We start from the raw sequence: 111,639 nt of genomic DNA, 5'->3' as shown, positions 1-111,639 counted from the left end.
GCGCCGGTCACCACGGGTGGGAACAGCCGGTGCACGACCTCGCCGCCGAGGACGTGCACGGTCAGCCCGACGGCGGCGAGCGCGAGGCCGGCGACGAGGATCGCGCCGGTCACGGTCGCGCTGTCGCCGCCCGCCGCGCGGATCGCCGCGACCGCGCCGACGAACGAGGCGCTGGTGCCGAGGTAGCTCGGCACCCGCCCGCCGACGACCAGCAGGAACAGGATCGTCGCGACCCCGGACATCATGATCGACAGGTTGGGGTCCAGGCCCATCACGACGGGGAACACGAACGTCGCGCCGAACATCGCCACGACGTGCTGCGCGCCGATCCCGGCGGTGCGGGGCCAGGTCAGCCGCTCGCCGGGACCGACGACCTCGCCCGGCGGCGGCGTCCGCCCGTCGCCGTGCAGCTTCCAGCCGATCGACATGCGGCCCTCCCCGGCTCGTCGCCCCGCGTTCCTGCGGGCAAGGTAGATCTACCCAGGTGAGCGGGCACCGGCGACATCTGCCAAAGCCCGCGGACCGGTTTCGGAGGACCGGTGGCCGGGGCCGCCTTCCGTCGGCCCCGGGCCGGTGAGGGCATGCCGAGGACGGCGCGTGTCGGTGGGATCCCGCCGCGCCGCGCGCCGCTACGCTCAGATGCCACGCATGCGCAGCACGTGCAGGGCGAGGGTGAGGTTGAGCCGCAGATGCGCGTCCTCGGTGAAGGCCCCGAGCATCCGCTCCAGTTTCCCGATGCGATATCGCAGCGTGTTGTAGTGGAAGTGCAGGCGGCGCGCCGTCTCGGCGACGTTCAGGTTGGTCTCCAGCAGCACCTGGAGGGTGCGCCGCAGGTCCACCAGTTCGGGCTCGTCGTCGGCGGCGAGGTCGCCCAGCGTCTCGCGGACGAACGCGTGCAGCTCCTCCGGGTCCGACACCAGGCTCAGCAGCCGGTAGACGCCGAGCTGGTCGAAGTGCGCGCGGGCGCCCGCGCCGTGCAGCTGGCGCCCGACCCGCACCGCCTTGACGGCCTGCTCGTAGGCCTCGGGCAGCTCCGCCGGGGACGTCACCGTCCGGCTGATGCCGGTCGAGAACGTCCGCCGCACCGGCAGGTGCTCGGCGAACACCGACGACGCCTCCTTGACCATCGCCTGCACCGGACCGGTCGACAGCTCCGCCGGGTCGTCGCCGTCGGCGCCGATCACGGCCACGACCTCGTGCGCGAAGCTCGCGACCGCCGCGCCCTTGTCGTGCCGCCGGACGGCCATCGTCCACGCGGCGGCCAGCCGCTCCTGGGCGGAGCGTTCCTCGGCGCCGCGGACGCCGCGCGCCCCGCCGTCGGGCTCGGCCCCGGCGCCCATGGCGGCGCCCACGGCGGTGCCCATGGACGCGCCCGCCGCCCGGCGCCGCGCGTCGCGCGCCGCACGGCCCTCGGGTTCGGCGCCCGGGGCGCCGCCGCGCGGGCGGCCGTCCAGCTCGGCCACGACCACCATCATCGGGCGGTCCAGGTCCCAGCCGAACCCGTCGCAGTGCGCGACGACCCGGTCGTCCTCGCCGGCGCGGCCGGCGAGGATGTCGCGCAGGAAGTCGGCGCGGTACTTGCTCTCCACCGCCGCGACGGCCTGCTGCTTGGTCACCACGAGCGCGGCCACGGTCGCGGCGCGCTCCAGGATGCCGAGGTCGGTGCCGCGCAGCGTGCCGCCCGGGCTGAAGGCGATGATGCGGCCGTGGTCGAACCCGCCCGCGACGACGGGCACGACCAGGTGGTCGGACGTGCCGTGCGCGCCGGTGATGCCGCAGCCGCCGCGTCCGCACGCGGTGTGGCGGCCCGCGTCGAACGCACGCATCGCCTGGACGTGCTCGTCGGGGCCGGCTCCGGCCAGCACCCGCTGTTCGCCGTCCAGCACGACGACGGCGACGTCGAGCAGCGTCGCGACCTCGTCGACGACCTCCTGGAGGCCGCCGCCGCACAGCACGATCTGCACGAGCGCGCGGTGCACCTCCTCGGTGCGCGCGAGCACGGCGGCCTGCCGGTTCAGGATGTCGGTCAGTACCTGGTTGAGGATGTCGTCGAAGCCGACGTCGTTGGGGAGCAGGATCAGAGGGAAGCCGCGCCGGTCGGCCTGCGCGATCATTTCCGCGGGGAGCGATTCCAGGTAGCGGCCCAGTTTGATGGCCAGGGCCGCGAGGCCGCGCTCGTCCAGGTCGGCGACCAGGTTGTCGAGCGACTGGGGGGTGTTGCGCAGGGGGTAGCCGGTGGTGAGGAGGAGCTCGTTCGGCTTCACCCACGACAGGATGTCGGGGACCTCCATCACGTTGAGCCGCTGCACGATGCGTTCGAGGCCGGCACGGCCCGCGATGAGGCGCGCGCCGTTGAGGGTGCTGACGCCGAGGACCTCTCCGACGGAGAGGCCGTAGGTCAGCGTTCCGGTGCTCGCGAGCCTGAGGGCCGGTGGGCCCGGGTCCGCAGTGGTGTAACTCATGCCAGGGGTCACCTCGCCTTTTGGTGCGTACATCGCCCATTGCGGCGAGATCGCTACCAGTTCCTGATCAACCCTGACAACAAAGACGAACGATGACAACCATCCTTGGCAGCTTTCCCCATACGACCGTCGGGGGGCGCGGTCTAGCGTCTGCGCAGAGGCCGGGCCGCCCGCACGGTGGAGGCATCGGCGGAAGGCATCCGACCCCGGCCTCGGGAGGATCCGTGACTGCCCTGGTACGCGAGCCCATCCCGCTTCGGCACGGCTCCCGCCCCCAGACCGCGGGCGCCGCCAGCCTGGCGCTGCGCCCGCTGCTCGACGCGCCGCGCCGCGCGGCGCGCGTCCTCGCGGTGTTCCCGTCCGCCGTCTACCTGGAGACGCGCGGCGACCGCGAGCCCCGCGTGGTGGCCGTGGTCGGCTCCGACGCCAACCGGCTGCCGAACGCGATGGTGGTCGGCGCGGCCCGCCGCGACCAGCCGTTCCGCTCGATCCGCGAGGGCGGGGAGGCGTGGGTCGGCGACGGCCGCGTCGAGGTCGGACCGCTGAGCGTGCGGGTCCGCCGCTGGTGGGACCCCTCGCCCGCGCTCGGCGGGATGCGCCCCGCCGAGCTGGCCCGCGGCGTCCGCGCGCTGGAGACCGCGCTCGCCGCCGCCGGGATGACCGGAGGCGGCCTCGCCGGGCACCCCGACCCCGCGCGGCTCGCCGAGTGCTGCGCGGCGGACGACCTCGCCGGCGCGGTGGAGGCCGCCGAGCGCATCGTCGGGCTCGGCCCGGGGCTCACGCCGAGCGGCGACGACATCCTGTCCGGGCTGCTGGTGACGCTGCGGCTCGTCGGCGCGGCCGTCACCGGCGGCGGCCCCGCCGTGCGGCTGGCCGACTGGCTCGGCGCCGCCGTCACCGCCGACGCGGGCACGCGCACCACCGCGCTCGCCGCGACCCTGCTGCACTTCGCGGCGGCGGGCGGCGCGGGCGGCGAGGTCGCGGCGGTGCTGCGCGGCGTCGCCGGGCACGAGGCGGCGGCCCCGGCCGTGCGGCGGCTGCTGGCGGTGGGCCACACCTCCGGCGCCGACCTGGCCTGGGGCGTCCTCGCGGGCTGCCGCGCCGCGCTCGCGCTCTGCGCGCCCGCGGTGGCGCGCCAGACGCGCAGGGCGTCCGCATGAGCGTTCGCGCGGTCCGCCGGACGGCCGTTCGGGAGGGGCGCGGGTGAGCCGGTGGGTCGAGGTGCGGCCGGGCGGCTACCACGATTCGGTGACGCTGATGCGAGTGAGCCGCGCCGTGTCCGAGCGGGACGGCGTGGACGGCGCGATGGCGGCGATGGGCACCCCGCTCAACGTCGAGACGATGCGGCGGATGGGCTTCGACGTCCCGGCGGAGACGGGGCCCGGCGACCTGGTCGTCGCGATCCGCGCCCGCGACGCCGCCGCGCTGGAGGCCGCGCGGACCGCGCTGGACGGCCTGCTCGGCGAGGCGTCCCGCGTCCCCGACCGGGGCGGCCTGCTCGGCGAGGCCCCGGCGGCGCGCACGACCGCGTCGGCGGCGGCGCGCGCCGAGGCGACCGTGGCGCTGCTGTCGGTGCCCGGACCGGGCGTGTTCCCCGAGGCGATGGACGCGCTCGACGCGGGCCTCAACGTGATGATCTTCAGTGCCGGGGTGCCGCTCGCGCAGGAGATCGCGCTGAAGGAGGCGGCGGCGCGGCGCGGACTGATCGTGATGGGCCCCGACTGCGGCACCGCGGTCGTCGGCGGCGCGGGGCTCGGGTTCGCCAACGCGGTCCGGCCGGGCCCGGTGGGGATCGTCGCCGCGTCCGGGACGGGCGCGCAGCAGCTCATGTGCCTGCTGGACGCGGCGGGCACCGGCGTCAGTCACGTCCTCGGCGTCGGCGGGCGCGACCTGTCCTCGCAGGTGAGCGGCCGGTCGGCGCTCGCGGCGCTGGCGGCCCTGGACGCCGACCCCGGCACCGAGCTGATCCTGCTGGTCTCCAAACCGCCCGCGCCGCGCGTCGCGGACCTGATCCGGGAGGCGGCGCGGCGGCTCGACACGCCCGTGGTGTTCGCGCTGCCGATGCCCGGCGAGGACGACCTGACCCGCGCCGCCGAGACCGCGCTGCGCGCGCTCGGCCGCCCGGTGCCGCGCTGGCCGCGCTGGCCCGCCCGGCGGCGCCCCGCCGCGGTGGCGGGGCGGGAGCTGCGCGGCCTGTTCGCGGGCGGGACGCTGCGCGAGGAGGCCGCCGTGATCGCCCGCGCCGGGCTCGGCTGGGACCTGGAGGCGCGCGGCCACTCCCTCGTCGACTTCGGCGGCGACGCCTTCACCCGGGGCCGCGCCCACCCGATGATCGACCCGTCGCTGCGGCTGGAGGCGCTCGCCCACGCGGCGGCCGACCCGGAGGCGGGCGTGCTGCTGCTGGACGTGGTGCTCGGCTTCGGCGCCGAGCCCGACCCCGCCGCCGCGCTGGCGCCGGTGCTGGCCGCCGCGCTGAGGGACCGTTCCGATCTGGCGGCCGTGGTGTCGCTGTGCGGGACGCCCGCCGACCCGCAGGACCGCGACCGGCAGGCCGCGGCGCTGCGCGAGGCGGGCGCCGACGTGTACGCCTCCAACGCGCAGGCGGCGCGCCGCGCCGTCAAGCTGGTGGAGGCGCTGGAGCGCGCGGAAGGGGCCCCGGGATGAGCGGGACGAGCGGCGCGGAGCGGCACCCGCTGGGGGGCCTGCTCACGCGCGAGCCGGTGGTCGTCACCGCCGGGGTGGACGTGCTCGCGGACGCGCTGGCGGACCAGGCGGTGCGGGTCGAGCCCGTCGACTGGCGTCCGCCCCCGCCCGGGACGGACGCGGCGCTCGCCGCCGTCCTCGGCGCCCCCGGCCGCGCGGAGGCCAACGCCCGCGCGGTGGGCCGGATGGTGACCGCGCGCCCGCACCTGGTGGACGTGCGCCCCGCGCGGGAGGCGCTCGGCCTGGAGCCCGGCGCGTTCCTGCACGCGGGGCCGCCGCTGGAGTGGGAGCGCGCGTCCGGGCCGATGCGCGGCGCGCTGATCGGCGCGATGCTGCTGGAGGGGCTCGCGGAGACGCCGCTCGGCGCCGAGCGGGCGCTGGCGCGCGGCGCCGCGACGTTCGAGCCGTGCCACCACCACGGCGCGGTCGGGCCGATGGCGGGCGTGGTCAGCCCGTCCATGTGGATGCTGGTCGTGGAGGACGCCGAGCACGGCGGCAGGTCGTACTGCTCGCTGAACGAGGGCCTCGGGAAGGTCCTGCGGTACGGGGCGTACGGGCCCGAGGTGATCGAGCGGCTCACCTGGATGGGCGAGGTGCTCGGCCCGGCCCTGCGCGCGGCGGTGCGCCGGCACGGCCCGCTGGACCTGCTGTCGGTCATCGCGCAGGCGCTCCAGATGGGCGACGAGCTGCACAACCGCAACCGCGCGGCGACGTCGCTGCTGCTGCGCGAGCTGGCGCCCGACCTCGCCGCCGCGCCGGAGGTGCACCGCGACCGGGCGGCCGAGGCGCTGCGGTTCGCGGCGGGCAACGACCACTTCTTCCTGAACGCGGGGATGGCGGCGGCGAAGGCGGCGGCGGACGCGGCGCGCGGCGTCCCCGGCTCCAGCATGGTCGTCGCGATGGCCCGCAACGGCACCGACTTCGGCATCCAGGTGTCGGGCACGGGCGACCGCTGGTTCACCGGCCCGGCGAACGTCCCCCACGGCCTCTACCTCGGCGACCACGGCCCGGACGACGCCAACCCCGACATCGGCGACTCCGCCATCACCGAGACCGCCGGGATGGGCGGGTTCGCGCTGGCCGCCGCGCCCGCGATCGTCCGGTTCGTCGGCGGCGAGGTGCCCGACGCGGTCGCCGCGACCCGCCGGATGTACGAGATCACGCTCGCCGAGCACCCGGCGCTCCAGATCCCGCTGCTGTCGTTCCGGGGCACCCCCGTCGGCGTGGACGTGACCCGCGTCGTCCGCACCGGGATCCTCCCGGTCATCGACACCGGGATCGCCGGACGCGAGGCCGGAACGGGCCAGGTCGGCGCGGGGCTGGTCGAGCCGCCCGCGAACGTCTTCGAGGACGCGCTGCGCGCCCTCGCCGAAACGGCCTGACGCGGGGCCGCCCCCGGGTAGCGTCCCGCACATGACCGAGCCGACCACCACCGGGCCGACCACCACGGGGCCGATCACCACCGGGCCGACCACCACCGGGCCGATCACCGGTGAGCAGCACGCGCTCATCGCCGGGCCGTACCAGGCCGTCGTCACCGAGGCGGGCGCCGCCCTGCGCGAGCTGACCCACGAGGGGCGGCCGCTCGTGCTGGCCCACGGCGCCGGGGAGAACGCGCCCGCCGCGTCGGGGCAGCTGCTGGCCCCCTGGCCGAACCGGCTCGACCGCGGCCGCTACGCCTACGGCGGCGCGACCCACCGGCTCGACGTCTCCGATCCGGACCACGACTGCGCCATCCACGGGCTGGTGCGCTGGGCGCCGTGGCGGGCGGTGCTGCGGGAGCCGGACCGGGTGCGGCTCCGGCACCGGCTGCTCGGAACCGCCGGCTACCCGTTCCGCCTCGACCTGGACGTCGAGTACGCGCTGTCGGAGGAGCGGGGGCTCACCGTCCGGCTGACCGCGTCCAACCGCGGGGACGCCACCGCCCCCTACGGGCACGGCGCGCACCCGTACCTGACCGTCGGCGTGCCGATCGACGCGTGCACGGTCACCTTCCTCGCGGACCGGTACCTGCCGGTGGGGCCGCGCAAGCTCCCCTCCGGCCCGCCGCTGGACGTCACCGGCACCGACCGCGACCTGCGCACGGGCCCGCTCCTCGGCGACCGGCTGATCGACAACACCTTCACCGGCCTCGCCCGCGACGGCGACGGGCGCTCCACGGTGACGCTGGCGGGCGCCGGGCGCGCGGTGGCGCTCTGGTCGGACGAGGCGCACCCGTGGACGCAGATCTACACCGCCGAGGAGGCGGCCGAGCCCCGCGCGGGCCTCGCCGTCGAGCCGATGACGTGCCCGCCGAACGCGTTCGTGTCGGGCGAGGACGTCATCGAGCTGGCGCCGGGCGCGGTCTTCACCGGCACCTGGGGGATCCACGCCGTCGCGCCCTGAGCGCGCGGGACGCCTCAGGCCAGGCGGGCGGCGACGCGCGAGAGCAGGGCGCCGAGCAGCGCCATCTCCTCCGGGCCCACGGCGTCGGCGAGCCGCGCCCACTCCGCGTCGACCGCCCCGGCGAGCGTCTCGTGCGTCTCGCGGCCGCGCGGGGTGAGGAACACCAGCACGCGGCGGCGGTCGGCGTCGTCGACCCGGCGGTGGACGAGGTTGGCCGACACCATCCGATCGACCAGCTTGGTGAGCGTCGGCGGCGGCAGCATCGCGTGCTCGGCCACCTCCGTCATCGCGTGGCCCCGGCCGTCGGCGAGCAGCCCGAGGACGCGCCACTCGTCAAGCCCGCGCCCGCCCTCGGCGAGCACGGCGGCCAGCCGCGCCGCGACCCGGCGGTCGACGAGCGCGAGGAGCTGGGAAAAGTCCCTTTCGCTGCGTCCTGTGCTTATTGCCTCCATCGGAGGCACAGGGTACCGTTCACAGACGAATTATTCACCTCTCAACCATGCGGACCTGCCGATGGTCTCGACGCCCGGCGACACGGAAACGCTCACGATCGCGCTGGTGATACCGCTGCAGGGCCCCGCGGGGATCTTCGGCCCGTCCTGCGAGCTGTGCGCGCGGCTCGCGGCCGAGGAGATCAACGGGCACCACGGCGTGCTGGGCCGCGAGGTGCGGTTCACGGTGGTCGACGGCGGCGCCGCCCCCGAGCGGGTGGCGGCGGAGGTCGACTCGCTGGTCTCCTCCGGCGCCGTCCAGGCCGTCACCGGCTGGCACATCTCGGCCGTGCGCGAGCTGGTCGCGCCGCGCGTCGCCGGGCGGGTCCCCTACGTCTACACCCCGCTCTACGAAGGCGGGGAGCGCGCCCCGTGGGTGTTCCTGACCGGCGAGACGCCGGGCCGCCAGCTCCGGCCCGCGCTGCGCTGGTTCGCCGACGAGCTGGGCGTGCGCCGCTGGGCGATCGTCGGCGACGACTACGTGTGGCCCCGGCTCACGGCCGGGGCGATCCGCGGCTACCTGGACGGCCTCGGCGGCGAGATCAGCGCGGAGTTCTTCGTCGGGCTCGGCACGCAGGACTACGGCGAGGTGCTGGCGCGGCTGGCGCGCAGCGGCTCCGACGGGGTGCTGATGCTGCTGGTCGGCGACGACGCGGTCGCCTTCAACCGGGCGTTCGCGCGCTCGGGGCTCGACCGCGACCTGGTCCGCTTCAGCCCGCTGATGGACGAGAACATGCTGCTGGCCACCGGCGCCGACAGCACCCGCGGGCTGTTCGCGGCGGCGGGCTACTTCGAGTCGCTGCCGACCGCCGGGGGCCTGGACTTCGGCGCCCGCTACCACCGCCGCTTCGGGGCGGAGGCGCCCGTCCTCAACAGCCTGGGCGAGTCCTGCTACGAGGGCGTCCGGCTGTTCAGCGAGCTGGCGCGGCGGGCGCAGAGCGTGGACGCGCGCCGGATGCGCGCGGTCTCCGACGGGCTCGGCTACGACGGCCCGCGCGGCGCGGTCGAGATGCGCGACCGGCACCTGCGCCAGCGGGTCTTCCTCGCCGCCGCCGACGGCCTCGACTTCGACGTCATCCACTGCCTCTGATTCCGCCCGTCCTCCCCCGCCGGCGGGGGGAATCCACCGTCTGACCTCCGCCGATCCGATTCGTCCTCGCAATCGAGGGCATCGGTTCCGATGCCGGTTCCACGGCGCTTCCGTCCGCCGGATCCGTCATTGACAGATACTTCCCCAAGAAATAGTTTCTGTGGGAAGTAAATCGGCTGGGAGGCCCGCCATGGTGACGTACCGATACCGCTGCTCCGGCTGCGGCAGCTTCGACCTCGCACTCCCGATGGGGCAGGCCGCCCCCGAGCGTCCCTGCGCGGAATGCGGCGGCGCCGCGCGGCGGGTGTTCACCGCCCCCGCCCTCGGACGCGCCGGGAGCCCGCTGTCGCGCGCCAGGGCCGCGCAGGAGGCGTCCGCGCACGAGCCCCGCGTCGTGACCCGGTCCGCGGAGCCGCGCCGCCCCGCGCCGCCGAGCGACCCCCGCCACGCCAAGCTGCCGCGGCCCTAGCGGGGAGCCGGTCATGGGAAACGTGGGCCTGCTCTACGTCGGAGCCGTGCTGTTCATCAACGCCATGATGCTGCTCGGCCGCGTCGAGGCGCGGGCGGCGGCCCTGCTCAACCTGTTCGTCGGGGCCCTCCAGGTCGTGCTGCCGACGCTGCTGCTGGTGAAGGCCGGGGACGACCTCGCGGCGATCACGGCGGCGTCGGGGATCTACCTGTTCGGGTTCACCTACCTCTACGTCGGCATCGGCCTGCTGGCCGGGCTCGACACCACCGGCGTCGGCTGGTTCTCGCTGTTCGTCTCGGTGACCGCGCTGGTCTTCTCCGCGATCAACTTCTTCGACGTCAAGGACCACCCGTTCGGGGTCATCTGGCTCTGCTGGTCGTTCCTGTGGTTCCTGTTCTTCGTCGTCCTCGGCCTCAAGCGCGAGGAGTACACCCGCTACACCGGCTGGGTGACGTTCGTCGCCGCCTGGGGCACGGCCGTGCTCCCCGCGTTCCTCCTGCTGACCGACCACTACACGACGGGCCCGGCGCTCGCCGTCCCGTTCGCGATCTGCGCCGTGGTCGCCGTCGCGGGCCTGTGGGTCCTCGTCGGCCCGCGCCGCACGTCCTCCGCTCCCCCGACGCCTCCCGCCGCCTGACCCGTCCACGTCCGCGACACACAGACCCAGCACCGAGACAGCAAGGCCCAGCACGGCACAGCACAGCACGGCACAGCACCCAGACGGAGGCACAGATGCCCGAAGTAGTGTTCAGCGTCGACCAGGCCCGGTCCATGCGCGACCAGGCGCACCCCGGCCACAACCGGTGGCACCACGCGATCCCGGCGGCGGCGACCGTCCGCCCGGGATCGGAGTTCCGGGTGGAGTGCCGGGAGTGGACCGACGGGCAGATCGGCAACAACGACTCGGCGAACGACGTCCGCGACGTCGACCTGTCGCCCTGCCACATGCTCAGCGGCCCGATCGCCGTCGAGGGCGCCGAGCCCGGCGACCTGCTCGTGGTCGACATCCTCGACATCGGGCCGATCCCGCAGGAGACCGGCTCGGTCCCCGGCCAGGGCTGGGGCTACACGGGGATCTTCGCCAAGCAGAACGGCGGCGGCTTCCTCACCGACCAGTACCCGGACGCCTACAAGGCGATCTGGGACTTCCACGGCCAGCAGGCCACGTCACGGCACATCCCGGGCGTGCGCTTCACCGGCATCACCCACCCCGGCCTGTTCGGCACCGCACCCTCGCCCGAACTGCTCGACCAGTGGAACCGGCGGGAGCGGGCGCTCATCGCCACCGACCCGGACCGGGTGCCCCCGCTCGCGCTGCCGCCGCTGGAGCAGGGCGTGCTCGCCGGGACGCTCACCGGCGCCGAACTCGACGCGGTCGGACGCGAGGGCGCGCGGACCGTCCCGCCCCGGGAGAACGGCGGCAACCACGACATCAAGAACTTCAGCCGGGGCGCGCGGGTGTTCTACCCGGTGTTCGTGCCGGGCGGTCTGCTGTCGGGCGGCGACCTGCACTTCAGCCAGGGCGACGGTGAGATCACCTTCTGCGGCGCCATCGAGATGGGCGGCTTCATCGACTTCCACGTCGACATCATCAAGGGCGGCATGGAGAAGTACGGGGTCACCACGAACCCGATCTTCATGCCCGGCAACGTCGAGCCGCGCTACAGCGAGTTCCTGTCGTTCATCGGCATCTCGGTCGACCACGACACCGACACCAACCTGTACAACGACGCGACCGTCGCCTACCGCAACGCCTGCCTCAACGCGATCGAGTACCTGAAGACGTTCGGCTACAGCGGCGAGCAGGCGTACCTGCTGCTCGGCGCCGCGCCGATCGAGGGGCGCGTCAGCGGCGTCGTCGACATCCCGAACGCCTGCTGCTCGCTCTACCTGCCCACCGAGATCTTCGACTTCGACATCCGCCCGACCGCCGAGGGACCGCGCCGCGCCGACCGCGGGAGCTGCGCCGTCTCGTCCTGACCGCGCCGTCTCCTCGAAACGGGACAGGACCCGCTCAGGGCGGCCCCCACGCGATGTGGCGTGTGGGGGCCGCCCGCCCTTCCCAGGCGGGCTCGCGGGCGTCGGGCCGACCGGCGGGCGTCAGGCGGGCTTGCGGGCCAGGGCCCCGTACATGTGGACGTGCGCGTCGTCGACGGCCGCCGCCTCCGCGTCGGGGTGCCAGTGGTTGACGAGGACGACGCCCGGGTCCAGCAGCTCCAGGCCGCGGAAGAAGCGCCCGAAGCGCTCCTTGTCGCGGGCGACGGTCGAGATCCCGTTCGCGTTGTAGGCGGCGACCCCGGCGGTGACCTCCTCGGGCGCGCTGTCGGCGGTGCACGCGGAGACGGCGAGCAGGCTGCCGGGAGCCAGCGGCTCCATGAGCCGGTCGAGGATCGCCTGCACCTTCGCGTCGTCGGGCATGAAGTGCACGATGGCGATCAGGCTCACCGCGACCGGGCGGCTCAGGTCGAAGGTGTCGCGCAGCTGCGCGGAGCCGAGGATCGCCTCGGGGTCGAGGAAGTCGGCGTCGAGGTAGCTGGTCCGGCCCTCGGGGGTGCTGGTCAGCAGGGCCCGCGCGTGGACCAGGACGATCGGGTCGTTGTCGACGTAGACGATGCGCGACTCCGGCGCGACCGACTGCGCCACCTCGTGCAGGTTCGGCGAGGTGGGGAGGCCGGTGCCGATGTCCAGGAACTGGCGGACGCCGTGCTCGGCGGCCAGGTGGTGCGCGAGCCGCGCCATGAAGTTCCGGTTCGCGCGCATCGACTTCGGGAGGTTCGGCCAGTCGGCGACGATGGCGCCCGCGGCCTCCCGGTCGGCGGGGTAATTGTCTTTTCCGCCGAGAATGTAGTCGTAAATACGTGCGGAGTGCGGTATGTCCGTCTTTAGGTCAATACTACTGTCCGTCATGTACAACCCCGAAACTGAAGTGGGACCTGTTTTCGGGATCATATGCCTTCTTGATCGCTAAGCGCCCACCACCCGCCCACCGCCCGTCCGCAGATCGGCGGCCAACCGCGCCGGATCGCTTCCGCGCCGCTGCGACATGCGGGATCATGACGGGGTGAACCTCAGTGTCTCCTCGTTCGACGACCTGTCCGCGCGCGTCGCCGCCCTGCGCGCCCGCCACGCCGAGCGCCGTCCGGGGCCCGCCGAGGGGCGCCAGCCGGTGCACACGGTCTACGTCCCGGCCGACCGGTTCTCCCGCACGGCGCCCGCCGACTTCGGCGCCGAGGCGCTGCGGCTGCTGAACACCCACACGCCCGGCGCGGGCTCGTTCGGCGCCGCCTTCGGGATGGACCCGGAGATCGCCGGGCTGGTCCGGGAGCGGGTCGCGGCGAAGCTCGCGGGCGAGCCGGTCGAGGACGTGCGGATCGACTTCGAGGACGGCTACGGCGTGCGCGGCGACGCCGAGGAGGACGCGCACGTCGAGCAGGTCGCCGAGGCCGTCGCCGCCGCCTACCAGGTCAAGAGCCTCCCCCACTACTGGGGCGTGCGGGTCAAGTCGTTCGCCGACGGCGGCCACGACCGCGCGATGCGCACGCTCGACGGGTTCCTCACGACGCTGCGCGACCGGCTCGGGCGGCTGCCCGGCGGGTTCACCATCACCTTCCCCAAGGTGCAGAACTCCGGCCAGGTCGAGTTGTTCACCGAGTACCTGGAGCGGCTGGAGACCGCGCTCGGCCTCCCGGCGGGCATCCTGCGGTTCGAGATCCAGATCGAGACCCCCGACGCGCTCCTGGACGAGGAGGGGCGCGTCGCCCTGCTCCGCTACCCGGGCGCCGCCGCGGGCCGCCTCACCGCCGCGCACTTCGGCGTGTTCGACTACACCGCCGCGCTCGGGCTGCCCCCCGAGGAGCAGCGCCTCGACCACCCGGCCTGCGACTTCGCCCGCGACCTCATGCAGGTCGCGTTCGCGGGCACCGGCGTCCGGCTGTCGGACGGCTCGACCAACGTCATCCCCCGCAACGACGGGCCGGACGAGGTCAACGCCGCCTGGTCGGTGCACGCCGAGCACGTCAGGCACTCGCTGCGGCGCGGCTTCTACCAGGGCTGGGACCTGCACCCCGCGCACCTGCCGAGCCGGTACGCCGTCGTCTACGCCTTCCACCTGACCGGCGTCGACGACGTCATCGGGCGGGTCCGGGCCTGGCACGACCAGGCGGCGGGCCGCGCCGGGGTGCTGGACGAGCCCGCGACCATCACCGCGCTCGTCGGCCGGCTGCGCCGCGCCGTCGACTGCGGCGCGCTGGACGAGAGCGCGCTGCCCGCGTCCGAGGTCTCCTGACCCCTCCCGCTTCCCGCGGCGGTTGCCGCCGGACATTCCCTCGACTAGCTTTGAGTGAGTACTCACTCAGAAGGGGGATGCCATGTCGGCTGAAGAACGGGTGCGCGAGCTGAGCGGCCGGTGGGCGGACGCCGAGCGCGCCATGGACGCCGGGACGCTGGACGAGCTGCTCGACGAGGACTTCCGCGCCGTCGGGCCGGTGGGCTACGTCCTCACCAAGGAGCAGTGGCTCGGCCGCTACCAGGGCGGCCTGAACGTCACCGCGTTCACGCTGAGGGCCGTCGGGGTGCGGGTCTTCGGCGACACCGCGATCGCGATCGGCACGCAGGTCCAGGAGGCCACCCACCAGGGGCGCCCGACGGAGGGCAGGTTCCGCGTCACGCAGGTCTACCTCCGGCGGGACGACACGTGGCGCATCGTGAGCCTCCACCTGTCGCCGCAGCAGGCGCCCTGACGCCCCTCAGACCGAGATGCCGTTCAGGGCCTCGCGGAGTTGATCCTCCTCGTAGGCGAAGTGCGCGTCGAGTCGGGCCGTGATCCGGTCCAGCTCGGCGCGCACGCGTGCGGGGTCGGCCGCACCGAGGTCGTCCAGCAGCGCCTGGAGGCTCCGCCGGGCCCGCTCCACCTCGACGTGCTCGCGGCGCAGCCGGTCGAGGACCGGCGCCAGGCCCGGGGCCTCCCGCTCCAGCAGCGGGAAGCCGCGCGTCTCCTCGTTGTCGTGGTGCTCGCCGAGGGCGCCGCACACGGCCGCGCAGTGCTCGCGGAGTTCCGCCCCGAGATCCGGAGCCGGGGCCCGGCCGTCCAGGGCGGCGAGCACCTCGTCCCGGAGGGCGGCGAGCCGAACCCGCAGGTCGTCGTGGATCCGCACCAGCGCGTCGCCGAGCGCCACACCGCCCGGCCCGGGTCGCGTGCTCGTGTTCGCGGGGTTCTCGGTCATCGGTCTCCTATCCTGGGTACGCCCGGCAGACTTTGCTTTGAGAGCAAAGTCTTTTGCAAAACAAAGCTATTTTGGACGGCCAGCGCATGTCAACCGATGAGCACGCGGGACCCGGCGTCGACGACGGGATCCGCACGATGCTGCTGCTGATGCCCCGGCTGGTGTCGGCCGCCAAGCGGATCCGGGTCCCCGACGAGCTGGCCGGCTTCGACCTGGCCCCCCGGCACCTGTCCCTGCTGGCCTACCTGCTGTTCGACGGGCCGATGGGCGTCAACGAGCTGGCCGCGCGGCTGGAGGTCGCGCCCGCGACCGTGAGCCTGATGGTCGGCGACCTGAGCAGGCAGGGCATCCTCGTCCGCGCCGAGGACCCCGCCGACCGGCGCCGGACGATCGTGAGCGTCGCCGCCGAGCACCTGCCCGCCGTCAACGGCTGGCTCGGCCGGGGCGCGGGCGCGTGGCGCGCCGCGCTGGAGCCGCTGACCCCGGCCCAGCGCGGGATGTTCATCGACACCCTGCTCGCCTACGAGCGCGCGGTGACCGAGGCCCGCGCGCGCTGAGCGGCGTCAGCCGAGGCCCGCGTCGAGGAGCGCGGCGAGGTCCTCGGGGGTGTCGATGTCGTCCGGGGCGGCGACGTCGTCGCACGGGACGGGCGTGACGAGGTCCGGGTGGGCGCGCAGGTAGCCGCGCGCGCCCCGGTCGCCGGACGCCGCGTCCGACGCGCCCGCGAAGTGCTCGGCCCGCAGCAGGACGGGGTTGCGCCACGCGCCGCCGTAGGTCGCCACGGCGATCCCCGCGCCCGCCTCGTACGCCCCGACCAGCCGCGCGACGGCCGCCGCGGTGACCAGCGGCTGGTCGACGAGCGCGACGGCGGCGGCGGGGCAGCCGGGCGGCAGCGCGGCGAGCCCGGCGCGCAGCGAGGAGCCCATGCCCTCCCGCCAGCGCGGGTTCGGGACGACCACCGCGCCGATCACCTCGACCTGCGCGGCGCCGGTCACCACGAGGACCGGCGAGCAGCCCGCGTCCCGCAGCGTCCGCACGCCCCGGTCGACCAGGCGCTCGCCGCGCAGCTCCAGCAGCGCCTTTGGACGGCCGAACCGGCGGCCCTCCCCCGCCGCGAGCAGCAGCCCCGCCGGGGGCTCGTCCTTCGGGAAGACACCGCGTGAGTTGGCGCCGTGCAGGGTCATCACGCGAGGGTAGCCCGCTCACCCCTGCGCGGCGTGGATCCTGCCGCCGGTGTCGGTGAGCGGTCGCCCCGAGCCGCCCCAGCGGAGCTGGACGAGTTCGGCGGCGATCGACACCGCCGTCTCCTCGGGCGTGCGGGCGCCGAGGTCGAGGCCGATCGGCGAGCGCAGCCGGGCCAGCTCCCGGGGGGTCAGGCCCGCCTCGCGCAGCCGCGCCAGCCGGTCGTCGTGGGTGCGGCGCGACCCCATCGCGCCGACGTACCCGGCGCCGGTGCGCAGCGCCACCTCCAGCAGCGGCACGTCGAACTTCGGGTCGTGGGTGAGGACGCATACGGCGGTCCGCTCGTCGACCAGGTCCCGCGACTCCTCCAGGAACTTGTGCGGCCACTTCACCACGACCTCGTCGGCGTCGGGGAAGCGCTTGGGCGTCGCGAAGACGGGCCGCGCGTCGCACACCGTCACGTGGTAGCCGAGGAACTTGCCGATCCGCGCGACCGCCGCCGCGAAGTCGATCGCGCCGAACACCAGCAGGCGCGGCGGCGGCGCGAAGGAGTGCACGAACACGGTCAGGTCGTCCAGCCGCCGCTCGCCCTCGCGGCCGTAGTGCCGCGAGCCGGTGAGGCCCTGGGCGAGCATGCCGCGCGCGTCGTCGTCGACCGCCGCGTCCAGCCGGGCGGCGTGCGGCTCGCCGGGCGCGAGCGAACCGGACGCGCGGTCGCGCCAGACGACGCGCCGCGCCCCGAGCCGCCCGGGACCGCCGATGACGGTCGCGACCGCGACCGGCTCGCGGGCCCGCATCGCCTCGGCCACCTCGGCGAACTCCGGGAACGTCGCGGGGCCGACCGGCTCCACCAGCACGTCCAGGATGCCGCCGCAGGTCAGCCCGACCGCGAACGCGTCGTCGTCGCTGACCCCGTAGCGCCGCACGACGGGCTCGCCGCTCGCGATCACGCTCCGCGCCAGCTCGTACACCGCGCCCTCGACGCAGCCGCCGGACACGCTGCCCGCGACCTCCCCGCCCGCCGACACGGCCATCGCCGCCCCCGCCGGACGCGGCGCGCTGCGGAAGGTGTGCACGACCGTCGCCAGCCCGAACGTCTCCCCCGACGCGTACCACCCGGCGATGTCGTCCAGCACGTCACGCAAGGCCCGTCTCCTCTCTCCCACCGGCTTCCCTCCGGGCGGCCCCGTTCGCGCCGCCCGCGATCAGCCGGGCCAAGTGCTCCAGCGCCGCGAGGCTGTGGCCGGAGGTGAAGTCGTCGACGTGCGGCAGCGCCGCCGCCATCCCGGCCGTCAGCGGCTCGTACCCGGGGCGCGCCTTGTGCGGGTTCGCCCACACGACCCGGTGCGCGAGCCGCCGCAGCCGCGCCATCTGGTCGCCGAGGAGCGCGGCGTCGCCGCGCTCCCAGCCGTCGGAGGCGATCACGACGACGGCGCCCCGGGCGAGGCCGCGCTGCCCGAACCGGTCGAGGAACTCCTTCAGCTCCTCGCCGAGGCGGGTGCCGCCGCTCCAGTCCGGGATGGCGGCCGACGCCGCCGCCATCGCCGTGTCGGGGTCGCGGTGCCGCAGGTCGCGGGTGAGGCGGGTGAGGCGCGTCCCGGCGCTGAAGACCTCCACGGCGGCGCCGCCCGAGCGCGCGGCGGCGTGCGCGAACCGCAGCAGCGCGTCGGCGTAGGGGCTCATCGACCCGCTGACGTCCACGATCAGCACGACGCGGCGCGGGCGGGTCCGGTGCGCGCGGTGCCGGAGCAGGGCCGTCTCGCCGCCGCGCCTCAGCGTCTCCCGGATCGTCCGGCCGGGGTCGAGGCGTCCGGCGGGCGCGGGGGCGAACCGGCGCGACCTGCGCGGCTCGGCGCCCGCCTCCAGCAGCGCGATGAGCCGGGCGACCTCGGCGCGCTCGGCCGCGGTCAGCCGCGCCACGTCCCGGTCGCGCAGCACCTCGGCGCCGCTCGCGGCCGACGCCTCGGGCTCGCCCGCGCGCTCCCCGGCTCCGGCGCCGTCCAGGACGGGACGCGCCGCGCGCCGCACCGCGACCGGCGGCGGCCTGCGCCCCGGACGGGCCGTCGCGCCGGAGAAGTACGCGGCGAAGCAGCGGTCGTAGCGGGCGAGGTCGGCGGGGTCGGCGCACAGCGTCAGCCGCCCCGCCCAGTACACCTGCGACGGGTCCAGGACGTCGAGGTGGCCGAGCGCCGCGAGCATCGCCTGGACGCGCTCGGGCCCCGCGCCGCCGCCCGCCGCGCGCACCGTCCGGGCGAACCCGACCATCGTCTCGGTGACGTCACGCATCCGCGTCGCCTCCCGCGAGGCTGGAGGCGAGCAGGGCGTCGAGCCCGCCGCCGAGCACGCGCCGCTGGTCCTCGCGGTACTTCAGCACGGCGCCGAGCGTGACCGCCGCCGTCCCCGGGTCGAGGTCGCGGACGCCGAGCGCGAGCAGCGCCCGCGTCCAGTCCAGCGACTCGGCGACGCCGGGCGGCTTGAGCAGGTCGGCGCCGCGCAGCCGCTGCGCCGCGCGGGCGACCCGGGCGGCCAGCCGCCCGGTCGCCTCCGGCAGCCGCCGCCGGATGATCGCGACCTCGCGGTCGAAGGACGGGTGCTCCAGCCAGTGGTACAGGCAGCGCCGCTTGAGCGCGTCGTGCACCTCGCGGGTGCGGTTGGAGGTGACGACCACGACCGGCGGGCGCTCGGCCCGGATGGTGCCGAGCTCGGGCACCGTGATCGTGAAGTCGCTCAGCACCTCCAGCAGGAACGCCTCGAACTCGTCGTCGGCGCGGTCCAGCTCGTCCACCAGCAGGACGCTCGGCGCCGTCTCCAGCGCCTGGAGCAGCGGCCTGGCCAGCAGGAACCGGCGGTCGTACAGCTCGCCCTCCAGCCGGGCGACATCGCGCGCCCCGGCGGCCTCGGCGGCGCGCAGGTGCAGGAGCTGGCGGGGGAAGTCCCAGTCGTAGAGCGCCTGCGAGGCGTCCAGCCCCTCGTAGCACTGGAGCCGGATCAGCGGCGCGCCGAGCACCAGCGCGAGCGTCTTGGCCAGCTCGGTCTTGCCGACCCCGGCCTCGCCCTCCAGGAACAGCGGGCGGCCCATCCGCAGCGCGAGGAAGCACGCGGTCGCGAGCCCCTCGTCGCAGAGGTAGGCGTGCCGCTCCAGCAGGCCCGCCAGTTCGGCGGGCGAACCGACCTGGTCGGCGGTCGCCGGCGCGCTCTCCCCCACGATCTCAGGCTACCCAGCGGCACAAGGGGGGCATATGCGGACGATCTTCCCATCTTAATCAGTAGGGATTGTTGACTTTTGTTACGTCACTCAGCAGCATCATGCACATGCGAATCGGTGACCGGGAGCCCCTGACCGGCAGCGACGGCCGGGCCCAAGACCTGACCGACGAGGCGACCTACGAACGTGCCCGCTCGATCTCCCGGCGCGGGCTGCTGCGCCTGTCCGCCGGCGCCGGTCTCGGCGCCGCCATCGGCACCGCCCCCGCGGCCGCCGCCGAGGATCCGGCCACCGGGATCGTCAAGCCGCTGCCCCCCGAGCTGTTCATCCCGCACGGCACCAACGCCGAGATGCGCTGGGAGGCCATGTCCGGCCAGGGCTACCTCACGCCCGCGGACCGGTTCTTCGTCCGCAACCACGTCGCGACGCCCCGGATCGACGCGCGGACGTGGCGGCTCAAGCTGTGGGGCACCGGGCTGCGCGGCGCGCCCACCGAGGACCGCCCGTTCGAGCTGTCGTACGCGGACCTGCTCGGACTCCCCGCCGAGACCCTCACCGCCTCCATCGAGTGCACCGGCAACGGGCGCGGCTTCTACACCGCGCAGCAGGGCCAGCAGGTGTCCGGCACCCCCTGGCGGCTCGGCGCGGTGGGCGTCGCCCGCTGGCGCGGGGTCCGGCTGTCGGACGTCCTGGAGCGCGCGGGTCTCACCCCCGCGGCCGTGGACATCCTGCCCCGCGGGCTGGACGCTGACTATGTGGACAAGGGCGAGAACCTCGGCCGCGTGCGGCGCCCCCTCCCGGTCGCGAAGGCGCTCAAGGACGTCCTGCTGGCCTACGAGATGAACGGCGCGCCGCTGCCGCCCGACCACGGGTTCCCCGTCCGGCTGGTCGTGCCGTCGTGGGTGGGCATCGCGTCCGTCAAGTGGCTCGGCGACATCCAGGTGGCCGACGAGCCGCTGTTCTCGCCGTGGAACACGCGCTACTACCGCCTCTTCGGCCCCGGCCACCCGCCCGAGGGCAGCGCCCCGCTCACCCGGATGAACGTCAAGGCGGCGTTCGAGCTGCCCTGGGAGGCGACGCTGCGCGCGGGCCGCGTCCACGTCCTGCGCGGGCGCTCCTGGTCGGGCAACGGGCGCGTCCGGCGGACGGAGGTCAGCGTCGACGGCGGCCGGACCTGGCGGCGGGCCCGGCTCCACGACGCGCACGCGAGCCCGAGCGGGTGGGTCCGGTGGGAGTTCCCGTGGCGCCCGCACGCCCCGGGCCGGTACGAGCTGATGGCACGTGCCACCGACGTGACCGGCACGTCCCAGCCGCCCATCGCGCCCTTCAACACCTTCGGCTACCTGTTCGGCGCCGTCGTCCGGCACCCGGTCACCCTCGCCTGAAAGGAACCCCATGGCACTGTGGAAGCCAGACCCGACGTTCTACGCCTCGCCCCGGGACGCGGTCTCCGCGCCGCCCGAGAAGCTGGCCTACGTCGCCGCGTTCGACCGCGCCGCCGAGAAGCCGGACGCGATCGCGGTGCTGGACGTCGACCCCGGCTCCTCGTCCTACGGCGACGTCGTCGGCTGGACCGACCTGCCCTACCTCGGCGACGAGCTGCACCACTTCGGCTGGAACGCGTGCAGCAGCGCCCTGTGCCCCTACGCGCCGCACCCGCACGTCGAGCGCCGCTACCTGATCGTGCCGGGCCTGCGCTCGTCGCGGGTCTATGTCATCGACACCAAGGAGAACCCGACCGCACCCGAGATCGTCAAGATCCTGGAGCCGGACGAGCTGGCCAAGCGCGCCGGGTACTCGCGCCCGCACACCGTCCACTGCGGGCCCGAGGGGCTGTACCTCACCGCTCTCGGCGGCGCGAACGGCGAGGACGGCCCGGGCGGCATCGCGCTGCTCGACCACACCTCCTTCGACGTCCTCGGCCGCTGGGAGGTCGACCGGGGCCCGCAGTACTTCGCCTACGACGCGTGGTGGCACATCGCCCACGACGTCCTCGTGACCTCCGAGTGGGGCACCCCCTCCATGATCGAGGACGGGGTCGTCGGCGAGCTGCTGCTCGGCCGCAAGTACGGGCACGCGCTGCACTTCTGGGACCTGCGCAAGCGCCGCCACGTCCAGACCGTCGACCTCGGCGACGAGCACCAGATGGCGCTGGAGCTGCGTCCCGCGCACGACCCCACCAAGCAGTACGGGTTCGTCGGCGTCGTCGTCAGCGTGGAGGACCTGTCGGCCTCCGTCTGGGCCTGGCACCGCGACGGCGACGGCTGGGCGGCCAAGAAGGTCATCACGATCCCCGCCGAGCCGGCCGACGCCGCCGCTCTGCCGCCCGTGATCGCGCCGTTCGGAGCCGTCCCGCCGCTGGTCACCGACATCGACCTGTCGGTGGACGACCGGTGGCTGTACGTCTCGTGCTGGGGCACCGGCGAGCTGAAGCGCTACGACGTCAGCGACCCCTTCAACCCGGTCGAGGCGGGCTCGGTGCGCCTCGGCGGCATCACCGGCCGCGCCGCGCACCCCGCCGCCCCCGACCTGCCGCTGTCCGGCGGCCCCCAGATGGTCGAGGTCAGCCGCGACGGCCGCCGCGTCTACGTCACCAACTCCCTCTACGGCGCCTGGGACGACCAGTTCTACCCCGACGGCGTCGGCGCCTGGATGGCCAAGCTCGACTCCGACCCGGGCGACGCCTCCGCGAACGGCTTCAAGCTCGACGAGCGGTTCTTCCCGCACGGCGAGGCGTTCCGCGGCCGCCGTCCCCACCAGACCCGCCTCCAGGGCGGCGACGCCTCCTCCGACTCCTACTGCTATCCGTGACCGACGGCTCGCTCGCGGCCCTCGTCGCGCTGGGCGCCTTCCACGGCCTCAACCCCGCGATGGGCTGGCTGTTCGCGGTGGCCCGCGGCCTCCAGGAGCGCAGCAGGTCGCTCGTCCTGCAGGCGCTCCCGGCGATCGCCGCGGGCCACGCCGCCTCGGTCGGCGCGGTCGCCGTCCTGGTCGCGCTGACCCGCTCGGTCGTCGCGACGCAGACGCTGGCGATCGGCGGCGGCGTCCTGCTCGTCGGCTTCGGCCTGTGGCGGCTGCTGTCGCAGCGCCACTTCCGCTGGGTCGGCATGCGGATCTCGCTGTGGCAGCTCGCCGGCTGGTCGTTCCTGATGTCGTCCGTGCACGGCGCGGGGCTGATGCTCCTGCCCGTCCTGACCTCCTCGGGGACGGCTCCGGCGGGCCACGACCACGGCCTGCACGCCTCGGGCAGCGCGCTGTCGACGGGCGTGTTCGTCACCGCCGTCCACACCCTCGCCATGTTCACGGTCGCGGGCGTCGTCGCGGTGGCCGTCTACGAGATCCTCGGCCTGGCGGTCCTGCGCCGCGCCTGGTTCAACCTGGACCGCCTCTGGGCCGCCGCCCTCATAGGCGCCGGCACGATAACCGTCCTGACCGCCCTCTGACCCCGTCAATACCGGGCGCGCCGCCCCACGGCCGCAAGGTCGATCTCGATGTCGAAAGGCACCGTGACCTTGAGGACGCCGCGATAGATCCCGGTCAGCGCGTAGACACCGGTGGCCGGATCGAGTTCGTAGACGTACGCGGCCGTCTCGCCGCCCTCGTTCTCCAGCCGCCAGAAGTGCCGGATCCCGGCCGCCGCGTACTTGCGCGGCTTGGTGTCCCGGTCACGGTCGACGGACTCCGGCGACACGGCCTCCGCCACCAGCACGACGTCCTCGGGAACGTAGTAGGTGGACGGCTCGTCCCGCTCGAACGCCTCGGCGGTCACGACCAGCACGTCCGGCTCCGGCACCTGCCGCGCGCCCAGCACGACGGCCATCCTCTGGACGGCCCGCAACGCGTCGCGAGCCTGCTTGTCCAGCTCGTTCTCGACCATCCGGAGGACGAAGGAATGCCATTTCTCCTGGGGGCCGACGAAGACGAGGCTCCCGTCGATGAGCTCCGTATGCCGGGGGGTGTCCATCCTCAGGAAGTCATCAGCGGTGAATCCACCCGGTGGAGGGATCAACCAGTCGGGAAGCTCATCCAGATCCATTCGGCTACCCTAAGCGATTCTCGCTGTACACATCGTGCACAACGGAAGACTCGGGTCAGGTGGGGTTGGGGGCTTCGCCTTGGGTTTGGAGGAGGGCTCGGAGTTCGGCCAACTGGTGGGCGGCGAGGGTCTTCTCGGCGCCGTTGATGCCCATGGCGCCGAAGGACGTGCCGTCGGCGAGGTCGAGGGTGGGCCAGGGCTCGCCCTCGCCCATCGTCACGTCGATCACCTCGGCCCATTCGAGGCGGCGGGTGCGGAAGGGGTTGACGACCGTGAGGCCCGCCTCGTCGGCCTGGACGCGGCAGCGGGCCAGCATGTGCAGGATCCAGCCGACGAACAGGCCGAACACGACCAGCAGGATCCGGTCGAACAGCTTGAACTGGGGCGCCACGACCACGGCGAGCACGATCATGCCGAGCACGATGATGCCCGCCGTGGCGTAGGCGACGATCCGGGTGACGCGGGGACGCCACACGGTCGGCAGGGCCGGGACGTCAGTCAACGATCTTCGAGATCGGGATTTCGAGGATGTCGTGGGCGCCGGCGGCCTTCAGCGCCGGGATCAGGGTGTTGACGCCGCGCTTGGCGACCACGGACTCCACCGCGCTGGAGTCGCCGCCCGCGAGGGAGGTGACGGTCGGCGAGGACATCGAGGGCATGATGTCGAGGACGGCGCGCAGGTCGCTCTGCGCCACGTTCAGCTTGAGCAGCACGTTGCCCCGGGCGCGGATCGCGCCCTGGAGCAGGAGCGCGACGTCCTCCATGGCGGCGCGCTTGGCCTCGTCCTCGTAGGCGGCGCGGTTGGCGACCAGCTCGGTGTAGCTGGTCAGCAGCGTGTCGAGGATGCGCAGGCCGTTCTTGCGCAGCGAGGACCCGGTCTCGGTGAGGTCGACGATCGCGTCGACGATGTCGGGCACCTTCGCCTCGGTCGCCCCGTAGGACGGGACGACCGTCGCCTTCACCCCGTGCCGGTCGAGGAAGCGGCGGGTCATCGCCGGGAACTCGGTGGAGATCCGCACGCCCTCCGGCAGGTCGGACACCTGGCGCCAGGGCGCGTCCTCGGGCACCGCCATGATCACCCGGACCGGGTCGGAGGTCGCCTTGGAATACTGGAGCTCGCCGAGGCTGACCACGTCGGAGTCGGTCTCGGTGATCCAGTCGCGGCCGGTGATGCCGAGGTCGAACAGGCCCTGTTCGAGGTAGGTCGGGATCTCCTGCGGGCGCAGGACCCGCACCCGGTCGATGCGGGGGTCGTCGATGGAGGCGCGGTAGTCGCGGTCCGAGGCGCGCCGGACGGTGAGGTCGGCGGCGTCGAACAGCGCCAGGGTCGCCTTCTCCAGCGAGCCCTTGGGCAGGACGAGTGACAGCACGGAAATGCCTTTCGGAAGGGAAGCGGTCGGAGACCCGGTCGTCTCAGGAGCCCGGTGGCGCGGGTCGGTCGGGGGCGCTCAGGCCCCCGTGCCCCGCCGTCAATGCTCCAGGACGTGCCCGGCGTGACCGTGATGCCGCAGACCTCTCAGGGTCAGTGCCGTGTCGAGTGCGGCCACGGTCGCCTCCCATCCCTTGTCCTCGTGGCTGTCGGGCAGCCCGCTGCGGTCCAGTGCCTGCTCAATGGTGTCACATGTGAGCACCCCGTTGCCCACCGGAGTCGCCTCGTCGAGCGCGACACGGGTCACACCGGAGGTGACGGAGTCGCAGACGTAGTCGAAATGGGCGGTCTGGCCCCGGACGACGGCGCCCAGGACGACGACGGCGTCGAGGTCGCGGGCGAGCTGCTGGGCGACGACGGGCAGCTCCAGCGCCCCGGCGACGCGGACCACGACGGGCTCGTCCACCCCGCACGCCTTGGCCGCCGCGAGGGCACGTTCCAGCAGCTGGTCGGTGATCTGGGCGTGCCAGCGGGTGCAGGCGACGCCGAGCGTGAGCCCGGCGGCCTCGACGGTGGCGTCCTCGGGGCGTCCGGCGCCGCTCATGTCAGTCCCTCGATCCGGTGTCCGAGACGGTCCCGCTTGACCGTCAGATAGCGCCGGTTGTGGTCGGTGACGACGACCGGCATGGCCTCGCGGCCCCGCACGTCCAGGCCGAACCCCTCCAGGCCCTTCAGCTTGGCCGGGTTGTTGGTGAGCACGCGGACGGAGCGTACGCCGAGGTCGCGCAGCATGTGGGCCGCGTTGGAGTACTCGCGCGCGTCGGCGGGCAGGCCCAGCTCCAGGTTGGCGTCGACGGTGTCGTGGCCCTCGTCCTGGAGTGCGTAGGCGCGGAGCTTGGCGAGCAGGCCGATGCCGCGCCCCTCGTGGCCGCGCAGGTACAGCACGACGCCGCGGCCCGCCGCCGCGATCCGCTCCATGGCCGCGTCGAGCTGGGGGCCGCAGTCGCAGCGCTCGGAGTGCAGGACGTCGCCGGTGAGGCATTCGGAGTGGGCGCGGACCAGGACGTCCTCGCCGCCCGCGACGTCGCCGAGGACGAGCGCGACGTGCTCGCCGCCGTCCACGGCGCTGGAGAAGCCGACGGCGCGCCACGTCCCGAACCGGTTCGGGACGCGGGTCTCCACGACGCGGGTGACCATGGCCTCGGTGCGCCTGCGGTACTCGGCGAGCCCCTCGATGGAGATCAGCTTCAGGCCGTGCTCCTTGGCGAACACCTGCAGCTCCGGCAGCCGCGCCATCGTGCCGTCGTCGTTGACGACCTCGGCGAGGACGCCCGCGGGGGCGAGCCCGGCCAGCCGCGCGAGGTCGACGGCCGCCTCGGTGTGGCCGCGGCGGCGCAGCACGCCGCCCTCGTGGTAGCGCAGCGGGAAGATGTGCCCGGGGCGGACCAGCTCGCGGGGCTCGGTCGCCGGGTCGCACAGCGTGCGGATCGTCCGGGCGCGGTCGGCGGCGGAGATGCCGGTGGTGACGCCGTCGCGCGCGTCCACGCTGATGGTGTAGGCGGTGCGCATGTGCTCGTTGTTCTGCGCCGTCATCAGGGGGATCTGGAGCCGGTCCAGGTCCGTGCCCGTCATCGGGACGCAGATCACGCCGCTGGTGTGCCGGATGGTGAACGTCAGCAGCTCCGGCGTCGCCTTGGCGGCGGCGAAGATGATGTCGCCCTCGTTCTCGCGGTCCTCGTCGTCGACCACCACGACGGGGCGTCCCGCCGCGATGTCGGCGACCGCCGCCTCGATGGAGTCGAAGATCCCGTCGTCGTTACCGCTCATCACGTGTCCCGCCTGTCCCGTCTTCTACCTGGTGGGCTGTCTGGTGGGCTGTCTGGTCGGCTGTCTGGTCGGCAGGGCCGCTCATGCGGTCACCGCCTCGTTGCGGGGGGTCCGGACGTCCCGGGACTCCCTGAGCCAGTTCCTGAACCCGGCGACCACCATCACGAAGAAGATCCCGTAGACGGCGCCGGAGACGTACAGCCCGGAGTTGAGGGCCAGCGGGACGCCGACGAGGTCGACGAGCACCCAGATGACCCAGAAGTCGACGAGGGCGCGGCTCTGCGCGAACGTCGCGACCGCGCTGCCGACGAAGATGTAGGCGTTCGCCCACGGGGACCAGGCGACCTTCAGCCAGTCCAGGTGGATGAACAGCTCGGCGACGACGACCGTCCCGACGGCGAGGGCGGCGAGGAGCACGGCGCGTTCGCGCGGGGTCGCCCGCCGGACGGCGAGGCCGCGCTCCCGGCGGCGGCCGCGGGTCCACATGGCCCAGCCGAAGACGGCGAGCACGCAGAACAGGAGCTGCTTGAGGGCGTTGCCGGGGACGTGCGCATGCAGGGACGCGGCGAGCAGGAGCAGCGCGCCCGCGAGCTGGACGGGCCACGTCCAGAGGGTCTTGCGCATGGCGAGCCACACGACGGCGAGGGACAGGACGTTGCCGATGAGGTCGGTCCACAGGATGTGCTCGCCGAACAGGGAGAAGTCCGCGTTGAGCCAGCTCATGTCGGATCACCGGCCAGTCTTTCGCCGACCGCCCTGTCGCCGATGAGGCGTTCGACGTACTTGGCGACGACGTCGGCTTCGAGGTTCACCGGGTCGCCGGGCTCCTTGCGGCCGAGCGTGGTGAGGGAGAGCGTGGTGGGGATGAGCGCGACGCTGAACCGGTCGGCCCCGGCCTCGACGACGGTGAGGCTGATGCCGTCCACCGTGATGGAGCCCTTGTCGACCAGGTAGCGGCTCAGGTGGGCGGGGAGGGAGATCGTGACGACGTCCCAGCGCTCGCCGGGCTCGCGGGAGATGATCTCGCCGACGCCGTCCACGTGGCCCTGGACGAGGTGGCCGCCGAGCCGGTCCGAGAGCCGGACGGGCCGCTCCAGGTTGACCCGGGAGCCCGCGCCGAGCGCGCCGAGGCTGGACCTGTCCAGCGTCTCCCTGATCGCGTCGGCGGTGAAGGTGTCGCCCCGGACGTCCACGACGGTGAGACAGACGCCGTTGACGGCGATCGACGCGCCGTGCACGGCGTCCCGCGTGACCAGCGGGCCGCGGATGGTGAGGACGGCCGAGTCGCCGTCGTGCTCGATCGCCACGATCTCGCCGAGTTCCTCGACGATGCCGGTGAACATCTCCCGGGCCTCCTAGGTAAGGCTCCGGGGGACGTGCGTGTGGCGGAACAGCGCCCCCATGCAGGGGCGTACCGCGCGCTGCCTCCCATCCGGACTTTCACCGTCGGTCCCGGAGTTCCACCGGGTCAACCGGCCGATGGCTTCGGCCGGGTCGCGGACTGTCACCGCCGGTTCGGAATTGCACCGACCCCGGAGCACGCTTACTGCTTGGCAACCAGTGTGCCACGCCGCACATTCCCGATCCGGTGTGAGGAACGCCACGGCCGCATGTGGTCGAACAAGCGCTCGCTTGTTCTGGGGTCCCGGCGCCGCTTTTCGGACGAGCCGATCCCGAGGCCGGCCTGTCCGCTTCGAGCATCCGCGCTGCTCGCCGCTTTCGGCGCGGGATAACGGTTGATCGTGACAGGAGCGGGGGCGACACTCGTCCAGAAATGCACGCCAAGGATTGGGGAGCCATGGCGAAGGTGTCATTGCCGCAGAAGGTCTTCGATGTCCTGGACTTCGGCACGCCGTCCGCGGAACGCGATATCGGCCGGGGGCTGGAGAAGTACTTCGTCGAGTCGCCCGCGTTCCACCGGGTGCGGTCCGGCTCGAAGACGGTTCTGATGGGCACCCGGGGGTCGGGGAAGAGCGCGATATTCCAGGTGCTCGCGAGACGGGAGCGCGCCGCGGGCTCCCACGTCATCGAGCTGTCCCCCGAGGACTACTCCTACGAGCTGCTCAGCTCGACGATGGCGGCGGAGAGCGCGGGCGCGTGGGCCAAGCACGGCGCCTACGCGGCGGCGTGGAAATACCTGATCTACGTTCTCGTCATGAAGGCCGTGGCGCGCAAGGGCATGCGACTCACCAAGGGCGGCGGCCGGGAGATCCACCACTACATCCGGGACAGCCACGGCGCCCAGGCGCTCGGCACCCTCTCACTATTGGTGTCCTATTTGAAAAGGCTCGAATCCATCAAGCTCGGGCCTATCGAGGCGGGCATACGGACCCGCGAGCTGGACCGGCTCTACAAACTGGAGGAGATACACAATCTGCTTCCCGCACTTCGGAAGGTGCTGGACGGCCAGCGGGTGGTCGTGCTCGTCGACGAGCTCGACCGGGGGTGGGACTCCTCCGAGGACGCGAAGGCGTTCGTGGCCGGGCTGTTCCAGGCGTGCATGTCGATCAACGGGCTGCACCCGAACCTGCGCGTGTACGTGTCGCTGCGGCAGGAGCTCTACGACGACATCCCCGCCCTGTACGAGGACGCGCAGAAGCACCGCGACCAGTTGGAGAAGATCTCCTGGACGGAGGAGTCGCTGCTGGAGATGATCGCCAGGCGGATCCGCTTCTCGGCGCACGAGAAGGGCTTCGACGTCGAGGCGCTGGAGCGCGCCGGGGACCGGGCGTGCTGGTCGGCGGTGTTCGCCGGGCCGCCGGGCGCGGCCCGGGACGCCGCCTTCGGCTACATGGTCGGCCGGACGCTGTACCGGCCGAGGGAGCTGATCCAGTTCTGCTCGGAGGCGCTGGAGCAGGCGCGGGGGCGCGGGTCGCGGCTGCCCGTCCCCTATTCGGCGATCGAGAGGTCGGAGTACGGCTACTCCGCCGAGCGGACCAAGGACATCGCCGCCGAGTACCGCTCCCAGTACCCGGGGCTGCTGAGCGTCTTCGAGGTGTTCCGCAGCCTCCCGCCGGTCCTCGACCGCGAGCGGCTGGAGATGCTCTGCCTCGAACTCGCCTGCGGGGACGTCCCCACGCACGGCACCGGGGCGTGGCTGCCGTTCTGCGACCCCGACGACCTCATCGAGATCCTGTGGCGGGCGGGGCTGCTGACCGCGCAGCCCACCGCCGACGGCCGGTTCCTCGGCAGCCACCAGGTCCACCACCTGAACCTGGCGGCGGCGCGGCGGTTCCGGGTCCACGAGATGTTCCACGCGTCCCTCGGGATCGCCGGTTAGGCGATGCGCAGGCCCCCCGGGGCGGACTTGACCCAGGTCATGTCCTTGATGATGTGGTGGGCCGAGGTCAGCTCCCCGGCGGGGTGGCTGGTGGTCACGGCCACGACCGTCGCCCCGGCGGCGCGTCCGGCGGCGACACCCGCGGGCGCGTCCTCGAAGACGAGGCAGCCGGACGGCTCCACGCCCAGGCGCTCGGCGGCCAGCAGGTAGCCGGACGGGTCGGGCTTGCCCAGCACGACGTCCTCGGCGGTGACGACGACGTCCGGCAGCGGGACCCCGGCCACACGGGTGCGGACGGCCACCTGCTCCCGGTCCATGGAGGTGACCATGGCCCAGGGCAGGCCGTCCAGGGACGCGAGGAGGTCGTGGACGCCGGGGAGCGCGGTGATGCCGTCGCTGCGCGCCGCTTCGAGCTCGTCGAGGCGCGCGGTGGCCGCGCCGACCTCCTCGGCCGGGAGGAAGTCGGCGACGCGGTCGCTGGTGCGGCGGCCGTGCGAGCCCGCGAGGTACTCGTCGGGGTCGATGCCGTACTCGGCGGCCCACTCGCGGGCCGCGCTCTCGATCAGCGGGGTGGAGTCGACGAGCGTGCCGTCCACGTCGAACAGCACGGCGCGGCAGGGCAGGATCACTCCCCGCCCCCCGCGGCCGCGGCCTGGGCGCGGAGCGCCCGGACGGCCTCGGCGGGGTCGTCGGCGCCGTAGACCGCGCTGCCCGCCACGAACACGTCGGCGCCCGCCTCGGCGCAGCGCTCGATCGTCTCCGCGCTGACGCCGCCGTCCACCTGGAGCCAGACGGGCAGGTCGCGGTCCTTGATGAGGGCGCGGGCGCGGCGGATCTTCGGCAGCACGACGTCCAGGAACCTCTGGCCGCCGAACCCGGGCTCGACGGTCATGAGCAGCAGCATGTCGATCTCGCCCAGCAGGTCTTCGAGGCCCTCGACGGGGGTCGCGGGGTTCACGCCCAGCCCGGCGCGCGCGCCCGCCGCGCGGATGGTGCGCAGCGTGCGGATGGGGGCCTTGGCCGCCTCGGCGTGGATGGTCACGCTGCCCGCCCCCGCCTCGGCGTACCGGGGGGCCCAGCGGTCGGGGTCCTCGATCATGAGGTGGCAGTCCAGCGGCAGGGCGCTGTGCTTGAGCAGCGCCTCGACGACCGGCAGGCCGAGGGTCAGGTTGGGCACGAAGTGGTTGTCCATGACGTCGACGTGGACCCAGTCGGCGGCGTCGGCGATGAGCGCGACGTCCTCGGCGAGGCGGGCGAAGTCGGCGGACAGGATGCTGGGTGAGATCTGCGGAGCCATGATGGGATGAGTCTATTGCCGCAGTTCCGCGAGCCCGTCACCCGGCCGCCCCGCGGGAGGGGCCGGGCGGCGCGCCAGGCCGAGCCGCACGAACGCCTCCGGCGCGCCCGCGGTCGCCCACAGCCCGAGCAGGGTCTGGACGGCGAACGCCTGGACGGGATGGGCGCCGAGCAGGTACCCGAGCGCGGAGAGGGCCAGGGCGCCCGCCACCCCCACCGGGAGGCGCGCCAGGCGCCGCCCGGGGGCCCCTCCGGCGTCGAACCAGCCCCGGGCCGACATCAGCGAGAGGCCCGCGAGGATCCCGCAGAGGCCGCCGGCGGCGGCGGCCACCTCGTTCAGCGTGATGGGACGGGTGCGGCCCCCGGCGGCGGCGATGGCGCGCGCCCACGCGTCCGGCCACCGCCAGTCGTGCAGCGCGTGGACGGCCGCCCAGGCCGCGCCGACCCCGACCAGGGACACCGCCAGGGCGAGCGCCATCTGCACCGCCAGGGGGCGGCGCGTCCACCAGGGGACGACCATGGGCTCCAGGCCGAGCGCGGCGACGAGCACGACGAGCCCGACGGCCCAGCCCGCGAGGACCTGGCCCGCCGAGTGCACGCCCAGGTACACGCGCGAGGCGCCGATGAGGGCGACGACGACGGCGGCACCGGCCCACAGCGGCCACCGCCGCGTGCGCGTCGCGAAGAAGCCCCACAGGATCACGGCGTTCTGCGAGTGCCCGGACGGCATCCCGAAGGAGACCCTGGACTCCCGTCCGACGATGCCGGGGTCGGTCCAGTACGGGCGGGGCGCGTGGAAGACCAGCTTCAGGACGGTGTTGAGCACCGACCCGAACGACAGGATGACCGTGGCCCGCGCCGCGAGGCGCGGGTCGACGCACCAGTACACCGCCGCGAGCAGCGGGATGGTGAACCCGGCGCTGCCGAAGTACGACATCACGTGCATGAAGGCGGTGAGCATGGGGTGCGGTGGGTACCTCCCGGTCAGTCCGTCCCGTCGGGATCGGCGCGGCGCAGCAGGGCGAGGAACATCGCGTCGGTGCCGTGGCGGTGCGGCCAGAACTGCGCGTAGGGGCCCTCCCCCAGGCCGGCGAGCTCCGGCGCGATCGCCGCCAGGACGGACGGCGCGTCCAGCCGCTCGACGCCGGCCCGCTTGCGGAGCACGTCGTCCACGACCACGCGCGTCTCGGCCAGGTGCGGCGAGCAGGTGACGTAGGCGACCACCCCGCCCGGACGGACGGCGTCCAAAGCCGACCCCAGCAGCGTGCGCTGGAGCGGGCCCAGCTCGGCGATCGCCTCGGGGCCGCGCCGCCAGCGCGCCTCGGGGCGGCGGCGCAGCGCGCCCAGGCCGGTGCAGGGGGCGTCGACCATGACGCGGTCGAACGCGCCGGGGCGCCACGCGGGCGCGGTGCCGTCGGCGACGACGACGCCGGTGCGCGCGTCCACGGCGCGGGCGACCAGCCCGGCGCGGTGCGGCTGGACGTCGGCGGCCAGGAGCCGCGCGCCGCGTCCGGCGGCGACGGCCGACAGCAGGCCCGCCTTGCCGCCGGGGCCCGCGCACAGGTCCGCCCAGCGGGCGTCGGGGCCGGAGAGCGGAGCCGCCGCCAGGGCCAGCGCGACCATCTGGCTCGCCTCGTCCTGCACGGCGGCGCGGCCCTCGCGGACGGCGGCGATGCCCGCCGGGTCGCCCTCGGGCAGGAGCGCCGCGTACGGGGAGTAGGAGGACGGCTCGGCCCCCTCGGCGCGCAGCTCGTCCACGGTGGCGCGCCCCGGGCGGGCGACGAGCGTGACCCGGGGGCGGGCGTTGTCGGCGGCCAGCAGCGCGTCGATCTCGGCGCGGTCGGGGCCCAGCGCGTCCCGCAGCGCGGACACGATCCACTTGGGGTGGCTGTGCGCGACCGACAGGCGGGTGGTGACGTCGGCGTCCGCGGGCGCGACGATCGCGAGCCAGGCGTCCAGGTCGCGGGTGGTGACCTTGCGCAGCACGGCGTTGGCGAACTTGGCCTGGCCGGGGCCCGACACCGACCGGGCGAGCTCCACGGCCGTCCCGACGGCGGCGTGCGGCGGGATGCGGGTGGCGAGGATCTGGTGCGCGCCGAGGCGGAGGACGTCCAGCAGCGGCGCGTCGATGCGGCGCAGCTCCCGGTCGCTGCACAGCGCGAGGACCGCGTCGTAGGTGCCGCGGCCGCGCAGCGTCCCGTAGGTGAGTTCGGTGGCGAGGGCGGCGTCGCGGCCGGTGAGGCCGCGGTCGCGCAGCCGCGCGGGCAGCAGCAGGTTCGCGTAGGCGTCGCGGGACTCGACCGCGCGGATGACGTCGAACGCGGTGCGGCGGACGAGGTCCTGCGGGCGGCCGGTCCGGCGGGGCCCGCCGGGCCTGCGGTTCCTGCCGTGGTCGGCTCGGCCGTTACGGGCGGGGGCCATCAGTGCAACGCGTCCTTGCCGATGAGGTTGACGCCGCGGACCCAGTCGGCGGCGGCCATGCGGCGCTTGCCCTGCGGCTGCACCTCGCCCAGCGCGACCGGATGCGTGGCCGTGCCGACCAGCACCTCCTTCTTGCCCGGGCGGATCTCGCCGGGGCTCAGCGCCTCGGCGTCCGGCGCGGGCCGGACGGGCCACAGCTTCACCCGGGTGTCGCGGAAGTTCGTCCACGCGCCGGGGGCGGGCGTGCACGCCCGGACCAGCCGGTCGATGTGCCGCGCCGGGGACCGCCAGTCGACGTGCCCGTCGTCGGGGTTCAGCTTGGCGGCGGTGGAGACGCCCTCCTCGGGCTGCGGGCGCGGCTCCAGCACGCCCGCCTCGATGCCGTTCATCGTGTCGAGCAGCAGCGTCGCGCCCGCGACGGCGAGCCGCCCCAGCAGGTCGCCGGTGGTGTCGTCGGGCCGGATGGGCTCGGTGAGGACGCCGTAGACGGGGCCGGTGTCCAGGCCCTCCTCGATCTCGAACGTCGCCGCGCCGGTCATGTCGTCGCCGTGCAGGATCGCGCGCTGCACCGGCGCCGCGCCGCGCCAGGCGGGCAGCAGCGAGAAGTGCAGGTTCACCCAGCCGTGCCGGGGGATGTCCAGCGCCTCGCGCGGCAGCAGCGCGCCGTAGGCGACGACCGGGCAGCAGTCGGGCGCGATCGCGCGCAGCCGGGCGAGGAACTCCGGGTCGCGCGCCTTGGCGGGCTTGAGCACCTCCACGCCCGCCTCGGCGGCGCGCTCGCCGACCGGGCTGGCCACCAGGCGGCGGCCGCGGCCCGCGGGCGCGTCGGGGCGGGTCACGACCGCGGCGATCTCGTGCGAGGAGGCCAGCAGCGCGTTCAGGGACGGGAGCGCCGTCTCGGGGGTGCCCGCGAAGACCAGCCTCACTCAGATCGCCTTCCCGAACGTGCGGTGCGGGGACTCCTTCACGACCGGCGCCGGGTCGCCGAACCACTCGGCCTCCCGGATCGCCTTCATGGCGGCCTTGCGCTGCTCGGGGTCCATCCGGTCGATGAAGATGATGCCGTCCAGGTGGTCGGTCTCGTGCTGGACGCAGCGCGCCAGCAGGTGCGTGCCCTCCAGCGTGATCGGCTCGCCGTGCATGTTGAAGCCCTTGGCCACCACGCCCACCGATCGGGGCGTGGGGAAGGCCAGGCCGGGCAGGGACAGGCAGCCCTCGTCGCCGGTCTCCTGCTCCTCGGTGAGGTCCAGGGTGGGGTTCACCACGTGCCCGAGCCGGTCGTCGACGTAGTAGGTGAAGACCCGCAGGCCCACGCCGAGCTGCGGCGCGGCCAGCCCGGCGCCGGGAGCGTCGATCATCGTGTCGGTGAGGTCCTTGACGAGGAGCCGCAGCTCCTTGTCGAAGTCCCGCACCGGCTCCGCGGGCGTGCGCAGCACGGGGTCGCCGAAGATGCGGATGGGCTTGACGGCCAACGAGGACTCCGTTTCCTGGGGCGGGGAAGCCGTTTCCGGACGGGACGGTCAGGGGACGCGATACCGCCTCCAGTCTACGGAGCGGCACACGTGGCCGTGCTGCCCGCCGCGTTCCCCGCCCCGTTTCCCGCCGCGGTTCCCCGCCGGGCTCCTACCGTGACGAGCGCGCCTTGTAGGCGGCGGTGCGGGCGGCCTTGGCGGTCGCCTTGTCGGGATGGTGGTCGCCCAGGGCCTCCAGCACGTCGGCCACGTCGTCGTGGTGGGTGCGCCACAGCTCGTCGATCATCACGAGCAGCTCCGGGCCGGGCGGCGCGTCGGCCAGCGCCGCCTCGACGGCGTCGGCGGGCTCGGCGGTCTCCAGCATCCCGGCGACGGTGTCGACGAACACCCACAGGTACTCCTCGCGGGCCAGCTCCCGGCCGGAGGGGTCGCCCGCCGCGTTCAGCCACAGCACGGCGTAGGGCGAGACCAGCGGGTGCTCGCGCGCGGCGCGGACCACCGGCGCGGCCTCCGGGCCGATCCGGTGCAGGACGGCGGCGGCGAGGTTGCGGGCGCCGGGGCCGCCCGTCCGCATGACGTCGAGGAGGTCGGCGGCGGCGTCCTTGGCGTCCCGGGAGGCCAGCCAGCCGGCGATCTCCTCGTCGGCGGTGTCGGGCCGGTGCCAGGTGAGGCCCTCGACCAGCCCGGCCGCCGACGCGTCCGCCAGGTCGCCGACGAGCGGCGCGGTGAACCCGTCGGCCAGCAGCAGCTCCCGGACGCCCCACACGCCGAGCGGCGTGAGCGCGCGGCCGCCGTCACCGGCGACCTCGACGATCCCCCACTCCTGCAGCGCGCCGAGCTCCAGCAGGAACGCGTCGGCGACCAGGCCGGACATGGCGTCCTCGTCGGAGAGGTCGTAGCTCTCCCCGACGTGCTCGCGCAGCGCCTGGAGCAGGTCGTGGGGAGAGGTCGGCTCCTCCTGCTCGTAGAGGTGGATCAGGACGCCGGTCATCTCGTTCTGGACGAGCTCCATCGCGTCCAGGCCGTCCTCGGGGTCGTGCTCGGGCACCACGACGGCGTCGAACAGCGGCAGCCAGGCGGCGAGCAGCGCGGCGTCGTCGGCCGACCGCAGGCCCTCCAGCGCGGGTCCCGGCCCGGCGGCGCCGTCCGCGACGGAGATCACCTCGGCCTCGACGGCGGCCCACCACAGCCGCTCCAGGGCCCCCTCGTCCTCGACCTGGGCGTACCCGCGCGTGAGCTTCATGCCGAGCGCGTCCCGGGCGGCCTCGGCGTCGGCCTCGGTGAGCTGGTCGTGCTCGGTGAGCGCCCGCCCGTCCGCCCACTCCGCGAGCGCGACGGCCCGCCCGGTCAGCTCCGACGCGCGGACGGCGGCGGCCAGCTCGCCCTCGGCCGGCAGCCGGACGGGCGGCACGACCAGCTCCTCGGTCTGCCGCAGGTACTCCTCGGTGCGGGCGTAGCGCTCGTCCTCGGGCAGCGCCTCGAACTCGGCCACCCACGCCTCGACGGCGCCCTGGTCGTCCAGCGGGACGCCGTCGGCGCGCATCAGCCCGGCGATGACCTCGGCCGCGACCTGCCGCTCGGCGGTGTCGGCGGCGGCGACGACCTCGGCGAAGGCCGGGGCGCTCCGCTCGATCTCCGCCGCCAGCTCGGCGGCGCGCGGGGCGGGCACCGCGCGGGTGTCGCGCAGGAACGCCACGAGGCGGCGCAGGGTGTCCAGGACGGCGGGGACCTCCTCCGCGCCCGCCACCACCGACTCGGGGAACACCTCCAGCAGCAGCTCGCGGACGCCCTCGGGGGTCAGCTCCTCGGGCGCGCCGAGCCCCATCTCCTCGCGGACGAGGTCGAGCAGCAGCCGGGCGCCCTGCTCGTCCAGCCCCCCGCCGTGCTCGTCCGCCCACAGCCGCAGTTCGCCCGCGGTCGTCTCCACCCAGTTGTCGGCCACCCGAGAACCCTATTGGTCATCACCGCCGGGCGCGCCCATCTTGGCCCGGGAGCCCGCCGGGCCCGGGACGGGCGCCGCCCGCCCCCCGTACTCGGCCGTCGGGACGACCATCGGGGTGCCGGTCACCGGGTCGGGCGCGATCACGCAGGAGAGCCCGAAGACCTCCGCGACCAGCGCCGCGTCGACGACGTCGGCGGGCGCGCCCTGGGCGACGACCCGGCCGTCGCGCATCGCGACGAGGTGGTCGGCGAAGCGGCACGCCTGGTTGACGTCGTGCAGCACGGCGATGATCGTCCGTCCCTCGTCGCGGAGCCGGGCGAGCAGCGCGAGGAGCTGGTACTGGTGAGTGATGTCGAGGTAGGTCGTGGGCTCGTCCAGCAGCAGGTAGGGGGTCTCCTGCGCGAGCACCATCGCCGTCCAGGCGCGCTGCCGCTGCCCGCCCGACAGGCTCTCGACGCGGCGGCCGGCGAGGTCGGCGACGCCCGCCGCCTCCATCGCGGCGGCGACGGCGCGCTCGTCCCCGGGCGACCAGGTCGACAGCAGCGACTGGTGCGGGTAGCGGCCGCGGGCGACGAGCTGCCGGACGAGGATGTTCTCGGGCGCGACGACGCCCTGCGGCAGGAACCCCACCTGCCGCGCGATGGCCTTCGGGCGGTAGCCGCGCACGTCCCGCCCGTCGAAGGCCACCTCCCCCTCCGAGGGCGCCAGGATCCGCGCGAAGGCGCGCAGCAGCGTCGACTTGCCGCACGCGTTCGCGCCGACGACGGCGGTGAACGCGCCGTCGGGGACGTCGAGGCTCAGCCGGGTCGACACGACGCGGTCGCCGTAGCCGAGCGTGATGTCGCGGGCGCTGAGGCGCCCCTTGGCGTCGCTCGTCATGGCGCTCGTCCGGCCTCTCTCGCGACCTCTCCGAGGAGCAGCAGGCACAGGTAGCCCCCGCCGAGCACCGTCGTCACGACCCCGACCGGGAGCTGGACGGGCGCGAGCACCGTCTGCGCCGCGAGGTCGGCGGCCAGCAGCAGCAGCGCGCCGGTCAGCGCGGCGGGCAGCGGCGGCGTCCCGGCCGCGCCGGTGATCCGGCGGCCGATCTGCGGGGCGACGAGCGCGACGAACACGATCGGCCCGGCGGCGGAGGTGACGCTCGCCGTGCAGCCCACCCCCGCCAGCACGGCCAGGAGCCGGAACCGCCCGAGGCCGAGCCCGGACGCGGCGGCGGCCTCGTCGCCGAGCGCCGCCTGCCGCATGCCCCGCGACAGCGCGGCCGTCAGCAGCGCCAGCGCGCCGATGACGAGGAACGCCGGGCGCAGCGCCGCCCACTCGGCGCCGTTGAGCGTGCCCGCCTGCCAGCCGGTGGCGGCGATCGCCACGTCCAGGTCGGCGCGCAGCACGATCCAGGAGTTCGCGGCGGTCAGCATGGCGTTCACGGCGACGCCGACGACCACGAGCCGCAGCCCGCTCACCCCAGACCGCAGCGACAGCGCGTAGACGGCGCCCGCCGTGCCCAGCCCGCCCGCGAGCGCGCCCAGCGCGAGGCCGGCCGCGGTGCCGCCGAACACGGTGATCGCGACGAGCACGCCGGTGTAGGCGCCCGCGTCGAGGCCGACGACGTCCGGGCTGCCGAGGGGGTTGCGGGTCAGGTTCTGGAACAGCGACCCCGCCAGGCCGAGGGCGGCGCCGAAGACGATCGCGGCGGCGACGCGCGGCAGCCGCCACTCCCGGACGACGAGCGCCGATCCGCCGCGTCCGAGCAGGCCCCGGACGACCTCGCCGGGCGGGTCCCACGCGTCGCCCCGGCACAGCGCGGCGAGCGCGAGCGCCGCGACCGCCGCGGCCAGCCCGAGCGAGACCGCCGCCGCGCGCCGCTCCACCAGCGCCGAGACCGGCCCCACCCGGAGGGTGACCGCGTCCGGCCCGGTCACAGGGCCACCGCCCCGTGCCGCCGGACGACCCAGATCAGCGCCGGGCCGCCGAGGAACGCCGTCACGATCGCGACCGGCACCTCGCCGGTCGGCAGCAGCAGCCGCGCGCCGATGTCGGCGGCGACGAGCAGCACCGACCCGAGCACCGCCGTGTAGGCCGCGAGCCACGGCAGCGACCCGGCCGCGAGCCGCCGGGCCAGGTGCGGGACGATCAGCCCGACGAACATGACCGGCCCCACCACGGCCGTCGCGGCGCCGGTCAGCAGCGTGACGAGGACGAGCACGGCGACCCGCGTCCGCCGGACCCGGGCCCCGAGCGCGTGCGCGACGCCGTCGCCCAGCATGAGCCCGCCGAGCGGGCGGGTCACCAGCGCCGTCCCGGCGAGCGCGAGGAGGATCGCGGCGAGCGGCAGGGCGAGCGGCGTCCGCTCGCGTCCGGCCAGCGACCCGACCGACCAGTACCGGTACTCGTCGAGCGCGTCGGGGTACACCAGCCGCAGCCCGAGCGTCAGCCCGGCCAGCACGGCGGTGAGCGCGACCCCGGCGAGCAGGAGCCGCAGCGGGAACGAGCGCCCGACCGCGTAGACCGCGGCCGCGGCGAGCGCCGACCCGGCGACCGCGAGCGCCATCCGCGCGGCCTGCGACCCGCTCAGCCCGGCCACGGTGCCGAGCGTGATCGCGAACGCGGCGCCCGCGGTGACGCCGAGGACGCCCGGCTCGGCGAGCGGGTTGCGGGTGAGGGTCTGGATCAGCGTCCCGGCGGTGGCGAGCGCCGCGCCCGCGCAGCAGGCCAGCACCGTCCGCGGCACCCGGACGTCGCGGACGATCGCCTCCAGGTCGGTCGCGGTGTGCCCGGTCAGCGCCGCCCACACCGTCCCCGGCGGGACGGACCGCGCCCCCACGCACAGGCTGGCGCCCGCGAGCACGGCCAGCGCGGCGACCGCGACCGCCAGCACCGCGAACCGCCGCCGAAGGTCAGTCGTCAAGATCGGCCACTCCGCGCTTCCAGTAGCCGGTGAACAGCGCGTCCATCCGCCCGCGGCTCCAGGCCCTCAGCGGCCGGATCGCGTCGGCCTCGCCCGCCGCGAACAGGAACGTCCGCCCGTCCGGCCGGGGCAGGTCGCGGACGGCGTCGGCGAGCGCGGGGGCCCCGTCCCCGCGCTCCAGCCAGGTGACGCCGACCCCGTACCGCCGGGCGAGCGGGTAGGCGTGGTCGGCGGCGTCCCCGGTCTCGACGACCGCGTGCGCCGAGACGTCCGCCGGGGCCTCCTCCAGCCAGCGCGCGAACGCGGGCAGCGCGGTGGCGTCGACCGCGAACAGGTAGTGGTCGTAGTTCTGGGCGAACGCCTTGGCGCCGGGCGGTCCGGCGATCGTCACCCGCTCCCCCACCGGGACGTCCTCCGCCCAGGCGGAGGCGAGCCCGCCGGGGTGCAGCACGAAGTCCAGGTCCAGCTCGCGCGCCCGCGCGTCGTAGCGCCGCACCGTGTACTTGCGGGTGGGCGGCAGCGGGTGGGGCCAGTGGAGTTCCTGGTGCTCGCCGGGGACGGGGGCGCGCAGCACGCCGTCCGCCTCCGGGAAGACGATCTTCACGTGGTCGTCGGCCTGGTAGGTGTGGAAGCCGTCGAGCCCGGGGCCGCCGAGGGTGAGGCGCAGCATGGCCGGCGTGAGCCGCTCGCGGCGCACGACCGCGGCCTCCCTGACCTCGATCGGGTAGCCGACGCGCGCCACGCCCGTCCCGGCGCGGTGGTGCTCGGCGACCCGCCCCCGCGGGTCGCCGCGGTCGGCCCTCACGGCGTCGCGAGCGGCGCGAGCGCCTGGTCGAGGGCGTCGAGGGCCTTGGCCGCGGACGGGTAGGTCGCCGCCTGCGTGTAGCGCAGCCCGATGGCGCGGCCCCTCTTCACCGCGGGCAGGTCCTTCCACATCCGCGACTCCAGCACGTACTCGACGGCCTGGCCGACCGTCCCGTCCGGCTCCAGCGTGTAGGTGATCGCGTCGGCCCCGCCGAGGCTCGTGGACACCTCCTCGATCGAGGGGTACTCCGAGACGCCCGCGCCGCCGCCCTTCTTGTCCTTGACCTCGCCGTAGTACCTGACGCCGACGTCCTCCGCGATGTTGGTGCCCCAGGACCCGGCGTACTCGCGCATGAAGGTCCCGGCGGCGACCTTGCCGTACCCGCCGACATGGCCGAACCTCAGCTTCGCCAGCGTGCCCCTGTACTTGGCCGCGACCTCCCCGGCCCGCTTCTCGTAGGCGGCCTTGGCCCTGGTGTAGCCGCCGAGGCTCCCCGCCGCGTCGGCCTGGCGCCGCGACAGGTCCCGCCAGTCCGACGGCGAGGACGGCCCGAGCACGACGACGGGCGCGATGGACTCCAGCCGCTTCATGTTCAGGTCGCCCAGCACCGGCTTCGGCACCCCGATGACGATCAGGTCGGGGTCGGCCCTGGCGATGGCCTCGTAGTTGGTCTCGGCCGCCATCTCGCCCGCGACCTTGGCGAGCCTGTCGTAGGACGCGCGGTCCGCCGGGCTCATCATCGGGATGCCGCGCTTCCAGCTGGAGATCCCCACCAGCGGCGCGCCCAGCTCGATGAGCACCGGCACGGCGTAGCCGGTCGCCACGACCCGCCGGGGCCGGGCGGGGATCTCGACCTCGCCGTTCTCGGCGTCGAAGACCCGCGTCCGGGACGAGCCGGATACGCCGGACGCCCCGTCCGAACCGCCGGACCCGCACGCGGACGCCAGGACGAGCGCGGCCGCGGCGGCCGCCGCGAGTCTCCAGGGCTTGGCAGAAGGCATGGTCGTCTTTCCTCGTCGTGCGTGGTGGGAGGGCTGGATGAGCTACTAAGGTAAGCCTTACTTAACCATCGCGATATCGCTGGGAGGACACCCTGTGTCGCTGACGCGTCATGGCGCCGCCGACCCGGAGACCTGCGAGGAGTTCGGCTACGGGCTCGGCGACCCCGGCGGCATCCTCGTCCTGCGGTACCGCTCGGCGGACGCGCTGGCCTTCGGCGAGGGCCGCCAGGACTTCCTGCACCAGCTCTACTGGTCCCCCGACGGGCCGCTCGCCACGACGCACGGCCCGGCCGTCCGGTTCGTCGGGGCGGGCGAGGCGTTCTGGGCGCGGCGCGCCACGAGCCACGAGGTGCGGGCCGGGGACCGGCAGACCGTCTACCGGATCTGCCTGCGCGAGGTGCCGCCCGCGCTCGGCGACCTGCGGTCGGGGCCGGTGCCGATCGACGCCGAGGCGGCCCGGCTCGTCACGGTGATCGCCCGCCGGGGCTGCGACGAGGCCGCCGCGCTGGAGGCCAGGCGCCGCATCATGGCGGGGATCGGCGCACCCCTGGCCGGAACGAGCGTGGCCGGGACGGACGCGGCCCCCGGAGCGGGGACCGGCTTCGCGCTCGCCGTCGCCCGCGCCCTCTCCCACGACCCCGCCGACCCCACCGGCCTCGACGAGTGGGCGCGGCGGCTCCGCGTCAGCGTCAAGACCCTCCAGCGCGACTTCGTCCGCGAGTTCGGCATGCCCTACACCCGGTGGCGGACGGCGCTGCGGCTGCGCGCCGCACGGGCCCTCCTGGACTCCCGCCCGGTGAGCACGGTCGCCCACCAGGTCGGCTACGCCAGCGCGTCCGCGTTCATCTCCGCGTTCGCCAAGGAGTACGGGTACACGCCCGGCCGCCACACCGCCGCGCGGCCCCGCGGGCCGGATCGGCCGGCCGGATCGGCCGGCTAGATCAGTTCGAGAGGGTCGACCTGGACGCGGACGGTCTCGGCCGCCTTGCGCGCGCTGCGCACCCCCTGGGCCTCCTTCAGCGCCCGCGCCAGCGCCTGCCCCGCCGCCCTCGGCACGCGGACCAGCGCGCGCTCCCGCTCCGGCCCGTCCCCCGCCCCCGCCTGCGGGACGGGCACCGGCCCGAGCACCTCCGCGCCGTCGGGCAGCCGCGCGTCGGCCAGCAGCTCCCGGATAGCCGCGGGGGACGCGGTCAGCGACGCCATCCGCGCCGCGGGCGGGAAGCCCACCTCGCGCCGCTCGGCCAGCTCCCGCTCCGCGTACGTCACCGGATCCCACCGGACGAGCGCCTGCACCGGCGGCAGCGACCCCTCGGCCGCCACGACCACCGGCGCGCCCGCGCGGACGAGCGAGGCCGCGTTCATCCAGCGGCGCAGCGCCTCCTCGCCGGCACGCAGGTCGGGACGGCCCAGGAGCACCCATCCGTCCAGCAGCAGGCCCGCCCGGTACCCGCCCTCGGCGGACGGCTCGGCGCCCGGCGTCGACACCACCAGCGCCCGCTCGGGCCCCACCCGGTCGAGGACCGCCTCCCGCCCCGACGTCCGCACCGGCACGCCCGGGAACGCCCGGCCCAGCTCCTCGGCCGTGCGCTTCGCGCCCACCACCACGGCGCGCACCTGGAAGAACCCGCACTCGGGGCAGTGCCAGTCGCCCGCGATGCGCCCGCACCACCGGCAGTAGGGGGCCGCGTGGGACGAGGACAGGGCCAGCGGCCCCTGGCACGCCGTGCACCGCGCCGGGCTCCGGCACCGCCCGCACGCGATGCCCGGCACGTAGCCGCGCCTGGGCACCTGCACCAGGACCGGCCCCTCCGCGAGCGCGCCCCGCGCCACCTCGAACGCCACGTTCGGCAGCCGGGCGGTGCGGGCGGCGGCGTCCCGGGCGAGCTGCGCGTCCTCCCCCACGTACCGGACGCGGGGCATCGCCTCCCGCACCCGCGCCCGGTCGGCGGCCAGCGCGTGCGCCCACCCGCTCTCGACGAGCCGCGTCGCGTCCGTGGTGCGGGTGAAGCCGCCGATCAGCGCGCCCGCGCCCGTCCGGTGGGCGCGCAGCGCGAGCACCTCGCGGGGGTGCGGGTAGGGCGCGTGCGGCTCGGCGTGGACGTCGTCGCCGTCGTCCCACAGGACGACCAGCCCCAGGTCGGCGACCGGCGCGAACATCGCCGCGCGGGTGCCGACCACCGCGCGGGCCCGTCCCCGCAGCACCGACAGCCACCTGCGGTACCGCTCGGCCGGGCCCAGCTCCGCCGTCAGCGCGACGTGCCGCCCCTCCCCCAGCTCGGCGGCCAGGGCGGCGTCCACACGGGCGACGTCGCGCCCGTCGGCGACCACGACCAACGCGCCGCGCCCGCCCGCCAGCGCCGCCGCGACGGCCCGCGCGATGGCCGGGGCCCATCCGTCGCCGGGCAGGGCCGTCCAGACCGCCCGGGGCGCCCTCCCCGCCTCCAGCGCGCCCAGGAACGACGCGCCCGCCGGATACTCCGCCCACCCGCCGGCCTCGGCGGCGTCCGCCTCCTCCGGCTCGCCTCCGGGAGCCGGCCCGCCCTCGGCCGCCGGCCCGTCCTCGGGCACCGGCTCGGCCTCGGGCACCGGCTCGGCCTCCACCCGGGCGTGCCGGGGCGGGACGGCCAGCCGGACCACGTCGGCGAACGTCCCCGCGTAGCGGACCGCCACCTCCCGGGCCAGCGCCGCGATCTCCGGGGTCAGCACGGGCTCGGAGGAGGTGACCCGCTCCAGGTAGGCCAGGCGGCCCTCGTGGTCGCTCTCGGCGACGCGCTCCAGCAGGAATCCGTCCACGAGCTGCCCGGCGAACCGCACCCGCACCCGGCACCCGGCCACGGCCTTGGCGGCCAGCTCGGCCGGCACCAGGTAGTCGAACGGGCGGTCCAGGTGCGGCAGCGACATGTCGACGGCCACGCGCGCGACCGGAAGATCGTCGGCCGGACGGCGCGCACCCTTCTTCGCGCCCCTGCGCCCGCCCGCCCCCGCCTTCCCGCCCGCGCCGGACGCCCGCCCCGCCCCGCCCGCCGGAGCCCCGGGAAGGTCGTCCAGGCCCGGGATCAGGTCCGCGCCCCCGCCGTCCTTGGTCACGTCCCCGTCCTACCAGATCAACCCGACAGTCACCGCCGCACGCTAGGGTGAGTGGTCCCTTCGAACGGGGCGGGTGTCGCCGGGAGACCGCCCGGCGCCCGCCGGCCCCCTCGCCGCCCGACGAGCTCCGTAGGCGATGTGACAGCAGCGCATACCCCAGAACGGACGGACGCGCCGCCCCGGGAGGGGCCGCAGCGCCGCTCCCCGAGGTCCACGGCACTCACCGCCCTCGCCGACTGGCGCCGGTGGACGAACCCGCGCCATCCCGTGGTGGCGGCCACCGTCGCCTCCGCCGTCATGCACCTGCTGTGGGCGCTGTACCTCGCGACCGAGGGCGGCGACCTCGCCGCCCAGGCCGCCTGGACCGACTTCGCCTGGAAGCACCCCGACACCGCCTACAGCTTCGCCTGGTACGGCGGGATGCACCCGGCGTCCTACAGCGTCCTGTCGCCCTACCTGATGGCCGTGTTCGGCATCCGGACCGTCGCGGTGGTGACCGGCACCCTGTCGGCCACGCTGACCGCCTACCTGCTGCGGCGCTTCCGCACGCCGGTCGCGCTGCCCGCGAGCCTGTGGGCGGCGTTCGCGCTGGTCTGCAACTCCGCCTCGGGGCGCGTCACCTTCGGGCTCGGCCTGCTGTTCGCGCTCGCCGCGACGATCGTCGTCTTCACCGAGTACGGCACCCCGGCGCTGCGCGCGGCGGCCATGGTCGGGCTCGGCCTGCTGGCCACGCTGTCCAGCCCCGTCGCCGGGCTGTTCCTGATGGTGCTGGCCGCCGCGCTGATCCTCACCGGGCGGCGGCGCGCCGGGATCTGCCTGGCCGCCGGGCCCCCGCTGGTCGTCGGCACGACCAGCCTGCTGTTCCCCTTCAGCGGCGTCCAGCCGATCTCGCTCGACGCGATCGTGCTGCCCGCCATCGCCAGCGTCGTCGCGGTGCTGCTGTGCGCGCCCCGCGAGTGGAAGATCGTGCGGATCGGCGCGGCCGTCTACCTCGCCGGGATCACGCTGACCTGGCTCATCCCCTCGCCGGTCGGCAGCAACGTCGAGCGGCTCTCGCTGCTGTTCGGCGGCATGTTCCTGCTGCCCGCGGTCGCGCGCGCCCACGGCCGGGCGCGGATCGCGGTGCTGTCGGCGGCGTTCATCGTCACCGCGTCCTGGCAGGTCGTGAAGCCCGTCGACGACGTGATCCACACCGAGCCGGCGGACGCCGCCGCGCGGCACGCCCGCGGCCTCATCGACGAGATGAAGGCGCTCGGCGCCGACGACACCCGCATCGAGGTCGTGCCGCTGCGCTCGCACTGGGAGGCGTCGGGGCTGAGCCGCCACTTCATCCTCGCCCGCGGCTGGAACCGGCAGGTCGACGCCGAGCGCCACGCGCTGTTCTACGAGGAGGGCGCGCTCACCGCCGCGTCCTACCGCGACTGGCTGCACAAATGGGCGGTGCACTACGTCGTCCTGCCCACCCAGGAGACCGACTGGTCCGCGCAGGACGAGGCCGACCTCGTCGAGGCGGGCCAGCCCTACCTGACCGAGGTGTGGAGCGACGAGCACTGGCGGATCTTCCGCGTCTCGCGCCCGACGCCGCTGGTGGACGCCCCGGCGAAGGTGAGGCGCGTCAACTCCGGCCAGCTCGTCGTCGACGCGCCCGCCGCCGGATCGACGCTGGTGCGCGTCTCCTGGTCGCCCTGGCTCAGCGTCACCGGCGGGGGCGGCGGCTGCCTGGCCCGCGCGGGCGAGTTCGTCCGGATGGACGTCAAGGCCCCCGGCCGCTACACCATCGCCGCCCGGTACGGCCTGCACCGCGGCAACCACTGCCCGAGCTGACACGCGGACACAGGGAAGGGCCCCGGGGACGTCGTCCCCGGGGCCCTTCCCCGTCGCGGTTACAGGCCGGCGGCGCTGGCCAGGTCCTTGGCGCGGTCGGTCGACTCCCAGGAGAAGTCGGGCTCCGGCCGGCCGAAGTGACCGTAGGCGGCGGTCTGCTGGTAGATCGGGCGGAGCAGGTCGAGGTCGCGGACGATCGCGGCCGGACGCAGGTCGAACACCTCGGGCACGGCGGCCTGGATGCGCGCGGCCGGGACCTTCTCCGTGCCGAAGGTCTCCACGAACACCCCGACCGGGTGCGCCTTGCCGATCGCGTAGGCGACCTGCACCTCGGCGCGGTCGGCGAGGCCCGCGGCGACGATGTTCTTGGCGACCCACCGCATCGCGTACGCGGCGGACCGGTCGACCTTGGACGGGTCCTTGCCGGAGAACGCGCCGCCGCCGTGCCGGGCCATGCCGCCGTAGGTGTCAACGATGATCTTGCGGCCGGTGAGGCCCGCGTCGCCCATCGGCCCGCCGATCTCGAACCGGCCGGTGGGGTTGACCAGCAGCCGGTAGCCGGAGGTGTCTAGGTCGAACGCGGCGAGCACCGGGTCGACGACGTGCTCCTTGACGTCGGGGGTGAGCAGTTCCTTCAGGTCGATGTCGGGCGCGTGCTGCGAGGACACCACGACGGTGTCGAGGCGGACGGCGCGGTCGCCGTCGTACTCGATCGTGACCTGGGTCTTGCCGTCGGGGCGCAGGTAGGGGACGTCGCCGCTCTTGCGGACGTGCGAGAGCCGCTGCGCGAGCCGGTGCGCGATCGTGATCGGCAGCGGCATCAGCTCGGGCGTCTCGCTCGTGGCGTAGCCGAACATCAGGCCCTGGTCGCCCGCGCCCTGCCGGTCGAGGTCGTCGACGCCCTCGCCCTCGCGGGTCTCGTAGGCGTCGTCGACGCCCTGCGCGATGTCGGGCGACTGCGCCCCGATGGACACCGACACGCCGCAGGAGTGCCCGTCGAAGCCCTTCTTGGACGAGTCGTAGCCGATCTCAAGGATCTTCTCCCGGATCACGCCGGGGAGGTCGACATAGGTCTCGGTGGTGACCTCACCGGCCACATGCACCTGACCGGTCGTGATCATCGTCTCGACGGCGACCCGGCTGCGCGGGTCGTCCTTGAGCATCGAGTCGAGGATCGCGTCGCTGATCTGGTCCGCGATCTTGTCCGGGTGGCCTTCGGTGACGGACTCGGAGGTGAACAGGCGGCGAGACACGTACGTGAGCTCCTTGCAGCGGCTGCTGACTGACGTCGCAGGACGGATTGTTTGTCGTGCCCGGTGGCGGGACGCCGCCCCTCCACCGGTTCCCCTTGGATGATGAGGGCGAGTCTAGCGGGATCGGCTGGAGGCGCCCTAAAGCCGCGATGCAGGCCCGCTCGGCCGCTCACCCGGGCGCCGCGGGCTTCAGGCGGGCGGCGACGAGGTCCCAGACGACGTCGGCGAGGGCCTCCTTGGCCCCGCGCGGCACCTCGGTCTCGGAGCCGTCGGCGCCGAGCACGACCGCCGCGTTGTCGGGGCGCCCGAAGGCGAGGTCCTCGCCGACCTGGTTGACGACGAGGAGGTCGCTGCCCTTGCGGGCGAGCTTGGCGCGGCCGTTGGCGAGCACGTCGTCGGTCTCGGCGGCGAACCCGACGATCACCTGCTCGGGGCGCCGCGTCCGGCCGAGCTCGGCGAGGATGTCGGCGTTCTGCGCCAGCGCGATGGGCTCGGGGCCCGCACCCTCGGTCTTCTTGATCTTGGAGTCCCGGTAGCCGGCGGGCCGGAAGTCGGCGACGGCGGCGGCCATGACGACCGCGTCGGCCTCCTCCGCCGCCGCGAGGACCGCCGCGCGCAACTGCTCGGCCGACCCCACCGGGACGACCCGCGCGCCAGCCGGGTCGGGCAGTGCGACGTTGGCCGCCACCAGCGTCACGCGGGCGCCGCGGGCGACCGCCGTCCGCGCCAGCGCGTACCCCTGGAGCCCGGACGAGCGGTTGCCGATGAAGCGGACCGGGTCGATCGGCTCGCGGGTGCCGCCCGCCGACACCACGACGTGCCGCCCCGCGAGGTCGGCGTCGCCCGCGCCCCGCGCGAGGACGCGCCGGGCGACCTCGAACAGCTCGCCCGGGTCGGGCAGCCGGCCGGGGCCGGTGTCCTTGCCGGTCAGCCGCCCGGACGCGGGCTCGACGACGACCGCGCCGCGCGAGCGCAGCGTCTCGACGTTCGCGCGGGTCGCGGGGTGCTCCCACATCTCGGTGTGCATCGCGGGCGCGAACACGACCGGGCAGTGCGCGGTGAGCAGCGTGTTCGTGAGCAGGTCGTCGGCGAGGCCGTGCGCGGCCCTGGCGAGCAGGTCGGCGGTGGCCGGCGCCACGAGCACCAGGTCGGCGTCCTGCCCCAGCCGCACGTGCGGCACGGCGGGGACGTCGTCCCACACCTGCGCGGAGACCGGGTGCCCCGACAGGGCGGCCCAGGTGGGCTCGCCGACGAACCGGAGCGCGTCGGCGGTCGGCACGACCCGGACGTCGTGCCCCGACTCGGTGAGCCGCCGGAGCAGCTCGCACACCTTGTACGCGGCGATGCCGGCGCCCACGCCCAACACGACACGCGGCTTACGGGAGGTCATGCGCTCAACTTTCCCATCAGGCGACCGACCCGTGGCACGGCGGGCCCGGTGGGGCGGACTCAGCCCTCGATGGGCTCGGCGTTCAGGAGGCCCTCGCGGGTCTCGCGCAGGGCGATGGAGAGGGGCTTCTCCTGCACCTGCGTCTCGACGAGCGGGCCGACGTACTCCAGCAGGCCCTCGCCCAGCTGGGCGTAGTAGGCGTTGATCTGGCGCGCGCGCTTGGCCGCGATGCTCACGAGGCCGTACTTGGTGTCGACGACCTCCAGGAGCTCGTCGATCGAGGGGTTGGTGATGCCCTCATTGCTGGCTGCCACTCGGTGGCCTTCCCTAGGTTCGGCTTCTAGCGATCAGCCATCAAGGCTAGCAGCTCGGCGCACACGTCCTGGACGGCGGTGTTGACGAGCGTCACGTCGAACTCCTGCTCGGCGGCCAGCTCCACGCGGGCGGCGTCGAGCCGGCGTTCGATCACCTCGGGGGGCTCGGTGCCCCGGCCCGTGAGCCGGCGGACGAGCTCCTCCCACGAGGGCGGGGCGAGAAACACCAGCCGGGACTCCGGCATCGCCTGGCGGACCTGCCGGGCGCCCTGGAGGTCGATCTCCAGGAGCACCGGCTCGCCGCGCGCCAGCCGTTCCTCGACGGGGCCGCGGGGGGTGCCGTAGCGGTTGCCCGCGAACTCCGCCCATTCGAGCAGCTCCCCCTCGGCGACGAGCCGGTCGAAGCCGGCGTCGTCGACGAAGAAGTACTGCACGCCGTGGGTCTCACCCGGCCGGGGGGACCGGGTGGTCACCGAGACCGACAGCCACACCCGGGGGTGTGAGCGCCGGATCTCGGCGACGACCGTGCTCTTGCCGACGCCTGACGGCCCGGAGAGGACCGTCAGCCGCCGGAGGAGCGGGCCATGCGGCATGGAGCCGTCCGGCGCAGGAATGGGTGCGCCGGAGCCGGACGGGATGGAGCCGGCCAGGGGGAGCCCCGAGCCGGCCGCGGCGGTCACGCCGCCGCGCCCGACCGTGAGTCGCGTGTCAGCGGTTCGCACTTCCGCCGAACTCACGCTCCAGGGAGGCGCGCTGGTTCGCGCCGAGGCCCCGCACGCGGCGGGACTCGGCGATACCCAGACGCTCCATGATCTGCTTCGCACGGACCTTGCCCACGCCGGGAAGTGATTCCAGGAGGGCCGAGACCTTCATCTTTCCGATGACGTCATCGGACTGACCCTCCTTGAGAACCTCCGCGAGAGAGGTTCCCCCGTGCTTGAGCTTGTTCTTAACCTCGGCCCGCTCCTTGCGCGCCTTGGCAGCCTTCTCCAGGGCTGCGGCGCGCTGTTCGGGGGTTAGGGGCGGAAGAGCCACGCCGGGTCACCTCAGGTTTCCACTCGATGGAGTCGGACGGGTTGGGAAACTAGCGAGTTCACGCCCCATAAGGCAACGTGAAGTGCCGTTTAGCCCGCCACAAATTCACGAAAATCACTCCCCGGAGTGTCCTGAATACCGAGTGTACACAACTTCGCCGGTGCGGGGCCCATCCCCGTGCCTTGCTGGGACTTTCGCATGATCGTGAAAATCCCCCCTTTCTGACCCCATTTGCGGCACCGAGTACCAGAATGCCATGGCGGCCAGGAGGCGGGCGGGAGCTCTGGACCATGATCCCGGCATCCGCGGGCCCGCTCCCACCGGTCCAGGCCCTGACGCGCGTGTGACGTCCCCCACACCCCGCCGGGAGGCTAGTGACGCTCGTCACGCCGGGCCGTTCCGCACGTCGGGGCGGCACCGGGCCTGCCATCCTCGTGACACGTCGCCCGCCAAGATCGTTACCGACCCTGGAGTCGCCGCCTCGTCCCGCTCCCCGCTCCCCCTCCCCGCAGGCGCCCGGCCGCGCGCGTGCGCCCGCCGCCGCGCGCCCTCCGGCCCGCCGATGGCGCGCGGAAACGATTCCACCGGAACCGGGGTGACAACTCCGAGTAACGATGCCCGCAAACCCCGGGCCCGGGTGAACGACTTCCGCCGTTCGGCGCGTACCGGATTGGGGAAGACCCCGGCGCCCGATTGGCATTGCGGAGAAACGACTAAGAACGATGCAGGACGCCCTAGTGCGGGCCGTAGTACAGCGGGCCCTAAACGTTGCCCGGAAAGCAAAACTCGCCATCCGGACACGCGAAGATCTTTCATGTCCGGGTGGCCGCGGCGGAGGACCGCAGAGGGCCGCGGAGGCCCCCGCGGAAGCCTCTGGGAGCCGCTAGGAGGCTCCGGCGGACGCGCGGCGCAGCGCGGCGGCGATGCCCTCCGCGGCGGCGCCCGGGTCGGGCGCTCCGGTGATGGGACGGCCGATGACCAGCAGGTCCGCCCCGGCGGCCAGGGCCTGCTCGGGGGTGGCGACGCGCGCCTGGTCCTGGACGTCGGCGCCCGCCGGGCGGACGCCGGGCGTGATCAGCGTGACCCCCGCGCCGACCTCGGCGCGGACGGCGGCGGCCTCCTGCGGGGAGCACACGAGCGCCCGCGCGCCCGCCTCGACGGCCAGGGCGGCCAGCCGGCGGACGGCGTCGGGCGCGGGCCCCTCCAGCCCGATCGCGGCCAGGTCGGCCTCCCCCAGGGACGTCAGCACGGTCACCGCCGCGATGGCCGTGTCGGGGGCCGCCTCGACCGCCGCGCGGACCATGGCGGGGCCCCCGGCGGCGTGCACGGTGAGGTACGACGGCCGGAGCCGGGCGACCGCGCGGGCGGCGCCCCGGACGGTCGCCGGGATGTCGTGCAGCTTGAGGTCGAGGAACACCTGGACGCCGCTCGCGCCCCGGACGGCGGCGACCACGTCCGGCCCGTACCGCAGGTACAGCTCCAGGCCGACCTTGACCGTGGTGACGTACGGCGTGACCAGCGCGGCCCAGCGCGCCGCCGTGTCCAGGTCGGGGGCGTCCAGGGCGACGGCGATCGGCGCGGGGGTGATGGGCGGGGTCACTGCGGCTCCTTCTCGGGCTCCTGGGGGCGCACCTGGGGCGGGACGTATCCGGCGGGCTTGTGCGCGAGGCCCACGGCGTCGGCGAGCCGCCCGAGGCGGCGGGCGCCGAGCGCCTCGTCCAGCTCGCGCAGGACGCGGGGCCCGGCGGCGGGGTCGTGGAACAGCGCGGTGCCGACGGCGACGGCGCTCGCCCCGGCGAGGATGAACTCCAGCGCGTCCAGGCCGGAGGCGACGCCGCCGACGCCGATGATCGGCGTGCTGGGCAGCGCGGCGTGCACCTGGTAGACGCAGCGGACGGCGACGGGGCGGATCGCGGGCCCCGACAGCCCGCCCGACACGCCGGTGAGCGCGGGCCGCAGCGTGCCGGTGTCGATCGCCATGCCCTCCATCGCGTTGATCAGCGTCAGCCCGTCGGCGCCCGCGTCGACGCAGGCGAGCGCGATCGTGACGATGTCGGTGACGTCGGGCGCGAGCTTGGCGAACACCGGCAGGCCGGGCCGGGCGTAGGCGCGGACGGCGCGCACGACCGACGCGGCGGCCGTCGGGTGCCAGCCGAACATGCGGCCCCGGTCCTCGACGTTCGGGCAGGCGACGTTGACCTCGATCGCGGCGACGCCGGGCACGTTGCGGAGGCGGCTGGCGATGTCGCCGTACTCCTCGACGCTGTTGCCCGCGACGGACACGATCGTGCGGACGCCCTGCTCGATCAGCCAGGGCAGGTCGCGCTCCAGGAACGTCTCGACGCCGGGGCTCGGCAGGCCGGTGGCGGTGAGCAGGCCGCTCGGCGTCTCGGCGACGCGCGGGGTGGGGCGCCCGGCGCGCGCCTGCGGCATCACCGAGGTGGTGACGAACGCCCCGAGGCGGGCCAGGTCGGAGAACTGGGCCAGCTCGCGTCCCGTCCCGCCGCACCCGGAGGCCGTCAGGACGGGATTGGGGAGCTCCAGCGGCCCGAGGGTGGTCCTGAGCCGGTCGCTCACTGGGAGCCCCCCTCGGAGACGCTGAGGACGCGCGGCGCCCCCAGCGCGTCGAACGGGATGGTGCCGAGGTCGCCCCAGCGGACGCGGTCGCCGCGCAGCACGGGCCCGTCGGCGCAGGCGCGCACCATGCGGGTCACGCCGTCGTCGCCGTGGACGGGCAGCATGCACGTCATGCACACGCCGATGCCGCACGCGCCCGTCCGCTGGAGGAACTCCTCGACCGACACCTGGGAGGGGAGCCCGAAGTCGCCCGCGACCTGGGTCACGGCGCGCAGCAGGCCGGTGGGCCCGCAGCCGTAGACGACGTCGGCGCCGGTCTCCTGGAGGACGCGGGGCAGCACGTCGCGGACGGTGCCCTTCTCCCCCATCGAGCCGTCCTCGGTGGTGATGGTGGCCGAGTCGCCGATGCGCTGCGCCATCCGCGACCCGAACACCGCCTTGGCGGACGGCCCGCCGAGCACGAAGTGGACCTTGCAGCCGCGCCGCAGCAGCGTGTCGGCGAGCGCGAACACCGCCGCGCCGCCCGGCCCGCCCGCGGCGAGCAGGCAGGTGACCGGGTCGCGCGGGAGCCGGAACGGGCGGCCGAGCGGCCCGAGGAGGTCGAGCTGGTCGCGGGAGCGGCGCCCGGCGAGCCAGCCGGTGCCGGGCTCGGTGTCGGCGAAGACCAGCTCGACGGTGCCGCCGTAGTCGGACTTCACCTCGTGCACCCCGAAGCAGCGGCGGACGAGCCGGGCGGAGTACTCACCGCCGACGGCGACCGCCACGAACTGGCCGGGCCGGAACCGCTCGGCGATCGCCGGGGCCACCAGCGTGACCGCGTGGTAGTCCTGCACCTGGCGGACCGTCAGGACCGTCGCCGACGTCTGCACCGGTGTGTCGGACACACCTCTCCCTCCTCGTCCCTCCCCGGACCGCGCCCTTACCGCGTCCCGGTGCGCCCGTGGGCGCCGCTGAGGCGCTCGGCGTGCTCCTGGAGGGAGCGGACGCCGACCTGGCCCCCGGCGACCGCCTCGATGCCCTGGACGGCCGCCGCGAGCCCCTGGACGGTCGTCACGCAGGGTACGCCCCGCAGCACGGCCGCGGTGCGGATCTCGTAGCCGTCGAGTCGCGGCCCGGACTGCCCGGGGCCGCCGAAGGGCGTGTTGACGATGAGGTCGACCTCGCCGTCCAGGATGCGCCGCACGATGGTGGGCTCGCCGCCGGGGCCGGGCCCCTCGCCGTGCTTGCGCACGATCTTGGCACGCACGCCGTTGCGGCGCAGGACCTCCGCGGTCCCCTCCGTGGCAAGAATCTCAAAGCCCAGGTCAGCGAGCCGCTTCACGGGGAAGACCATGTGCCGTTTGTCGCGGTTGGCGACCGACACGAACGCGCGCCCCTTGGTGGGCAGCGAGCCGTAGGCGGCCTGCTGCGACTTGGCGTAGGCGGTGCCGAACACCTCGTCGATCCCCATGACCTCGCCGGTGGAGCGCATCTCCGGGCCGAGGACGGTGTCGACGCCCTGCCCCTGCTCGTTGCGGAACCGGTCGAAGGGCAGCACGGCCTCCTTCACCGCGATCGGCGCGTCCAGCGGCAGCGAGCCGCCGTCGCCGGCCTCGGGCAGCAGGCCCTCCGCGCGCAGCTCGGCGATGGTGGCGCCCATCATCACGCGGGCGGCGGCCTTGGCGAGCGGCACGGCCGTCGCCTTGGAGACGAACGGCACGGTCCGGGACGCGCGCGGGTTGGCCTCCAGCACGTACAGGACGCCCGCCGACAGCGCGTACTGGACGTTCATCAGCCCCAGCACCCCGACGCCCTTGGCCAGCTCCTCCGTGGACGCGCGGATGCGGCGGATGTCGTCGTGCCCCAGCGTGATGGGCGGGAGCGCGCACGCGGAGTCGCCGGAGTGGATCCCGGCCTCCTCGATGTGCTCCATGACCCCGCCCAGGTACAGCTCCTCGCCGTCGTAGAGGGCGTCCACGTCGATCTCGATCGCCTCGTCCAGGAAGCGGTCGACCAGGACGGGGTGCTCAGGGCTCGCCTCCGTCGCGCGGGCCATGTACGACTCCAGCGTGACGTCGTCGTAGACGATCTCCATGCCGCGTCCGCCCAGCACGTACGAGGGGCGCACCAGGACGGGGTAGCCGATCTCGGCGGCGATCTCGCGGGCCTCGGCGTAGGACGAGGCGGTGCCGTGCTTGGGCGCGAGCAGCCCGGCCCGGTGCAGGACGCGCCCGAACGCGCCGCGCTCCTCGGCGAGGTGGATGCTCTCCGGCGAGGTGCCCACGATCGGCACGCCCGCGTCCTTGAGCTTCTGCGCGAGGCCCAGCGGCGTCTGCCCGCCGAGCTGGACGATGACGCCCGCGACCTCGCCCGAGCACTGCTCGGCGTACACGACCTCCAGGACGTCCTCCAGCGTGAGCGGCTCGAAGTAGAGCCGGTCGGAGGTGTCGTAGTCGGTCGAGACGGTCTCGGGGTTGCAGTTGACCATGACGGTCTCGTAGCCCGCCTCGGCGAGCGTGAACGAGGCGTGGACGCAGGAGTAGTCGAACTCCACGCCCTGCCCGATCCGGTTGGGCCCGCTGCCGAGGATGATCACCTTGGGCCTGGCGCCCGGGGGGACCTCGGTCTCCTCGTCGTAGGCCGAGTAGAGGTACGGGGTCCGCGCGGCGAACTCGGCGGCGCAGGTGTCGACGGTCAGGTACACCGGGCGGACGCCGAGCGCGTGCCGCAGCTCCCGCACGACCTCCTCCGAGAGGTTCCGCAGCTCGCCGATCTGCGCGTCGGAGAACCCGTGCCGCTTGGCGCGCAGCAGCTTGTCCCTGGTGAGCGCGTCGTCGGCGGTGCGGATCTCCTCGGCGGTCTCGTTGATCGCGGCGATCTGGTCGAGGAACCAGGGGTCGATGCCGGTCGCCTCGAACAGGTCCTGGACGCTCGCCCCGGCCCACAGCGCCCGCTGGACGTCGCGCAGCCGCCCGTCGTGCGGCCGGCTCGCGGACTCCACCAGCGCGGCGGCGTCGAGCCCGTCCGGGCCCGTCGCCCAGCTGAACGAGGAGCCCTTCTGCTCCAGCGACCGCAGCGCCTTCTGGAGCGCCTCGGTGAAGCAGCGCCCGATCGCCATGGCCTCCCCCACCGACTTCATGTGCGTGGTGAGCGTGCCGTCGGCGCCGGGGAACTTCTCGAACGCGAACCGGGGGACCTTGACCACGACGTAGTCGAGCGTGGGCTCGAACGAGGCGGGGGTCTCGCGGGTGATGTCGTTCGGGATCTCGTCCAGCGTGTACCCGATCGCGAGCTTGGCCGCGATCTTGGCGATCGGGAACCCGGTCGCCTTGGAGGCCAGCGCCGACGAGCGCGACACGCGCGGGTTCATCTCGATGACGATCATCCGGCCGGTGCCCGGGTTCACGGCGAACTGGATGTTGCAGCCGCCGGTGTCGACGCCGACCTCGCGGATCACCGCGATCGCGACGTCGCGCATGTTCTGGTACTCGCGGTCGGTCAGCGTCAGCGCGGGCGCGACCGTGATCGAGTCGCCGGTGTGCACGCCCATCGGGTCGAGGTTCTCGATCGAGCAGACGATCACCACGTTGTCGTGGCGGTCGCGCATGACCTCCAGCTCGTACTCCTTCCAGCCGAGGATCGACTCCTCCAGGAGCACCTCGCTGGTCGGGGACGCGTCGAGCCCGGCCCCGGCGATGCGGCGCAGGTCGTTCTCGTCGTGGGCGAACCCGGACCCGGCGCCGCCCATCGTGAACGAGGGGCGCACCACGACCGGGTAGCCGAGCTCGGCGGCGGCGGCCAGGCACTCCTCCATCGTGTGGCAGATCAGCGACCGGGCGGACTCGGCGTTCAGGCCGCGCTCGCGCGCGACCTTCGCGACGACCTCCTTGAACCGCTCGCGGTTCTCCCCGGCCTGGATCGCGTCCACGTCGGCGCCGATCAGCTCGACCCCGTACCGCTCCAGCACGCCGCTCTCGTACAGCGCGATCGCGGTGTTCAGGGCCGTCTGGCCGCCGAGCGTGGGCAGCAGCGCGTCCGGCCGCTCCTTCGCGATGATCTTCTCGACGACCTCGGGCGTGATCGGCTCGACGTAGGTGGCGTCGGCGAACTCGGGGTCGGTCATGATCGTGGCGGGGTTGCTGTTGACCAGCGTGACCCGCAGGCCCTCGGCCTTCAGCACCCGGCACGCCTGCGTGCCGGAGTAGTCGAACTCGCACGCCTGGCCGATCACGATCGGCCCGGAGCCGATCACCAGGACGGACGTCAGGTCTTCGCGGCGCGGCATTACCTCGACCCCTCCATGATCTCGCAGAAACGGTCGAAGAGCCCGGAGGCGTCGTGCGGGCCCGCCGCGGCCTCCGGGTGGTACTGGACGCTGAACGCGGGCCGCTCCAGGAGCCGCAGCCCCTCCACGCACCCGTCGTTGAGGTTCACGTGGCTGACCTCGGCGCGCCCGTAGGGGGTGTCGAACGGGCCGTCGGTCGGCGCGTCCACGGCGAACCCGTGGTTGTGGGCGGAGACGTCGACCCGTCCGGTCGCCTTGTCCTGGACGGGCTGGTTGATGCCCCGGTGCCCGAAGCGGAGCTTGTAGGTGCCGAGGCCGAGCGCGCGCCCGAAGATCTGGTTGCCGAAGCAGATGCCGAAGAACGGCCTGCCCGCGTCGAGGACGCCGCGCAGCGCGTCCACCGCGTACCCGGCGGCGGCCGGGTCGCCGGGGCCGTTGGAGAAGAACACCCCGTCGGGGGCGAGCGCGAGGATCTCCTCGGCGGTGCTGGAGGCCGGGAGGACGTGCACCTCGCACCCCCGCTCGGACATCCGGTACGGCGTCATCGCCTTGATGCCGAGGTCCACGGCCGCGACCGTGAAGCGCTTCTCACCCTGGGCCGCGACGACGTAGCGCTCGGCCGTCGAGACGTCGCGGGCGAGGTCGGCGCCGACCATCGGCGGCGCCTGCCGGACCCGCTCGACGAGGGCGTCCTCGCCCGGGGCGAGCGCCTCGCCGCCGCTGAAGATCGCGGCGCGCATCGCGCCCCGGTCGCGCAGGTGGCGGGTCAGCGCGCGGGTGCCGGGGATCGCGATCCCCACCACGCCCTGGTCGCGCAGCGCCGACCCGAGCGAGCCGGTGGCCCGCCAGTTCGAGGCCACGCGCGCGGGCTCGCGCACCACGTACCCGGCGACCTGGATGCGGCCGGACTCCGGGTCCTCGGCGTTGACGCCGGTGTTGCCGATGTGGGGGGAGGTCATCGCGACGATCTGCCGCGCGTAGGACGGGTCGGTCAGGGTCTCCTGGTAGCCGGTCATGCCGGTGTTGAAGACCATCTCGCCGAAGGTCTCGCCCTCGGCCCCGTAGGCCGTCCCCCGGAACACCCTGCCGTCTTCCAGAACCAGCAGAGCAGGGGTCATTGGAGCTTCCCTTCCAGGACGGTCGGCGTGCCGCGCAGGAACGTCGCGACGACCCGTCCGGGCAGCGCCAGCCCCGCGAACGGGGTGTTGCGGCTCTTGGAGGTCATCTCCGACGCGTCCACCGCGCGGCGCGGCGACGGGTCGTACAGCGTGATGTTGGCGGGCGATCCCGCCTCCAGCGGACGGCCCTGTCCGGAGAGGCGGCCGATGCGGGCGGGGCTCAGCGACATCCGCTCGGCGACCCCGGCCCAGTCGAGCAGCCCGGTCCCGACCATGGCCTCCTGGACGACGGGCAGCGCCGTCTCCAGGCCGATCATGCCCATCGCCGCCACGGCCCACTCGGTCTCCTTCGCCTCGACCGGGTGCGGGGCGTGGTCGGTGGCGACGCAGTCGATCGTCCCGTCGGCGAGCGCGGCGCGCAGCGCGGCGACGTCCTCGGCGGTGCGCAGCGGCGGGTTGACCTTGAAGATCGGGTCGTAGGTGCCGGCGCGGGTGTCGTCCAGCAGCAGGTGGTGCGGGGTGACCTCGGCGGTCACCGGGCAGCCCTTGCTCTTGGCCCAGCGGATGATCTCCACGGACCCGGCCGTGGAGACGTGGCAGACGTGCAGCCGCGACCCGACGTGCTGGGCGAGCAGCACGTCCCTGGCGATGATCGCCTCCTCGGCCACGGCGGGCCAGCCGCGCAGCCCGAGCGCGGCCGACATCTCGCCCTCGTTCATCTGCGCGCCCTCGGTGAGCCGGGGCTCCTGCGCGTGCTGGGCGACGACGCCGCCGAACGCCTTCACGTACTCCAGCGCCCGCCGCATGATCACCGCGTCGGACACGCAGTGCCCGTCGTCGGAGAACACCCGGACCCGCGCCGCCGAGTCGGCCATCGCGCCGAGTTCGGCGAGCTGCTCGCCCGCGATGCCGCGCGTCACGGCCCCGACGGGCTGGACATCGCAGTACCCGGCCTCGCGGCCGAGCCGCCACACCTGCTCGACCACGCCCGCCGTGTCGGCGACCGGGTCGGTGTTGGCCATCGCGTGGACGGAGGTGAACCCGCCCATCGCGGCGGCCTTCGTGCCGGACTCGACGGTCTCGGCGTCCTCGCGCCCCGGCTCGCGCAGGTGGGTGTGCAGGTCGACGAGCCCGGGCAGCGCGACCAGGCCGTCGGCGTCGACCGCCTGCGCGCCGCCGGCGTCGAGCCCGGTGCCGATCTCGGCGATCTGCCCGTTCCGGACGAGGATGTCGGCGGGCGCGCCGCCCAGGATGCGCGCGCCCCTGATCAGGTGGTTCATTCGGTGACCTCCGTGCCGATGGCGGGCTCGGAGCCTCCGAGCAGCAGGTAGAGCACGGCCATGCGGGCGCTGACGCCGTTGGCGACCTGCTCGACGATCGTGGACCGGACCGAGTCGGCGACCTCGGCGGCGATCTCCACGCCGCGGTTCATCGGCCCCGGGTGCATGACGATGGCGTGCTCGGGGAGCGCGGCCATGCGCTCGCCGTCCAGCCCGTACCGGCGGCTGTACTCGCGCACGGTCGGGAAGTAGGCGGCGTTCATCCGCTCCTGCTGGACGCGCAGCATCATGATGACGTCGCTCTTGGGCAGCACCGCGTCGAGGTCGTAGGACACCTGGCAGGGCCAGGTGTTGATCGCGACCGGCAGCAGCGTGGGCGGCGCGACCACGGTCACGTCGGCGCCGAGCGTCCCGAGCAGCAGCACGTTGGAGCGTGCCACCCGGCTGTGCAGGACGTCGCCGACGATCGTGACCCGGCGCCCCTCCAGGTCGCCGAGCCGCTTGCGCATCGTGAACGCGTCCAGCAGCGCCTGGGTGGGGTGCTCGTGGGTGCCGTCCCCGGCGTTGACCACGCTGCCCTGGACCCAGCCCGCGAGCCGGTGCGGCGCGCCCGAGGCGCCGTGCCGGACGACGACGCCGTCGGCGCCCATCGCCTCCAGCGTCAGCGCGGTGTCCTTCAGGCTCTCGCCCTTGGACACGCTCGACCCCTTCGCCGAGAAGTTGATCACATCGGCGGACAGCCGCTTGGCGGCCGCCTCGAAGGAGATCCGGGTGCGGGTGGAGTCCTCGAAGAACAGGTTGACGACCGTCCGGCCGCGCAGCGTCGGCAGCTTCTTGATCGAGCGGCCCGCGACCTTCTCCAGCTCCTCGGCCGTGTCGAGGACGAGCAGCGCGTCCTCGCGCGTCAGGTCGGCCGCCGAGATCAGATGGCGCTTCACCGGTCACCCCCCGCCGGACCGAGCAGCACCGCGTCGCGTCCGTCGTTCTCGCCCAGCAGGACCCGCACGGTCTCCCGCATCGAGGTGGGCAGGTTCTTGCCGACGTAGTCCGCGCGGATCGGCAGCTGGCGGTGCCCGCGGTCGACCAGCACCGCGAGCTGGACGGCGCGGGGCCGCCCGAGGTCGTTGAGGGCGTCGAGCGCGGCGCGCACCGTCCGGCCGGAGAACAGCACGTCGTCGACGAGGACGACCACGCGGTCGTCGACGCCGTCCTGGGGGACCTCCGTGCGGCCCAGAGCGCGCGCGGGACGCATCCGGAGATCGTCCCGGTACATCGTCACGTCCAGGGACCCCCAGGGCACCGGGCGGCCCTCCACGTCCCCGAGGAGGCCCGCCAGCCGCTCGGCCAGCGTCACCCCGCGGGTCTGGATGCCGAGGAGCAGGACGTCGTGCCCGCCCTTGGTGCGTTCGAGGATCTCGTGCGCGATGCGGGTCAGCGCGCGCCGGATGTCCGGTCCCTCCAGAACGGCCTTGGGCCGGGGGTCACCGTCCGCCACGCGCGCCGCCGCCGGCTCGTCCGGCCGGGAGGCAGCATTCACCACCGAAACCTCCTTTCCCGCCTCACAGGACGGGGCTTAAAGGACGCCTTGTCCCCCACACCGTAGCAGCCGGTACCCACGGGTCCGCATCGGACCGGTCCACGTCTTGCCTGGTGAGAGGGGTCACACTCGAACGCGCGCGGAGCGGCCCGCGGCCCCGGCGCGGCGCCCGCGGGGCCGGGCCCGCCGGGCTTCCGGCCGATCCGGACGACCCCCAGCGAGACCTACTGATTCGACCGCTTTTTTCCAATCAGCTTGACCTGAGGCCGTCCCCGTTTTACCGTCACTGTCCGTAACCATCCCCGGAGGTGGATTCCCGGAGCGATCAGCGCGCCGGGTTCCCCGCCTCCGCCCCGGCGTCCCGCCGGGGGCAAACGACGACGAAAGTGAGCCTGGGGGGCCGACAATGCCGTCTGAATACGCTAAGGCTCTCGGCGCGCGCCTGCGCGCCATCCGCACACAGCAGGGCCTGTCCCTGCACGGTGTGGAGGAGAAGTCCCGCGGCCGCTGGAAGGCCGTCGTCGTGGGTTCGTACGAGCGGGGCGACCGCGCCGTCACCGTTCAGAAGCTGGCCGAGCTCGCCGATTTCTACGGCGTGCCGGTTTCCGAGTTGCTGCCCGGCGGAGCCGCGCCGAGCCCGCTCGGGCCTACACCCAAGCTCGTGATCGACCTCGAGCGGTTGCAGCAGCTTCCGAAAGACAAGGCCGGTCCTCTCGCCCGCTACGCCGCGACGATCCAGAGCCAGCGGGGCGACTACAACGGAAAGGTTTTGTCCATCCGCCAGGAAGACCTGCGTTCACTCGCGGTCATCTACGACAAGTCCCCGAACGAGCTCACGGAAGAGCTCATCACGTGGGGCGTCCTCGACCCGGAGGCGCGGCGCGCCGTCGAGTCGTTCTAACCCCTAGCACCACCTAATTCTGGCACCACCGAAACGGGGGCCCGGCCGACGCCGGGCCCCCGTTCCGCGTCCCGGCCCGAATTCCGTTGCGGCGGGCGCCGGCGCCCGCCCGCATGCGGGCCGACGCCGGCCGGACGCGGCGCAGGGCGCGAAACGGGTGCCCGCCGCGGGAGGCGTCCCGGCTCTGAGGGGGCGCGTCGAAGCTCTGAGGGGGCGCGTCGAAGACCGGGGCCGTGCTCCAGCGGCGGCCCCGGTCTTCGGGCGCGGCCGTCCCCTGGGGAGGTCTACGGGACGGCCCGGGAGTGGTCCAGGGGGTCGGCGGGGTCGGTCGGCGGGCCCGTCAGCGAGGTCGGCTCGCCTCGGAGCCCGTCGGCGGGGTCAGCTCGCCTCGGGGATCGGCAAGGTGGGCTGGCTGGTCACGCCGAGGGTGTCCTCGACGAGGGTGACGAAGACCTCGGCGTCGTGCAGCAGCTCCTCGGCCTCGCGCGGCGTCACCGCGCGCGGCAGGCCCGCCTCGGCGGCGGCGCGCTTGTCGGCGCCGGCGGCGAAGAACGCGGCCCACTCGCGCAGCGCGGGCTCGGCCTCGGGCAGCAGCACCCAGACGCTGCGGGGGCGCCCCCGCCGGTGGGTCTCCAGCGGTTCCTTGGACGCCAGCACCGCGGCGGCGGCGCGCAGCGCGGCCAGGTGGGCGCAGACGTAGCGGACGGCGGGCGAGGTGGCCTCGGCCGCCTCGGCGAGGCCCATGCGGGCGGCGTGGAGCTGGCCGACCGCCGTGTGCGCCGGACGCGGCGCGGGCTTCGGCCGCGAGCGCGGGCCCGGCGGGCCGAACTGCGCGGCGGAATGAACTCCGCGGGCGGTCGTCGTTTCGGACATGACTGCCTCCTTCCGGGGCTCGGGCCGGCCGGGCGGAGAGCTTCCCCTCACTCCGCCCGGCCGTCCGTCCCGCCCGGGGGCATCGCGCTGCCGCCGGGCGGGGACGTCGCCCTGGCGCGGGCCGCGAGTCCCGCGCCACGTCGAACATAAGTTCGACGCACTCACAGTAAAGCGTTCCCGGGGCGATTCGTCAACGTGTTCGAACGGGTGGCGCTTCCCACAGGTCAGCGGGTTACACGAACCACCTGACCACCCGTCATCCCAGGCGTCGGACGTGCACGGCCACACCCGTCCCGACCAGGCTCGGGAAGTACTCCGCGATGTGCATGGGCAGCCGGACGCAGCCGTGCGAGGCCGGGTACCGGGGCACGTCGAGGGCCCCGTGGAAGGCGATGCCGCCGTTGAAGTAGACGGGGTTGTAGAGCCGTCCGAGGGGCGAGACCTCCCAGCCCTTGGCGCGGCGGCCCGTCCGGAAGTCGCCGGTGCCCGTCGTGGCGTAGCGGCAGCGGGCGACGGTGGCGCCCCGGTCCTTGGCGCAGTAGTACTCCCCCGAGCCGGACGACACGTGCGTGATGAGCCGGGGCCTGCCGTCCCTGTAGAGGACGAGGTACTGGCGGCGCAGGTCCACGTCGACCCGGTCGGCCTCGTGGCGCCTGGCCATCGGGCGGGGCTCACGGGGGCGGTCCAGCGCCTTCCAGAAGGGCGCGCCCAGCGTCCCGGACTGCTTGAGCCGGTTGACGGCCTGGAACGCCCACACGGCGAGCTGGGTGGACGTCCCGTACTCCCCGTCCACCACGCCCGGGTCGTAGTGCAGGCCCTTCAGGCGGCGCTGGAGCTCCCGGACGTCGGCCCCCTCCGCTCCGGGCCTGAGTTTGCGGTCCCCGGCCCGGAGCGGGGGCGCTGGCCTGGACGGCGACGGCTTGGGCGTGGCCCTGGCCCTCGGCTTGCGGACGGGCTCCCGCTTGGGCTTGTGCTTGGGCCGGTCAGCCGACGGCTTGTGGGGCTGCGAGGAGCGCCCCGCGTCGGCGGGGGCCGCCTCGCCCGCCGTCTTGCACCCCGCCAGCAGGACGATCGGGATCAGCAACGCCGCGCTTTTCCGCATGCCCATGGTCTCCTCCGCCTCACCGCTGACCTTAAAGTGCTTCCCATGCACGCAAATGCCGAACGTGTCGCACGGGCCCTGGAGGCGCAAGGGGCGACGGGGAAGATCGTGGAGCTGCCCGACTCGGCCCGGACGGCGCAGGCCGCCGCCGACCAGCTCGGATGCGAGGTCGGCGCGATCGCCAACAGCCTGGTGTTCGACGCCGACGGGGCGCCGCTGCTGGTGCTGACCAGCGGCGCGCACCGGGTCGACACGGCGCGGGTCGCGGCGCTGGTGGGCGCGGAGGCGGTGCGCCGGGCGACGCCGGAGTTCGTCCGGGACGCGACGGGCCAGCCCATCGGGGGTGTCGCCCCGCTGGGCCACCCCGCGCCGATCCGCACGCTCGTGGACGTCTGGCTGGACAAGTACGACGAGGTCTGGGCGGCCGGCGGGCACCCGCACACCGTGTTCCCCACCTCGTACGAGGAACTGCTGAAAATCACCGGGGGCACCCCGGCGGAGGTGGGCTGAGATGGGCGACGACGCGCAGGGTGACGCGCGGGGTACGGAACTGTGGCACAACCCGCGCTGCTCCAAGAGCCGCGCCGCGAAGGCCGCGCTGGACGAGGCGGGCGTCCCCTACACCGAGCGCCGCTACCTCGACGAGCCGCCCACGGCGGCGGAGCTGGACGCGGCGCTGACCAGGATCGGCGCCGAGCCCTGGGACGTCGCGCGGCTCAACGAGCCCGTCGCCAAGGAGCTCGGCCTGCGGTCCCTGGAGCACGACCGGGCGCGCTGGATCGAGATCATGGTGGCGAACCCGGTGCTGATCCAGCGGCCGATCGTCCTGACCCGGGCGGTGGCGGTGGTGGCGCGCGACGGGGAATCGCTGCGCCGGGCCCTCGACAGCCGGTGACCCTGATGTGATTCTGGTGGCCAGGATGTGATCCTGGGGGACCGAGCAACGACGATCGGTGACCAACCGGAGGGGCGATGACCGCGCAGATGCGCTCCGGCCCGGCGGCGCGCGACCCGGAGTTCCGGGGGATCGACCCGCCCGCGCTCGACCGGGTGATCCGCCAGCTCCAGGACGCGCAGAACGCGATCCAGGGCTGGCTGAACGGGCACCGCCCCCCGCCGGGGGTGCCCGCGACCGGGTACCGGCAGGCCGACCAGGTCGCGCTGTGGGCCGCCGACCAGCTCGGCATGCTGACCCGCCGCTACAACTACGCGATCACGCACCCGGACGGCGGCGGCGTCGACGTCCCGCCCGTCCGCGCGCCGAGCCCGAAGCCGAGCCCCGGCGGGAACCCGGGCGCGGGCGGCGGCGTGCAGCCCGGCAGGCCGGGCGCGACCGCGCCGCGCACGCCCTCGCCCGGCACGCCGGGTACGCCGGGGCGGCGCCATCCGGTGCGCCCGCCGAGGCACACCGCGCCGCCGACCTCGCGGGGCGCGGGCGACCTCGGCAACTTCCCGACCCGGCAGGCGGCGGCGCGGGCCGCGCGGGCCGACGCGCTGGCCGTGGCCGCCGCCGTCCGCGACGGCGACCCCGTGCCGGACGGCGTGTGGAAGCACCTGCGGGCCAACGCCGACGACCCCGACTACACCGAGGCGCTGTACGAGCGGCTCGGCCCCGCCTCCGCGGCGGCCCTGGTGAAGGCCGCCCACGGCGACGCGGCGCGGCTGGAGGCCCTGCGGCAGTCGCTCGGCACCTCCAGCCACCACCTGGCGATGGACGCGGCGTGGCTGCGCGCGTTCCTCGCCGAGGCCGACCGGGAGGGCGTGCGGCCGGTCGCCGTCCAGGTGCTCACCGGCGCCGATCTGAGCCCCCGGGCCCGCGACGCGCTCGCCGGGCTGCACCAGAAGGCGGGTGGCTGAGCGTGTCCTCCCCCTCGTCCGCCCCGCCGCCCCCCGGGAGCCTGCCGCCGCCGATCGAGGCCGCGGCGGCGGTGGGCCTGCCGCCGACCGAGCGCCCGAACCCCGAGTACGGGCAGCTGTACCAGGCGTACGCGGACGCCTACGGCAGCATCGACCGGCTCCGGCGGGCGCTCGACGCCTCCGCCCGCACGCTCGGCTCGACCGACGCCTGGCTCGGCCCGGAGGCGCGCCAGTGGGGCGGGCAGCTCGACGCCAACCGGAACGCGCTGCGCAAGGCGGCCGACCGCATCCTGTGGGACATCTACGACCGGCTCAACGCGACCCAGCGCACCATCGCCAAGCTCTGATCCCCCTCCCCCCCGGGCCGCCTCCGTCACCGCGCCCGCGGCCGCGCCGGATCACCGTTCCCGGAGCGGGTGGGCGGGCGGGACGTCTACTCTCTGTCTGGTGAGGGACGTCCGGTGAGGGATCCGAAGCTGCGCGAGATCGACGAGCGCGCCTTCCTGCGCCGGCTCGGCCCGATGCTGGAGGTGTACGCCGCGACGATGGCGCCGCCCGCCGAGCAGCTCCCCGGCCGCCACACGATCATGGAGCGGCACGCGGCCTACCCCGGGTTCCGCGCGTTCGTCGCGGAGCGGCGCGGGCCGCTGCCCGGCCTGGCCGGGCCGGTGCAGGGGTTCGCCTACGGGTTCCACGGCTCGCGCGGGCAGTGGTGGCACGACATCGTCCACCAGGCGCTCGCCGCGCGGGAGGGGCCCGAGCACGCGGACGCCTGGATGGACGACCCGTTCGAGGTGGCGGAGCTGCACGTCCACCCGGCGGCGCAGGGCAAGGGCCTCGGCCGGGGGCTGCTGACCGCGCTGTGCGAGGGCAGGCCGGAGCGGACGGTGGTGCTGTCCACGCTGGACCTGCGGTCCGCCACCCCGGCCCAACGCCTCTACCGGTCGGTGGGGATGGTCGACCTGCTGACGGGGTTCGAGTTCCCCGGCGGCGGGCCGCTCTACGCGGTCATGGGCGGGACACTGCCCCTGGCGCCGTACCCGTCGGCCTCCAGCAGCCCGTAGACCTCGCGGGTCGCCGTCGACTTGTTGAAGGTGATGAAGTGGATGCCGGGCACGCCCTGGTCGAGCAGGTCGCGGCACAGCTGCGCCGCGTGCTCGATGCCGAGGCGCCGGACGGCCTCCGGGTCGTCGGCGACGGCCTCGAACCGGGCGCGCACGTCCGCGGGGAAGGGCGCCCCCGAGAGCTGCTCGGACCGGTCGATCGTGCTGATCTGGGTGACCGGCATGATGCCCGGGATGATCGGCACGTCGCAGCCCGCGGCGTCGACGCGGTCGCGCAGGCGCAGGAAGTCGTCCGCGCGGAAGAACATCTGGGTGATCGCGTAGTCGGCGCCGGCGCGGCACTTGGCGACGAAGTGCCGGGTGTCGCTCTCGATGTCGGGCGAGCGCGGGTGCTTGTAGGGGAACGCGGCGACGCCGACGCTGAAGTCGCCGTAGGAGCGGATCATCCGGACGAGGTCGGCGGCGTACTCGACGCCGTCGGGGTGCTTGACCCACTCCCCCATCGGGTCGCCGGGCGGGTCGCCGCGCACGGCGAGGATGTTGCGCACGCCGACCGCCGCGAACCGGCCGATGAGCTGGCGCAGCTCCGCCTGCGAGTGGTCGACGGCGGTGAAGTGCGCGACGGGCGTGAGCGTGGTGTCGGTCGCGATCCGCTCGACGATGTCGACGGTCTTGTCGCGGGTGCCGCCGCCCGCGCCGTAGGTCACCGAGACGAACGACGGGTGGAGGGGCTCCAGCTCGCGGATCGTCCGCCACAGGTTCCGCGCGCCCTTCTCGGTCTTGGGCGGGAAGAACTCGAAGGAGAAGGACCTGCCCGAGGCCAGGAGTTCTCGGACGGTCGGGGGCCGGTCTGGGCGCAGGCGTCGCATCACCCCAGAGTACAGAAGCGGCCTTGAGCCGAAGGTGAACGGCGGACGGGCCCGGGTGGAGTGATCCCTCCCACCTCGCGCCATCCGGTATGCACCTTAAATAGCTAGAACTGGGCATTTATCCCGTTATGACGTACGAGCGGCCACCGACTCCTGGATACGATCTCGGCATGTCATCGAGCCCCATCCGCAAGGAGGTCGACGGGGCGCTGCTGGCCTTCGTCGCCCGGCAGCGTCCGAACCTGCTGGCGATCAGCGACGAGCTGGCCCCGCTGATGGCCGCGCTGGACGCGCTGCTCGCGGAGGGCAAGCGGCTGCGGCCGGCGTTCTGCTACTGGGGCTGGCGCGCGGCGGGCGCCGTGGAGGAGGACCTCGACGGGCCGCCCGGCGAGCGGCTGCACGAGGGGATCGTCAACGCGGCGGCGTCGCTGGAGCTGCTCCAGGCGAGCGCGCTGATCCACGACGACGTGATGGACTCCAGCGACACCCGCCGCGGGCAGCCCTCGATGCACCGCAGGTTCGAGGCGCTGCACCGCGCGCAGGGCTGGCCGGGCCCCGCGCGGGCGTTCGGCGAGGGCACCGCGATCCTGCTCGGCGACCTGTGCCTCGCCTGGTCGGGCGAGATGTTCGAGACGTGCGGGCTGGACGAGGAGCGCCGCCGCCGGGGCCGCGCCGTCTACGACCTGATGCGCACCGAGGTCATGTGCGGCCAGTACCTGGACATGCTGGAGGGCACCCGGGGCGAGGCCGCCGTCGACACGGCGCTGCGCGTGGTGGAGTTCAAGAGCGCCAAGTACACGATCGAGCGGCCGCTGCACCTCGGCGCCGCGCTCGCCGGGGGCGCCCCGGAGGTGTCGGCCGCCCTCACCGGCTACGGCGTCCCGCTCGGCATCGCCTTCCAGCTCCGCGACGACGTGCTCGGCGTGTTCGGCGACCCGGCCGAGACCGGCAAGCCCGCGGGCGACGACCTGCGCGAGGGCAAGCGCACCGTCCTGGTCGCGCTGACCCTCGAACGCGCCACGCCCGCGCAGGCGGCGGCGCTCCAGCGGCGCCTCGGCGACCCCGGCCTCGACCGGCCGGGCGTGGACGAGCTGCGCCAGATCATCACCGACACCGGGGGGCTCGCGGCCTGCGAGGCGATGATCGCCCGCTACACCGGCGACGCCGAGCGCGTACTGGCGGCCGCGCCCGTCCCGGAGGAGGCCCGCGCCGCGCTGAACGCCCTCGCCGTCGCCGCGACCGCGCGCCGCACCTGACCGCGCGGCGCGCTCCGGGGACCCGAAGATCGGGGTTCCCCTGCCGACTCCCGTGATGACGCGGTACAAATGAGGAAATCTTCGTCCGTCCCCGCCGAGTCGGAGTCCGCCGTGCCGCACGACACCTCCCGCGGGAGGGCGAACCCCCATCACCCGCGTCCCGCCGCCCGATCCGCCGGCGGCGCCCCGCCGCGCGCCGGTCAGCCGCGCGGCGGCAAGCCCCGCGCCGCGGAGCCGCACCCCCGCGCGGCCAGGCCCGCGCGGCCCCGGCACCCCGGTTCGCCGCTCTGGGCGGGCGACCCGGGCTCCCTCGGCGGCTACACGCTGCTCGGGCGGCTCGGCGAGGGCGGCCAGGGCGTCGTCTACCTCGGCGAGGACGGGGACGGCGCGCTCGTCACCGTCAAGCTGCTGCGCGGCGGCGTCGCGGCCGGGCAGCGCGCCCGGGGCCGCTTCGTCAAGGAGGCGGACGCGGCGCGCCGGGTCGAGGGCCGCCACACCGCCCGCGTGCTGGACGCCGACGTCACCGGCGACCGCCCCTACATCGTCAGCGAGTACGTCGAGGGGCCCTCGCTCCAGCAGGTCGTCGAGGACCGGGGCCCGCTGCCCGCGCCCCGGCTCCACAAGATCGCCCTGCGCACGGCGGGCGCGCTCGCCGCGATCCACCGCGCCGAGATCGTGCACCGCGACTTCAAGCCCGGCAACGTCCTGCTCGGCCCGGACGGCGCCAAGGTGATCGACTTCGGGATCGCGCGCACCGCCGACGCGACCCCGGTGACCACGGGCCCGGTCGGCACCCCCGCCTACATGGCGCCCGAGCAGATCGAGGACGAGCCGGTCGGCTCGCCCGCGGACGTGTTCGCCTGGGGCGCGACGCTGGTGTTCGCCGCGACCGGGCGCCCGCCGTTCGGCACCGGGCCGAGCGCCGCCGTCATGCGGCGCGTGACCTCCCGGCCGCCGGACCTCGGCGAGCTGGAGGGCCCGCTGCGCGAGCTGACGGCGCGCTGCCTGGACAAGAACCCCGCCGCGCGGCCGACCGCGCGGCAGCTCGTCCGCGCGCTGCGGGACGGGCAGGCGCCCGCGGCCAAGCCGCGCCCCAAGCGCATCCCCCGCTACCGGTGGCGGATGATGGTCGCGCTCGCGGTCGTGGTCACCGCCGGCTTCGCGCTCGGCGTGCTGTTCTAGGTCACCAGTGCGGCGGCCGCTCCTCCAGCAGGCGGTCGTCGTCGCTCACGCCGCCGCGCCACTCGCCCCACCCGGTGTCGGTGTCGTCGGACGTCTGGTCGGGCAGCACGTCCAGGTCGTCGTCGTCCAGGTGCACGAGCCTGTCGTCGTCGGGTCCCATGATCCCATTGTCGGTCATCCGGGCCGCTGCCCCGGCCGCGCGCGGGCGAACGGCACCCGACGAGCGGGCATCGGCCGGGTGGGCGCCAAGCGGACGGAACCTGAACGGAAGGCGGTCAGGCGGGCGGGAGGCGGTCGGCGAACGCGGCGGCGGCCGCGCCCGGGTCGTCCGCCTCGGTGATCGCCCGAACGACCACGACGCGGCGCGCCCCCGCCGCGAGGACCTCGTCGAGGTTGCCGAGGTCGATGCCGCCGATCGCGAACCACGGACGGCTCCCGCGCCGCCCGGCGACCCGCTCCAGAAGCTCGGGGCCGGGCGCGGCGCGCCCCGGCTTGGTGGGCGTGGGCCAGACCGGCCCCGCGCAGAAGTAGTCGACGCCCGCCTGCGCCGCCGCCGCGCCCGCCTGCCCGTCCGAGTGCGTCGAGCGGCCGATCAGGACGTCCTCGCCGATGATCGCGCGGGCGGCCGGCACGGGCAGGTCGTCCTGCCCGAGGTGCAGGACGTCGGCCCCGGCGGCGCGCGCGACGTCCGCCCGGTCGTTCACCGCCATCAGCGCGCCGTGCCGGTCGCACGCGGCGCGGAACACCTCCAGGTACTCCAGCTCCTGCCGGGCCTCCAGGCCCTTCTGGCGGAGCTGGACGAGGTCGACGCCGCCCGCGAGCACCGCGTCCAGGAACTCGGGCAGGTCGCCCTGCCGCTCCCGCGCGTCCGTGCAGAGGTAGAGGCGGGCGCGGGAGAGCCGGGCGCGGAGCGCGACGCCCTGCTCGGTGGGCATGTGCGCGGAGACGGTGCTGGCCACGGTGTCGGACGGTTCCTTCCGGAGACGGATCGCGGGGGCACGCGGCGGCGCCGCGGCACCGCGCGTGACCCCGCAATCGTGTCACGTGTGTTCGCCGGGCCCTCGGTCCGGCCCGTCCGCCCGCCCCGCCCTAGAAGGCGAGGGCCTGGGCGCGGCGGCGCACCTCGGTGCCCCGGTTCTCGCTCAGCGCCTCGACGGGCGTGCCCGGCAGCGTGTCGTCGGCGGTGAACAGCCAGCGGACCGTCTCCACCTCGTCGAAGCCCGCGTCCGACAGGAGCGTCAGCGTCCCGGCCAGGCCCTTGATGACCTGGCCGTCCTTGAGGAACGCGGCGGGCACCATCGGCTCGCCGGCGCGCCGGATCGCCAGGAGCCGGCGCTCGCTGATGAGCTGCTTGATCCGGTTGGTCTTGATGCCGAGGCGGTCGGCGGTCTCCCTGAGGGAGAGCCACTCCCCGGCCAGGGCGTCGGTGCGGGGGTCGAGTGCGCTGTCAACGGTCGCGTGCATCTGCGTCACGCCCCCTGCCTACCACGCCTTCGGAAGACTCAAACCCGTTCGGCGCCCGTTCGCGCAGGTCAGTGTCCGCTACGCGCGAACAGCCTGCCGGACGGGCACGCCCGGATCGGCCAGCGCGGCGGGGTCGACGGGGGTCCCGGCGGCGATCACCCGCCTGGCCTGCACGAGGTCGCGGGGGCGGCCGACGGCGAGGATCGCGTCGAGCCGGTCGCCGGTGAGCCAGGCGACCGCCCACGCCGCCTCCGCCGGGTCGCCCCGGCGGACGAGCCGCTCGGACGCCCCGTGCACCCCCGCGTACTGGACCATCCGGCCGAACTGCTCCGACCAGAAGTAGGGGACGGCGTCGTACGCCGCGTCCCGGCCGAGGAGCGCGGCGGCGGCCACGGCGGGCGCGTTCAGGGCGGTGTCCCAGTGCTCGACGAGCAGCCGCCGCCCGTACCGGGCGGACCACCAGGCGGCGCAGTCCCCCACCGCCACCACGTCGGGACGCGGCGCCCCGTCCGCCCCGGTGGCGCGGAACGAGGCGTCGGTGACGACCCCGCGCTCCAGCAGCAGCCCGGATCCCTCAAGCCAGCCCAGGACGGGCCGGACGCCGACGCCGACGACCACCTCGTCGGCGTCGATCCGCTCGCCGCCCGCCAGGGCGAGGCCGCCGTCCTCGACCGCCGCGACCTTGACGCCGGTGCGCAGCCCGACGCCCGCCTCGGCGTACCAGCGCGCGGTCAGCGCGCCGACCTCGGGCCCGAGCGCGGACACGAGCGGGGCCTCCGCAGCCTCGACCACGGTGACCGCGCAGCCCTTGGCGGCGGCGGCCGTCGCGACCTCCGCGCCGATCCAGCCCGCGCCGACGATCGCGAGCCGGGTGCCGGGGACGAGGGCGGCGCGCAGGTCCAGGGCGTCCTCGACGGTGCGCAGCACGCGCTGGCGCCCGCCACCCGGCAGCGTCACCGGCGCGGCGCCGGTGGCGATCACGAGCCCGTCGAAGCGCAGCTCGCCCGCTGTGGAGGCGAGCGCGCCGCCCGCGCCCGGCGCGTCCAGCCGCAGGCCGGTGGCGCGCTCGCCGAGCAGGACCTCGCAGCGCAGCGCGTCCCAGTCGGCCTCCAGCGTGGTGTCGTCGGCGGCGCCCGCGAGGACGTCCTTCGACAGCGGCGGGCGGTCGTAGGGCAGGTGCCGCTCGGCGGATACGAGGGTGATCGCGCCCGTGTGGCCGCCCTCGCGCAGCCCCTGTACCGCCCGCAGTCCCGCCAGCCCGCCGCCGACGACGATCACGCTGTCCATGGCCGTCCACCCTAGCCGGGGGCCCTCCGGACACAGTGATCGGTATCCGGACATCGGCGCATATCGCCAGGGGTCGTATGGTGGAGGGCGAGAGCGCGGGAGTCCGGTGCGACCGGGCTGAGAGGGCGGCTGAACGGGCCGCCGACCGCTACGACCTGATCCGGATCATGCCGGCGAAGGGAGCGCGCATGGAGATCGTCATCCTCGGCGCCGGAATCATCGGCCTCGCCACCGCCTGGCGGGCCGCCGCGGGCGGCGCCGCCGTCACGCTCGTCGACCCGGCGCCCATGAGCGGGGCGACCTCGGTCGCGGCGGGCATGCTGACCCCGGTCAGCGAGCTGACCTACGGCGAGGAGCCGCTGCTGCGGCTCGGCCTGGCCTCCCGCGACCGCTACGGCGCGTTCGTCGCCGAGCTGGAGGAGCGGACCGGGCTCGACGTCGCCCACCGCACCGACGGGATCCTGGAGGTCGCGTTCGACTCCGGCGACCTGAACCACCTGGACGACCTCCGCCGCTTCCAGGGGAGCCTCGGCATCCCGACCGAGGCGCTGACCGGCCGCGAGTGCCGCCGGCACGAGCCGATGCTGGCACCCGGCGTGCGCGGCGGCCTGCTCGCCCCCGAGGACGGCTCGATCGACCCGCGCCGCCTCGCCCCCGCCCTGCTGGCGGCGGCCGAGGGCCTGGGCGCGCGGCTCGTCCGGCGGCGGGCGGCGGGAGTCCTGGTCGAGCGCGACCGGGCCGCCGGCGTCCGCCTCGACGACGGGACGGAGATCCGCGCCGACCGCGTGCTGCTCGCCGCCGGCTCCTGGTCCGGCGACCTGGAGGGGCTGCCGGCGGGGGTGGTCCCGCCCGTCCGCCCGGTGAAGGGCCAGGTCATCCGGCTGCGGACGGCGGTGCCGTTCCTGCGCCGCTCCACCCGCGCGCTGGTGCGCGGCTCGTCGGTCTACCTCGTGCCGCGCGCGGACGGCGAGATCGTCGTCGGCGCGACCCAGGAGGAGCTGGGCTTCGACACGCGGGTCACCGCGGGCGGCGTGTGGGAGCTGCTGCGCGACGCCCACGAGCTGCTCCCGGGCATCACCGAGCTGGAGTTCGCCGAGGTCTCGGCGGGGCTGCGGCCCGGCTCGCCCGACAACGCGCCGGTGATGGGCCCGTCGGCGCTGCCCGGCCTGTTCCTCGGCACCGGCCACTTCCGCAACGGCATCCTGCTCGCCCCGGTCAGCGCCGACATCCTGGCCGCGATGCTGCTGGACGGGCCCGTCCCCGCCGAGGCCGCCCCCTTCACCCCCGACCGCTTCTCCCCCGAGGTGCACCGATGAAGGTCATCGTCAACGGCGAGCCGCGCGAGGTGCCGGAGGGCACCAGCGTCGCGCAGGCCGTCGCCACCGTCTCCGCTGCCGGGTCCGGCGTCGCCGCCGCGCTCAACGACGAGGTCGTCCGCCGGTCGGCGTGGGACGACACGCCGCTGCGCGAGGCCGACCGCCTCGAAGTGCTCACCGCCGTCCAGGGAGGCTGACATGACCGTCCAGAACGAGACCGACCCGCTGGAGATCGCGGGCGAGAGGCTCGACTCCCGGCTCATCATGGGCACCGGCGGCGCGCCCAGCATGGCGGTGCTGCGCGAGGCGCTCGTCGCGTCCGGGACGGAGCTGACCACGGTCGCGATGCGGCGGGTCGACCCGTCCGCGCGGGGCTCGGTGCTGGACGTGCTGCGCGAGTGCGGCGTCCGGGTGCTGCCGAACACGGCGGGCTGCTTCACGGCGGGCGAGGCCGTGCTGACCGCCAAGCTCGCGCGCGAGGCGCTCGGCACCGACTGGGTCAAGCTGGAGGTGATCGCCGACGAGCGGACGCTGCTGCCCGACCCGATCGAGCTGGTCGAGGCCGCCGAGCAGCTCGTCGACGACGGCTTCACCGTGCTGCCCTACACCAGCGACGACCCCGTCCTCGCGCGGCGGCTGGAGCGGATCGGATGCGCGGCGGTGATGCCGCTCGGCTCCCCGATCGGCTCGGGGCTCGGCATCCGCAACCCGCACAACATCGCGCTGATCGTCGAGCAGGCCGGGGTCCCGGTGATCCTGGACGCGGGGATCGGCACCGCCAGCGACGCCGCCCTCGCCATGGAGCTGGGCTGCGACGCCGTCCTCCTCGCCACCGCCGTGACCCGCGCCCAGTCCCCCGCGCGGATGGCCGCCGCGATGCGGCACGCCGTCGAGGCCGGACGCCTCGCCCGGCAGGCGGGACGCATCCCGAGGCGCCACCACGCCCAGGCGTCCTCCCCCTTCGAGGGCCTCGCCACCTGATGTAGAGATCCTTAAAGATCGCCTGTAGCAGGATTCGCTGGACCCGCACGTCAACCGCACCGAGACTGGATCTATCCCCCCGAACCCCCCTGTCCCGCAACCATGCGCGACTTTTCGGTGTTGATGGAAGCATTCCAGACCTAAGGTGCGTGACATGGAAGAAGGGAACGTTCCCGCCCCGGCGCGCGTCGACCGGCTCGCGGTGGCCGCCGCGACCGTGACCGTCGTCCTGTGGGCGTCGGCCTTCGTCGCGATCCGCAGCGCCGGGGAGGACTACAGCCCCGGCGCCCTCGCGCTCGGCCGCATGCTCTCCGGGGCGCTCGTCCTCGGCGCGATCTGCCTCGTCCGCCGGGAGGGCCTGCCCTCCCGGGCCGCCTGGCCCGGCATCGCCACCGCCGGGGTGCTGTGGTTCGGCGCCTACATGATCGCGCTGAACTGGGGTGAGCGGCTCGTGGACGCGGGCACCGCCGCGCTCGTCGTCAACATCGGGCCGATCCTCATCGCGCTCCTCGGCGGCTGGCTGCTGAAGGAGGGCTTCGCGCCCCGGCTCCTGGCGGGCATGGCGGTCTCGTTCGCGGGCGCCGCCGTCGTCGGGCTGTCGATGTCGGACGAGGGCGGATCCTCGGTCGGCGGCGTCCTGCTGTGCCTGGCCGCCGCCGTCACCTACGCCGCGGGGGTCGTCACCCAGAAGCCCACGCTCAGGCACGCCACGCCGTTGCAGTTCACCACGTTCTCCTGCGCGATCGGCGCCCTCGCCTGCCTGCCGTTCGCCGGGCAGCTCGCCGGAGAGGCCGCCGACGCCTCCACCGGCGCGACGCTCAACGTGCTCTACCTGGGCGTCTTCCCGACCGCGCTGGCGTTCACGACCTGGGGGTACGCGCTGGCCCGCACGTCCGCGGGGAAGATGGGCGCCACCACCTACGCCGCGCCCGCGCTGGTCGTCCTGATGTCGTGGCTGTTCCTGGGCGAGGTCCCCGGGCTGCTCACGCTCGCGGGCGGCGTGCTGTGCCTGGCCGGTGTCGGCGTGTCCCGCAGCACCCGGTCGCCGCGCCGCGGCACCCCCGTCCTGCCGGCCGAACCCGAGCCGGACCCGACCGGCGCCGGCGCCCGGTGAGGCTCCGACCCGCGGCGCAGGGGCGCTCATACTCGGGACTGATGAGATCCGCCCGTACGTCGCCGTAAACTCGCAGCGATGGACGCGACGGCTACCGATCCCCTCGTCGGGCGGGTACTCGACGGGCGATACCGCATTGAGTCACGGGTCGCCCGCGGTGGCATGGCCACCGTGTACGTCGCGCGCGACATCCGCCTCGACCGCGTCATCGCGATCAAGGTGATGCACGCCGCGCTCGCCGCCGACGAGGACTTCGTCGCCCGCTTCATCGGCGAGGCCAAGTCCGCCGCCGCGCTCTCGCACCCGAACGTCGTCGCCGTCTACGACCAGGTCACCGACGGCGAGCACGTGTTCCTCGTGATGGAGTACGTGGAGGGCCACACGCTCCGCGACGCGCTCACCGCCGCCGGCCGGTTCGGCCCCCGCGCCGCGCTGGAGATCATGCAGCCGGTGCTCGCCGCGCTCGGCGCCGCGCACCGGGCCGGGCTCGTGCACCGCGACGTCAAGCCGGAGAACGTGCTGATCACCGAGGACGGCCGGGTCAAGGTCGCCGACTTCGGCCTCGCCCGCGCCGAGTCCGCGAGCAAGATGACCCGCACCGGCGTGATCATCGGAACCGTCGGCTACCTGGCGCCCGAGCAGGTGGTGGCGGGGCACGTCGACGTCCGCACCGACGTCTACGCCGCCGGGATCATGCTCTACGAGCTGGTCACCGGGCGGCTGCCCCATCAGGCCGACACCGCGTTCGCCGTCGCCTACAAGCACGTCAACGAGACCGTCCCGCCGCCCTCGGAGGCCGTCCCCGGCATCCCCCGGCAGGTCGACGACCTGGTCACCGACGCCACCAGCCACGAGCCCGACCGCCGCCCCCGGGACGCGAACCAGTTCCTCGCCGAGGTCGCCGAGGCCTACAACGGCCTCCCCCGCGACTTCGACCAGCGCATGGAGCAGCCGACCACCACCGTCGAGATGCACGCCCCGGCGCCGCACACGGCCGTCATGGACCGGCGGGAGCTGCCCCGCGAGCGCGGCCGCGCCGACCGCGCGATCGGCGTGATCACCGGCCGCTACGTCCTGATCGCGGTCGGCGCGGTCGTCGCGATGGTCCTCGGCTGGGCCGTCTGGTACGAGACGTCCGGCCAGTACGACCACGTCCCCGAGAAGATCGTCGGGATGAAGGTCGCGGACGCCCGCGCCAAGCTGGAGGGCGGCGGCCTCGACGTCCGCGTCGCGAAGGCCGTCTACGACGACCGCGTCCGCAAGGGCGAGGTCGCCAGGTCCGACCCGCCCGCGGGCGCCCGCGTCGCCAAGGGCGAGACCGTCACGCTCACCCCGTCCCGGGGCCGCTCCCCGCGCGAGGTCCCGGACGTCGAGGGCAAGTCCCTGGCCGACGCCCGGAGAATACTCGGCGACAAGGGCTTCACCGTCGGGCAGACCAGCACCAACGGCTCGCAGACCGTCTCCAGGGACCGGGTCATCAGCAGCGACCCGCCCGCGGGCGAGCGGCGCTCCCCCGACGAGCCGGTCGACCTCGTCATCAGCAGCGGCATGTCGATGCCGAACCTGGTCGGCATCGGCGGCGAGAACGCCGCCAACCAGCTCCGCTCGATGGGCCTGGACGTCAAGATCGACAAGCGGAAGGTGGACGGCAAGCCGGCGGCCACGGTGGTCAGCCAGGACCCGCCCATGGGCACCGGGGTGTCCCGGGGCGACCACGTCACGCTCGTCGTCAACGAGGACGACTGCAAGATCGACATCGGCCCGGTCAAGTGGGGCTGCAAGCAGGGCGGCGAGGAGGACATCCCCGTCCCCAACCTGATGGGCCGCAACGTCGACGAGGCCAAGGCGGCCCTGGAGGACTCGGGTTTCAAGGTCACCGTGACCGGGATCGGCGGCGACACCGTCCGCTTCCAGAACCCGAGCTCCGGCGAGGCCCCCCGCGGCTCCACCATCACCCTCCTCCGCGGCCCCTGAGCCGTCCCGGCCCAACGCGCCCGTTGAGGCCACTTCGCAACACGCCATAGGCTGGACGACCTATGACCTCACCGAAGAGCCTGATCGGCGCGCACGTCCCGGTCGCCGGCGGTCTCGCCACCGGCGGCCTGAAGTACGCCGCCGAGATCGGCGCCGAGACCATCCAGGTGTTCGTGGCGAACCCGCGCGGCTGGGCGATGCCCGAGGGCAAGCCCGCCGAGGACGCGAAGCTGCTGGAGCGCGCCGACGTCCCCGTCTACGTCCACGCCCCCTACCTGGTCAACATCGGCTCCCCGAACCCCGAGACCCTGACCAAGTCGCTGGCGAGCATCCGGCACTCCCTCGCCCGGGGCCGCGCGATCGGCGCCCGCGGCGTCGTCGTCCACACCGGCTCCTCCGTGAGCCAGACCTACGACGAGGCGATGGCGCAGGTCCACGAGCACGTCCTCCCCCTCCTCGAAGAGATCCCCGAGGACGGCCCCGACCTGCTGCTGGAGCCGATGGCGGGCCAGAACAACATGCTCTGCGCCAAGGTCCAGGAACTCGGCCCCTTCTTCGACAGGCTCGAACACCACCCGAAGCTCGGCGTCTGCTTCGACACCTGCCACGCCTACGCGGCGGGCCACGACCTGGCGGCCCCCGGCGGCGCCAAGGCCGCCATCGACGCCCTGGTCGCCACCGTGGGCGAGGGCCGCCTCAAACTCGTGCACGCCAACGACTCCAAGGACCCCTGCGCCTCGGGCCGCGACCGCCACGAGAACATCGGCGCGGGCCACATAGGCGAGTCCCCCTTCGCCGACCTCTTCCACCACCCCGCCGTGGCCGGCATCCCCTTCATCATCGAAACCCCGGGCCGAGCCCCGGAACCCCACGCCAAAGACATAACCACCCTGAAAAACCTGCGCCCGTAGGCCCATCTCCACAAGCCAAGCGAGCAAGGGCGAAGGAAGCCCGAGCGAGCCGCCAGGCGAGCAAAGGGCCAAGAGAGGCACCAAGAGCACCACGCGCAACGCAGTAAGCCCAGCCCCGCGGCGACCGAAACGTTGCGATCGCGTCCGAAGGCAGATGCGAGCGAAGCGAGAATCTGATCGCGAAGCGAGCCGCCAGGCGAGTTCGGAGCGATGCCAGCGATCGCCGTGTTGCCCGTTGAAGGGAGGCGCGCCAGCGCCGACCGCCAAGGGCAATACCAAAAGGAAAGAGCTCGGACGCCGCGGAACAACCCCCCGACTGTTCCGCGACGCCCGAGCCACAGGTCGCCGGATCCCACCCCCCCGGTACGGGATCCAGCGACTCACGACCCGGCGCTCGACTGGCGTGCGCCGGATCTCCGGATTTGCTGTTGTGGGAGGTTCCGGCGGTGGGGTGGTGCTGGATCGCCGTCCGCCCTCCGTGGCGGGTGTGGTTGTAGTGCCACTGAGAACACTAGGGGTCTGGTGCCACCGATCGGGAGGCGGAAAACGCGGGGCTCGATGAGCGGTATGTAGTCGGAGATGTGCGTAGAGTAGCTGTGCGACGAGCGGGCGGTCCGGCGGGACGAGCGGGCCGGGCGCGGTCGCGGGAACGGTCCACGCAGGTCGGGCGACTGCCGCCCGGCCCGATGGGCGGCGGATCAGCGGGCGGTGATGTCCTCGGGCAGGTGCAGCCGGGCGAGCGCGCGTTCGGCGCGGCGCGGGACGCGGCGCCGGGTCAGCAGGGAGACGGCGACCATCGCGGCGAACGACAGCGGGGCGAGGAGCATGGCCGGGTGGGTGAGCAGGACGGCGGGCCAGCCCGTGAACGGGCCCGCGACGAGGCGGGCGACGCCGGCGGCGACCGACAGGCCGCCGCCGAGCAGGAGCCCGGCGCCGGCGCCGGGCGCGGTGAGGCCGCGCCACCAGATGCCGAGGACGAGCAGCGGGCACAGCGAGCACGCCGACACGCACAGCGCCATCGTCACGACGTTCGCGGCGCCCTGGGGGCCGATGCCGGGGAGCAGCGCGAGCGGCGCCGCGAGCGCGAGGACGACGCCGGCGCGGAACGCGGTGACGCCCCGGCGGCGGACGCACTGGGAGAGGGTCCCGGCGATGGCGACGACGATGCCGCACGAGGTGGAGATGAACGCGGCGAACGCGCCGGCGGCGACGAGGCCGGTGAGCAGCGCGCCGGCGGGTCCGGGCAGCATCCGCTGCGGGAGGAGCAGGACGGTCGCGTCGAGGTCGCCGGTGAGCAGCAGGTCGGGGGTGTAGAGGCGGCCGAGCGCGCCGTACAGGACGGGGAACACCGAGAACAGGGCGAGCAGGGCGGGCACGGCGGCGGCGGTGCGGCGGGCGGTGGTGCCGGAGGCGTTGGTGTAGAAGCGCATGAGGATGTGCGGGAGGCCCATGGTGCCGAGGAGGACGCCGAGCATCGCCGAGTACCCGGCGTAGAGCCCGAGGCCCTCGCCGTGCCCGAACGGCATGGCCCAGGTGTCGCCGTCCTGGACGGTGAGGCGCCCGGCGTGCGGGACGGGCGCGCCGGGCGGGAAGTCCACGTCGGCGCCGGGGCCGATCGTGTGGGTGCCGGCGGGCAGCCGCAGCCGTTCCCCGGCGCGCGGGACGCCGTCGACGGGCCCGCGGACGGTCACGACGGTGTCGGCGGGGACGGTGACGGTCAGGCCGTGGCCGACGTGGACCCGGGTGTCGCGGGCGAACGTGGGGGCGCCGGCGCTCGCGGGGTCGGCGCCGCCGTCCAGGTGCCACAGGGCCAGCAGCGCCACGGCGGGGACGGCGACCGCGACGAGCTTCACCCAGAACTGGACGGCCTGGACGGCGGTGATGCTGCGCATGCCGCCGGAGGCCACGACGAGCAGCGCCACCGCGATCACCAGGGCCCAGCCCGCCCACACGGGCGCGCCGGTGAGCACGCGGAGGGTGACGCCGGCGCCCTGGAACTGCGGCAGGAGGTAGAACCAGCCGACGAAGCAGACGCAGCCGGTGACGATCCGCCGGACGGCGCGGGAGCCGAGCCGCCACTCGGCGAAGTCGGAGATCGTGTAGGCGCCCGACCTGCGCAGCGGCGCGGTGACGAACGCCTGGAGCAGGACGTATCCGGCGGTCGCGCCCATGGGCAGCCACACCATGTCGGCGCCGTAGGCGAGCACCAGCCCGGCGGTGCCGAGGTAGGCGGCGGCGGAGATGTACTCGCCGCCGATGGCGGAGGCGTTCCACCAGGGGGTGACGCCGCGCGAGGCGATGAGGAGGTCGGAGGTCGTCCGGACGGCGCGGCGGCCGTACAGGCCGAGGGCGGCGGTCATGCCGACCAGCGCGGCCAGGGCGCTGAGGGAGGCCGCCGTGGCCGTCACGGTCACCGGCGCCCCGCCGGCCCCGCGCGCCCGACCGGCCCCCGGCGCCCGGCCGGCGCCGTGCCGCCGGTCGGCGCCGTGTGCTCGGGCGGTGCGGCGCGGGAGGTCTGGCGGGTCAGGGCCCGTTCGGCGCCCTCGGCGCGGCGGAGGTGCAGGAGGGACGCGGCGACCCAGACCGGCTGGATGCCGAGGGCGAGGACGGCCCAGGCGAGCGGCACGCCGTCGGCGCGCAGCCGTCCGAGGGCGGGGGCGAGGGCGAGCAGCAGCGGGAGGCCCGTCACCACGATCATGACGGTCGCGCCGGTGGTGAGGGCCGCCCGGAGCTGGACGCGGATCAGGGCCCGCGCCTGCGCGAGCCCCGCCCCGTCGCCGCCGCGTCCCGCCGGCTCACCGGCGCAGGCCGCGAGGGGGAACGAAACAGAACACGAAGGACATGGCGGATCGGGCGGGTCGGTGTCGGCGGTCTCCCGCCCGGCCGGGTCGTGACCGGCGCCGGAGGGCTCGGCGCCCGGCGGCCCGCCGCCGGGGTCCGGCGCCGCCTGCGGCAGGGCACGGGCGCGGGCGGCGGTCGCGCCGGAGACCACGACGCGGCGTCGGTCAGCCAAGGCGGCCACCTCCGGGGGCTTCGGGCTGCTGTCGGGCGGGCTGGTGGAAGCGGCGGATCAGCAGGTCGCGGACCTCGCGGGTGTGCCGGCGGCTCACCGGCAGCAGCTCGTCGCCGATCTGGACGGCCGCCCGCCCGCCGTCGAAGTGCAGCTCGGTGATGTGCTCGGACGCGACGAGCGTGCTGCGGTGGATGCGGATGAACCCGGCCGCCTCCCACCGCTTGGTCAGCGCCGCCAGCGGCATCCGGACGAGGAAGCCGCCGTCGGCGGTGTGCAGCCGGACGTAGTCGCCCTGCGCCTCGACGTGGGTGACCGCGCGGCGCGAGACCAGCCGGGTGCGCCCGCCCAGCTCGACGGGGATCATCTCGTCGTCGGCGCGGCCGCCCTCACCCGGCGGCGCGGCGCGCCCGGCGGCCTCGGCGACCCGGCGGACGGCCTCGGCGAGCCGCTCGGGCCGGACGGGCTTGAGCAGGTAGTCGAGCGCGCCGAGCTCGTAGGCGGTGACGGCGCAGTCGTCGTGCGCGGTGACGAACACGACGCGCGGCGGCGCGGCGAAGCCGGTGAGCAGCCGGGTGAAGTCGAGGCCGTCCAGCCCCGGCATCCGAATGTCGAGGAAGACCGCGTCGAGCCGCTCGCCCGCCACCAGCATGCGGCTGAGGTCGCGCAGCGCGGACGCGGCCTCGCCCGCCCCGGTGACCTGCCCGATCCGCGGGTCCTTGCGGAGCAGGTAGGTGAGCTCCTCCAAGGCGGGGCGTTCATCGTCGACGGCCAGGACGCGCAGCATAGGGGCGACTTTGCCGCGATTACCGTCTGTCCGCAATCGGTTTCGAAATGTGAGTGGCGTGTCGTGGACCGCCGCTCACTCTGGAAATACTCCTGGCCGGTACTTCGGGACACGCAAATTCACCTTCGTTCCGGCGCCCGGCGCGGTCTCGACGGTCAGCCCGTACTCCTCGCCGTAGACCTGCCGCATCCGCTCGTCCACGTTGGCGAGGCCGATGCCCGCTCCGTCCGCGTTCGGCCTTTCCTGGGGGTCGCCCCCGGATCGTCCGCGGGACGCGGCGCCCCCCGGCCCGTGCGTCCGGGACCGGCCAACGGGGGCGGAGAGGATCTCCTGGAGGCGCTCGGGGTCCATGCCCGCGCCGTCGTCCTCGACGCTGATCGCGGCGTCGGCGCCGGAGTCGCGCGCGACGATCGAGATGTGGAACTCGCCGTCCGCGCCCTGCATGCCGTGCCGGATGGCGTTCTCGACCAGGGGCTGGAGGGCCAGGAACGGCACCGCGACGGGCAGCACCTCGGGCGCCACCTCCACGCTGAACCGCAGCCGCTCGCCGAACCTGGCGCGCTCCAGAAGCAGGTAGCGGTCGATGGAGCGCAGCTCGTCGGCGAGCGTGGTGAAGTCGCGGGGGTTGCGGAAGGAGTAGCGGGCGAAGTCGGCGAAGTCCAGCAGGAGCGAGCGGGCGCGGGCGGGGTCGGTGCGGACGAACGAGGCGATCGTGGTCAGCGAGTTGTAGACGAAGTGGGGGGAGATCTGGGCCCGCAGCGCCCGGGTCTCGGCCTCGGCGAGCCGGACCCGGGAGGCGTCCAGTTCGGCGAGTTCGAGCTGGCCGGTGACCCAGCGGGCCGCCTCGCCCACCGCCTTGACCCGGGCGGCGGACGGGCCGGGCCAGTACGCGGCGAGCGCGCCCTCCACCCGTCCCTCGACGGTGAGCGGGGCGATCGCGGCGACGCGCAGCGCGCAGCGGGGGTCGGCGCAGGCCGGGGGGCCGGGGGTGACCACGCGGGGGCGCCCGGAGGCCAGCACCGGCAGGGCGTGCCGGACGGCCTCGGCCGCGTGCCACCCGCCGCCCGCGCCGTCCCAGGCGAGCAGCCGCCCGTCCGCGCCGCCGGGGTCGGCCCCCTCCTCGCATTCGGGGGGGTGGGCGGAGATCAGCGCGACCGCCTCGGCCCCGAGCAGCGAGCGCAGGTGCCCGGCCGACCGGCGGGCAGCCTCCCTGCTCAGCCCGCCGCGCAGCGGCGGCGAGGCCCGCGCGATCGTGTGCAGCGCGGCGAACCTCGCCGCCTCGGCGGCGAGCCCGGGGCCGCGGCGCCGCCGGGCCGCGGGCCAGCGGTGCAGCGCGCAGGCGCCGGTGACCGCCGCGGCGGCCGACGCGCATGCCATGACACCCACAACGGACGGTAGGTCCATGACGACCCACGGTAATGGCTGTCTCGCCGCCCGGTCTGTCTGTTGCCCATTTACGAAGAACTCGATTGGACCGAAATCCCGGACAACGCACCGATCCGCGCATGGTCCACAAAGGCGGATGGCCAGGGAGTCGTCCCCGTAGGAGCGCCATGGGCCGCGATTCGCCGCGTCAGCCGGGCGGCGACTCGCCCTCGTCCTCCTGGTAGGAGTAGCGCTGCTCGCGCCACGGGTCGGCGACGTTGTGGTAGCCGCGCTCCTCCCAGAAGCCGCGGCGGTCCCTCACCAGGTACTCCACGCCCCGGACCCACTTCACGCTCTTCCACGCGTACAGGTGCGGCACGACGATGCGGATCGGGAACCCGTGGTCGGGGCTGAGCCGCTCCCCGTCGCGGTGCGTGGCGAACATCGTCCCGTCGGCGAGGAAGTCGGTCATCCGGATGTTGGCGCTGTAGCCGTACTCGGCCCAGACCATGACGTGGGTGACGTCCGGCGCGGGTGGCGCGAGGTCCACGATCAGCGCGCAGGGCACGCCCCGCCACTCGTTGTCGGGGATCGTGAACTTGGTGACGCAGTGGAAGTCGCCGACGGCCTCGGACTTCGGGAGCGCGTCGAACTCGTCCCAGCTCCAGCGGTACTGCCCGCCCGACTCGGTGGCGCCGAAGACCCGGAAGTCCCAGCCCTCCGGGCGGAACCTGGGCACCGGCCCGTAGTGGAGGACCGGCCAGCCCCGGGGGACGTACTGGCCGGGCGGAAGGTCCCGCGGATCCGGCGCGGGCTCATCGGGTGGGGACGACATGACGCGGCCATCCTGCCATCCGGCGTGAGCTGAGCCATATTCGCCCCCCGTACGGAGCGGGGGCCCGGGAATCGGCTACGCTGACCTCGTGCGCAACGTCGTGTATTTCTTTTGGTTCGACCAGCCCGGGCGGCTGGTCTGCCAGACGTTGCGCTGACAGACCACCAGACGAAGAGCCCCGGGCCCCAGCGGCCCGGGGCTCTTCGTCGTTCCAGGGATGTTCGCGGGGGCCGCCGGCCCCCGCGCCACGAGGAGAGGCAGCACACCAATGGTCGTCGTCATGGCCCCCGAGGCCAACGAAGCGGATGTCCGGGCCGTCGTCTCACTGGTCGAGACGGCGGGCGGCGACGCGTTCGTCAGCCGCGGCGTCGAGCGGACCATCGTCGGGCTCGTCGGCGACGTCCAGCAGTTCGCCTCCCTGAACCTGCGCGGGATGCGCGGCGTCAGCGACGTGATCCGCATCTCCGCGCCGCACAAGCTGGTGAGCCGCGAGAACCACCCCGAGCGGACGGTCGTGCGGGTCGGCGGCGTCCCGGTCGGCCCCGGCACGATGACGCTGATCGCCGGGCCGTGCGCGGTGGAGACCCCCGAGCAGACGCTCGGCGCCGCGCAGATGGCGAAGGCGGCCGGCGCGACGCTGCTGCGCGGCGGCGCGTTCAAGCCCCGGACCTCCCCGTACGCGTTCCAGGGCCTCGGTGAGGCGGGCCTGCGCATCCTCGCGGACGTGCGGGAGGAGACCGGCATGCCGATCGTCACCGAGGTGGTGGACGCCCGGGACGTCGACCTCGTCGCCTCCTACGCCGACATGCTCCAGATCGGCACCCGCAACGCGCAGAACTTCGCGCTGCTCCAGGCGGCGGGCGAGGCGGGGCGCCCGGTCATGCTCAAGCGCGGCATGAACGGCACGATCGAGGAGTGGCTGATGGCCGCCGAGTACATCGCGCAGCGCGGCAACCTCGACATCGTGCTGTGCGAGCGCGGCATCCGCACCTTCGAGCGCGCCACCCGCAACACCCTGGACATCTCCGCGGTCCCGGTAGCGCAGCGCATGTCGCACCTGCCGGTGATCGTGGACCCGTCCCACTCGGGCGGCAGCCGCGACCTGGTGCTGCCGCTGACCCGCGCCGCGATCGCGGTCGGCGCCGACGGCGTGATCATCGACGTGCACCCGCACCCGGAGACCGCGCTGTGCGACGGCCCGCAGGCCCTCGTGGACGGCGACCTGCGCGAGCTGGCCAAGATCGTCCGCGACCTGCCGCCGATGGTGGGCCGCGTGCTCACCGGGACGGCCGACGGCGTCCCCGCCTGAGCCGGTCGCGCGGGGGCCGGTCGCCACGTCTGGCCTGGTAGCCTCGGCGGCATGGCGTACTGGACCTCCAACCTCGGGCCGCCCCGCTCCTGACGGGGCGCGGCGACACGACCTCCCTGAGACCTGCCGCGGCCCGGCGCTGACCTGCGCCGGGCCGGCATCCTCCTGCGCCCCGGATCCGGATCATCCCCTCCCGATTCGAGCCCAGGAGCATCTCCCGTGGCAGTGCGCACGTTCAGGCCGAACACCTCCAAGCAGGGCACGTCCAAGCAGGGCACGTCCCCCGGGCCCGCGTCCCGGCGGCGGCTGCCGCGCGGCAGCGCCGACATCCTCGCCGCCGCGTCCCTGTGGGGGACGACCGGCACCGTCGCGACGTTCGCGGACGGCGCGTCCAGCGTCTCGCTCGGCGCGGCCCGCATCGTCATCGGCGGGACCGTGCTGGTCGCCCTCGCCGCGCTCACCCGCGCCGCCGGGCTGCGGCGGCTGCTCGCCGCCCGCCGCTCGTGGCCGCCGCTCGCAGTCGGCGCGGCGGCGATCGCCGTGTACCAGACGGCGTTCTTCGTGGCGGTCGCCCGCACCGGCGTCGCGGCCGGGACCGTCGTCACGATCGGCAGCGCGCCCGCCTTCACCGGCCTGATCGGCCTCGTGGTCCACCGGAGCGCGCCGTCGCGGCGCTGGGCGCTCGCGACGGCGGGCGCGGTCGGCGGCTGCGCGGCGCTGGTCGGCGGCGGCCGGGACGCCGGGATCGAGCCGGTCGGCATCGCGCTGGCGCTGGTGGCCGGGCTCGCCTACGCCGCGTACGCGACGGCGGCGTCCGCGCTGATCTCCCGGGGCGAGGACGACCGGGCCGTCGCGGCGGCGCTGTTCGGGGCGGCGGGCGCCGTGCTGCTGCCCGTCCTGCTCGTGGGGCCGGCCGGCTGGCTGCTCACCGGGCCGGGCGCGCTCACCGCGCTCTACCTGGGCGCGGTCACCACCGGCGGCGGGTACGTGCTGTTCACCCGCGGCCTGCGCACCACCCCCGCGACCACGGCGACGACGCTGACGCTCGCCGAGCCGGCCGTGGCGGCGGTGCTCGGCACGGCCGTCCTCGGCGAGCACCTCGGCGCGGTCGCCCTCGGCGGGCTCGCGCTGCTGGCGGCGAGCCTGGTCGTCCTGGTCCTGCCCGCGCGGCGGTAGCGAGGGGCCCCGGCGGGCCCGCGCGGGCCCGCCGGGGCATCGCGTACGGGGACGGGGGAGACGGGACAGACTCCGCAGTAACAAATTGGTCTGAACCACTCGCCAGAACCGATCTCGGCGGGGATGATATCCGGCATGACTACGGGCGATGGGGACGCCGGAGGGCGACTTTTCCCGGACAATCTGGACGGCGTCGATCCGGTCGCCGCGGTGATGCTCGCGGACGCCTGCCGCTCCATCGCGGCCTATCCCGAACTCGTCGTCGTCGGCGCGCTGTTCACCGCCGCCGAGCACGTCCCCGGCGGCTGGCAGATCCTCTGCCCCTGCGACCCGCTCCCCCAGGGCGCCCGGGAGCTGCTCGCCGACCACCTCGACGACGGCGCGGCCCTCGCCGAGGGCGCGTCCGCGCGGGAGCTGCGGGAGGCCGCCGACCTGCTGCGCGACTCCCCCGCCGACGACGTGGCGGCCGACGGGCGGCGGTTCCGCGTCGTCCGGATCGAGCAGCTCGTCCGCACCGGCCCCGACGGCCCCGAGCCGCCGCGCCCCACCGACCTCGACCCGCACCCGGCCGACCGGCGCGCCGTCCCGCCCCGCCCCTACGACCTGCTGCCCGAGGACCGGGCCGCCTCCGACCTCACCACCGCCGAACTGCTGTGCCAGGTGCTGGACGCGGCGGCCGCGACGGGCAACGAGCCGTCCGGCGCGTTCCTCACCCCGATCGCCCTCGCGCCCGCGTTCACGGTCGCCGAGCGGCTCGGCGGCCGCTGGCGCCCGATCGGCCGGCTGCACGACACCCCGCGCCAGGCCCGCGCCGCGCTCGTGACCTACTTCCGGCACGTGATCCCGGCCGTGGAGCAGCCCACCCCGGCCGCGTTCGCCGAGTACACCGAGGCCGCCGACCTGATGGAGGACGAGCCGCGCCGCAACGGCGTGCAGGCCGCCGGCCGCCGGTTCCGGATCGTCCGCATCGAGCGGATCACCCTGATCGGCCCGGACGGCCCCGAACCGCCCCGCCCCGACGACTTCGACACCTGTTGACCTGTTGCCGGAGGGCGGGCTGTCAGGCGGTCGTGTCCCCGTAGACCGGGCGGTGCTCCTGGACGGAGGCGGCGAGCTGGTCGGCCAGCTCGCCCACGTCCAGGCGCTTCTCGATCTGGCGGAGGTCGTCGATCTTGGCCTTGGTCTCGGCGCGGCGGGGCGCCAGCATCGTGCAGCAGTCCTCGTCGGGCAGCTCGGAGATCGTCAGCGTCCGGATGCGGCGCGCCTGGTCCATGATCTCGACCTTGTCCATGCCGACGAGGGGGCGCAGGATCGGCAGCTCGACCGCGTCGTCCAGCGCGGTGATGTTGGTGAGGGTCTGGCTGGACACCTGGCCGAGCGCGTCACCGGTGATCAGCGCGGAGCCGCGCAGCCGGCGGGCCAGGACCTCGCCGGTGCGCAGCATCAGCCGGCGCTGCGCGATCACCGCGAGCCGGTCGGCGCCCGAGGACTTGATCTGCTGCTGGGCCTTGCCGAACGGGACGACGAACAGCCGGGAGCCGCCCTGGAACTTGTCCAGCTCGCGGACCAGCGCGTACGCCTTGTAGATCGACTCGGGGCCGGTGAAGGGCATGCCGGAGAAGTGCAGGTAGTCGACGCGCAGGCCGCGGCGCATCATCCGGTACGCGGCGACGGGCGAGTCGATGCCGCCCGACATCAGCACCAGCGCGCGGCCGCTCATGCCGACGGGCAGGCCGCCCTGGCCGGGGAGGCCGCCGGAGAACACGAACACCTCGTCGCGGTCGACCTCGATCGACAGGGTGTGGTCGGGGGCCTTCAGCCGGACGGGCTGCCCGTACCGGTCGGCGACGAGGCCGCCGATGTGCCGGTCGAGCTCGGTGGAGGTCATCGGGAACCGCTTGTCGCGGCGCCGGGACCGGACGGCGAACGCGCCGATCCGGCCGTCCATCAGCTCCAGGGCGGCGCGCTCGACGCTGGCGAGGTCCTTGCCGACCCGCCAGGCGCGGTGCGCCCACACGATGCCCATGACGTCGGTGATGCGCTGGGCGAGCCGGTCGACGGTGGCGGTGTCGGCGTCCTTGGTGCGGACGATGAACACCCCGTGCCGCCTGATCACGTCCACCCGGGCGATCGGGCGGCACGCCATCCGGACGTTGTCGGCGAGGCGCCGCTCGAACAGCTCGCGGTTCTTGCCCTTCAGCACGACCTCGCCCAGCTTCAGCAGCACGCACGGCTCGCCGTCGACCGGCGCCTCCCGGACGGCGGCGGGCGCGGTGTCGAGCGTGGTCATGCGTGATCCTCCTGGCGAGGGCCGGAACAGGCCGGACGGTACTGGGGGCGGGCCTCTCTAGTGTGGCCCACAGTCGGCAACGCCGCGACCGCGTGAACCTGTTCCCGGAGGCGGACCGGCCGGCCGGGGTCGCCCCGGCCGGCCGTCAGGTGGGGCGCCGCGTCAGCCGAAGAAGACCTCGGACTCGGAGTAGCGCTCCAGCGGGACGGTCTTCAGCTCCTTGGTCGCGTCGGCCAGGGCGACGCGGACGATGTCCGTGCCCTGGAGCGACACCATCTTCCCGTAGTCGCCGTCGCGGACGGCGTCGATCGCCTGGAGGCCGAAGCGGGTGGCGAGCACGCGGTCGAACGCGGTCGGGGTGCCGCCGCGCTGGATGTGCCCGAGCACGGTGGCGCGGGCCTCCTTGCCGGTGCGCTTCTCGATCTCGTCGGCGAGGGCCTGGCCGATGCCGCCGAGCCGGACGTGCCCGAACGCGTCGCGCTCGCCGGTCTGGAGCTCCATCTGCCCGTCGATCGGGTGGGCGCCCTCGGACACCACGATGATCGGCGCGAAGCGGGTCTTGAACCGGCTCTCGACGTACTCGCAGACCTTGTCGATGTCGAAGGGCCGCTCGGGGATGAGGATGACGTTGGCGCCCGCCGCCATCCCGACGTGCAGCGCGATCCAGCCCGCGTGCCGCCCCATGACCTCGCAGATCAGCGCGCGGTGGTGGCTCTCGGCGGTGGTGTGCAGCCGGTCGACCGCCTCCATGCCGATGTTGACGGCGGTGTCGAAGCCGAAGGTGTAGTCGGTGGCGTTCAGGTCGTTGTCGATCGTCTTCGGCACTCCGACGACGTCGACCCCGTTCGCGTGCAGCTCGCGCGCGACGCCGAGGGTGTCCTCGCCGCCGATGGCGATCAGCGCGTCCACGCCGAGCCCGGCGAGGTTGTCCTTGATCCGCTCGACGCCGCCCTCGACCTTGACGGGGTTGGTCCGCGACGAGCCGAGGATCGTTCCGCCGCGCGGCAGGATCCCTCGGACGGCCTGCACGTCCAGGGCCACGGTGTCGCCCTCCAGCGGGCCGCGCCAGCCCGCCCGGAAGCCCACGAACTCATAGCCGTAGACCTGGACCCCCTTGCGCACGACAGCGCGGATCACCGCGTTCAGGCCGGGGCAGTCCCCGCCGCCGGTCAGCACTCCGACGCGCATGCCCTCTCCCTCTCCCGCCACCGGGATCCTCCCTCGTCCACGTGGTCAGACTAGCCGTCCGCACACGGCCCCTCGGGGCATTCGCCGGTGCCCCCGGCGCGCCGCCATTGGTCTAGACCATAGCCGTCCGGCCCCTACTCCGCCTCCTGATCGAGCCCCTTTTCTATGGCGTAGCGGACGAGCTCGACGCGGTTGTGCAACTGGAGCTTTCCAAGGGTGTTCTGCACGTGGTTCTGGACGGTCCGGTGGGAAAGGACGAGCCGCTGCGCGATCTGCTTGTACGTCAGCCCCTTGGCGACCAGGCGCAGCACCTCGGTCTCGCGGTCGGTGAGGCGGGGCGCGCCGTCGTCCGCGCGGGCGGGGGCCGCCGCGAGCCGCCGGTACTCGCCGAGGACGAGCCCGGCCAGGCCCGGGGTGAAGACCGCGTCGCCCTCCGCCGTCCGCCGGACGGCGTCCAGGAACTCCTCGCGCGCGGCGGACTTCAGCAGGTAGCCGGTGGCGCCCGCCTTGACCGCCTCCAGGACGTCCTGCTGCTCGCCGCTGGCCGAGAGCACCAGCACGCGGACGGGCGGGTCCGCGGCGACCAGGTGCCTGGTCACCTCGACGCCGCTGATGTCGGGAAGCTGGAGGTCGACGACCGCGACCGCCGGGCGCGCCGCCGCCGCGACGCGCACCGCCGTGCGGCCGTCGCCCGCCGTCGCGGCCACCTCGTACCCGGCCTCGGCCAGGTCGCGGGCGACCGACTCGCGCCACATCGGATGGTCGTCCACGACCATGACCCTGAGGGGAACCTCGCTCACACCCTCACCCTACGGCCGGAGGCGCCCCGCGGCCTCCGCTCCCGGAACCGTCATCTCGATCTCGGTCCCCTCGCCCGGGGCCGAGACGATCGACACCGTCCCGCCGAGGTCGCGGACGCGGCCCCGGATCGACTGCGCGACGCCCAGGCGCCCGTCGGCGGCGGCGAGCGCGAGCCGGTCGGGCGGCATGCCGGGGCCGTCGTCGCGGACGCTGACCGTCACCGCGCCCGCGCCGTCGTCCTCCAGCAGCACCCAGGCGCGGGCGGAGCCGCCGCAGTGCCGCCGGACGTTGTCCAGCGCCGCCGCCACCGCCGCCGCGACCTCGCCCGCCGCGTGCTCGGGCAGCCGCACCGCGGTCGCCGGGGCCGACACGGTCACCGAGGGGGACGCGTGGGCCGCGAGCAGGGGGCGCAGGTCGACGAGCCGCCCGTGCCCGTCCGCTCCGCGCCGCCCGTCCACGGCGGCGTCCACCACCGCCTCGACGGACGGCGCGGTACCGATCATGGCGCGCAGCGCCGCCTCCTGCTCCCCCGCGAGCCGGCCCAGCTCGGCCGCCTCGCCGCCGAGCTCTCCGCCGCGCCGCTGCACCATCGCGAGCACCTGGAGCACCGAGTCGTGGATGCGGCGGGCCAGGCGCTCGCGCTCCCGGGTCGCCGACTCCATCTCCACCGCCCGCGCCAGCCGCGCCTCGGCCTCCAGGGCCAGCCGGACGACGTGCCCGACGACCAGGCCCGCGAGGAACAGCAGCACGATCGCGTTGAAGGTGGTGCGGCTCATCCCGCCGCTCGTCCGCGCGAGGGCGTGCACCAGCAGGTTCGCGGCCGACAGCACGGCCGCCGCGGTGATCCCCACGCGCCGCCCGCCCGCCACCGCCCACGCCAGCAGCGCCGCCGCGACCCACGACACCGGCAGCGTCGGACGCCCGTCCGCGATGTTGTCGGGCCGCTCCACCCACGCGGTCGCGACCACGCAGCAGGCCGCGACCGCGAGGTCGGCGATCAGCAGCGGCCAGCCCCGGCGCCGCCGGCCGCCGTAGGCCGGCACGGTGTAGGCCGTCCAGGCGGTCATCACGGCGAGGACGGCCCAGCCGCCCCACGGGTGCGCGTAGCCGTCGTAGTTCATCACGATCACCACGGCCGCGTAGCCGAGCGCCGCGACCCGGTACACCGCGACCGCGCGCCACAGCGCGACCTCCAGGCCCTGCCCGCCGCCGATGCCGGTGCCGGTCACCCCGCCCCCTCCTTCGCCCGAAGGGCCTCAGCCGCCTCCGAAGCCGCCGTCGTCCTCGGCGTCCCGGGCCGGCCCCCCGGCCAGCTCCGCCTTGACGTCGGCGGCGTAGCGGTCCACGTACTCCTGGCCCGACAGGTCCCGGATCGCCTGCATGATCTCGTCGGTGATCTCCCGCAGCACGTCGTGGTCGTCCTCGCGGCCGTAGTGCCGGGAGAAGTCCAGCGGCGCGCCGAACCGCACCCCGGGCCTGATCCCGAACCTCGGGAACCGCCGTCCCGGCGGCATCAGCTCGAAGGTGTTGATCATCGCCATCGGGACCACCGGCGCCCGGGACTTCAGCGCCAGCCGCGCGACGCCCGTCTTGCCCCGGTAGAGGCGGTTGTCGGGTGCCCGGGTCCCCTCGGGGTAGATGCCGAGCAGCTTGCCCTCCGACAGGATCCGCAGGCCCGTCCGCAGCGCCGCCTCGGCCGAGGAGCCGCCCGTCCGGTCCACCGGCACGACGCCCACCCCGGTGAAGAACGCCCTGCTGACCAGGCCCTTGATCCCGCGGCCGGTGAAATACTCGCCCTTGCCGATGAAGAAGATGGGGCGCAGCAGCGGCAGCGGCCCGAAGAAGTGGTCGGCGAACGAGAGGTGGTTGCTGACCAGCAGCGCGGGGCCCCGCTTCGGGACGTTCCGCATGCCCCGGTTCCGCGGCCACCACCCGGCGTACATGATGGGTGTGAGAACGATCCTCAGCAGGATCCAGAACCAGAGCATGCCGACACCTTCCTCCGACCGCGCGAGCCCGCGGGCGCAAGGTTAAGTCCCCGAGGGGAGATGATGGGACATCCTCGCATCCCGGCCGGTGGGCGCCCACACGTCGAACGCCGCCGCGACCAGCCCCAGGAGCCGCACCCGGAACGGCGCGGCGAACAGGCCCCGTCCGTCCGCGCGGGCGCGGGTGGCCGCGACATGAACGTAGGCTCTGTACGAAATCTCAATCGGGTGTGCCCCGGGGGCTTGTCCCGGGCGGCGCAGCGAATACCGTGGGACTCACGTTTCGGGGTGTCCGTGGGTGCCACCGCGTACCGCCGGGCACATGACCATCGGGGAGCGGAGGCCGTCATGCCGGTGCAGTCGAAGGAGCCGGCTCCGTGAACCGCCGCGGCAACGGACTGTCGGCGGACACCTACGCCCCCCTGGTCGACCTCGCCCCCCACCTCGCCGACGCCATGCTCACCGCGCTCGGGGAGGCGGGCGTCGCCGCCTACGCCGCGTCGCCGTCCGGGCTCGCCGACCTGCCCGACCTCGCGGGCGAGCCCGCGTCCGGCGACGTCCTCGACCGGCTCTACGTGGACGTCGAGATGAAGCCCGCCGCCGAGGGCATCCTGCGCGCCCACCTCGCGCGCCTGCGCGACGCCTCCGTGCGCGGCTCCGAGCCCGAGACCGACCTCGCCGACCGCGACGCCGACACCCCCGCCCCGACCCCCGCCTCCCCGCCCGAGGGCGACACCGCCGAACGCGACGAGGACGCGATCTGGGCCGAGATCGTCGCCGGCTTCGACACCGCCCCCGAGGGCGACGAGAACCCCTGGCCCGACCAGGAGAACATCGACGAGCCCTCCGCGCCGCCCGCCGAGGGCGAGGACCGCACCGGCCGGCTGCCCCGCGCCCGCGTGATCGACACCGACGACCCGCCCGAGTTCCCCCCGGACGACGACGATGAGGGCCACTACGTCCCCCCGCCGCCGCCCCCGCTCCCGACCGCCGACCCCCTCACCAAGGGCGCCTGGATCGCGCTCATCGGCGGCCCCGTCTACCTGCTGATCACCGTCATCCTCGACTGGGAGGTGCCCGGCTGGGCCGCCTTCCTCGCGGTCGCCGCGTTCATCGGCGGCTTCGTCACCCTCGTCCTGCGGATGGGCGACGAGCCCCGCGATCCCGACGACGGAGCCGTCGTCTAGGAGCCCTTGTCCAGGAGCCCGCCGGGAGTCGTCGTCTAGGAGCCCGCCGGGAGGCGCAGGTCGGCGCGTAGCGGGCGGTGGTCGGTGGCGCGCTCGTGGTCGCCGTCCGGGTCCGGCGGGACGCCGCACGCGAGGACCTCCACCGGCGGGTCGGCGAAGACCGCGTCGATGCGCCGCCGGGGGTCGCGGGCGGAGAAGGTCGGCTCGCCGCCGTCCGGGGCGACGGCGTGGGCGTCCTGGAAGGTCCCGGTGAACATCGTCCAGGACGGGCCGCCCGGCTCCTCGTTGATGTCGCCCGCCAGCACGACGGGCGCGCCGTAGCGGTCGCGGGCGCGTTCCAGGTGGCCGAGGACCTCCCGCGTGTGCCGCAGGCGCGGCGCCTCCATCAGGTCCAGGTGGGTGGACGCGGCGACGAGCCGCGCGCCGCCGACCTCCACGACGGCGATCGCGAGCCCGCGCCGGTGCAGCCCCGGGACGGGGCTGAGCAGGTGGAACTCGCGCCCCACCCGCCGGACGCCCGGCGCCGCCAGCACGGCCAGCCCGCACGCGCGGCGCCCGGCGGCGATCTCCATCCGGCAGGCGCGGGCCAGCCTGCGGCGCTTGACCCGCCAGTCCCAGAAGCGCGGGACCTCCTGGAGGAGCAGCAGATCCGGGCCGATCCCGCGGACGACCCGCGCCACGGCGGCCGGGTCGTCGCGCAGCGACCGGACGTTGTAGCTCAGGACGCGGACGCCGGAGCCGCGGGCGGGGGCGCCCGTCACACGACCGCGTCCTCGCGGGTGCGGGCGCGGGCCAGGTCGGCGGCGCCGACGATCCCGGCGGCGCTGCCGAGTTCGGCGATGCGGATGTCGGACACCGGGCGGTGGCCCCGCCCCGTCAGAGCGTTCCCGTACGCGGCGCGGATGGGGTCGAGGAGCAGGTCCCCGGCGTCCGAGAGGCCGCCGCCGATGATGAACGCGCCCGGGTCGAGGATGGCGCTGAGGTCGGCGAGGCCCTGGCCCGCCCAGTGCGCGACGGTGCGGAAGCACTCCAGCGCCGCCTTGTCGCCCTCGCGGGCCGCCTGGGTGACCTCGGGGCCGCTGATCCCGTCGGGCCTGCCGTCGCCGAGCTCCAGCAGCCGCCCCGCCATCGCGGGGGCGACCCGGGCGAGGTCGCGGGCCTCGTGGACGAGGGCGTTCCCGCTGGCGTACTGCTCCCAGCAGCCGCGGTTGCCGCAGCCGCAGCGCCGCCCGTCCGGGACGACGCGGAAGTGGCCCATCTCGGCGCCGATGCCGAACTGCCCCCGGTACAGCTCGCCGTTGATGATGATGCCGCCACCGATGCCGGTGCCGAGCGCCACGAGCACGATGAAGTTCTCGCCGCGTCCGGCGCCGAACCTCGCCTCGCCCCAGGCGGTGGCGTTGCCGTCGTTCTCGACCACGACCGGGAGCCCGACCAGGCTCTCGACCTTCTCCTTGATCGGCTCGTCGCGCCAGGCCAGGTTGGGGGCGAACAGCACGGTGGAGCGGGTCTCGTCGACGAACCCGGCGGTGCCGAGCCCGACCGCCGAGACGCCCTCGAACTTGCCCTTCAGCAGGTCGACGACCTCGGCGATGGCGTCGGCGGTCTCCTTGGGGTTCGTCGAGGGGGTCGGCCGGCGGACCTTCTCCAGGATCCTCCCCCGGTCGTCGACGACCCCGGCGGCCACCTTCGTGCCGCCCACATCCACGCCGATGGTCAGGGCCATGTAACGCTTCCTCCTCCTCACGCGTCCCGGCAGGGGCGCGTACCGCGCTGGCGGATGTCGGTGGGATCGCCGGCGGTGGCCGGCGACCACGCGTCCTCCCGCTGCGGGCGGCCGCTCCCCTCGGGACGCGACGGGCCCGACCGATCGGACGTACCCGCCCAGAAGCCCCCTGACCCCTCCCCGCCGCGGCCGCGGCGGTCCCCAGCGCGGCCGAGCGCCGTCGCCCGGCGGATCGGGCGGTACCGGCATTCCGTGGCGGCACGCTGGACGTCCTCGGCGGTCGCCCGGCCCCGCACACCACCCGGCTGATCGGTCATGACCACATTTTCCATCCGTTGTCGGCGTGAAACGGTATCGCCCCCGCGACAGGGAACGAACCACTCAGCTCTCAACGTGTCGCTTGAGCCCCTTGAGAGCGGAGTCGATGATCCGCTTCTCGCCCTTGCGCTTCACCATCCCGAGCATGGGAACCCGCACGTCCACGGCCAGCTCGTAGGTCACCTCGGTGCCGCCGCCCGCCTCGGTGAGGGTGTAGGAGCCGTGCAGGCCGGTGACGACGTTGCCCTTCTCCACGAGGTCCCAGGTGACGCGGTCGTCGCCGGCCCAGGTGTAGGCCAGCCCGACCGTGTCGCTGAACGGCCCGCCGTCGAAGGTGAGCCGGGCCCGCTCGGCCCGCCCGTCGCCGCCCGTCTCCTGGACGGTGAACTCCCGGATGCCGCTGGCCCAGCGCGGATAGCTCCCGAGATCGGCGATCACCGCCATGATCTCGGCCTTCGCCGCCTTCACGTTGATCGACGAACTCGTGCGGTCGGCCATGCGCGCTTCCCTCCGGACGGGGTCCTCACAGGAAGTATCTTCACACCGTCAGCACGTAGGGCACCCCGCTGGCCCTGAAGTGCCCCACGTTCACGCATTCGGTGCGTCCGAGGCGGACGCGGCGGGCGAGCGGCTGGTGGACGTGCCCGAACAGCACGTACTTCGGCTGGGTCCGGTGGATCGCCTCCAGGATCGCCTCGCTTCCCCGCTCGAACCGGCGCGCGACCGTGTCGTAGAGGAGTTCGGGGACGGCGGGCGGGATGTGGCAGCACAGCACGTCCACGGCCCCGACCGCCTCGACCTTGGCGGCGTAGGCGTCCTCGTCCAGCTCGTAGGGGGTGCGGTACTCGGTGCGCAGGCCGCCGCCGACGAACCCGAACCGCAGCCCGCCGAGTTCGGCGGTCTCGCCGTCCAGGACGCGGTGCCCGTCCCGCAGGTGCGGCGCCCACAGGTGCGGGACGTCGACGTTCCCGTAGGTGAGGTAGGCGGGGGCGGGCATGGCCGCGAACAGCTCGGCGTACTGGCGGTCCACGGCGCGCTCGATGTGCGGCCAGGGCTCGCCGTCGAGCCGGGTCCACAGCGTCCGGGAGAACTCCCGCGCCTCGTCGAAGCGCCGCTGGTCGCGCAGCGCGATGAAACGGCTCGCGGCCTCCGGGCCGAACAGGTCGGCGAAGATCCCGCGGCCGTGGTCGGAGTAGTCGACGAACAGGATCAGGTCGCCCAGGCAGAGGAGGGCGTCGGCGCCGTCGGCCGCGCTCCTCAGCGCGTCCGCGCGGCCGTGGACGTCGCTCACCACGTGGATCCTCATGAACCGACTCTAATCGGCCGAGAGGCGGCCAGAACGCCGCCCGCGCGCCGCTCAGGCGCCGTCGGCGGCGGCGGAGACCAGCGAGCGCCACTCGGCGACGAGCGCGGCGTCGACCGTGGCGTCCCAGGCCCCGTCGGGGCGGACGGCGCCGCCCACGTGGAACGCGCTGACGCCGGCGGCGGCGAGGACGGCGACGTGCCTGCGCCGCAGCCCGCCGCCGGCGAGGATCATGCTCGCGGAGTCGCCGTCCCGCTGGGCGCGGCGGGCGAGGACGTCGACGCCCGCGTCCACGCCGCGCGCCGAGCCCGCGGTGAGGACGGTGTCGAGCCCGCCGCCGAGGCCCCGGACGACCTCCCACGCCTGCGCGGGGTCGGCGGCGTTGTCGAGGGCGCGGTGGAACGTCCACGGCAGCGGGGCGGTGACGGCGGCGAGCTTGTCGATCGCGGCGGTGTCGACCTGGCCGAGCGGGTCGAGGAAGCCGAGCACGAAGCCGTCCACGCCCGACCCGGCCAGGCGCGCGGCGGCGTCCCGGAGCCGGTCGAGTTCGGCGCCGGTCGTGCGGAACCCGGCGTTGGCGCGCAGCATCACCCGCATCGGCAGCGACGTCGCCCGGCGCATCGCCTCGACGACGTCGGGATCGGGGGTGAGCCCGCCCGCGGCCATGTCGGCGGCGACCTCGATCCGGTCGGCGCCGCCGTCCTGCGCGGCGCGCGCGTCGTCGGCGGTCAGCGCGATCACCTCAAGCAGCGACATGGCGATCCCCCGAGTCCCAGGTGTCCGGCGACACCAAGGGTAGGCCACGGCACGGCGCCCGCCACGGGTGGCCGGGCGGTCTTTGCCGTGCCGTTAGCAGCCGCCTCCGGCGGGCGTTCGAAAGCCTCCGCGATGCCGCGCACGCCCTGGTTGGCGGCGTTTTGCTGGCGGTCTGTTACCTACCCGTGGGTATCATCGGCTGCGGAGGAGCCGGAGACGACTCCCCCGCCGTCCCGCCTAGCCACAACAGACGACCGACAACAGGAGTGGGCCGTGCGCGAGTTCAGCGTCCCCGCGATGGTGGAGGTCCCCGACTCCGCCAATCTGACCGACGCGCCCTTCACCCGCGCCGCGCGGGAACCCGGCGTGATCGTGTTGCGCAGACGGGGCGGCGGGGCGTGGCGCTCGGTCACCGCGGCCGAGTTCGCGGACGAGGTCGCGGGCGTGGCCCGTGGCCTCATCGCCGCCGGGATCGAGCCCGGCGACCGGGTCGGGCTGCTGTCGCGGACCCGCTACGAGTGGACGCTGCTGGACTACGCGATCTGGGCGGCGGGCGCGGTCTCGGTGCCGGTCTATGAGACGTCCTCCGCCGAGCAGATCGAGTGGATCGCCGGCGACTCCGGTCTCAGGGCGGTGTTCGCCGAGACGGCCGCGCACGAGGCCGCGATCGAGGAGGTCCGGGGCTCGCTCCCGGACCTCGCGCACGTCTGGGGCATCGACGCGGGCGGCGTCGCCGAGGTCGTCCGCCTTGGCAAGGAGGTCGCGCGGGACGTGGTGGAGGAGCGCCGCGCCTCCCGCGACACCGCCGACACCGCGACGCTCATCTACACCTCGGGCACCACCGGGCGCCCCAAGGGCTGCGAGATCACCCACGGGAACCTGCTGCGGACGGCCCGCAACGCCGTCCAGGGCGCGATCTCCGAGATCACCGTGGACGGCAGCTCGACACTGCTGTTCCTGCCGCTCGCGCACGTGTTCGCGCGGATGATCGAGGTGGCGTGCGTCGAGGCCGGGGTCGTGTTCGGGCACAGCGACGTCCCGAACCTGCTGCCCGACCTCGCGACGTTCCGCCCGACGTTCCTGCTCGCCGTCCCCCGCGTGTTCGAGAAGGTCTACAACGGCGCCGAGCAGAAGGCCGCCGCCGAGGGCAAGGGCAGGATCTTCAAGGCGGCGGCCGAGACGGCGGTCGCCTACAGCCGCGCGCTGGACTCCGGCCGCCCCGGCCTCGGGCTGGCGGTCCGGCACAAGGTCTTCGACGTGCTGGTCTACAAGAAGCTGCGCGCGGCGATCGGCGGGCGGGTCGAGTACGCGGTGTCGGGCGGCGCCGCGCTGGGCGAGCGGCTCGGGCACTTCTTCCGCGGCGTCGGCATCACGATCCTGGAGGGCTACGGGCTCACCGAGACGACCGCGCCGGTCAGCGTCAACCGGCCGACCAAGATCAGGATGGGCACGGTCGGCCCGCCGATCCCGGGCGTGGACGTCCGCCTCGCCGAGGACGGGGAGGTCCTCGTCCGGGGCGTCAACATCCTGAGCGGCTACTGGAACAACGAGGCCGCCACCAAGGAGGCCCTGGACGACGGCTGGTTCCACACCGGCGACCTCGGCTCCCTGGACGGCGACGGCTTCCTGAGCATCACCGGCCGCAAGAAGGAGATCCTGGTCACCGCGGCGGGCAAGAACGTGGCGCCCGCGCCGCTGGAGGACCGGATCCGCGCGCACCCCCTGGTCAGCCAGTGCCTGGTCGTCGGCGACGGCCGCAGGTTCGTCGGCGCGCTGATCACGCTGGACGACGAGGCGCTGGGCCCGTGGAAGGAGCGGCACGGCAAGCCCGCGGGCGCCACGGTGGACGAGCTGCGCCGCGACCCCGACCTCGTCGCCGAGATCGACGCCGCCGTCGCCGCCGCGAACCGGGCGGTCAGCCACGCCGAGGCCGTCAAGAAGTACGTCGTGCTCGGCGTGGACTTCACCGAGGAGGCCGGGCACATGACGCCCAGCCTCAAGGTCAAGCGCGGCGTGGTGCTGCGCGACTTCGCCGCCGAGATCGACGCGCTCTACGACTCCTGACCGCTCAGGAGAGCGCGGCGACCGCCGCTTCCACCGGCGTGTCGCCGCCCAGCAGGTCGAGGGTGCGGCGGCGGGCGGCCGGAGCGTCCAGCACCGCGGCCACGACCGCCGCGACGTCGTCGCGGGTGACCTCACCGCGCCCGACCGGCGGCTCGGCGAGGAGGACCCGGCCGGTGCCGGGGTCGTCGGTGAGGCGCCCCGGGCGCAGGATCAGCCAGTCGAGGGCTCCGCGCGCGCGGAGGTCGTCCTCCGCCTCGCCCTTGGCCCTGATGTAGGCGGCCCAGACGTCGTCGCGGCCGGGGGCGGGCGGCTCCCCGGCGCCCATCGCCGAGATCTGCACGAAGTCGCGGACCCCGGCGCGCTCCGCCGCGTCCGCCAGCAGCACCGAGGCGGCCCGGTCCACGGTGTCCTTGCGGGCGGCGCCGCTGCCCGGCCCCGCCCCGGCGGCGAACACGACCGCGTCCGCGCCCGACACCACGTCGGCGACCTCCTCGACGGACGCCGACTCCAGGTCGCACAGCACCGGCCCGGCGCCCGCCGCCCGCACGTCCTCCTCGTGCGCCGGGTTGCGGATCATGCTGAGCACCGTGTCCCCCCGCGCGGCCAGCAGCCTCGCCAGCCTCAGCGCGATCTGCCCGTGCCCGCCCGCGATCACTACGTTCATGCCCGCGATCCTACGGCCGGACGGGCCGGGGACCCGGGACCTCAGCAGCGGCGGCCGGAGTTCACGCAGCCGACCGCGCGGCGCATCAGGTCCGGCGGCATCACGTTGATGAAGTCGCCGTGGTCGGTCACCGGGTCGTGGCCCTGCTCGGGGAAGGTGTCGAGCGCGAACGCCAGCGCGCGCGCCGGGACCGCGTAGGTCAGGGTCATCCGCAGCTGCGGGACGGCCTGGCGCCCCTGCGGGCACGCGCCGGTCCGCGGGTCGGGGAAGACGACGTGGTCCCGGTGGTTCGCGCTGTCGGAGTTGCGCCCGTCCCAGCAGCTCGGGAAGTTCAGCACGCGCGTCACGCGGCTGCCGCGCGGGCACAGCGGGTACCGGTCGGTGAACGCGCGGTCCTGGAAGCCGGTGCACGTCCACTGGGAGCGGGCGTTGCCCGGGCCGTTCGTCCCGGCCTTGGCGTCGCCGGTGACGATCCGCATGAACTCCGGCATCGCGGCGACCCTGCCCCGCGCGTTCCCCATGAACCGGAGCTGGACGGACGAGGGGGTGACGACGGAGCCGGTGTTGCCGTCCTGCTTGCTCTGGCCCGCCGCGTCCGACCCGTCCCGCCCGGCGCGGAGCCGCACGACCGGCCAGTAGTAGGTGGACCTGTCGCCGTTGGTGCAGGTCGTCCCGGCGGCGGCGAGGCTCTGGTCGGTGGAGAACCCGTCGGTCGACTCGTTGCCCACGTAGTCGTGGATGTGGTGCGCGCCGTTCTGGACGCCGGGCGCCACGATCACGTTGTCGGGGTTGCTGTGCCGCTGGCCCTCGTTGCGCCCGCAGTTCGAGGTGAAGGTGCCGCGCGACCCGCCCCGGCCCTGCCGGGGCTGCCGCACGCGCGGGGCCCGGCGGATGTCGGCGAACTGGTTCCGGTTCGGCCCCTGCTTGACCGCCTGCCCGCCCTGCCCCTGCGGCGGCGCGGCGGTCGGCTGGTCCGGCGGCTCCGCGGACGGTTCGGCGGAGGGCTCCCCGGGCGGCCCCGCCGACGGATCGGCGGACGCGTCGGCGGGCGGTTCCGCCGACGGATCGGCCGACGGGCTCGCGGACGGGTCGGGGGGCGGCGGGTCGGAGGAGGGCGGATCGGACGGGCCGGCGGCGAGCACCGCGCGGCCTCCGATCGGCGCGGCCCCCGCCGGGGGCGTCCCGGCCGCCGTCGCGACGAGCGCGAGCGCCGGGACGATCGCGGCGAGCGCCTTCTTCCTTCTTCCCATGGAAAAACTCCCTAGGTGTGGGCGGAAAGCCTCAATGCGGTGCCGTTCAATGCAGGGCCGATTTAGTCACCAGGCCCGTGCTCTCCAGCAGTGACATATGGGTGTTGACGAATTTCAGCGCCCGTTCCGCGAAAGCGCGGATCTCGGTGTTCTCGCTCTGCGCGCGGACCTTGGCGATGACGCTGAAGACCTGCCCGTGGGCCGAGCGCAGCCGCAGCACGAACGTCCGGTCGTAGTCCGCCCCGATCTTGTGCGAGAGCTCCCGGAGGTAGCTCTGCTGGGTGCCGTTCGGCTGGTTCGGCACGATCACGCCGAGCCGCTCCGCGGTGGCGCGGGTGTCGGCGTCCAGCCGCATGTGCTGCTCCATGATCATCCCCGCGACCTCCCGCACCCGGGGGCTGGCGGCGCGCTGCTGGGCCTGCTGGCCTGCGGGCATCTCCCACAGCCCGGCCTGCCGGACCTTCACCAGCAGCACCCTGTCGAGCGCGCTGAGGCGGCCCCAGCGGGTCTGGGTCGTACCTCCCCGGGTCGCGCCGTCGGCGGGCGCACCGCCGTATCCGGGGCGCAGGACCACCGCGGCGGCGCCCGCGACGGCGGCCGCCACCGCCAGCAGCAGCAGGGCGCGGCCGACGCGGTGGCGGCGGCGCCGGCGCACCCGCGCGAAACCGTGGCTCTTCCTCAAAACGGCCTCGTCCTCCTTTCGGAAATGTCGCCGGACCGACCCGGCGCGGGTCGCCAGGAGGTACGCACCGCGCCGAACCCGGGGTTCACCGATTCGCGATGGAAAATCGCGGAGGATTGGCCGGTCATGGACGCCGCGCCGCACTTCCCGTGATTCCGCCGGTGACGCGCAGCGCGAGCGCGGGGCACATCGCCACCGCTTTGGCCACGTCGCGTTCCATCCAGGCCGGAATGTCGCTGCCGAGCACGACGGGGAAGCCGTACCGGTCGAGCTGGATCAGCTCAGGGACGAGGTAGGCGCACAGCCCGTGCCCGTCGCAGCGGCTCCAGTCGATCGCGACGCGGCCCTCCTCGCCGGTCGGGACGGGCAGCGGCAGCACCCCGTAGGTCGGCTGCCCGCAGGTCCCGCCCTGCCGGTGGACGTCGATGTCCCCGGCGAACGCCTCGACCGCCGACAGCACGAACCTCGCGGTGCCGTCGGGGTGGGTGCAGGCGCCCCGGCCCCGCCCGACGCCCGCCGCGCGCCGCACGTCCTCGACCGTCCCGGAGCCGTCGGCGAGCGCGGTCAGCGACCGGACGACGTCGGGCAGCCCCAGCCGGCACGGCCCGCACTGCCCGGCGGACTGCGCGGCGAGGTAGGACGCGATGCGCGTGACCTCGCCGAGCGGGCACGTGCCGCGCGCGAGCGGCAGGATGATCCCGGCGCCGACGGTGCCGCCCGCCCGCCGCATCCCGGCGCGCGAGAGCACGGCCCGCGCCGCGGCGGGCGGGTCGAGCCACATGCCGTGGTATCCGCCGACGAGCACGCCCGGGGACGGCGGGACCTCGCAGTGCTCCAGGACGGCGCGCAGCGGCGTGCCGAGCGGCGCCTCGACGACCCGGGTCCCGCCGACGGTGAGCAGCGTCGTGCCCGGCTCGTCCTCGCCGCCCGCCGAGGCGTACAGGTCGGGGCCGAGCGAGACCAGCACGGCGAGCTGCGCGAACGTCTCGGTGTTGGACAGCAGCGTCGGGCAGCCGTCCACCCCGGACTCGGCGGCGCGGACCTTCACCCCCGGCGGGATCGGCGCCTCCCCGTTGATCGCGCGGACGACCGCGCCGCTCTCCCCGGAGATGAACCGCTCGGTGAGCCGGACGACGCGGGCGGGCATCCGCCGCTCGGCGATCGCGGCGCGGACCGAGCGGGCGGCCTCGCCGTCCTCGACGGCGACGACGATCCGCCGGGTGCCGAGCGCGGACGCGGCGATCTGCGCGCCGTCCAGGACGAGGTGGGGCGCGCGGCCGAGCAGCACCCGGTCCTTGGCGCTGCCCGGCTCGCCCTCGGCGCCGTTCACCACGACCACGACGTCCTCGCTGGGGCCGCGCGCGCCGCGCCGCTCCCCCGGCAGCGGCGGGAGGTCGTCCGCGCCGGGGTGGCGCACCCGGGCGGCGACGGCCGTGAGCTTGCGCGCGAACGGGAAGCCCGCGCCGCCCCGGCCGAGCAGGTCGACCTGCTCGGCCATCTCGACGAGGTCGGCGAGGCCGGGGGCGCGCAGCCGGCCGTGCACGGCGAGGTGCCGGGCGAGGTCCAGCCGGTCGAACCGGTCGAAGCCGAGCGTCAGGCGGGGCCCGCCGAGATGGGAGACCGCGACCGGGGGCGTCATCGGAGGGCCTCGCTGTCATGGCCCCGCCCCGCCGGGGGCACGCGCATCCCGCGCGGGTCGGCGACGGTCGCGCGGGAGCCGGGGGCCGTGCGGGAGCCGGGCGCGGCGCGGCGCTCGCCGGCGTCCTCGCCCGCGCGCCGCACCTCCCGCGGCCGCACCACCACGATCATGCGGGTGAGCAGCGCGAGCGCGACGCCCGCGACGCTCAGCACGTAGCTGAGCACGACCCAGTTCGCGGCGACCCGCCCGGCGGTGAGGCCGTGCACGATCGCGAGGGGCCAGGAGACGTAGGAGACGGCGTGCATCATCCGCCACACCCACGGGCGCCCCCGGAACGCGAACCGCGGACGCAGCAGGCCGGTGACCACGACGAGCAGCATCAATTCGAACGCGAGCGTGCCGAGGCCGACGGCGCCGGGGCCGGGCACCGCGATCTGCTCGGGGGCGGCGAGCCCGCCGACCACCTTCACCGCGATGTGCGCGACCACCATCGCCACCGCGAGCACGGCGGACGCGCGGTGCACGCCCTGCGCCAGCACGCGGTGCCGGATGCCGAGGATCAGCCGCTCGGTGGCCAGCAGCCCGCTCATCACGGCCGCGGTCATCGCGAGCAGGGTGAAGACCCCCGCGTAGAAGGAGAGGAAGTACTGCACGTTCGCCGCGGCGGCCGCGCCCGGCGGGGTCGCCGCGCCGACCAGGACCGCCACCGCGCCGACGAGCACCGCGCGCAGTGCCCAGGACGGCACCGCGGGTTCATCGCTGTTGCGTGTTCGCACCGCTCGGACTCCTCTTCTCACGTCGCGGACGGCGACGGCGCGCCGCCCGGTTTCGCCCGACCTGGCGTACCGTCCTCCGGCGGGGTGCCGGGGAGCGGCGATGGCGGCGGGTCGTCCGCCGCGGGGACCGGGCCGAGGTTGGCCAGCAGCCCCCCGGGGAGGACCTGGAGGTCGCCGCGCTCGGCGAACCCGAGGAGGGGCTCGGCCCGCTCCCGGAACGTCCAGCCGCCGATGCGCGCGCCGTCCAGCGGGACCCTCTCGGTGCCCCGCCGCAGGTCGAACCCGACCTGCGGACGCGGCGCGGCGGCGCCGCCGCAGGGCAGGTCGGTGCCGGTCCGCCCGATCGGCTCACCGCGCCCGACGACGCTGCCGTCGCGCAGCCGCGGCACCGACCGCACCCGGTAGTAGGTGGTGGCGAGGCCGCTGCGGTGGACCACCATGACCAGCGCGCGGCCCGCCGCGTCGCCGCAGAACCGGTAGAGCCGTCCGGCGCCGGAGGACAGGACGCGCCCGTCCCCGCCCGAGAACGCCAGCGAGCCCAGCGGGCGCCCGGCCGCGCCGCCCGGCGGCTCCCCGGCGGTCATCGACCAGACGGCGCCGCTCTTCCACGGCAGCATCAGCCCGTCGCCGGTGCGGCTGCCGTTGACCAGCGCGTTCGCCCCCTCGGCGGTGAGCGCGGCGTAGCGGCGCAGCGCGCCCGCCTCGGCCGCCGACATGAGGCTCGCGGGCATCGCCGACAGCAGGCCGGTGAACGCCGCGCCGCCCGACAGCCCGATCTCCCACCGGCCGCGCCGCCACCGCGCCGCGAAGAACGCGATCTCGGGGGTGGCGGCGCTGGCGGCCGGGACGGGGATCGCGGTGGTGCCGAACGCCCACGTCCCGTCGGCGCTGGTGCGGGCGGTGTCCACGACGGGCGGGCGGGACGGCGCGGCGCCGTAGGAGCGGCGGGCGGTCGCGCCGCGCTGCTCCAGCGTCAACTCCCGCACCCGCGCGGTGAGCACCGCCGGATCGGGCGCGGCGGGCGCGGCCGGGCCGCCGGAGGGGCCGGGGGTCCGCCGGGGAGCCTCGCGCCTGCCCGGCTTGGCGCGTTCCCGGTGGCTTCGTGCCGGGGTGTCGTCGCCGACCGTTCCGGACGCGCCGACGGTGCCGCCGTCCAGCAGCGCCCGCTCGACGACGCCGAGCAGCGACAGGCCGACGACGCACGACAGCACGACCGCGCCGATGCTCAGCCGGTCGGGTGCCCCCCGCCGCCCGCCGCGCGGCCGCGCCCGGGGCCCGGGGGCGCGCCGCGCCCGGTGCCCGCCCGCACGCCGGGGCTCAGCCGGACGCCGGGACTCACCCGGATACCGGGGCTCAGCCGGATACCGGGGTTCGGCCGCGCGCCGGGGTTCGGCCGCGGGCCGGGCCCCGGTCCATCCGGGCTGCCGGGCCCACCAGGACCCCTCGGGCCACTGCGGTTCCTCGGCCGGTCGCCCCGGGCCCGATGGGGGGCGCGCGGACGTCCGCGCGCGAGATGAAGCATGCGCGTGCCGTGACGCATGCCGGGTGTCGCGTCGCACCATGCCCTCTCCTGTGGAGGAGGGGAGGGCTCGGCGAACGCCGACCTGTTCGGTGGTCCCGATGAGACATGTGAGACGTCGAGGCCGCGGCGCGGGAGCCCGCTCCGCTCCCACCGCTGCCTCGTGGACCCTCGCGGGTCCGGTCGATCACCCGGGAGCATACGCCCACGGCGCGTCCGGATGAATGAGGATGCCCAAAAACGTTTCACCCCGCAGCGTCACCTCGACCGCGCGGCGTCACCTCAGGCCGCGCAGGAACGCGGCGGCCAGCGGCGCCGCCACCTCGGGGCCCGACCCGCCGTCCGGGACGAGGACGGAGAACGCCAGGTCGCCGCGGAAGCCGATGAACCAGGCGTGGGTGCCGCCGTCGTACTCGGCGGTGCCGGTCTTGCCGGACGTCCCCTCCGGAAGCCCGGCCCGCGCGGCGGTGCCGCCGGTGACGACCGCGCGCATCATCGACCGCAGGTCGGCGGCGCCCGGGACGTCGTGGGCGTCCGGAACACCTCCCCCGCCCTCGCGGATCAGCTCCGGCGACAGCAGCCGGGGGGCGCGCCACGTCCCGTCCGCCACCGCCGCCGCGACCGACGCCATCAGCAGCGGGCTCGCCAGCACCTGCCCCTGCCCGATGCCCGCCTCCGCCAGCGCCGCGCCGCTCCCGACCGACGGGAAGGGGCAGGGGGCGGCGGTCAGGCCCGGCGCGACCCGCGCGCCGAACCCGAACGACTCGGCCGCCGCCGCGAGCTTCTTCGCGCCCGCCTTCTCCACCGCCAGGCGCGCGAACGTGGTGTTGCACGACGCCGCGAACGCGTCCCGCAGCGTCGTCCGCCCGAGGTCGTGGTTCTGGTCGTTGCGGATGGTCCGCTGCGCGGTGACGACGACCGCCGGGCAGTCGGCCGCCGATCCGGCGCCCATCCCGTCCGCGAGCAGCGCCGCCGCGGTCACGACCTTGAACGTCGAGCCCGGCGGGTAGGTGCCGACGAACGCGCCCATCCCGCCGAGCGCGTCGGCGACGGCGACGATCTCCCCGCTGGACGGGCGGATCGCGACGACCGCCGCCTGCCGCCCCCCGACGGCCCTCTCCGCCGCCGCCTGGACGCGCCGGTCCAGCGTCGTGCGGACCTTCCGGGTCGCCTTCACCCCGAGCACCTTGACCCGCTGGACGGGCCCGGAGCCGTCACGCAGCTCGATGACCCACCCGGTGCCGGCCTCGCCCTCCATCCGCTCGTTGATCGCGCTCAGGTAGGGCTGGAGCGGGCCGTCCTGCGGGAACGGCTTCCCGTCGCGCGCGACCGGCGCGACGGCGGGCACCGTCACCTCGCGCAGCGACCACGTGCCCTTCCCCTTCAGCCCGGGGTACAGGGTCGAGGGCGTCCACAGGACGCGCCACCGCCCGTCCACCTTCCCGAGCCTCAGCTCCGACCCGAACGTCCAGTCGCCGCGTCCCGCGACCGCGCGCGTGACCGTGAAGGCCGCGCGCGCCGTGTCGGGCCCCGACCGCACCACCGGACGCGGATCCAGCGCGATCGTGCTCACCCGCAGCCCGTCCGACAGCGCGTGGTGCTGGTCGGCGAAGTCCGGCGGCGGGTCGGCGACCAGCCTCCCCATCCCGTCGAGGGACCCCCGCGACCAGGCGGCGAAGTAGTCGCGGGCCACCTCCTCGGGTGTCCCCTCGTCCCTCCCCGGCCACAGCCACACCGCGGCGGCCCCCGCCGCCAGCGCCAGCGTCACCAACACGGCCAGCACGGCCACGCCCCGTGATCGCACGCGACATCTCTCCACTCTCCCCCCGAGCGGAGCACGATCATCTCAGCCCCCGGTCGCCCGGCACATGCGACCCGAGGCTGATCTTCGACGCGCGGCCGAGCGGTCACTCGGCGTGTCGGGTCAGCGCGTCCAGGGCAGCCGGACGCCCTCCAGCTCCGGGTCGGCCAGCACGGCCTCGACCAGCTCCGTCGGCCCGACGACCTTGGTGCCCCACAGGTCCCAGTCGCAGTAGACCACCCACGACCGGTCGGCCGACCACAGGTCGGACGGGCAGCTCGCCATCCCCGGATGGTCGTACAGCCGCGCCGCGTCGCCGAGCCGCCCCGCGAGCACGGTCTCGTTGTCCCAGTCGGCCGTGACCAGCGGGCAGTAGTAGGCGAGGCAGCGCGTGTCGGCGCCCGCCGGGCTGTGCCGCAGCAGCACGCCGACGAGCCGGTGCCAGCTCTCGCGGTCCAGGCAGCCCTCGGCGGGCGGCTGGATCGCCGCCGACCAGCTCCCGGTGGGATGGCCCTGGCGCAGGCAGCGGTTGCCGGGCAGCTCCCCCTCCGGCACGACCGGCTCCCCGAACCCGCGCGCCAGCTCCCGCCAGCGCAGCCGCCGCCACCCCGCGCCCGGGTCGCCGCTGCGGCCGAGCTCGGTGCCGGTGACGATCGCGCCCTCCAGCAGGTCGCCCACGTCGCCGGGGACGTCGGCGGCGGGATCGGCGGGCTCGACGAGCCCGGCCGCCGTCACCGACTGGTGGACGTCGTCGTGGGTCGTGGTGACCAGGCCCTCCTCCCACGCGTACATCGCGTGCAGAAGCCAGGCGGAGTCGGGGTTCCGCGGCGGCTCGAAACCCGAGTAGCAGTGGTCGGGGTCGAGTTCGTGCAGCCAGCGGGCGGCCTCTCCCGGAGCCCGGGCCCAAGCGTCCTCGATGTCCGCGTTCTCCATATCCCGCATCCTCGCACCCTCACGACGTGCCGCGAAACGTGGCATGACCTAGGGATTTTCGTTGCTGACCATGGGGCCACATCTCAGTGGCCGAGCAGCGCGCCCAGCCGCGCCGCCTGGACCTCCCAGCGCCACTCCCGCTCCACCCACGCGCGCCCCCGCTCCCCCATCGCGCGGGCCCGCGCCGGATCGGCGAGGAGGGCGGCGACCGCGTCGGCGACGCGCGCGACGGACCGGCCCGGCACGACCACGCCGGTCTCCCCGTCGACGACCGCGTCGGGCGCGCCGCCGGAGTCGCCCGCGACCACCGGCAGCCCGGTCGCGGACGCCTCCAGGTAGACGATGCCGAGGCCCTCCACGTCCAGGCCGCGGCGGCGGGTGCGGCACGGCATCGCGAACACCTCGCCCGCGTCGTGGTGCGCCGGAAGCTCCTCCCACGGAACGTTCCCGGCGAACACCACCGAGCGGTCGACGCCGAGGGAGGCGGCCAGCCGCTCCAGCTCGGCGCGATAGGGGCCGCCGCCGACGAGCAGCAGCGCCGCGTCCGGGACCCGCGTCAGGACGCGCGGCCACGCGTGGATCAGCGCGTCCTGCCCCTTGCGCGGCACGAGACGCGACACGCACACCGCGACCGGGCGGTCGGACAGGCCGTGCCGAGCGCGGATCTCCGCGCCCCCCGCGCCCCGCCGGAAGGCGTGCTCGTCGACGCCGGGGGCGAGCCGCGCCATGCGCGCCGCCGCGTCCGGCGACAGGGCCGGCGCGATCCGCGACCGCGTGTACTCGCCCAGGTAGGTGAGGACGTCCAGGCCGTCCGCGATGCGGCGCAGCGCACCGCCCGCGACCGGCAGCGACGCCCAGCCCGCCTCGTGCCCGTGCGTG

Annotated in this window: 110 protein-coding genes and 2 riboswitches (2 of these 112 cut by a window edge); of the genes, 36 read left to right on the top strand and 74 right to left on the bottom strand. The window is 74.8% G+C overall.

Annotation, left to right across the window (positions count from 1 at the left end; all coding sequences use genetic code 11):
- Both KLI87_RS16810 and KLI87_RS16805 read right to left on the bottom strand, forming a co-directional pair.
- On the bottom strand, positions 1-428 hold the 5' end (the start) of the coding sequence (locus KLI87_RS16810; protein WP_156220963.1) for a uracil-xanthine permease family protein. It extends 1,024 nt beyond the left edge of the window; the window shows 428 of its 1,452 coding nt (coding positions 1-428); its start codon is at positions 426-428; its stop codon lies beyond the left edge, outside the window.
- Between the two features lie 207 nt (positions 429-635).
- Complete coding sequence (locus KLI87_RS16805; protein ID WP_156220964.1) at positions 636-2,462, bottom strand: PucR family transcriptional regulator; 1,827 nt, start codon at positions 2,460-2,462, stop codon at positions 636-638.
- Positions 2,463-2,686: 224 nt separating this feature from the next.
- On the opposite strand from KLI87_RS16805, the gene KLI87_RS16800 reads away from it, so the two are divergent.
- The 4 genes from KLI87_RS16800 to KLI87_RS16785 are packed head-to-tail and all read left to right on the top strand — an operon-like array spanning position 2,687 to position 7,550.
- Complete coding sequence (locus KLI87_RS16800) at positions 2,687-3,622, top strand: DUF2877 domain-containing protein (RefSeq protein ID WP_308166041.1); 936 nt, start codon at positions 2,687-2,689, stop codon at positions 3,620-3,622.
- Between the two features lie 43 nt (positions 3,623-3,665).
- Positions 3,666-5,126 (top strand): FdrA family protein, encoded by a 1,461-nt coding sequence (locus KLI87_RS16795; RefSeq protein ID WP_214617791.1) that lies wholly within the window; start codon positions 3,666-3,668, stop codon positions 5,124-5,126.
- Positions 5,123-6,547, top strand: a complete 1,425-nt coding sequence (locus KLI87_RS16790; RefSeq protein ID WP_156220966.1) for a DUF1116 domain-containing protein — start codon at positions 5,123-5,125, stop codon at positions 6,545-6,547. The genes KLI87_RS16795 and KLI87_RS16790 overlap by 4 nt, the downstream gene beginning before the upstream one ends.
- 31 nt (positions 6,548-6,578) lie before the next feature.
- A complete protein-coding gene (locus KLI87_RS16785) occupies positions 6,579-7,550 on the top strand; it encodes an aldose 1-epimerase family protein (RefSeq protein WP_214617790.1) in 972 nt (323 codons plus the stop codon).
- 14 nt (positions 7,551-7,564) lie between these two features.
- Here the strand turns inward: KLI87_RS16785 and KLI87_RS16780 are convergent, their stop codons facing one another.
- Entirely contained in the window at positions 7,565-8,002 is a 438-nt protein-coding gene (locus KLI87_RS16780) for a MarR family winged helix-turn-helix transcriptional regulator (RefSeq protein WP_156220968.1), read from the bottom strand.
- Positions 8,003-8,063: 61 nt separating this feature from the next.
- On the opposite strand from KLI87_RS16780, the gene KLI87_RS16775 reads away from it, so the two are divergent.
- From KLI87_RS16775 to fmdA, 4 genes are all read left to right on the top strand, one after another.
- Positions 8,064-9,131, top strand: coding sequence for a substrate-binding domain-containing protein (locus KLI87_RS16775; protein WP_156220969.1), 1,068 nt, complete (start codon positions 8,064-8,066; stop codon positions 9,129-9,131).
- A gap of 190 nt (positions 9,132-9,321) precedes the next feature.
- Positions 9,322-9,600, top strand: coding sequence for an FmdB family zinc ribbon protein (locus tag KLI87_RS16770; protein ID WP_156220970.1), 279 nt, complete (start codon positions 9,322-9,324; stop codon positions 9,598-9,600).
- A gap of 13 nt (positions 9,601-9,613) precedes the next feature.
- Entirely contained in the window at positions 9,614-10,237 is a 624-nt protein-coding gene (locus KLI87_RS16765) for an AmiS/UreI family transporter (RefSeq protein ID WP_214617789.1), read from the top strand.
- Between the two features lie 95 nt (positions 10,238-10,332).
- On the top strand, positions 10,333-11,580 hold the full coding sequence (gene fmdA / locus KLI87_RS16760; protein WP_156220972.1) for a formamidase: 1,248 nt from the start codon (positions 10,333-10,335) through the stop codon (positions 11,578-11,580).
- Between the two features lie 120 nt (positions 11,581-11,700).
- Here fmdA and KLI87_RS16755 read toward each other — a convergent pair whose 3' ends face one another.
- On the bottom strand, positions 11,701-12,507 hold the full coding sequence (locus tag KLI87_RS16755; RefSeq protein ID WP_156220973.1) for an SAM-dependent methyltransferase: 807 nt from the start codon (positions 12,505-12,507) through the stop codon (positions 11,701-11,703).
- Positions 12,508-12,661: 154 nt separating this feature from the next.
- Here KLI87_RS16755 and KLI87_RS16750 point away from each other — a divergent pair, with 154 nt between their 5' ends.
- Complete coding sequence (locus tag KLI87_RS16750) at positions 12,662-13,885, top strand: aldolase (protein WP_214617788.1); 1,224 nt, start codon at positions 12,662-12,664, stop codon at positions 13,883-13,885.
- An 82-nt stretch (positions 13,886-13,967) separates the two neighbouring features.
- On the top strand, positions 13,968-14,339 hold the full coding sequence (locus KLI87_RS16745) for a nuclear transport factor 2 family protein (protein WP_156220975.1): 372 nt from the start codon (positions 13,968-13,970) through the stop codon (positions 14,337-14,339).
- Positions 14,340-14,345: 6 nt separating this feature from the next.
- On the opposite strand, the gene KLI87_RS16740 is transcribed toward KLI87_RS16745, so the two are convergent.
- A complete protein-coding gene (locus KLI87_RS16740; protein ID WP_156220976.1) occupies positions 14,346-14,822 on the bottom strand; it encodes a hemerythrin domain-containing protein in 477 nt (158 codons plus the stop codon).
- A gap of 86 nt (positions 14,823-14,908) precedes the next feature.
- Here KLI87_RS16740 and KLI87_RS16735 point away from each other — a divergent pair, with 86 nt between their 5' ends.
- Positions 14,909-15,379, top strand: coding sequence for a MarR family winged helix-turn-helix transcriptional regulator (locus tag KLI87_RS16735; protein WP_156220977.1), 471 nt, complete (start codon positions 14,909-14,911; stop codon positions 15,377-15,379).
- 6 nt (positions 15,380-15,385) lie between these two features.
- Here KLI87_RS16735 and KLI87_RS16730 read toward each other — a convergent pair whose 3' ends face one another.
- From KLI87_RS16730 to KLI87_RS16715, 4 genes are read right to left on the bottom strand one after another with little or no spacing between them, the layout of a single operon-like run.
- Positions 15,386-16,006: an NTP transferase domain-containing protein gene (locus KLI87_RS16730; RefSeq protein WP_156220978.1), complete on the bottom strand. Its 621-nt coding sequence runs from the start codon at positions 16,004-16,006 to the stop codon at positions 15,386-15,388.
- Between the two features lie 18 nt (positions 16,007-16,024).
- Entirely contained in the window at positions 16,025-17,149 is a 1,125-nt protein-coding gene (locus tag KLI87_RS16725; protein WP_214617787.1) for an XdhC family protein, read from the bottom strand.
- Complete coding sequence (locus KLI87_RS16720) at positions 17,142-18,290, bottom strand: VWA domain-containing protein (protein ID WP_156220980.1); 1,149 nt, start codon at positions 18,288-18,290, stop codon at positions 17,142-17,144. Before KLI87_RS16720 ends, KLI87_RS16725 begins: the two co-directional genes overlap by 8 nt.
- Positions 18,283-19,212, bottom strand: a complete 930-nt coding sequence (locus KLI87_RS16715) for an AAA family ATPase (RefSeq protein ID WP_372492443.1) — start codon at positions 19,210-19,212, stop codon at positions 18,283-18,285. The genes KLI87_RS16720 and KLI87_RS16715 overlap by 8 nt, the downstream gene beginning before the upstream one ends.
- A 104-nt stretch (positions 19,213-19,316) precedes the next feature.
- Here KLI87_RS16715 and KLI87_RS16710 point away from each other — a divergent pair, with 104 nt between their 5' ends.
- The 3 genes from KLI87_RS16710 to KLI87_RS16700 are packed head-to-tail and all read left to right on the top strand — an operon-like array spanning position 19,317 to position 22,652.
- Positions 19,317-20,594, top strand: a complete 1,278-nt coding sequence (locus KLI87_RS16710) for a sulfite oxidase (RefSeq protein WP_214617785.1) — start codon at positions 19,317-19,319, stop codon at positions 20,592-20,594.
- A 10-nt stretch (positions 20,595-20,604) separates the two neighbouring features.
- On the top strand, positions 20,605-22,020 hold the full coding sequence (locus KLI87_RS16705) for a selenium-binding family protein (protein WP_214617784.1): 1,416 nt from the start codon (positions 20,605-20,607) through the stop codon (positions 22,018-22,020).
- On the top strand, positions 22,017-22,652 hold the full coding sequence (locus KLI87_RS16700; RefSeq protein ID WP_214617783.1) for a hypothetical protein: 636 nt from the start codon (positions 22,017-22,019) through the stop codon (positions 22,650-22,652). Before KLI87_RS16705 ends, KLI87_RS16700 begins: the two co-directional genes overlap by 4 nt.
- Positions 22,653-22,657: 5 nt before the next feature.
- Here the strand turns inward: KLI87_RS16700 and KLI87_RS16695 are convergent, their stop codons facing one another.
- The 7 genes from KLI87_RS16695 to KLI87_RS16665 all read right to left on the bottom strand — a co-directional run bounded on the left by KLI87_RS16695 (position 22,658) and on the right by KLI87_RS16665 (position 27,784).
- Positions 22,658-23,245, bottom strand: a complete 588-nt coding sequence (locus tag KLI87_RS16695) for a Uma2 family endonuclease (protein WP_214617782.1) — start codon at positions 23,243-23,245, stop codon at positions 22,658-22,660.
- Positions 23,246-23,300: 55 nt separating this feature from the next.
- Positions 23,301-23,747 carry a PH domain-containing protein gene (locus tag KLI87_RS16690; RefSeq protein ID WP_246251057.1) on the bottom strand — a complete coding sequence of 149 codons (447 nt, stop codon included), beginning with the start codon at positions 23,745-23,747 and terminating at the stop codon, positions 23,301-23,303.
- The gene (hisG, locus tag KLI87_RS16685) at positions 23,740-24,615 is read right to left on the bottom strand and encodes an ATP phosphoribosyltransferase (protein WP_214617781.1); all 876 of its coding nucleotides are present in this window, start codon (positions 24,613-24,615) and stop codon (positions 23,740-23,742) included. Before hisG ends, KLI87_RS16690 begins: the two co-directional genes overlap by 8 nt.
- A gap of 99 nt (positions 24,616-24,714) precedes the next feature.
- Positions 24,715-25,218 (bottom strand): 6,7-dimethyl-8-ribityllumazine synthase, encoded by a 504-nt coding sequence (gene ribH / locus KLI87_RS16680; protein ID WP_156220983.1) that lies wholly within the window; start codon positions 25,216-25,218, stop codon positions 24,715-24,717.
- Entirely contained in the window at positions 25,215-26,441 is a 1,227-nt protein-coding gene (locus KLI87_RS16675; RefSeq protein ID WP_156220984.1) for a bifunctional 3,4-dihydroxy-2-butanone-4-phosphate synthase/GTP cyclohydrolase II, read from the bottom strand. Before KLI87_RS16675 ends, ribH begins: the two co-directional genes overlap by 4 nt.
- 81 nt (positions 26,442-26,522) lie before the next feature.
- Positions 26,523-27,164 carry a nicotinamide riboside transporter PnuC gene (gene pnuC / locus KLI87_RS16670; RefSeq protein WP_156220985.1) on the bottom strand — a complete coding sequence of 214 codons (642 nt, stop codon included), beginning with the start codon at positions 27,162-27,164 and terminating at the stop codon, positions 26,523-26,525.
- A complete protein-coding gene (locus KLI87_RS16665; RefSeq protein WP_156220986.1) occupies positions 27,161-27,784 on the bottom strand; it encodes a riboflavin synthase in 624 nt (207 codons plus the stop codon). Before KLI87_RS16665 ends, pnuC begins: the two co-directional genes overlap by 4 nt.
- Before the next feature lie 71 nt (positions 27,785-27,855).
- A riboswitch (FMN riboswitch) is annotated at positions 27,856-27,986 on the bottom strand.
- Positions 27,987-28,239: 253 nt separating this feature from the next.
- On the opposite strand from KLI87_RS16665, the gene KLI87_RS16660 reads away from it, so the two are divergent.
- On the top strand, positions 28,240-29,721 hold the full coding sequence (locus KLI87_RS16660) for a P-loop ATPase, Sll1717 family (protein WP_214617780.1): 1,482 nt from the start codon (positions 28,240-28,242) through the stop codon (positions 29,719-29,721).
- Here KLI87_RS16660 and KLI87_RS16655 read toward each other — a convergent pair.
- The 12 genes from KLI87_RS16655 to KLI87_RS16600 form a co-directional block, all read right to left on the bottom strand.
- Positions 29,718-30,350, bottom strand: coding sequence for an HAD-IA family hydrolase (locus KLI87_RS16655; RefSeq protein WP_214617779.1), 633 nt, complete (start codon positions 30,348-30,350; stop codon positions 29,718-29,720). The two genes, KLI87_RS16660 and KLI87_RS16655, sit on opposite strands and share 4 nt — an antisense overlap.
- Positions 30,347-31,018 (bottom strand): ribulose-phosphate 3-epimerase, encoded by a 672-nt coding sequence (gene rpe / locus KLI87_RS16650; protein ID WP_214617778.1) that lies wholly within the window; start codon positions 31,016-31,018, stop codon positions 30,347-30,349. Before rpe ends, KLI87_RS16655 begins: the two co-directional genes overlap by 4 nt.
- Positions 31,019-31,030: 12 nt before the next feature.
- Positions 31,031-31,978, bottom strand: coding sequence for a phosphatase PAP2 family protein (locus KLI87_RS16645; protein ID WP_214617777.1), 948 nt, complete (start codon positions 31,976-31,978; stop codon positions 31,031-31,033).
- A gap of 23 nt (positions 31,979-32,001) precedes the next feature.
- Positions 32,002-33,438, bottom strand: a complete 1,437-nt coding sequence (locus KLI87_RS16640; protein WP_214617776.1) for an RsmB/NOP family class I SAM-dependent RNA methyltransferase — start codon at positions 33,436-33,438, stop codon at positions 32,002-32,004.
- On the bottom strand, positions 33,438-34,364 hold the full coding sequence (gene fmt, locus KLI87_RS16635; protein WP_214617775.1) for a methionyl-tRNA formyltransferase: 927 nt from the start codon (positions 34,362-34,364) through the stop codon (positions 33,438-33,440). The genes KLI87_RS16640 and fmt overlap by 1 nt, the downstream gene beginning before the upstream one ends.
- A complete protein-coding gene (def, locus tag KLI87_RS16630; RefSeq protein ID WP_156220991.1) occupies positions 34,365-34,910 on the bottom strand; it encodes a peptide deformylase in 546 nt (181 codons plus the stop codon).
- Positions 34,911-35,061: 151 nt separating this feature from the next.
- A complete protein-coding gene (locus KLI87_RS16625) occupies positions 35,062-36,852 on the bottom strand; it encodes a hypothetical protein (RefSeq protein WP_156220992.1) in 1,791 nt (596 codons plus the stop codon).
- Between the two features lie 9 nt (positions 36,853-36,861).
- Entirely contained in the window at positions 36,862-37,731 is an 870-nt protein-coding gene (locus tag KLI87_RS16620) for an ABC transporter ATP-binding protein (RefSeq protein WP_214617774.1), read from the bottom strand.
- Positions 37,728-38,771 (bottom strand): iron chelate uptake ABC transporter family permease subunit, encoded by a 1,044-nt coding sequence (locus tag KLI87_RS16615; RefSeq protein ID WP_214617773.1) that lies wholly within the window; start codon positions 38,769-38,771, stop codon positions 37,728-37,730. The genes KLI87_RS16620 and KLI87_RS16615 overlap by 4 nt, the downstream gene beginning before the upstream one ends.
- On the bottom strand, positions 38,768-39,757 hold the full coding sequence (locus KLI87_RS16610) for an iron ABC transporter permease (protein ID WP_250903915.1): 990 nt from the start codon (positions 39,755-39,757) through the stop codon (positions 38,768-38,770). The genes KLI87_RS16615 and KLI87_RS16610 overlap by 4 nt, the downstream gene beginning before the upstream one ends.
- Positions 39,747-40,562 (bottom strand): siderophore-interacting protein, encoded by an 816-nt coding sequence (locus KLI87_RS41545; RefSeq protein ID WP_214617772.1) that lies wholly within the window; start codon positions 40,560-40,562, stop codon positions 39,747-39,749. The genes KLI87_RS16610 and KLI87_RS41545 overlap by 11 nt, the downstream gene beginning before the upstream one ends.
- A complete protein-coding gene (locus KLI87_RS16600; RefSeq protein ID WP_214617771.1) occupies positions 40,559-41,563 on the bottom strand; it encodes an ABC transporter substrate-binding protein in 1,005 nt (334 codons plus the stop codon). Before KLI87_RS16600 ends, KLI87_RS41545 begins: the two co-directional genes overlap by 4 nt.
- Positions 41,564-41,657: 94 nt before the next feature.
- Here KLI87_RS16600 and KLI87_RS16595 point away from each other — a divergent pair, with 94 nt between their 5' ends.
- Positions 41,658-42,503, top strand: coding sequence for an AraC family transcriptional regulator (locus KLI87_RS16595; RefSeq protein ID WP_214617770.1), 846 nt, complete (start codon positions 41,658-41,660; stop codon positions 42,501-42,503).
- Here the strand turns inward: KLI87_RS16595 and KLI87_RS16590 are convergent.
- Positions 42,500-44,650: a primosomal protein N' gene (locus KLI87_RS16590; protein ID WP_214617769.1), complete on the bottom strand. Its 2,151-nt coding sequence runs from the start codon at positions 44,648-44,650 to the stop codon at positions 42,500-42,502. The genes KLI87_RS16595 and KLI87_RS16590 overlap by 4 nt on opposite strands.
- Before the next feature lie 138 nt (positions 44,651-44,788).
- Between KLI87_RS16590 and KLI87_RS16585 the strand changes: the two genes are divergently transcribed.
- On the top strand, positions 44,789-46,474 hold the full coding sequence (locus tag KLI87_RS16585; protein WP_308166040.1) for an MFS transporter: 1,686 nt from the start codon (positions 44,789-44,791) through the stop codon (positions 46,472-46,474).
- Positions 46,475-46,533: 59 nt separating this feature from the next.
- Here KLI87_RS16585 and metK read toward each other — a convergent pair whose 3' ends face one another.
- From metK to pyrR, 13 genes are all read right to left on the bottom strand, one after another.
- Positions 46,534-47,727 carry a methionine adenosyltransferase gene (gene metK, locus KLI87_RS16580; protein ID WP_214617768.1) on the bottom strand — a complete coding sequence of 398 codons (1,194 nt, stop codon included), beginning with the start codon at positions 47,725-47,727 and terminating at the stop codon, positions 46,534-46,536.
- Positions 47,728-47,896: 169 nt separating this feature from the next.
- Complete coding sequence (gene coaBC, locus KLI87_RS16575; protein WP_214617767.1) at positions 47,897-49,117, bottom strand: bifunctional phosphopantothenoylcysteine decarboxylase/phosphopantothenate--cysteine ligase CoaBC; 1,221 nt, start codon at positions 49,115-49,117, stop codon at positions 47,897-47,899.
- A gap of 59 nt (positions 49,118-49,176) precedes the next feature.
- Positions 49,177-49,431: a DNA-directed RNA polymerase subunit omega gene (rpoZ, locus tag KLI87_RS16570; protein WP_021597645.1), complete on the bottom strand. Its 255-nt coding sequence runs from the start codon at positions 49,429-49,431 to the stop codon at positions 49,177-49,179.
- Between the two features lie 26 nt (positions 49,432-49,457).
- Positions 49,458-50,024: a guanylate kinase gene (gene gmk, locus KLI87_RS16565; RefSeq protein WP_156220996.1), complete on the bottom strand. Its 567-nt coding sequence runs from the start codon at positions 50,022-50,024 to the stop codon at positions 49,458-49,460.
- Between the two features lie 115 nt (positions 50,025-50,139).
- Positions 50,140-50,466 carry an integration host factor, actinobacterial type gene (gene mihF, locus KLI87_RS16560; RefSeq protein WP_021597647.1) on the bottom strand — a complete coding sequence of 109 codons (327 nt, stop codon included), beginning with the start codon at positions 50,464-50,466 and terminating at the stop codon, positions 50,140-50,142.
- Between the two features lie 883 nt (positions 50,467-51,349).
- Positions 51,350-52,054, bottom strand: coding sequence for an orotidine-5'-phosphate decarboxylase (gene pyrF, locus KLI87_RS16555; RefSeq protein WP_214618093.1), 705 nt, complete (start codon positions 52,052-52,054; stop codon positions 51,350-51,352).
- 8 nt (positions 52,055-52,062) lie between these two features.
- Positions 52,063-53,043, bottom strand: a complete 981-nt coding sequence (locus KLI87_RS16550) for a dihydroorotate dehydrogenase (RefSeq protein WP_214617766.1) — start codon at positions 53,041-53,043, stop codon at positions 52,063-52,065.
- Positions 53,040-53,927 carry a dihydroorotate dehydrogenase electron transfer subunit gene (locus KLI87_RS16545; RefSeq protein WP_214617765.1) on the bottom strand — a complete coding sequence of 296 codons (888 nt, stop codon included), beginning with the start codon at positions 53,925-53,927 and terminating at the stop codon, positions 53,040-53,042. The genes KLI87_RS16550 and KLI87_RS16545 overlap by 4 nt, the downstream gene beginning before the upstream one ends.
- Positions 53,928-53,962: 35 nt before the next feature.
- Entirely contained in the window at positions 53,963-57,307 is a 3,345-nt protein-coding gene (gene carB / locus KLI87_RS16540) for a carbamoyl-phosphate synthase large subunit (protein ID WP_156220997.1), read from the bottom strand.
- Positions 57,307-58,425 (bottom strand): glutamine-hydrolyzing carbamoyl-phosphate synthase small subunit, encoded by a 1,119-nt coding sequence (gene carA, locus KLI87_RS16535; protein WP_214617764.1) that lies wholly within the window; start codon positions 58,423-58,425, stop codon positions 57,307-57,309. The genes carB and carA overlap by 1 nt, the downstream gene beginning before the upstream one ends.
- Positions 58,422-59,705: a dihydroorotase gene (locus KLI87_RS16530; RefSeq protein ID WP_214617763.1), complete on the bottom strand. Its 1,284-nt coding sequence runs from the start codon at positions 59,703-59,705 to the stop codon at positions 58,422-58,424. Before KLI87_RS16530 ends, carA begins: the two co-directional genes overlap by 4 nt.
- On the bottom strand, positions 59,702-60,643 hold the full coding sequence (locus KLI87_RS16525; RefSeq protein ID WP_214617762.1) for an aspartate carbamoyltransferase catalytic subunit: 942 nt from the start codon (positions 60,641-60,643) through the stop codon (positions 59,702-59,704). The genes KLI87_RS16530 and KLI87_RS16525 overlap by 4 nt, the downstream gene beginning before the upstream one ends.
- The gene (gene pyrR / locus KLI87_RS16520) at positions 60,640-61,200 is read right to left on the bottom strand and encodes a bifunctional pyr operon transcriptional regulator/uracil phosphoribosyltransferase PyrR (RefSeq protein ID WP_242892297.1); all 561 of its coding nucleotides are present in this window, start codon (positions 61,198-61,200) and stop codon (positions 60,640-60,642) included. Before pyrR ends, KLI87_RS16525 begins: the two co-directional genes overlap by 4 nt.
- Positions 61,201-61,648: 448 nt before the next feature.
- Here pyrR and KLI87_RS16515 point away from each other — a divergent pair, with 448 nt between their 5' ends.
- Positions 61,649-62,143 carry a transcriptional regulator gene (locus KLI87_RS16515; protein ID WP_067463081.1) on the top strand — a complete coding sequence of 165 codons (495 nt, stop codon included), beginning with the start codon at positions 61,649-61,651 and terminating at the stop codon, positions 62,141-62,143.
- A 378-nt stretch (positions 62,144-62,521) separates the two neighbouring features.
- Here KLI87_RS16515 and KLI87_RS16510 read toward each other — a convergent pair whose 3' ends face one another.
- Together KLI87_RS16510 and KLI87_RS16505 are read right to left on the bottom strand one after the other, a co-directional pair.
- Entirely contained in the window at positions 62,522-63,016 is a 495-nt protein-coding gene (locus KLI87_RS16510; protein WP_156221000.1) for an SAV_6107 family HEPN domain-containing protein, read from the bottom strand.
- Positions 63,017-63,272: 256 nt separating this feature from the next.
- Positions 63,273-64,118 (bottom strand): L,D-transpeptidase family protein, encoded by an 846-nt coding sequence (locus KLI87_RS16505; protein WP_214617761.1) that lies wholly within the window; start codon positions 64,116-64,118, stop codon positions 63,273-63,275.
- Between the two features lie 45 nt (positions 64,119-64,163).
- Between KLI87_RS16505 and KLI87_RS16500 the strand changes: the two genes are divergently transcribed.
- The 5 genes from KLI87_RS16500 (at position 64,164) to KLI87_RS16480 (ending at position 67,039) form a co-directional block, all read left to right on the top strand.
- Positions 64,164-64,628, top strand: a complete 465-nt coding sequence (locus KLI87_RS16500) for a YbaK/EbsC family protein (protein ID WP_156221002.1) — start codon at positions 64,164-64,166, stop codon at positions 64,626-64,628.
- Position 64,629: 1 nt separating this feature from the next.
- Positions 64,630-65,013 carry an ArsC/Spx/MgsR family protein gene (locus KLI87_RS16495; protein ID WP_156221003.1) on the top strand — a complete coding sequence of 128 codons (384 nt, stop codon included), beginning with the start codon at positions 64,630-64,632 and terminating at the stop codon, positions 65,011-65,013.
- A gap of 77 nt (positions 65,014-65,090) precedes the next feature.
- On the top strand, positions 65,091-65,975 hold the full coding sequence (locus tag KLI87_RS16490) for a hypothetical protein (protein ID WP_214617760.1): 885 nt from the start codon (positions 65,091-65,093) through the stop codon (positions 65,973-65,975).
- A 2-nt stretch (positions 65,976-65,977) separates the two neighbouring features.
- Positions 65,978-66,322: a hypothetical protein gene (locus tag KLI87_RS16485; RefSeq protein WP_214617759.1), complete on the top strand. Its 345-nt coding sequence runs from the start codon at positions 65,978-65,980 to the stop codon at positions 66,320-66,322.
- Positions 66,323-66,436: 114 nt separating this feature from the next.
- Entirely contained in the window at positions 66,437-67,039 is a 603-nt protein-coding gene (locus KLI87_RS16480) for a GNAT family N-acetyltransferase (protein ID WP_214617758.1), read from the top strand.
- On the opposite strand, the gene metF is transcribed toward KLI87_RS16480, so the two are convergent.
- Positions 66,976-67,908, bottom strand: coding sequence for a methylenetetrahydrofolate reductase [NAD(P)H] (metF, locus tag KLI87_RS16475; RefSeq protein ID WP_156221005.1), 933 nt, complete (start codon positions 67,906-67,908; stop codon positions 66,976-66,978). The genes KLI87_RS16480 and metF overlap by 64 nt on opposite strands.
- A gap of 170 nt (positions 67,909-68,078) precedes the next feature.
- Between metF and KLI87_RS16470 the strand changes: the two genes are divergently transcribed.
- Positions 68,079-69,164, top strand: a complete 1,086-nt coding sequence (locus tag KLI87_RS16470; protein ID WP_173390990.1) for a polyprenyl synthetase family protein — start codon at positions 68,079-68,081, stop codon at positions 69,162-69,164.
- Positions 69,165-69,233: 69 nt separating this feature from the next.
- Positions 69,234-70,346, top strand: coding sequence for a serine/threonine-protein kinase (locus KLI87_RS16465; protein ID WP_214617757.1), 1,113 nt, complete (start codon positions 69,234-69,236; stop codon positions 70,344-70,346).
- Position 70,347: 1 nt separating this feature from the next.
- Here KLI87_RS16465 and KLI87_RS16460 read toward each other — a convergent pair whose 3' ends face one another.
- The 4 genes from KLI87_RS16460 to KLI87_RS16445 form a co-directional block, all read right to left on the bottom strand.
- Complete coding sequence (locus tag KLI87_RS16460; protein WP_173390987.1) at positions 70,348-70,506, bottom strand: hypothetical protein; 159 nt, start codon at positions 70,504-70,506, stop codon at positions 70,348-70,350.
- A gap of 115 nt (positions 70,507-70,621) precedes the next feature.
- Positions 70,622-71,281: a thiamine phosphate synthase gene (gene thiE / locus KLI87_RS16455; RefSeq protein ID WP_214618091.1), complete on the bottom strand. Its 660-nt coding sequence runs from the start codon at positions 71,279-71,281 to the stop codon at positions 70,622-70,624.
- A gap of 154 nt (positions 71,282-71,435) precedes the next feature.
- Entirely contained in the window at positions 71,436-71,810 is a 375-nt protein-coding gene (locus tag KLI87_RS16450; RefSeq protein ID WP_156221099.1) for an Rv2175c family DNA-binding protein, read from the bottom strand.
- 78 nt (positions 71,811-71,888) lie between these two features.
- Entirely contained in the window at positions 71,889-73,097 is a 1,209-nt protein-coding gene (locus tag KLI87_RS16445; protein ID WP_214617756.1) for an NAD(P)/FAD-dependent oxidoreductase, read from the bottom strand.
- An 85-nt stretch (positions 73,098-73,182) separates the two neighbouring features.
- A riboswitch (TPP riboswitch) is annotated at positions 73,183-73,296 on the top strand.
- Between KLI87_RS16445 and thiO the strand changes: the two genes are divergently transcribed.
- From thiO to KLI87_RS16415, 6 genes are all read left to right on the top strand, one after another.
- Positions 73,286-74,413: a glycine oxidase ThiO gene (thiO, locus tag KLI87_RS16440; protein WP_214617755.1), complete on the top strand. Its 1,128-nt coding sequence runs from the start codon at positions 73,286-73,288 to the stop codon at positions 74,411-74,413. It overlaps the preceding riboswitch by 11 nt.
- Complete coding sequence (thiS, locus tag KLI87_RS16435) at positions 74,410-74,610, top strand: sulfur carrier protein ThiS (RefSeq protein WP_156221010.1); 201 nt, start codon at positions 74,410-74,412, stop codon at positions 74,608-74,610. Before thiO ends, thiS begins: the two co-directional genes overlap by 4 nt.
- Before the next feature lies 1 nt (position 74,611).
- The gene (locus KLI87_RS16430; RefSeq protein WP_156221011.1) at positions 74,612-75,394 is read left to right on the top strand and encodes a thiazole synthase; all 783 of its coding nucleotides are present in this window, start codon (positions 74,612-74,614) and stop codon (positions 75,392-75,394) included.
- A gap of 154 nt (positions 75,395-75,548) precedes the next feature.
- Positions 75,549-76,508, top strand: coding sequence for a DMT family transporter (locus KLI87_RS16425; protein WP_214617754.1), 960 nt, complete (start codon positions 75,549-75,551; stop codon positions 76,506-76,508).
- A 78-nt stretch (positions 76,509-76,586) separates the two neighbouring features.
- On the top strand, positions 76,587-78,482 hold the full coding sequence (gene pknB, locus KLI87_RS16420; RefSeq protein WP_173390991.1) for a Stk1 family PASTA domain-containing Ser/Thr kinase: 1,896 nt from the start codon (positions 76,587-76,589) through the stop codon (positions 78,480-78,482).
- 62 nt (positions 78,483-78,544) lie between these two features.
- Entirely contained in the window at positions 78,545-79,393 is an 849-nt protein-coding gene (locus tag KLI87_RS16415) for a deoxyribonuclease IV (protein WP_156221013.1), read from the top strand.
- Between the two features lie 698 nt (positions 79,394-80,091).
- On the opposite strand, the gene KLI87_RS16410 is transcribed toward KLI87_RS16415, so the two are convergent.
- The 5 genes from KLI87_RS16410 to KLI87_RS16390 all read right to left on the bottom strand — a co-directional run bounded on the left by KLI87_RS16410 (position 80,092) and on the right by KLI87_RS16390 (position 85,390).
- A complete protein-coding gene (locus KLI87_RS16410) occupies positions 80,092-81,807 on the bottom strand; it encodes a cation acetate symporter (protein ID WP_308166039.1) in 1,716 nt (571 codons plus the stop codon).
- Entirely contained in the window at positions 81,804-82,406 is a 603-nt protein-coding gene (locus KLI87_RS16405) for a hypothetical protein (RefSeq protein ID WP_156221014.1), read from the bottom strand. Before KLI87_RS16405 ends, KLI87_RS16410 begins: the two co-directional genes overlap by 4 nt.
- Complete coding sequence (locus KLI87_RS16400) at positions 82,399-83,190, bottom strand: LytTR family DNA-binding domain-containing protein (protein WP_156221015.1); 792 nt, start codon at positions 83,188-83,190, stop codon at positions 82,399-82,401. Before KLI87_RS16400 ends, KLI87_RS16405 begins: the two co-directional genes overlap by 8 nt.
- 75 nt (positions 83,191-83,265) lie before the next feature.
- Positions 83,266-84,567 (bottom strand): sensor histidine kinase, encoded by a 1,302-nt coding sequence (locus KLI87_RS16395; protein WP_250903914.1) that lies wholly within the window; start codon positions 84,565-84,567, stop codon positions 83,266-83,268.
- 196 nt (positions 84,568-84,763) lie between these two features.
- Positions 84,764-85,390 carry a sulfite oxidase-like oxidoreductase gene (locus KLI87_RS16390; RefSeq protein WP_214617752.1) on the bottom strand — a complete coding sequence of 209 codons (627 nt, stop codon included), beginning with the start codon at positions 85,388-85,390 and terminating at the stop codon, positions 84,764-84,766.
- A 268-nt stretch (positions 85,391-85,658) separates the two neighbouring features.
- Here KLI87_RS16390 and aroF point away from each other — a divergent pair, with 268 nt between their 5' ends.
- From aroF to KLI87_RS16375, 3 genes are all read left to right on the top strand, one after another.
- Positions 85,659-86,699, top strand: coding sequence for a 3-deoxy-7-phosphoheptulonate synthase (gene aroF / locus KLI87_RS16385; protein ID WP_156221018.1), 1,041 nt, complete (start codon positions 85,659-85,661; stop codon positions 86,697-86,699).
- Between the two features lie 219 nt (positions 86,700-86,918).
- Complete coding sequence (locus tag KLI87_RS16380; protein ID WP_308166038.1) at positions 86,919-87,875, top strand: EamA family transporter; 957 nt, start codon at positions 86,919-86,921, stop codon at positions 87,873-87,875.
- Positions 87,876-88,010: 135 nt separating this feature from the next.
- Positions 88,011-88,913, top strand: a complete 903-nt coding sequence (locus tag KLI87_RS16375; RefSeq protein ID WP_156221020.1) for a DUF5954 family protein — start codon at positions 88,011-88,013, stop codon at positions 88,911-88,913.
- 22 nt (positions 88,914-88,935) lie between these two features.
- On the opposite strand, the gene thiI is transcribed toward KLI87_RS16375, so the two are convergent.
- The 5 genes from thiI to KLI87_RS16350 all read right to left on the bottom strand — a co-directional run bounded on the left by thiI (position 88,936) and on the right by KLI87_RS16350 (position 94,142).
- Positions 88,936-90,165, bottom strand: a complete 1,230-nt coding sequence (gene thiI / locus KLI87_RS16370; RefSeq protein ID WP_214617751.1) for a tRNA uracil 4-sulfurtransferase ThiI — start codon at positions 90,163-90,165, stop codon at positions 88,936-88,938.
- A gap of 162 nt (positions 90,166-90,327) precedes the next feature.
- The gene (locus tag KLI87_RS16365; protein ID WP_156221022.1) at positions 90,328-91,353 is read right to left on the bottom strand and encodes a 6-phosphofructokinase; all 1,026 of its coding nucleotides are present in this window, start codon (positions 91,351-91,353) and stop codon (positions 90,328-90,330) included.
- Between the two features lie 134 nt (positions 91,354-91,487).
- Positions 91,488-92,129, bottom strand: coding sequence for a response regulator transcription factor (locus KLI87_RS16360; protein ID WP_250903972.1), 642 nt, complete (start codon positions 92,127-92,129; stop codon positions 91,488-91,490).
- A gap of 33 nt (positions 92,130-92,162) precedes the next feature.
- A complete protein-coding gene (gene macS, locus KLI87_RS16355; protein ID WP_308166037.1) occupies positions 92,163-93,383 on the bottom strand; it encodes a MacS family sensor histidine kinase in 1,221 nt (406 codons plus the stop codon).
- 27 nt (positions 93,384-93,410) lie between these two features.
- Entirely contained in the window at positions 93,411-94,142 is a 732-nt protein-coding gene (locus tag KLI87_RS16350) for a 1-acyl-sn-glycerol-3-phosphate acyltransferase (protein WP_156221023.1), read from the bottom strand.
- Between the two features lie 377 nt (positions 94,143-94,519).
- Between KLI87_RS16350 and KLI87_RS16345 the strand changes: the two genes are divergently transcribed.
- Positions 94,520-95,329, top strand: coding sequence for a hypothetical protein (locus KLI87_RS16345; RefSeq protein ID WP_214617749.1), 810 nt, complete (start codon positions 94,520-94,522; stop codon positions 95,327-95,329).
- 35 nt (positions 95,330-95,364) lie between these two features.
- Here the strand turns inward: KLI87_RS16345 and KLI87_RS16340 are convergent, their stop codons facing one another.
- The 6 genes from KLI87_RS16340 to KLI87_RS16315 all read right to left on the bottom strand — a co-directional run bounded on the left by KLI87_RS16340 (position 95,365) and on the right by KLI87_RS16315 (position 99,432).
- On the bottom strand, positions 95,365-96,090 hold the full coding sequence (locus tag KLI87_RS16340) for an endonuclease/exonuclease/phosphatase family protein (protein WP_214617748.1): 726 nt from the start codon (positions 96,088-96,090) through the stop codon (positions 95,365-95,367).
- Positions 96,087-97,055, bottom strand: a complete 969-nt coding sequence (locus tag KLI87_RS16335) for an ROK family glucokinase (protein ID WP_156221024.1) — start codon at positions 97,053-97,055, stop codon at positions 96,087-96,089. Before KLI87_RS16335 ends, KLI87_RS16340 begins: the two co-directional genes overlap by 4 nt.
- A gap of 17 nt (positions 97,056-97,072) precedes the next feature.
- Positions 97,073-97,372 carry a hypothetical protein gene (locus KLI87_RS16330; RefSeq protein ID WP_214617747.1) on the bottom strand — a complete coding sequence of 100 codons (300 nt, stop codon included), beginning with the start codon at positions 97,370-97,372 and terminating at the stop codon, positions 97,073-97,075.
- 64 nt (positions 97,373-97,436) lie between these two features.
- Positions 97,437-97,871, bottom strand: coding sequence for an SRPBCC family protein (locus tag KLI87_RS16325; RefSeq protein ID WP_156221025.1), 435 nt, complete (start codon positions 97,869-97,871; stop codon positions 97,437-97,439).
- Between the two features lie 40 nt (positions 97,872-97,911).
- Entirely contained in the window at positions 97,912-98,679 is a 768-nt protein-coding gene (locus tag KLI87_RS16320) for a metallophosphoesterase (protein WP_156221026.1), read from the bottom strand.
- 51 nt (positions 98,680-98,730) lie between these two features.
- Complete coding sequence (locus tag KLI87_RS16315; protein WP_156221027.1) at positions 98,731-99,432, bottom strand: copper homeostasis protein CutC; 702 nt, start codon at positions 99,430-99,432, stop codon at positions 98,731-98,733.
- Between the two features lie 273 nt (positions 99,433-99,705).
- Here KLI87_RS16315 and KLI87_RS16310 point away from each other — a divergent pair, with 273 nt between their 5' ends.
- Positions 99,706-101,496, top strand: a complete 1,791-nt coding sequence (locus KLI87_RS16310; RefSeq protein ID WP_214617746.1) for a long-chain fatty acid--CoA ligase — start codon at positions 99,706-99,708, stop codon at positions 101,494-101,496.
- A gap of 4 nt (positions 101,497-101,500) precedes the next feature.
- Here the strand turns inward: KLI87_RS16310 and KLI87_RS16305 are convergent, their stop codons facing one another.
- The 9 genes from KLI87_RS16305 to KLI87_RS16265 all read right to left on the bottom strand — a co-directional run.
- Entirely contained in the window at positions 101,501-102,160 is a 660-nt protein-coding gene (locus tag KLI87_RS16305) for an NAD(P)H-binding protein (protein WP_156221028.1), read from the bottom strand.
- A 41-nt stretch (positions 102,161-102,201) separates the two neighbouring features.
- Entirely contained in the window at positions 102,202-103,410 is a 1,209-nt protein-coding gene (locus KLI87_RS16300; protein WP_214617745.1) for a DUF1996 domain-containing protein, read from the bottom strand.
- Positions 103,411-103,456: 46 nt separating this feature from the next.
- Positions 103,457-104,092 carry a DUF4142 domain-containing protein gene (locus KLI87_RS16295; RefSeq protein WP_250903913.1) on the bottom strand — a complete coding sequence of 212 codons (636 nt, stop codon included), beginning with the start codon at positions 104,090-104,092 and terminating at the stop codon, positions 103,457-103,459.
- A 124-nt stretch (positions 104,093-104,216) separates the two neighbouring features.
- Complete coding sequence (locus KLI87_RS16290) at positions 104,217-105,731, bottom strand: NADH-quinone oxidoreductase subunit NuoF family protein (RefSeq protein WP_214617744.1); 1,515 nt, start codon at positions 105,729-105,731, stop codon at positions 104,217-104,219.
- Positions 105,728-106,507: a hypothetical protein gene (locus tag KLI87_RS16285; protein WP_214617743.1), complete on the bottom strand. Its 780-nt coding sequence runs from the start codon at positions 106,505-106,507 to the stop codon at positions 105,728-105,730. The genes KLI87_RS16290 and KLI87_RS16285 overlap by 4 nt, the downstream gene beginning before the upstream one ends.
- A 17-nt stretch (positions 106,508-106,524) precedes the next feature.
- A complete protein-coding gene (locus KLI87_RS16280; RefSeq protein ID WP_156221032.1) occupies positions 106,525-107,718 on the bottom strand; it encodes a hypothetical protein in 1,194 nt (397 codons plus the stop codon).
- 585 nt (positions 107,719-108,303) lie between these two features.
- On the bottom strand, positions 108,304-109,830 hold the full coding sequence (locus tag KLI87_RS16275) for a penicillin-binding transpeptidase domain-containing protein (protein ID WP_214617742.1): 1,527 nt from the start codon (positions 109,828-109,830) through the stop codon (positions 108,304-108,306).
- Positions 109,831-109,950: 120 nt separating this feature from the next.
- Entirely contained in the window at positions 109,951-110,760 is an 810-nt protein-coding gene (locus tag KLI87_RS16270) for a hypothetical protein (protein WP_156221034.1), read from the bottom strand.
- 83 nt (positions 110,761-110,843) lie between these two features.
- Positions 110,844-111,639, bottom strand: partial view of a glycosyltransferase family 4 protein gene (locus tag KLI87_RS16265; protein WP_214617741.1) — the 3' portion only. It continues 332 nt past the right edge of the window; the window shows 796 of its 1,128 coding nt (coding positions 333-1,128); the start codon falls outside the window, past its right edge — the gene reads right to left on this strand; it ends in the stop codon at positions 110,844-110,846.

The organism is Actinomadura sp. NEAU-AAG7 (assembly GCF_018603865.1).
Classification (GTDB): Bacteria; Actinomycetota; Actinomycetes; order Streptosporangiales; family Streptosporangiaceae; genus Spirillospora; species Spirillospora litoris.
The sequence above is the reverse complement of the archived record's forward strand: the minus strand, read 5'-3'. Positions and strand labels throughout refer to the sequence as shown.

Coding starts and splice junctions, on each gene's coding strand:
- KLI87_RS16515 (WP_067463081.1), top strand. CDS start 61,649: ATGCCGTCTGAATACGCTAAGGCTCTCGGCGCGCGCCTGCGCGCCATC.
- KLI87_RS16780 (WP_156220968.1), bottom strand. CDS start 8,002: ATGGAGGCAATAAGCACAGGACGCAGCGAAAGGGACTTTTCCCAGCTC.
- KLI87_RS16660 (WP_214617780.1), top strand. CDS start 28,240: ATGGCGAAGGTGTCATTGCCGCAGAAGGTCTTCGATGTCCTGGACTTC.
- KLI87_RS16270 (WP_156221034.1), bottom strand. CDS start 110,760: ATGGAGAACGCGGACATCGAGGACGCTTGGGCCCGGGCTCCGGGAGAG.
- KLI87_RS16395 (WP_250903914.1), bottom strand. CDS start 84,567: ATGGCATGCGCGTCGGCCGCCGCGGCGGTCACCGGCGCCTGCGCGCTG.
- KLI87_RS16735 (WP_156220977.1), top strand. CDS start 14,909: ATGTCAACCGATGAGCACGCGGGACCCGGCGTCGACGACGGGATCCGC.
- KLI87_RS16470 (WP_173390990.1), top strand. CDS start 68,079: ATGTCATCGAGCCCCATCCGCAAGGAGGTCGACGGGGCGCTGCTGGCC.
- KLI87_RS16495 (WP_156221003.1), top strand. CDS start 64,630: ATGGGCGACGACGCGCAGGGTGACGCGCGGGGTACGGAACTGTGGCAC.
- KLI87_RS16305 (WP_156221028.1), bottom strand. CDS start 102,160: ATGAACGTAGTGATCGCGGGCGGGCACGGGCAGATCGCGCTGAGGCTG.
- KLI87_RS16300 (WP_214617745.1), bottom strand. CDS start 103,410: ATGGGAAGAAGGAAGAAGGCGCTCGCCGCGATCGTCCCGGCGCTCGCG.
- KLI87_RS16290 (WP_214617744.1), bottom strand. CDS start 105,731: ATGACGCCCCCGGTCGCGGTCTCCCATCTCGGCGGGCCCCGCCTGACG.
- KLI87_RS16740 (WP_156220976.1), bottom strand. CDS start 14,822: ATGACCGAGAACCCCGCGAACACGAGCACGCGACCCGGGCCGGGCGGT.
- KLI87_RS16360 (WP_250903972.1), bottom strand. CDS start 92,129: ATGGTCGTGGACGACCATCCGATGTGGCGCGAGTCGGTCGCCCGCGAC.
- KLI87_RS16765 (WP_214617789.1), top strand. CDS start 9,614: ATGGGAAACGTGGGCCTGCTCTACGTCGGAGCCGTGCTGTTCATCAAC.
- KLI87_RS16695 (WP_214617782.1), bottom strand. CDS start 23,245: ATGGATCTGGATGAGCTTCCCGACTGGTTGATCCCTCCACCGGGTGGA.
- KLI87_RS16425 (WP_214617754.1), top strand. CDS start 75,549: ATGGAAGAAGGGAACGTTCCCGCCCCGGCGCGCGTCGACCGGCTCGCG.
- KLI87_RS16675 (WP_156220984.1), bottom strand. CDS start 26,441: ATGAGCGGTAACGACGACGGGATCTTCGACTCCATCGAGGCGGCGGTC.
- KLI87_RS16330 (WP_214617747.1), bottom strand. CDS start 97,372: ATGACCGATCAGCCGGGTGGTGTGCGGGGCCGGGCGACCGCCGAGGAC.
- rpe (WP_214617778.1), bottom strand. CDS start 31,018: ATGGCTCCGCAGATCTCACCCAGCATCCTGTCCGCCGACTTCGCCCGC.
- KLI87_RS16785 (WP_214617790.1), top strand. CDS start 6,579: ATGACCGAGCCGACCACCACCGGGCCGACCACCACGGGGCCGATCACC.
- coaBC (WP_214617767.1), bottom strand. CDS start 49,117: ATGACCTCCCGTAAGCCGCGTGTCGTGTTGGGCGTGGGCGCCGGCATC.
- carB (WP_156220997.1), bottom strand. CDS start 57,307: ATGCCGCGCCGCGAAGACCTGACGTCCGTCCTGGTGATCGGCTCCGGG.
- KLI87_RS16665 (WP_156220986.1), bottom strand. CDS start 27,784: ATGTTCACCGGCATCGTCGAGGAACTCGGCGAGATCGTGGCGATCGAG.
- KLI87_RS16770 (WP_156220970.1), top strand. CDS start 9,322: ATGGTGACGTACCGATACCGCTGCTCCGGCTGCGGCAGCTTCGACCTC.
- KLI87_RS16775 (WP_156220969.1), top strand. CDS start 8,064: ATGGTCTCGACGCCCGGCGACACGGAAACGCTCACGATCGCGCTGGTG.
- KLI87_RS16505 (WP_214617761.1), bottom strand. CDS start 64,118: ATGCGGAAAAGCGCGGCGTTGCTGATCCCGATCGTCCTGCTGGCGGGG.
- KLI87_RS16465 (WP_214617757.1), top strand. CDS start 69,234: ATGAGGAAATCTTCGTCCGTCCCCGCCGAGTCGGAGTCCGCCGTGCCG.
- KLI87_RS16375 (WP_156221020.1), top strand. CDS start 88,011: ATGACTACGGGCGATGGGGACGCCGGAGGGCGACTTTTCCCGGACAAT.
- KLI87_RS16390 (WP_214617752.1), bottom strand. CDS start 85,390: ATGTCGTCCCCACCCGATGAGCCCGCGCCGGATCCGCGGGACCTTCCG.
- KLI87_RS16315 (WP_156221027.1), bottom strand. CDS start 99,432: ATGTCGCTGCTTGAGGTGATCGCGCTGACCGCCGACGACGCGCGCGCC.
- KLI87_RS16530 (WP_214617763.1), bottom strand. CDS start 59,705: ATGAACCACCTGATCAGGGGCGCGCGCATCCTGGGCGGCGCGCCCGCC.
- KLI87_RS16645 (WP_214617777.1), bottom strand. CDS start 31,978: ATGCTCACCGCCTTCATGCACGTGATGTCGTACTTCGGCAGCGCCGGG.
- KLI87_RS16510 (WP_156221000.1), bottom strand. CDS start 63,016: ATGTCCGAAACGACGACCGCCCGCGGAGTTCATTCCGCCGCGCAGTTC.
- KLI87_RS16325 (WP_156221025.1), bottom strand. CDS start 97,871: ATGGCCGACCGCACGAGTTCGTCGATCAACGTGAAGGCGGCGAAGGCC.
- KLI87_RS16640 (WP_214617776.1), bottom strand. CDS start 33,438: ATGGCCCCCGCCCGTAACGGCCGAGCCGACCACGGCAGGAACCGCAGG.
- carA (WP_214617764.1), bottom strand. CDS start 58,425: ATGACCCCTGCTCTGCTGGTTCTGGAAGACGGCAGGGTGTTCCGGGGG.
- KLI87_RS16365 (WP_156221022.1), bottom strand. CDS start 91,353: ATGCGCGTCGGAGTGCTGACCGGCGGCGGGGACTGCCCCGGCCTGAAC.
- KLI87_RS16350 (WP_156221023.1), bottom strand. CDS start 94,142: ATGCTCTGGTTCTGGATCCTGCTGAGGATCGTTCTCACACCCATCATG.
- KLI87_RS16790 (WP_156220966.1), top strand. CDS start 5,123: ATGAGCGGGACGAGCGGCGCGGAGCGGCACCCGCTGGGGGGCCTGCTC.
- KLI87_RS16805 (WP_156220964.1), bottom strand. CDS start 2,462: ATGAGTTACACCACTGCGGACCCGGGCCCACCGGCCCTCAGGCTCGCG.
- gmk (WP_156220996.1), bottom strand. CDS start 50,024: ATGCCGCATGGCCCGCTCCTCCGGCGGCTGACGGTCCTCTCCGGGCCG.
- KLI87_RS16320 (WP_156221026.1), bottom strand. CDS start 98,679: ATGAGGATCCACGTGGTGAGCGACGTCCACGGCCGCGCGGACGCGCTG.
- ribH (WP_156220983.1), bottom strand. CDS start 25,218: ATGAGCGGCGCCGGACGCCCCGAGGACGCCACCGTCGAGGCCGCCGGG.
- KLI87_RS16335 (WP_156221024.1), bottom strand. CDS start 97,055: ATGGCCCTGACCATCGGCGTGGATGTGGGCGGCACGAAGGTGGCCGCC.
- thiE (WP_214618091.1), bottom strand. CDS start 71,281: ATGCCCACCGAGCAGGGCGTCGCGCTCCGCGCCCGGCTCTCCCGCGCC.
- thiO (WP_214617755.1), top strand. CDS start 73,286: ATGGAGATCGTCATCCTCGGCGCCGGAATCATCGGCCTCGCCACCGCC.
- fmdA (WP_156220972.1), top strand. CDS start 10,333: ATGCCCGAAGTAGTGTTCAGCGTCGACCAGGCCCGGTCCATGCGCGAC.
- KLI87_RS16620 (WP_214617774.1), bottom strand. CDS start 37,731: ATGACGAGCGACGCCAAGGGGCGCCTCAGCGCCCGCGACATCACGCTC.
- thiS (WP_156221010.1), top strand. CDS start 74,410: ATGAAGGTCATCGTCAACGGCGAGCCGCGCGAGGTGCCGGAGGGCACC.
- KLI87_RS16710 (WP_214617785.1), top strand. CDS start 19,317: ATGCGAATCGGTGACCGGGAGCCCCTGACCGGCAGCGACGGCCGGGCC.
- pknB (WP_173390991.1), top strand. CDS start 76,587: ATGGACGCGACGGCTACCGATCCCCTCGTCGGGCGGGTACTCGACGGG.
- KLI87_RS16745 (WP_156220975.1), top strand. CDS start 13,968: ATGTCGGCTGAAGAACGGGTGCGCGAGCTGAGCGGCCGGTGGGCGGAC.
- thiI (WP_214617751.1), bottom strand. CDS start 90,165: ATGACCACGCTCGACACCGCGCCCGCCGCCGTCCGGGAGGCGCCGGTC.
- KLI87_RS16755 (WP_156220973.1), bottom strand. CDS start 12,507: ATGACGGACAGTAGTATTGACCTAAAGACGGACATACCGCACTCCGCA.
- aroF (WP_156221018.1), top strand. CDS start 85,659: ATGGTCGTCGTCATGGCCCCCGAGGCCAACGAAGCGGATGTCCGGGCC.
- KLI87_RS16445 (WP_214617756.1), bottom strand. CDS start 73,097: ATGGACAGCGTGATCGTCGTCGGCGGCGGGCTGGCGGGACTGCGGGCG.
- metF (WP_156221005.1), bottom strand. CDS start 67,908: ATGCGACGCCTGCGCCCAGACCGGCCCCCGACCGTCCGAGAACTCCTG.
- KLI87_RS16415 (WP_156221013.1), top strand. CDS start 78,545: ATGACCTCACCGAAGAGCCTGATCGGCGCGCACGTCCCGGTCGCCGGC.
- KLI87_RS16460 (WP_173390987.1), bottom strand. CDS start 70,506: ATGGGACCCGACGACGACAGGCTCGTGCACCTGGACGACGACGACCTG.
- KLI87_RS16430 (WP_156221011.1), top strand. CDS start 74,612: ATGACCGTCCAGAACGAGACCGACCCGCTGGAGATCGCGGGCGAGAGG.
- KLI87_RS16600 (WP_214617771.1), bottom strand. CDS start 41,563: ATGCCTTCTGCCAAGCCCTGGAGACTCGCGGCGGCCGCCGCGGCCGCG.
- KLI87_RS16450 (WP_156221099.1), bottom strand. CDS start 71,810: ATGCACGCGACCGTTGACAGCGCACTCGACCCCCGCACCGACGCCCTG.
- KLI87_RS16730 (WP_156220978.1), bottom strand. CDS start 16,006: ATGACCCTGCACGGCGCCAACTCACGCGGTGTCTTCCCGAAGGACGAG.
- KLI87_RS16400 (WP_156221015.1), bottom strand. CDS start 83,190: ATGCTGCGCGTCCTGGCCGTCGACGATGAACGCCCCGCCTTGGAGGAG.
- pnuC (WP_156220985.1), bottom strand. CDS start 27,164: ATGAGCTGGCTCAACGCGGACTTCTCCCTGTTCGGCGAGCACATCCTG.
- KLI87_RS16500 (WP_156221002.1), top strand. CDS start 64,164: ATGCACGCAAATGCCGAACGTGTCGCACGGGCCCTGGAGGCGCAAGGG.
- KLI87_RS16705 (WP_214617784.1), top strand. CDS start 20,605: ATGGCACTGTGGAAGCCAGACCCGACGTTCTACGCCTCGCCCCGGGAC.
- KLI87_RS16720 (WP_156220980.1), bottom strand. CDS start 18,290: ATGCGTGACGTCACCGAGACGATGGTCGGGTTCGCCCGGACGGTGCGC.
- KLI87_RS16490 (WP_214617760.1), top strand. CDS start 65,091: ATGACCGCGCAGATGCGCTCCGGCCCGGCGGCGCGCGACCCGGAGTTC.